At 73.0% G+C, this 114,624-nt stretch carries 103 protein-coding genes (2 of these 103 cut by a window edge); 51 read left to right on the top strand and 52 right to left on the bottom strand.

The annotated features are described in order from the left end of the window. A protein-coding gene (locus ACYVP9_RS09610) for a hypothetical protein (protein ID WP_460604567.1) crosses the window boundary here: on the bottom strand, positions 1-743 show its 5' portion. It extends 160 nt beyond the left edge of the window; 743 of the gene's 903 nt are visible here — the first part of the coding sequence; it begins with the start codon at positions 741-743; its stop codon lies off the left edge, out of view. A gap of 501 nt (positions 744-1,244) precedes the next feature. On the opposite strand from ACYVP9_RS09610, the gene ACYVP9_RS09605 reads away from it, so the two are divergent. From ACYVP9_RS09605 to ACYVP9_RS09595, 3 genes are all read left to right on the top strand, one after another. Next, the gene (locus tag ACYVP9_RS09605; RefSeq protein WP_460604566.1) at positions 1,245-1,766 is read left to right on the top strand and encodes an RNA polymerase sigma factor; all 522 of its coding nucleotides are present in this window, start codon (positions 1,245-1,247) and stop codon (positions 1,764-1,766) included. Continuing rightward, positions 1,763-3,601, top strand: coding sequence for an META domain-containing protein (locus ACYVP9_RS09600; RefSeq protein ID WP_460604565.1), 1,839 nt, complete (start codon positions 1,763-1,765; stop codon positions 3,599-3,601). The genes ACYVP9_RS09605 and ACYVP9_RS09600 overlap by 4 nt, the downstream gene beginning before the upstream one ends. Positions 3,602-3,770: 169 nt before the next feature. After that, positions 3,771-3,974: a cold-shock protein gene (locus ACYVP9_RS09595; protein ID WP_460604564.1), complete on the top strand. Its 204-nt coding sequence runs from the start codon at positions 3,771-3,773 to the stop codon at positions 3,972-3,974. Between the two features lie 117 nt (positions 3,975-4,091). Here the strand turns inward: ACYVP9_RS09595 and ACYVP9_RS09590 are convergent, their stop codons facing one another. Both ACYVP9_RS09590 and ACYVP9_RS09585 read right to left on the bottom strand, forming a co-directional pair. After that, on the bottom strand, positions 4,092-5,267 hold the full coding sequence (locus tag ACYVP9_RS09590) for an ABC transporter permease (RefSeq protein ID WP_460604563.1): 1,176 nt from the start codon (positions 5,265-5,267) through the stop codon (positions 4,092-4,094). After that, positions 5,264-6,163, bottom strand: a complete 900-nt coding sequence (locus ACYVP9_RS09585; RefSeq protein ID WP_460604562.1) for an ABC transporter ATP-binding protein — start codon at positions 6,161-6,163, stop codon at positions 5,264-5,266. The genes ACYVP9_RS09590 and ACYVP9_RS09585 overlap by 4 nt, the downstream gene beginning before the upstream one ends. A 55-nt stretch (positions 6,164-6,218) precedes the next feature. On the opposite strand from ACYVP9_RS09585, the gene ACYVP9_RS09580 reads away from it, so the two are divergent. The 9 genes from ACYVP9_RS09580 (at position 6,219) to groL (ending at position 16,043) form a co-directional block, all read left to right on the top strand. Then, a complete protein-coding gene (locus ACYVP9_RS09580) occupies positions 6,219-7,436 on the top strand; it encodes a cytochrome P450 (protein ID WP_460604561.1) in 1,218 nt (405 codons plus the stop codon). A gap of 162 nt (positions 7,437-7,598) precedes the next feature. Next, entirely contained in the window at positions 7,599-8,402 is an 804-nt protein-coding gene (locus ACYVP9_RS09575; RefSeq protein WP_460604560.1) for a class I SAM-dependent DNA methyltransferase, read from the top strand. A 143-nt stretch (positions 8,403-8,545) separates the two neighbouring features. After that, positions 8,546-10,405, top strand: a complete 1,860-nt coding sequence (locus tag ACYVP9_RS09570) for an alpha/beta fold hydrolase (protein ID WP_460604559.1) — start codon at positions 8,546-8,548, stop codon at positions 10,403-10,405. Further along, positions 10,402-10,968 (top strand): hypothetical protein, encoded by a 567-nt coding sequence (locus tag ACYVP9_RS09565; RefSeq protein WP_460604558.1) that lies wholly within the window; start codon positions 10,402-10,404, stop codon positions 10,966-10,968. The genes ACYVP9_RS09570 and ACYVP9_RS09565 overlap by 4 nt, the downstream gene beginning before the upstream one ends. Before the next feature lie 85 nt (positions 10,969-11,053). Beyond that, on the top strand, positions 11,054-11,224 hold the full coding sequence (locus ACYVP9_RS09560) for a hypothetical protein (RefSeq protein ID WP_460604557.1): 171 nt from the start codon (positions 11,054-11,056) through the stop codon (positions 11,222-11,224). Positions 11,225-11,275: 51 nt separating this feature from the next. Then, positions 11,276-11,467, top strand: coding sequence for a hypothetical protein (locus ACYVP9_RS09555; protein ID WP_460604556.1), 192 nt, complete (start codon positions 11,276-11,278; stop codon positions 11,465-11,467). 43 nt (positions 11,468-11,510) lie between these two features. Continuing rightward, positions 11,511-11,705 carry a hypothetical protein gene (locus tag ACYVP9_RS09550; protein WP_460604555.1) on the top strand — a complete coding sequence of 65 codons (195 nt, stop codon included), beginning with the start codon at positions 11,511-11,513 and terminating at the stop codon, positions 11,703-11,705. An 88-nt stretch (positions 11,706-11,793) separates the two neighbouring features. Next, a complete protein-coding gene (locus ACYVP9_RS09545) occupies positions 11,794-14,238 on the top strand; it encodes an ABC transporter transmembrane domain-containing protein (RefSeq protein WP_460604554.1) in 2,445 nt (814 codons plus the stop codon). Positions 14,239-14,417: 179 nt separating this feature from the next. Beyond that, a complete protein-coding gene (gene groL, locus ACYVP9_RS09540) occupies positions 14,418-16,043 on the top strand; it encodes a chaperonin GroEL (RefSeq protein ID WP_460604553.1) in 1,626 nt (541 codons plus the stop codon). Positions 16,044-16,291: 248 nt separating this feature from the next. Here groL and ACYVP9_RS09535 read toward each other — a convergent pair whose 3' ends face one another. The 9 genes from ACYVP9_RS09535 to ACYVP9_RS09495 all read right to left on the bottom strand — a co-directional run bounded on the left by ACYVP9_RS09535 (position 16,292) and on the right by ACYVP9_RS09495 (position 25,628). Beyond that, complete coding sequence (locus tag ACYVP9_RS09535; RefSeq protein ID WP_460604552.1) at positions 16,292-16,732, bottom strand: MSMEG_6728 family protein; 441 nt, start codon at positions 16,730-16,732, stop codon at positions 16,292-16,294. A 58-nt stretch (positions 16,733-16,790) separates the two neighbouring features. After that, on the bottom strand, positions 16,791-17,966 hold the full coding sequence (locus tag ACYVP9_RS09530; RefSeq protein WP_460604551.1) for a glycerophosphodiester phosphodiesterase: 1,176 nt from the start codon (positions 17,964-17,966) through the stop codon (positions 16,791-16,793). A gap of 105 nt (positions 17,967-18,071) precedes the next feature. Further along, positions 18,072-19,931 (bottom strand): Na+/H+ antiporter, encoded by a 1,860-nt coding sequence (locus tag ACYVP9_RS09525; protein ID WP_460604549.1) that lies wholly within the window; start codon positions 19,929-19,931, stop codon positions 18,072-18,074. A 71-nt stretch (positions 19,932-20,002) separates the two neighbouring features. Then, the gene (locus ACYVP9_RS09520) at positions 20,003-20,887 is read right to left on the bottom strand and encodes a LolA-like protein (protein WP_460604548.1); all 885 of its coding nucleotides are present in this window, start codon (positions 20,885-20,887) and stop codon (positions 20,003-20,005) included. Positions 20,888-20,967: 80 nt separating this feature from the next. Next, positions 20,968-21,699 (bottom strand): hypothetical protein, encoded by a 732-nt coding sequence (locus ACYVP9_RS09515; RefSeq protein ID WP_460604547.1) that lies wholly within the window; start codon positions 21,697-21,699, stop codon positions 20,968-20,970. A 30-nt stretch (positions 21,700-21,729) separates the two neighbouring features. Then, positions 21,730-22,251 carry a DinB family protein gene (locus ACYVP9_RS09510; protein WP_460604546.1) on the bottom strand — a complete coding sequence of 174 codons (522 nt, stop codon included), beginning with the start codon at positions 22,249-22,251 and terminating at the stop codon, positions 21,730-21,732. After that, complete coding sequence (locus ACYVP9_RS09505; protein ID WP_460604545.1) at positions 22,248-23,780, bottom strand: class I SAM-dependent methyltransferase; 1,533 nt, start codon at positions 23,778-23,780, stop codon at positions 22,248-22,250. The genes ACYVP9_RS09510 and ACYVP9_RS09505 overlap by 4 nt, the downstream gene beginning before the upstream one ends. 4 nt (positions 23,781-23,784) lie before the next feature. Continuing rightward, positions 23,785-24,654: an NAD(+)/NADH kinase gene (locus ACYVP9_RS09500; protein WP_460604544.1), complete on the bottom strand. Its 870-nt coding sequence runs from the start codon at positions 24,652-24,654 to the stop codon at positions 23,785-23,787. After that, positions 24,651-25,628 (bottom strand): SPFH domain-containing protein, encoded by a 978-nt coding sequence (locus tag ACYVP9_RS09495; protein WP_460604543.1) that lies wholly within the window; start codon positions 25,626-25,628, stop codon positions 24,651-24,653. Before ACYVP9_RS09495 ends, ACYVP9_RS09500 begins: the two co-directional genes overlap by 4 nt. 85 nt (positions 25,629-25,713) lie before the next feature. Between ACYVP9_RS09495 and ACYVP9_RS09490 the strand changes: the two genes are divergently transcribed. After that, on the top strand, positions 25,714-26,385 hold the full coding sequence (locus ACYVP9_RS09490; protein ID WP_460604542.1) for an NUDIX hydrolase: 672 nt from the start codon (positions 25,714-25,716) through the stop codon (positions 26,383-26,385). A 113-nt stretch (positions 26,386-26,498) separates the two neighbouring features. On the opposite strand, the gene ACYVP9_RS09485 is transcribed toward ACYVP9_RS09490, so the two are convergent. Beyond that, complete coding sequence (locus ACYVP9_RS09485) at positions 26,499-28,148, bottom strand: DEAD/DEAH box helicase (RefSeq protein WP_460604541.1); 1,650 nt, start codon at positions 28,146-28,148, stop codon at positions 26,499-26,501. A gap of 139 nt (positions 28,149-28,287) precedes the next feature. Between ACYVP9_RS09485 and ACYVP9_RS09480 the strand changes: the two genes are divergently transcribed. Next, complete coding sequence (locus tag ACYVP9_RS09480; RefSeq protein ID WP_460604540.1) at positions 28,288-28,818, top strand: hypothetical protein; 531 nt, start codon at positions 28,288-28,290, stop codon at positions 28,816-28,818. Between the two features lie 118 nt (positions 28,819-28,936). On the opposite strand, the gene ACYVP9_RS09475 is transcribed toward ACYVP9_RS09480, so the two are convergent. The 4 genes from ACYVP9_RS09475 to ACYVP9_RS09460 are packed head-to-tail and all read right to left on the bottom strand — an operon-like array spanning position 28,937 to position 33,361. Next, on the bottom strand, positions 28,937-29,590 hold the full coding sequence (locus ACYVP9_RS09475) for a response regulator transcription factor (protein WP_460604539.1): 654 nt from the start codon (positions 29,588-29,590) through the stop codon (positions 28,937-28,939). Further along, a complete protein-coding gene (locus ACYVP9_RS09470) occupies positions 29,587-30,756 on the bottom strand; it encodes a sensor histidine kinase (protein WP_460604538.1) in 1,170 nt (389 codons plus the stop codon). Before ACYVP9_RS09470 ends, ACYVP9_RS09475 begins: the two co-directional genes overlap by 4 nt. Next, complete coding sequence (locus ACYVP9_RS09465) at positions 30,753-33,137, bottom strand: helicase-associated domain-containing protein (protein WP_460604537.1); 2,385 nt, start codon at positions 33,135-33,137, stop codon at positions 30,753-30,755. Before ACYVP9_RS09465 ends, ACYVP9_RS09470 begins: the two co-directional genes overlap by 4 nt. A 20-nt stretch (positions 33,138-33,157) precedes the next feature. Continuing rightward, on the bottom strand, positions 33,158-33,361 hold the full coding sequence (locus ACYVP9_RS09460) for a hypothetical protein (RefSeq protein WP_460604536.1): 204 nt from the start codon (positions 33,359-33,361) through the stop codon (positions 33,158-33,160). 215 nt (positions 33,362-33,576) lie between these two features. Between ACYVP9_RS09460 and ACYVP9_RS09455 the strand changes: the two genes are divergently transcribed. Then, the gene (locus tag ACYVP9_RS09455; RefSeq protein ID WP_460604535.1) at positions 33,577-33,960 is read left to right on the top strand and encodes a cold-shock protein; all 384 of its coding nucleotides are present in this window, start codon (positions 33,577-33,579) and stop codon (positions 33,958-33,960) included. On the opposite strand, the gene ACYVP9_RS09450 is transcribed toward ACYVP9_RS09455, so the two are convergent. Genes ACYVP9_RS09450 through ACYVP9_RS09440 form a run of 3 tightly spaced genes read right to left on the bottom strand, consistent with a single transcriptional unit; the run spans position 33,957 to position 37,389 of the window. After that, the gene (locus tag ACYVP9_RS09450; RefSeq protein ID WP_460604534.1) at positions 33,957-34,772 is read right to left on the bottom strand and encodes a 1,4-dihydroxy-6-naphthoate synthase; all 816 of its coding nucleotides are present in this window, start codon (positions 34,770-34,772) and stop codon (positions 33,957-33,959) included. The two genes, ACYVP9_RS09455 and ACYVP9_RS09450, sit on opposite strands and share 4 nt — an antisense overlap. Continuing rightward, on the bottom strand, positions 34,769-35,395 hold the full coding sequence (mqnB, locus tag ACYVP9_RS09445) for a nucleoside phosphorylase-I family protein (RefSeq protein ID WP_460604533.1): 627 nt from the start codon (positions 35,393-35,395) through the stop codon (positions 34,769-34,771). Before mqnB ends, ACYVP9_RS09450 begins: the two co-directional genes overlap by 4 nt. 17 nt (positions 35,396-35,412) lie before the next feature. Beyond that, on the bottom strand, positions 35,413-37,389 hold the full coding sequence (locus tag ACYVP9_RS09440; RefSeq protein ID WP_460604532.1) for an MFS transporter: 1,977 nt from the start codon (positions 37,387-37,389) through the stop codon (positions 35,413-35,415). Between the two features lie 77 nt (positions 37,390-37,466). Between ACYVP9_RS09440 and ACYVP9_RS09435 the strand changes: the two genes are divergently transcribed. Next, positions 37,467-38,279 (top strand): DUF3027 domain-containing protein, encoded by an 813-nt coding sequence (locus ACYVP9_RS09435; protein WP_460604531.1) that lies wholly within the window; start codon positions 37,467-37,469, stop codon positions 38,277-38,279. 3 nt (positions 38,280-38,282) lie between these two features. Here the strand turns inward: ACYVP9_RS09435 and ACYVP9_RS09430 are convergent, their stop codons facing one another. Further along, the gene (locus tag ACYVP9_RS09430; protein ID WP_460604530.1) at positions 38,283-38,531 is read right to left on the bottom strand and encodes a DUF2530 domain-containing protein; all 249 of its coding nucleotides are present in this window, start codon (positions 38,529-38,531) and stop codon (positions 38,283-38,285) included. Between the two features lie 68 nt (positions 38,532-38,599). Here ACYVP9_RS09430 and ACYVP9_RS09425 point away from each other — a divergent pair, with 68 nt between their 5' ends. The 7 genes from ACYVP9_RS09425 to ACYVP9_RS09395 all read left to right on the top strand — a co-directional run bounded on the left by ACYVP9_RS09425 (position 38,600) and on the right by ACYVP9_RS09395 (position 45,356). Continuing rightward, the gene (locus ACYVP9_RS09425; RefSeq protein ID WP_460604529.1) at positions 38,600-39,154 is read left to right on the top strand and encodes a MarR family transcriptional regulator; all 555 of its coding nucleotides are present in this window, start codon (positions 38,600-38,602) and stop codon (positions 39,152-39,154) included. Next, a complete protein-coding gene (locus tag ACYVP9_RS09420; RefSeq protein WP_460604528.1) occupies positions 39,151-40,485 on the top strand; it encodes an MFS transporter in 1,335 nt (444 codons plus the stop codon). The genes ACYVP9_RS09425 and ACYVP9_RS09420 overlap by 4 nt, the downstream gene beginning before the upstream one ends. 74 nt (positions 40,486-40,559) lie before the next feature. After that, positions 40,560-42,155 (top strand): methyltransferase domain-containing protein, encoded by a 1,596-nt coding sequence (locus ACYVP9_RS09415; protein WP_460604527.1) that lies wholly within the window; start codon positions 40,560-40,562, stop codon positions 42,153-42,155. Continuing rightward, entirely contained in the window at positions 42,143-42,445 is a 303-nt protein-coding gene (locus ACYVP9_RS09410; RefSeq protein ID WP_460604526.1) for a DUF6752 domain-containing protein, read from the top strand. The genes ACYVP9_RS09415 and ACYVP9_RS09410 overlap by 13 nt, the downstream gene beginning before the upstream one ends. A gap of 44 nt (positions 42,446-42,489) precedes the next feature. Then, positions 42,490-43,320 carry a TrmH family RNA methyltransferase gene (locus ACYVP9_RS09405; RefSeq protein ID WP_460604525.1) on the top strand — a complete coding sequence of 277 codons (831 nt, stop codon included), beginning with the start codon at positions 42,490-42,492 and terminating at the stop codon, positions 43,318-43,320. 120 nt (positions 43,321-43,440) lie between these two features. Continuing rightward, complete coding sequence (locus ACYVP9_RS09400) at positions 43,441-45,042, top strand: class I SAM-dependent methyltransferase (protein WP_460604524.1); 1,602 nt, start codon at positions 43,441-43,443, stop codon at positions 45,040-45,042. Further along, positions 45,030-45,356, top strand: coding sequence for a DUF6752 domain-containing protein (locus ACYVP9_RS09395; RefSeq protein ID WP_460604523.1), 327 nt, complete (start codon positions 45,030-45,032; stop codon positions 45,354-45,356). The genes ACYVP9_RS09400 and ACYVP9_RS09395 overlap by 13 nt, the downstream gene beginning before the upstream one ends. A gap of 6 nt (positions 45,357-45,362) precedes the next feature. Here ACYVP9_RS09395 and ACYVP9_RS09390 read toward each other — a convergent pair whose 3' ends face one another. Next, positions 45,363-46,052: an ArsR/SmtB family transcription factor gene (locus tag ACYVP9_RS09390; RefSeq protein WP_460604522.1), complete on the bottom strand. Its 690-nt coding sequence runs from the start codon at positions 46,050-46,052 to the stop codon at positions 45,363-45,365. A 64-nt stretch (positions 46,053-46,116) separates the two neighbouring features. Here ACYVP9_RS09390 and ACYVP9_RS09385 point away from each other — a divergent pair, with 64 nt between their 5' ends. Beyond that, positions 46,117-47,415, top strand: a complete 1,299-nt coding sequence (locus ACYVP9_RS09385) for an isocitrate lyase/PEP mutase family protein (RefSeq protein WP_460604521.1) — start codon at positions 46,117-46,119, stop codon at positions 47,413-47,415. Here the strand turns inward: ACYVP9_RS09385 and ACYVP9_RS09380 are convergent. Next, positions 47,404-49,278, bottom strand: coding sequence for an ABC transporter ATP-binding protein (locus ACYVP9_RS09380; RefSeq protein WP_460604520.1), 1,875 nt, complete (start codon positions 49,276-49,278; stop codon positions 47,404-47,406). The two genes, ACYVP9_RS09385 and ACYVP9_RS09380, sit on opposite strands and share 12 nt — an antisense overlap. After that, entirely contained in the window at positions 49,275-51,038 is a 1,764-nt protein-coding gene (locus ACYVP9_RS09375; RefSeq protein ID WP_460604519.1) for an ABC transporter ATP-binding protein, read from the bottom strand. Before ACYVP9_RS09375 ends, ACYVP9_RS09380 begins: the two co-directional genes overlap by 4 nt. A gap of 197 nt (positions 51,039-51,235) precedes the next feature. Here ACYVP9_RS09375 and ACYVP9_RS09370 point away from each other — a divergent pair, with 197 nt between their 5' ends. Continuing rightward, positions 51,236-51,841, top strand: coding sequence for an LbetaH domain-containing protein (locus tag ACYVP9_RS09370; RefSeq protein WP_460604518.1), 606 nt, complete (start codon positions 51,236-51,238; stop codon positions 51,839-51,841). Positions 51,842-51,887: 46 nt separating this feature from the next. Further along, complete coding sequence (gene neuC / locus ACYVP9_RS09365; RefSeq protein WP_460604517.1) at positions 51,888-53,030, top strand: UDP-N-acetylglucosamine 2-epimerase; 1,143 nt, start codon at positions 51,888-51,890, stop codon at positions 53,028-53,030. A gap of 14 nt (positions 53,031-53,044) precedes the next feature. On the opposite strand, the gene ACYVP9_RS09360 is transcribed toward neuC, so the two are convergent. After that, positions 53,045-53,446 carry a hypothetical protein gene (locus ACYVP9_RS09360; RefSeq protein ID WP_460604516.1) on the bottom strand — a complete coding sequence of 134 codons (402 nt, stop codon included), beginning with the start codon at positions 53,444-53,446 and terminating at the stop codon, positions 53,045-53,047. 44 nt (positions 53,447-53,490) lie between these two features. Further along, complete coding sequence (locus ACYVP9_RS09355; RefSeq protein ID WP_460604515.1) at positions 53,491-54,165, bottom strand: hypothetical protein; 675 nt, start codon at positions 54,163-54,165, stop codon at positions 53,491-53,493. Positions 54,166-54,359: 194 nt separating this feature from the next. On the opposite strand from ACYVP9_RS09355, the gene ACYVP9_RS09350 reads away from it, so the two are divergent. From ACYVP9_RS09350 to ACYVP9_RS09335, 4 genes are read left to right on the top strand one after another with little or no spacing between them, the layout of a single operon-like run. Next, positions 54,360-55,094: a hypothetical protein gene (locus ACYVP9_RS09350; protein WP_460604514.1), complete on the top strand. Its 735-nt coding sequence runs from the start codon at positions 54,360-54,362 to the stop codon at positions 55,092-55,094. Positions 55,095-55,139: 45 nt separating this feature from the next. Continuing rightward, positions 55,140-55,640, top strand: a complete 501-nt coding sequence (locus ACYVP9_RS09345; protein WP_460604513.1) for a hypothetical protein — start codon at positions 55,140-55,142, stop codon at positions 55,638-55,640. Between the two features lie 18 nt (positions 55,641-55,658). After that, positions 55,659-56,564, top strand: coding sequence for a DAHP synthetase I family protein (locus ACYVP9_RS09340; RefSeq protein ID WP_460604512.1), 906 nt, complete (start codon positions 55,659-55,661; stop codon positions 56,562-56,564). Continuing rightward, positions 56,561-57,697 (top strand): cytidylyltransferase domain-containing protein, encoded by a 1,137-nt coding sequence (locus ACYVP9_RS09335; RefSeq protein WP_460604511.1) that lies wholly within the window; start codon positions 56,561-56,563, stop codon positions 57,695-57,697. The genes ACYVP9_RS09340 and ACYVP9_RS09335 overlap by 4 nt, the downstream gene beginning before the upstream one ends. Here the strand turns inward: ACYVP9_RS09335 and ACYVP9_RS09330 are convergent. From ACYVP9_RS09330 to ACYVP9_RS09310, 5 genes are all read right to left on the bottom strand, one after another. Next, a complete protein-coding gene (locus ACYVP9_RS09330; RefSeq protein WP_460604510.1) occupies positions 57,694-60,585 on the bottom strand; it encodes a polysaccharide pyruvyl transferase family protein in 2,892 nt (963 codons plus the stop codon). The two genes, ACYVP9_RS09335 and ACYVP9_RS09330, sit on opposite strands and share 4 nt — an antisense overlap. Positions 60,586-60,628: 43 nt before the next feature. Next, positions 60,629-61,738, bottom strand: coding sequence for a septation protein SepH (sepH, locus tag ACYVP9_RS09325; RefSeq protein ID WP_460604509.1), 1,110 nt, complete (start codon positions 61,736-61,738; stop codon positions 60,629-60,631). Positions 61,739-61,799: 61 nt separating this feature from the next. Beyond that, the gene (gene serC, locus ACYVP9_RS09320) at positions 61,800-62,909 is read right to left on the bottom strand and encodes a PLP-dependent aminotransferase family protein (RefSeq protein WP_460604508.1); all 1,110 of its coding nucleotides are present in this window, start codon (positions 62,907-62,909) and stop codon (positions 61,800-61,802) included. 20 nt (positions 62,910-62,929) lie between these two features. Beyond that, the gene (locus tag ACYVP9_RS09315; protein ID WP_460604507.1) at positions 62,930-64,195 is read right to left on the bottom strand and encodes a hypothetical protein; all 1,266 of its coding nucleotides are present in this window, start codon (positions 64,193-64,195) and stop codon (positions 62,930-62,932) included. 117 nt (positions 64,196-64,312) lie between these two features. Then, on the bottom strand, positions 64,313-65,656 hold the full coding sequence (locus tag ACYVP9_RS09310) for a D-arabinono-1,4-lactone oxidase (protein WP_460604506.1): 1,344 nt from the start codon (positions 65,654-65,656) through the stop codon (positions 64,313-64,315). Here ACYVP9_RS09310 and ACYVP9_RS09305 point away from each other — a divergent pair. Further along, a complete protein-coding gene (locus ACYVP9_RS09305; RefSeq protein WP_460604505.1) occupies positions 65,646-66,797 on the top strand; it encodes an amino acid deaminase/aldolase in 1,152 nt (383 codons plus the stop codon). The genes ACYVP9_RS09310 and ACYVP9_RS09305 overlap by 11 nt on opposite strands. Here the strand turns inward: ACYVP9_RS09305 and ACYVP9_RS09300 are convergent. Then, positions 66,794-67,315, bottom strand: a complete 522-nt coding sequence (locus ACYVP9_RS09300) for an NADPH-dependent FMN reductase (protein WP_460604504.1) — start codon at positions 67,313-67,315, stop codon at positions 66,794-66,796. The two genes, ACYVP9_RS09305 and ACYVP9_RS09300, sit on opposite strands and share 4 nt — an antisense overlap. A gap of 4 nt (positions 67,316-67,319) precedes the next feature. Continuing rightward, on the bottom strand, positions 67,320-68,426 hold the full coding sequence (locus ACYVP9_RS09295; protein WP_460604503.1) for a citrate synthase 2: 1,107 nt from the start codon (positions 68,424-68,426) through the stop codon (positions 67,320-67,322). Between the two features lie 128 nt (positions 68,427-68,554). Here ACYVP9_RS09295 and pdxH point away from each other — a divergent pair, with 128 nt between their 5' ends. Further along, on the top strand, positions 68,555-69,196 hold the full coding sequence (pdxH, locus tag ACYVP9_RS09290) for a pyridoxine/pyridoxamine 5'-phosphate oxidase (protein ID WP_460604502.1): 642 nt from the start codon (positions 68,555-68,557) through the stop codon (positions 69,194-69,196). Beyond that, complete coding sequence (locus ACYVP9_RS09285; protein ID WP_460604501.1) at positions 69,193-70,503, top strand: MFS transporter; 1,311 nt, start codon at positions 69,193-69,195, stop codon at positions 70,501-70,503. The genes pdxH and ACYVP9_RS09285 overlap by 4 nt, the downstream gene beginning before the upstream one ends. 203 nt (positions 70,504-70,706) lie before the next feature. On the opposite strand, the gene bioB is transcribed toward ACYVP9_RS09285, so the two are convergent. Continuing rightward, positions 70,707-71,762, bottom strand: coding sequence for a biotin synthase BioB (gene bioB / locus ACYVP9_RS09280; protein WP_460604500.1), 1,056 nt, complete (start codon positions 71,760-71,762; stop codon positions 70,707-70,709). On the opposite strand from bioB, the gene ACYVP9_RS09275 reads away from it, so the two are divergent. Then, positions 71,761-72,696, top strand: coding sequence for an aldose 1-epimerase family protein (locus ACYVP9_RS09275; RefSeq protein WP_460604499.1), 936 nt, complete (start codon positions 71,761-71,763; stop codon positions 72,694-72,696). The genes bioB and ACYVP9_RS09275 overlap by 2 nt on opposite strands. 6 nt (positions 72,697-72,702) lie before the next feature. Here ACYVP9_RS09275 and ACYVP9_RS09270 read toward each other — a convergent pair whose 3' ends face one another. The 3 genes from ACYVP9_RS09270 to ACYVP9_RS09260 form a co-directional block, all read right to left on the bottom strand. Beyond that, entirely contained in the window at positions 72,703-73,419 is a 717-nt protein-coding gene (locus ACYVP9_RS09270; RefSeq protein ID WP_460604498.1) for a TIGR03089 family protein, read from the bottom strand. Next, entirely contained in the window at positions 73,407-74,594 is a 1,188-nt protein-coding gene (locus ACYVP9_RS09265; protein ID WP_460604497.1) for an LCP family protein, read from the bottom strand. Before ACYVP9_RS09265 ends, ACYVP9_RS09270 begins: the two co-directional genes overlap by 13 nt. Before the next feature lie 74 nt (positions 74,595-74,668). Continuing rightward, entirely contained in the window at positions 74,669-76,144 is a 1,476-nt protein-coding gene (locus ACYVP9_RS09260; RefSeq protein WP_460604496.1) for an LCP family protein, read from the bottom strand. A 157-nt stretch (positions 76,145-76,301) separates the two neighbouring features. Here ACYVP9_RS09260 and ACYVP9_RS09255 point away from each other — a divergent pair, with 157 nt between their 5' ends. The 3 genes from ACYVP9_RS09255 to ACYVP9_RS09245 are packed head-to-tail and all read left to right on the top strand — an operon-like array spanning position 76,302 to position 79,627. Then, complete coding sequence (locus ACYVP9_RS09255) at positions 76,302-77,552, top strand: SpoIID/LytB domain-containing protein (RefSeq protein ID WP_460604495.1); 1,251 nt, start codon at positions 76,302-76,304, stop codon at positions 77,550-77,552. Between the two features lie 36 nt (positions 77,553-77,588). Continuing rightward, positions 77,589-78,683 carry a mannose-1-phosphate guanylyltransferase gene (gene manB / locus ACYVP9_RS09250; RefSeq protein ID WP_460604494.1) on the top strand — a complete coding sequence of 365 codons (1,095 nt, stop codon included), beginning with the start codon at positions 77,589-77,591 and terminating at the stop codon, positions 78,681-78,683. 14 nt (positions 78,684-78,697) lie between these two features. Then, positions 78,698-79,627, top strand: a complete 930-nt coding sequence (locus ACYVP9_RS09245) for a DNA-3-methyladenine glycosylase family protein (protein WP_460604493.1) — start codon at positions 78,698-78,700, stop codon at positions 79,625-79,627. Here ACYVP9_RS09245 and ACYVP9_RS09240 read toward each other — a convergent pair. Beyond that, positions 79,603-79,998 (bottom strand): MerR family transcriptional regulator, encoded by a 396-nt coding sequence (locus tag ACYVP9_RS09240; RefSeq protein WP_460604492.1) that lies wholly within the window; start codon positions 79,996-79,998, stop codon positions 79,603-79,605. The genes ACYVP9_RS09245 and ACYVP9_RS09240 overlap by 25 nt on opposite strands. Before the next feature lie 101 nt (positions 79,999-80,099). Here ACYVP9_RS09240 and ACYVP9_RS09235 point away from each other — a divergent pair, with 101 nt between their 5' ends. After that, positions 80,100-80,819 (top strand): SDR family oxidoreductase, encoded by a 720-nt coding sequence (locus tag ACYVP9_RS09235; protein WP_460604491.1) that lies wholly within the window; start codon positions 80,100-80,102, stop codon positions 80,817-80,819. A 9-nt stretch (positions 80,820-80,828) separates the two neighbouring features. Here ACYVP9_RS09235 and ACYVP9_RS09230 read toward each other — a convergent pair whose 3' ends face one another. The 6 genes from ACYVP9_RS09230 to ACYVP9_RS09205 all read right to left on the bottom strand — a co-directional run bounded on the left by ACYVP9_RS09230 (position 80,829) and on the right by ACYVP9_RS09205 (position 86,654). Next, the gene (locus tag ACYVP9_RS09230; RefSeq protein WP_460604490.1) at positions 80,829-81,656 is read right to left on the bottom strand and encodes a serine hydrolase domain-containing protein; all 828 of its coding nucleotides are present in this window, start codon (positions 81,654-81,656) and stop codon (positions 80,829-80,831) included. Between the two features lie 49 nt (positions 81,657-81,705). Continuing rightward, the gene (locus ACYVP9_RS09225) at positions 81,706-83,046 is read right to left on the bottom strand and encodes a coenzyme F420-0:L-glutamate ligase (RefSeq protein ID WP_460604489.1); all 1,341 of its coding nucleotides are present in this window, start codon (positions 83,044-83,046) and stop codon (positions 81,706-81,708) included. Next, a complete protein-coding gene (gene cofD, locus ACYVP9_RS09220) occupies positions 83,043-84,002 on the bottom strand; it encodes a 2-phospho-L-lactate transferase (RefSeq protein ID WP_460604488.1) in 960 nt (319 codons plus the stop codon). The genes ACYVP9_RS09225 and cofD overlap by 4 nt, the downstream gene beginning before the upstream one ends. 10 nt (positions 84,003-84,012) lie before the next feature. Continuing rightward, entirely contained in the window at positions 84,013-84,294 is a 282-nt protein-coding gene (locus ACYVP9_RS09215; protein ID WP_460604487.1) for a DUF4031 domain-containing protein, read from the bottom strand. Positions 84,295-84,599: 305 nt separating this feature from the next. Further along, the gene (locus tag ACYVP9_RS09210; RefSeq protein WP_460604486.1) at positions 84,600-85,241 is read right to left on the bottom strand and encodes an O-methyltransferase; all 642 of its coding nucleotides are present in this window, start codon (positions 85,239-85,241) and stop codon (positions 84,600-84,602) included. Between the two features lie 51 nt (positions 85,242-85,292). Beyond that, complete coding sequence (locus tag ACYVP9_RS09205) at positions 85,293-86,654, bottom strand: pyridoxal phosphate-dependent decarboxylase family protein (protein ID WP_460604485.1); 1,362 nt, start codon at positions 86,652-86,654, stop codon at positions 85,293-85,295. Between the two features lie 126 nt (positions 86,655-86,780). Between ACYVP9_RS09205 and sigE the strand changes: the two genes are divergently transcribed. The 5 genes from sigE to ACYVP9_RS09180 all read left to right on the top strand — a co-directional run bounded on the left by sigE (position 86,781) and on the right by ACYVP9_RS09180 (position 91,340). Then, positions 86,781-87,380, top strand: a complete 600-nt coding sequence (gene sigE / locus ACYVP9_RS09200; protein ID WP_460604484.1) for an RNA polymerase sigma factor SigE — start codon at positions 86,781-86,783, stop codon at positions 87,378-87,380. Further along, the gene (locus ACYVP9_RS09195) at positions 87,377-87,982 is read left to right on the top strand and encodes an anti-sigma factor family protein (RefSeq protein WP_460604483.1); all 606 of its coding nucleotides are present in this window, start codon (positions 87,377-87,379) and stop codon (positions 87,980-87,982) included. The genes sigE and ACYVP9_RS09195 overlap by 4 nt, the downstream gene beginning before the upstream one ends. Before the next feature lie 109 nt (positions 87,983-88,091). Further along, complete coding sequence (locus ACYVP9_RS09190; protein WP_460604482.1) at positions 88,092-89,783, top strand: S1C family serine protease; 1,692 nt, start codon at positions 88,092-88,094, stop codon at positions 89,781-89,783. A gap of 21 nt (positions 89,784-89,804) precedes the next feature. Next, positions 89,805-90,386: a Sec-independent protein translocase family protein gene (locus ACYVP9_RS09185; protein ID WP_460604481.1), complete on the top strand. Its 582-nt coding sequence runs from the start codon at positions 89,805-89,807 to the stop codon at positions 90,384-90,386. Positions 90,387-90,680: 294 nt separating this feature from the next. Beyond that, positions 90,681-91,340: an SDR family oxidoreductase gene (locus ACYVP9_RS09180; protein WP_460604480.1), complete on the top strand. Its 660-nt coding sequence runs from the start codon at positions 90,681-90,683 to the stop codon at positions 91,338-91,340. Here the strand turns inward: ACYVP9_RS09180 and ACYVP9_RS09175 are convergent. Next, complete coding sequence (locus ACYVP9_RS09175) at positions 91,324-92,454, bottom strand: Mrp/NBP35 family ATP-binding protein (protein WP_460604479.1); 1,131 nt, start codon at positions 92,452-92,454, stop codon at positions 91,324-91,326. The two genes, ACYVP9_RS09180 and ACYVP9_RS09175, sit on opposite strands and share 17 nt — an antisense overlap. A 27-nt stretch (positions 92,455-92,481) precedes the next feature. On the opposite strand from ACYVP9_RS09175, the gene ACYVP9_RS09170 reads away from it, so the two are divergent. From ACYVP9_RS09170 to ACYVP9_RS09160, 3 genes are read left to right on the top strand one after another with little or no spacing between them, the layout of a single operon-like run. Further along, complete coding sequence (locus ACYVP9_RS09170; protein ID WP_460604478.1) at positions 92,482-92,976, top strand: MarR family winged helix-turn-helix transcriptional regulator; 495 nt, start codon at positions 92,482-92,484, stop codon at positions 92,974-92,976. Further along, entirely contained in the window at positions 92,973-93,650 is a 678-nt protein-coding gene (locus ACYVP9_RS09165) for an AzlC family ABC transporter permease (RefSeq protein WP_460604477.1), read from the top strand. Before ACYVP9_RS09170 ends, ACYVP9_RS09165 begins: the two co-directional genes overlap by 4 nt. Further along, a complete protein-coding gene (locus ACYVP9_RS09160) occupies positions 93,647-93,967 on the top strand; it encodes an AzlD domain-containing protein (RefSeq protein ID WP_460604476.1) in 321 nt (106 codons plus the stop codon). Before ACYVP9_RS09165 ends, ACYVP9_RS09160 begins: the two co-directional genes overlap by 4 nt. Here ACYVP9_RS09160 and ACYVP9_RS09155 read toward each other — a convergent pair. From ACYVP9_RS09155 to ACYVP9_RS09140, 4 genes are read right to left on the bottom strand one after another with little or no spacing between them, the layout of a single operon-like run. Next, complete coding sequence (locus tag ACYVP9_RS09155; RefSeq protein ID WP_460604475.1) at positions 93,944-94,492, bottom strand: DUF1003 domain-containing protein; 549 nt, start codon at positions 94,490-94,492, stop codon at positions 93,944-93,946. The genes ACYVP9_RS09160 and ACYVP9_RS09155 overlap by 24 nt on opposite strands. After that, positions 94,485-95,747 carry a magnesium transporter MgtE N-terminal domain-containing protein gene (locus ACYVP9_RS09150; protein ID WP_460604474.1) on the bottom strand — a complete coding sequence of 421 codons (1,263 nt, stop codon included), beginning with the start codon at positions 95,745-95,747 and terminating at the stop codon, positions 94,485-94,487. The genes ACYVP9_RS09155 and ACYVP9_RS09150 overlap by 8 nt, the downstream gene beginning before the upstream one ends. 36 nt (positions 95,748-95,783) lie before the next feature. Beyond that, entirely contained in the window at positions 95,784-96,653 is an 870-nt protein-coding gene (locus ACYVP9_RS09145; RefSeq protein ID WP_460604473.1) for an HpcH/HpaI aldolase/citrate lyase family protein, read from the bottom strand. Then, the gene (locus ACYVP9_RS09140; RefSeq protein ID WP_460604472.1) at positions 96,653-97,717 is read right to left on the bottom strand and encodes an HpcH/HpaI aldolase/citrate lyase family protein; all 1,065 of its coding nucleotides are present in this window, start codon (positions 97,715-97,717) and stop codon (positions 96,653-96,655) included. The genes ACYVP9_RS09145 and ACYVP9_RS09140 overlap by 1 nt, the downstream gene beginning before the upstream one ends. Before the next feature lie 89 nt (positions 97,718-97,806). Here ACYVP9_RS09140 and ACYVP9_RS09135 point away from each other — a divergent pair, with 89 nt between their 5' ends. From ACYVP9_RS09135 to ACYVP9_RS09125, 3 genes are all read left to right on the top strand, one after another. Further along, complete coding sequence (locus ACYVP9_RS09135; protein WP_460604471.1) at positions 97,807-98,883, top strand: alpha/beta fold hydrolase; 1,077 nt, start codon at positions 97,807-97,809, stop codon at positions 98,881-98,883. A 127-nt stretch (positions 98,884-99,010) separates the two neighbouring features. Then, on the top strand, positions 99,011-101,749 hold the full coding sequence (locus ACYVP9_RS09130) for a glycosyltransferase (protein WP_460604470.1): 2,739 nt from the start codon (positions 99,011-99,013) through the stop codon (positions 101,747-101,749). Positions 101,750-101,880: 131 nt separating this feature from the next. Beyond that, on the top strand, positions 101,881-107,898 hold the full coding sequence (locus ACYVP9_RS09125; RefSeq protein ID WP_460604469.1) for an IPT/TIG domain-containing protein: 6,018 nt from the start codon (positions 101,881-101,883) through the stop codon (positions 107,896-107,898). Positions 107,899-108,180: 282 nt separating this feature from the next. On the opposite strand, the gene ACYVP9_RS09120 is transcribed toward ACYVP9_RS09125, so the two are convergent. Genes ACYVP9_RS09120 through ACYVP9_RS09110 form a run of 3 tightly spaced genes read right to left on the bottom strand, consistent with a single transcriptional unit; the run spans position 108,181 to position 112,489 of the window. Next, positions 108,181-110,331, bottom strand: a complete 2,151-nt coding sequence (locus ACYVP9_RS09120; RefSeq protein ID WP_460604468.1) for a glycosyltransferase — start codon at positions 110,329-110,331, stop codon at positions 108,181-108,183. Beyond that, positions 110,328-111,494, bottom strand: a complete 1,167-nt coding sequence (gene glf / locus ACYVP9_RS09115) for a UDP-galactopyranose/dTDP-fucopyranose mutase family protein (RefSeq protein WP_460604467.1) — start codon at positions 111,492-111,494, stop codon at positions 110,328-110,330. The genes ACYVP9_RS09120 and glf overlap by 4 nt, the downstream gene beginning before the upstream one ends. After that, complete coding sequence (locus ACYVP9_RS09110; RefSeq protein WP_460604466.1) at positions 111,491-112,489, bottom strand: glycosyltransferase family protein; 999 nt, start codon at positions 112,487-112,489, stop codon at positions 111,491-111,493. The genes glf and ACYVP9_RS09110 overlap by 4 nt, the downstream gene beginning before the upstream one ends. A 315-nt stretch (positions 112,490-112,804) precedes the next feature. Between ACYVP9_RS09110 and ACYVP9_RS09105 the strand changes: the two genes are divergently transcribed. After that, a complete protein-coding gene (locus ACYVP9_RS09105; RefSeq protein WP_460604465.1) occupies positions 112,805-114,070 on the top strand; it encodes a hypothetical protein in 1,266 nt (421 codons plus the stop codon). A 13-nt stretch (positions 114,071-114,083) separates the two neighbouring features. Next, positions 114,084-114,624, top strand: the start of a protein-coding gene (locus tag ACYVP9_RS09100) for a hypothetical protein (RefSeq protein WP_460604464.1). It continues 590 nt past the right edge of the window; the window shows 541 of its 1,131 coding nt (coding positions 1-541); it begins with the start codon at positions 114,084-114,086; its stop codon lies off the right edge, out of view.

Here is a 114,624-nt window from a genome sequence, read left to right as displayed (position 1 = left end):
TTCCGATGGGTGGCGTGCCACCACTGCCACCTCGCGAACTCGATGCCGAGATCGCTGACGTCCTCCTGCCGGTCCTTCTCGCTCGTGAGGACGTCCCGGTCGACGTACTTCGCTCGACCGTCCGCCTCGCCGGCGACGCCGAACTCGTCCCAGTAGAAGTCCAGCCGCGCGATGGCGACGCCACGCTCGTCGAGGACCAGAGGCTGGATGTCGGGCGCCGGCAGCCCGAGCCACCGGACGACCAGTCGGCTGACGGACTCGAGAGGCGACTCGGCTCGACCGTCGGCCAGGCGAAGCGCGCGCTGCGCACGCCGGATTCCCGGCCAGTTCCAGCAGGTGAGGACGACGTCGTCGAGTTCGTCCTCGGTCACGATGTGCCGGTGCAACGCAGCGTCGATCGCGGCCACGGCCGTCACGAGCGGACGGGACCGGGCGACGTCGATGAGGGTGCGGGCGACGGACGTGACAGGCAGCCCGTCCAGGTCGACGACGTGGCCGGGCGGCAGCGCCGCGCGGTGGAGCAGCGCGCCTCGGACGTGGCCGGTGCCGCGTGGGACGGTCGTGATCTCCGGATACCTGGGCGCCACTCCGACGAGCGGCAGCGCGTGCGGCGGAAACGCGCTCCGATGACTGATTGCGGTGCCGCGGCAGGCACGGACCGCTGCCTCGGCCAGGAGTGCGGGCGTGGCGTCGGCGCTGGTGAACTGCCCTTCGCGCAGCCGGATGAGGCGGCCCGCGCGCACGGCGCGGGTGACAGCCGAGTCCGACCACCCGACCGCGAGCAGTTCGCCCCGGTCGACGACCCGTCCCGGGACCGGCCGACCGCGTCCTCTCCCGATCAGGTCTGCGCTGCGGTTCGCCGGTTGTAGGGGGCCGAAGCGACCCGGCGACGGGAGAACGTGATCGGGGGACAGGGCCATTCCGGGAGTGCACTCGACATGGACGGCCGGCCGGCGAGCTCGCGACGTCGCTGTGGACGGCCGCCGACCTGTGGACGACTGTCATGCGCGTTCGGACGCACCCTGCTAATTGCCGCGGCGGCCGATCAGGTTTGCGCGCGATATTGCCGCTTTCGGGCCGCGAACCGGCAACTGTGGGTGCAGACGTGATCGCCGGGAGCGGGCGTCGACCGGTTCGGGCGCAAAGGTGATCGCGCGAGGCTGCTGGCTGCGGCCGGCCGGCTGAACTGAGTCGTAGGCGCACCCAACCTGGACGGGACGGGCGGACGTAGACAGGGTGTGGACGTGATCTCGCGGGAGGCGGCGCCGGTGCGGGAGGCGGTGCCGGACGATCCGGCCGGCTTCGCGCGCTGGGTCGGGCCGTCCCTGCTGGCCATGACCCGCCTGGCGCGCCGCCTCGCGCCGGACGCGGACCCCGACGACGTCGTGCAGGACGCGCTGACCCGTGCGTGGCGCAAGCGGGGGCACTTCGACCCCGAGCGGGGCACGCCCACCACCTGGCTGCTCGCGATCACCGCCGACCAGGCGCGGTCGGCGCGGCGGCGCCGGCAACGCCACCTGCAGCTGGTCGACGACACCGCCGACCTGCCCGACCGCGGCGTCGACGACCGGGTGCGCGACCTCGACCTCGAACGCGCGGTCGCCCGGCTCGCCGACCGGCAGCGGCTCGCGGTCGAGCTGCACTACTTCGTCGGACTCGACGTCGCCGACACCGCGCACGCCATGGGCTGCTCGGTCGGGACGGTCAAGTCGACCCTGCACGACGCGCGCGCCCGACTGCGCGCACTCCTGGAGGACGGATCATGAAGTACCTCGACGACCGGTTGCGCGACGCGGGATCCGCGTGGCGCGACGAGAACGCCCGCTACACCGAGCCGGACCTCGACCGCATCACCGGCGGACGGCGGCGCGTGCTGCTCCCGATCGCGGCCGCAGTGGCCGTGGTAACGCTCGTCGTCGCCGGGGTGCTCGCCCTGCGCGGCGCGAAGGACGACCAGCAGAGCGCCGCCGGCCTCGTCGGCCCGGTGTGGAAGCTCGACGGCGGCGGGGCATCGACGTTCGTCATCGGACGGGACGGCCGGCTGGTCGCCGACGACGAGTGCTCGCTGATCGGCGGCAGGGCACGGATCGACGGCAACCGCCTCGCGGTCGACGACCTGTCCGACCGCTCGAAGAACTGCACGGACACCTACGACCCCTACTTCGGACGGATCTTCGAACGACCGCTGAACGTCACCGTCGACGGTGAGCACGCCACGCTCGTCGGGAGCGGACGGACGCTGCGCGCCACGAAGGCCCCCCAGCTCGCCGCCCCGACGGCGGACGTTCCTACCTTCACCGACACCGTGTGGCGGTTGGCATCCGTGACGCCGAAGGGCATGTCGACGCAGACTTTCCCGAACGGGCCGACCTTGCAGGTGCGCAAAGGACGGATGACCTACAACGACACCTGCGCCGACCGGGAGGTCCGTTTGACCGTCGTCGGCGAACGTGCTCGGCCGGGCACCTACGACTCGAACTCGGCGTGCGCGGGCGGGACCGCGCTCGGAGCGATCAGCTCGATTCTCGAGAACCCGTTCACCTGGAAGGTCGACGGAGACCGTCTCACGCTGCAGGGGCAGGGCGGCACGCTCGGATACCGCTGGGTTCCGCGGTTCTTCCCCGCTGTCGACCCGTCACGCCTGGTGGGTCCCACCTGGCGGTTGACGTCGATCGCGGGGAAGGCGGCCGATCAGCCCGTCACCCTGCGGTTCCCGACCCTGACCACGTACGAGCTCGTCGTGCGGTGCGGTGTATTACGCGGAAATGCGCAAATCGGTGTTGGCACGATCAGTCTTCCGTCGCTGAAGGGCACGTGCGCGGAGCCGGTAGTGAGCATCCTGCCCAGTGCGGCGTCGTGGCACATCGCGGACGGCCGCTTGATAGTCGGTGGCGGCGGGGCCCAGGGGTTGTCGCTGGTCCTGACGGGACGACCGTCGGATCCCGCCGAACGCCTGATTGGCGTCTGGAATCTCAACGGCATCGAGGATTCCGCAGGTATCGCGCCTGTCGAGGTGGGAGTTGCTCTGAAACTCGAGGCGGGTCGCGCGGTCGTCTATGGCACGTGCGTGCCACGCGGCAGCGCGTACCGGGTCACCGGCGACCGCATCGTGCTGAAGTCCAGCGGCGCGCAGGCCGCGTGCGGCGACGGCGGCGGCCCGGCATCCGACCTCTACGGCGCCACGAGTGACGGCACCCTGGCGTGGTCGGTACAGAGTTCGAGCCTGAGATTGCGCGACGGTGCGCGAACATTCGTCTTCACCCGCGCGAACGAGTCCGCCCCGACGGGCAGGTGGCGCTTGCAGAGTGCCGAGCAGGATGACGCCGGCAGTTCCAGCGGTCAGGGCGGGTCGAACACGGGGGTCGTGCTCACCCTGTCGGGCGGGCGGTTGACCTTGACCGGAACGTGCTCCCCGCGCAGCGGCATCTACCGCACCGACCCGGTCGAGCTGACCATCGACCGGCGTGGTGAACGGGACTGTCTTTCGGGCGGTGTCGCGCGCCTGGCTGACGAGGCGCTGACCGGAACCCTCAATTGGTCGGTGCGCGAGCAAATCCTCACGCTGCGCAAGGGATCGACGACGCTGACGTTCACGCGTTAGCGAGTTGTGAAACGGTCCTTGATTGCATGGCGGAACCGGCGGTAGCGTCCGCGGCGGTCGAATTCTGGACGTGTACGGCAGAACCCTGCTGGAGTCGAAGGAACGAAGACCCCGGAGCCGCGAGGTGCGGTACTCCGGACCGGCCCATCAGGGAATGCAAGGAGTGCACGTGGCACAGGGCACCGTGAAGTGGTTCAACGCCGAGAAGGGCTACGGCTTCATCGCCGTGGACGATGGCCAGGACGTCTTCGTCCACTACTCGGCCATCCAGGCCGACGGTTACAAGAGCCTCGACGAGAACCAGCGCGTCGAGTTCGAGGTCGTCCAGGGTCCGAAGGGCCCGCAGGCCGACGCCGTCCGCCTCGTCGGCTGACACCACAGAACACACACTCTCCGACCCGGGCCGCGATGCGGTCCGGGTCGGTTTGGTTTCAGGACTCGGCGACGGGATCGACGACGGGGTCGGCGACGCGCGTCGCGAGCGGACCGGTCACGCGATGTCCGCGACCGCCTCGCCGCGCCAGGCCCGCACGAGCGAGACGCGCGTGCCACTGTGCAGCACCGAGGCCCGGTAGATGCGTCCGGCCACGTACAGCAATCCGGCCGCCACCAGAGCGAGCAGGGCAACGGCGAGCGCGAGGTCGAGCAACGGCACGCCACCGCGGGCGACCCGTCCGGGCATCGCGATGCACGAGAACGGCGGGACGATCGAGGCCAGCCGGGCGAGGGTCGAGTCGGGGTTCGACGTGGCCGCGAAGCTGGCGCCGTAGCAGACCAGCAGGGAGATGGTGACGGGTGCGAGCACGCCCGACACCTCCTCCTGCCGCGAGACCGTCGAGCCGAGAGCCGCGGCCAGCGATGCGAACAACGCGAAGCCGAGCAGGAAGAACACGAAGCCGGACACGATGACGAGGACGGCCGACGCGGGGATGTCGATCGTGCCCGACGCGGTGCCGGCCACCACGGCGACGACGCCGATCGCCAACGTCTGGGCCGCCGCGAGGATGCCGATGCCGAGCAGCTTCCCGGTGAGCAGTTGCAGCGGACGGATCGCCGACAGCAGCAGCTCGACGACCCGGCTCGCCTTCTCCTCGACGACGCCCATCGCGACCCACGTGCAGAACGTGGTCAGCTGCCCGAACAGGACGATGACGGTGATGATGCCGATGGCCTGCCGTTGCCCGTCCGACGCCGGTTCGGTGGTCGTGACGGCCAAGGCCGGCGGGTTCAGCACCCGCTGCGCCTCGGACGCGCCGACGCCCGCGCGGGCCAGCTCCCGCGTGACGGCCGCCTTCGCGACGGCGGCGCGGACGGCCCCCACCACCCCCGCCCCCGACGTCTTCGCGACCAGCCGCTCGGGCGTCACGAGTACCGCGTCGAGGTCTCCGTCCGAGACCTGCGAGCGGGCGTCGGCGGCGGCGACCGTGCGGACGGTGAACCGTGGGTCACCGGACGCCCGCAACGCCGTCGCCAGCGACGCCGACTGTGCCGTCACGCCCACGTCGTAGCGGGTCGGGCCCTTGTCGTCGTCGCCGCCGAACAGGCCCGGCAGCACGCAGACGAGCACGACGATGGCCAGCGAGAGCAGGAAACCGATGCGGAAGCCCTTCTGCTGGAAGCGGCTCACCACCTCCCGCCGCGCGATGAGTGCGATCGCGCCGCTCATGCCGCGACCTCCGGGGCGTCGGTCGCGACGACCTCGCGATACAGCTCGCTCAGGGACGGTTGCCGCCAGCCGAACCGCTCGACGCGTCCGGCGGCGGTGGCGGCGGCGAGCACCGTCTGGTCGTCGGACGGGTCGTCGAGCGCGAGCGTCCAGGCGGGCCCGTCGTGCGCGGTGACCCGCACTCCGTCCGGCCACTGCGGCGAACCGTGGACGACCACCTCGAGCGCCTCGCGGGCGGCCGGGCCGCGCAGCTCGTCCAACGTGCCCGACGCGACGAGTCGCCCACCGCGGACGATGACGACGCGATCGCACAACCGCTCGACGAGTTCGAGCTGGTGGCTGGAGAACAGCACGCCCACCCCCCGGCGACGACGCTCGACCAGCACCTCGGCCATGGTGTCGACGCCGACCGGGTCGAGACCGGAGAACGGTTCGTCGAGGATCAGCAGTTCCGGGTCGTGCACCAGCGCGGCGGCGAGCTGCACCCGCTGCTGATTGCCCAGCGACAGGGCCTGCACGAAGTCGCGGGGTTCGGCCTTGATCGACATCTGGTCGACGAGCGCGGCGGCGGCCCGGTCGGCGTCCGCCGGGCTCATGCCGCGCAACCGGCCGAAGAACGCCACCTGCTCGACGACTCGCATCTTGGGGTAGAGCCCCCGCTCCTCCGGCATGTAGCCGAAGCGCCGGCGGACGGCGAAACTCACCGGCTCGTCGCGCCACCGCACCGAGCCGGAGTCGGCGGCCAGCAGACCCATGGCGATGCGCATCGTCGTCGACTTGCCGGCACCGTTGGAACCGACGAAGCCGACCATCTCGCCGGGACGGACCTCGAGCGAGACCCCGGACAGCGCCTTGGTCGATCCGTACGCCTTGTACAGATCGGAGATCGAGAGCACGGTGGAGGTCTACCACAGCCGGCACGGATTCGATCATGACCGAGGGGCGGGCGCGATGGACGTCGCGACGGCGGGTCGGCTCGTCGGCAGGTTCTTCGTCGACCGCACGTACCGCGGCGAGCAGGCCACCGAGTTGTTCACCCGGTTGCCGGTCGACGTCCCGGTGCTGCGCATCGGCGACGAAGTGGTGGTGTCCGACCACGTGCTGATCAAGCGGCTCGCCGCGTCCGGTGCGCTGTCGATGGGCCAGGCCGACTTCCCGGCGCAGGCGCGCGTCGACAATCCAGAGTTCGTCGACTTCTTCTCCAACAACCTGTTCTTCCGCCCGCGCCGGGAGCACGCCGCCCTGAAGGCTGTGCTGTCGGCGCACTTCGTGCCGGCGACGGTCGCCGCGTTGGCCCGGCCGACGTACGCGCTAACGGCCCGATTGTTCGACGCGGCCGGTGATGCGGGCACCGTGGAGCTGGTCGGCGAGGTCGCGGCGCGACTGCCGCCGTTGGTGGCGGCGGTTCTCATCGGAGTGCCGGACGGCGATCACGACTGGCTGGCGGAGCAGGCCGCCGGTCTGCTGTGCGAGCTGTGCCGCAGCTTCCCCTCCACCGGCGGGGACGACGGGGTACCGATCGGCCGGTCCGGCTTTGCGCAGTTACGCGCTTATCTGCACGAACTGCTGACCACTCGGTCGGCGGTCGTGGGCAGTCTCGGTGAGCGACTCGCTCGCGCCATCCACGCGGGCACGGTGTCGGTCGGTGATGCCTGCGAGTTGCTCGTGCTGTTGCTCATGGCGGGCGTCGACACCGTGATCACCGGCATCGCGAATGCGATGACGGTGATGCTCGGGCGGCCGGACGAGCTGCAGCGTGTGGCCACCGGCGCCGTCGACCCCGCCGCGGCCTTCGCCGAAGCCATCCGGCTGTTCACCCCGGTGCCGTTCGCGCGCCGCACGGTCGTCGAACCCGTGACCGTCGAGGGTCTGAGCCTGCGCACCGGCCAGGGCGTGCTGCTGTGCCTGGCCGCGGGCAACCGGGACCCGCGCGCGTTCGTCGATCCGACGCAGTGGAATCCCGACCGCGGACGCGGCGGCACGCTGTCGTTCGGGCACGGCGTCTACCACTGCATCGGCGTCGCGCTCGGCACGCTCGAGGGGGCTGCTGTCGTCGCCGAACTCGCACGGCGCTTCGGCGGCCGCGACTTCTCGTACGCCGTCGGCGGGTGGAACGGCAATCTCGGGTTCCACAGCCCCGCGACCGTCACGCTTCACACGCGGGACTAGTTGCTCACGCAAGATCCATAGTGTGTAGCGCCGATCACTCTTACGGTCTGCTGTGTGCCCGTTTTGTTCGGCGGGCCGGAATCACGTCATTGGTCTTAGGTGCCCGAGTCGGTCGGGCCTGTGAGATGACCGTTGAATTGTGGTCGTCGGGGTTGGGGAGCCATGACAGGTGTTCTCGACGCGCTTCCGGGCGTGCCGCGAATTCGCTGGCGAGAGCAGAGCGTCGAATACGGCGAGCAATTCGCCGAGGTCTACGACGTCCTGTTCCCGCCGGCCGGCGCACGGGTCGTCGTGGATTTCCTGCGCGCGCTCGGTGCGCAATCGTCCACCGCCGCCGACGGATTCGCCGAGTTCGGTATCGGCACGGGCCGCGTAGCCGTGGCCCTTGCCGGGCACGGCGACCGGGTGGTCGGCGTCGACTCGTCGCCGCACCTGTTGCAGCTCGCACGAGCCCGGGCGAACCGCGAATCGGTCGACGTCGACCTCGAGCTCGGCGACATGCGCCACTGGCAGGCCAGTCCTCCCGTCGCGGTGGCGTACTGCGTCTGCGCGACGCTGTCGATGCTGCAGAGCGAGGCCGAGCAGGCGCGCACGCTCGCCGGCATGGCGCGATCCGTCGCACCCGGCGGTCTCGTGGTCGTCGAGACCCACAGTCCGCAACGGGTGAGGTTGCTGCACCGGCAGTCGGACACCGTCACGTTCCGTACCGAGATCCCGGGGTTGCCCGACGGCATGCTGTCGACCTCGCGTCTCGACGGCTCCCAGTGGTCGCTCTCGCACCAGTGGGAGGACGGGACCATTCGGCAGGCCCACGAATTCAGTCGCCTGATCGAGCCGGGTGAGCTCGTCGAGCTTGCTCGAGATCACGGACTGACGGTCGTCTCGGTGACCTCGCAATGGTCGCAACGCCATTTCGACCAGCTCGACCCGACATATGTAGCCGTTTTCCGAAAGACAACCCGGTGACGGCCGGCTTCTGATTCTCCTGGTCGCGCGCAGAGCCCATCGCGGCGACCGACGCATTCGCACAATGCACCGCTAGCCGACGGTGCCGTCCGACCCTGCCCTCGATCGGTGAATTGCCGTACCCCGTCGAAAGGGGAATTCGCATGAAGTACGTGTCCCGGTTGCTCGCTCCGCCCGCGCTCGATCGTGCGACGGCGCTGACCCGCATGGAGCGCGTCTGCGCGCTGACCCATGTCATGGCGAGCGCCGAGCACCTGGCCCGACCGCAGTTCCGCCGCCCCGGGGGACTGAACAACTGGCGCATCTCGCGGGACTCGTCGGCGTTCCGCTCCCCGGCGGCGCGGCGCGTGCTCGAGGTGATCGGCGACGAACGGACCACGACCGCGGTGCACGCCGCCCGCCTCGCCGCCGCCGCCGCGGTGCTGCTGCCCGGAGGACGCCGACGGCGTCTCGTCGCCGACACCGCGCTGGCCGCCAGCTCGCTGCTGCTGCACCCGCGCCACCACTACGGCACCGACGGGTCGGACCAGGTGAGCTTCCTGGTGCAGGCGGCGGCAGCGCTGGCGCGGTCGGGCCGCAGCCCGGCCCTCACCGACGCCTGCCTGTGGGCCGTCGGCATCCAGGGAACGATGTCGTACGCGGTGTCGGGGTGGGCGAAACTGGCCGGCCCGAGTTGGCGGCAGGGTCGCGCGCTCGAAGGCGTCGCCCGCACCATGACGTACGGCGACGAGTGGACGTGGCGGCTGACCCACCGTTTCCCGCTCGCGGCCAGAGCGGTGGGGGCGTCGGTGCTCGCGCTCGAGTGCGCGGCGCCGGTCGTCTATCTCGGCCGCGGTCGCCTGGTCAAGACGTACACGCTCGGTGTCACCGCGATGCACGTCGGCATCGCCCGCACCATGGCGCTCGGCCGCTTCGTGCCGTCGTTCCTGTCCATGCACCCCGCGATGGCCTACACCGCGCGCCGACGCGGCAGCACCGCAGCGGACGCAGGCGGCCCGCGCGACGACACGGTGCCGCGCCTGTTCGGTCTCGCCGTCATGGCCGTCGCCGCCCAGGCCGTGGTCCAGCGACGGCGCAACCGGCGGGCCACGCTCGTCGGCCACGGCGACGAGGCCGAGCTGCGGACGTCCGACGGCAACCGGCTGCGCTACCGCCGCACCGGCGCCGTCGGCGCGCCCGGACCGGTCTACGTCTTCGAGAACGCGTTGCTGGCCACACCCGAGCACTGGGGGTGGGTGGCCGAGGAGCTGGGCGCGCAGGCCGAGATCGTCACGTACCACCGTGCGGGGTACGGCGGCAGCACGGCCGACGCCGGCACCGCGCTCGTCCTGGGCGATCTCGTCGCACACGCGGTCGAGCTCGTCGATGCCGTCGCCGACGGCCGTCCCGTCGTGCTCGTGGGGCACTCGCTCGGCGGTTACCTCGCCATGCGCGCAGCCGCAGTGGCCCGCAGCGACGTCGCCGCGGTCGTGCTCGTCGACAGCAGCCACCCGGAGGAGCTCGAGCGCTCGCCGCGCCAGTCGGCCGGCGCCGACACGCTGTCGCAGACGTTCCCGCTGATCGCCCGGTCGCTCGACCTCGGCGCGGGCTCGTTGCTGGCCGTGCCCGACTGGGTGCGATCGCTGCCGCAGGACGGTCAGGCCGCCGCTCTCGCGCAGTACCGGGACAGCCGGATGTGGCGAGCGGGTCGGCGCGAATGGGCGGCGACGCTGCGCGACTTCCGTGGCGGCGCGTCACTGCCCCGACTGTCCGTGCCGATCCTCGGCGTCAGCGCCGCGAAGACGGTGCAGGCCGAGCAGGTGCAGCGCGAGCTGCACGAGGAGATGGTCGGGCAGGGCGCGGCCGGGAGCCGGTTCGAGGTCATCGCCCGCGCGAACCACGACAGCATCCTCACCGACCGCGCGCACGCGGGCACGCTCGTCCGGCTCGTCCGCGACTTCGTCGCATCGCTGCCGGACACCACACCGAGTACCGGGAGCGCGGACCCGGCGGTGTCGCGATGAACGCCCGGGCCGTGCGCGCCCGCGATCTCGCCGTCGCGTCCTCGCTCACCGGCTGGCTCGTCGTCACCGGCCTGAGCCAGCACCCGAACCGTGCCTTCGATCGCTTCCGCGGTATGGACCGCACCGGCACCGTGATTCCCAACTGGCGGTTCTTCGCCCCCGAGCCGGCGATGCACGACTTCCGTGTCCTGCACCGCCACATGGGTGAGGACGGTGACGTCAGTGCGTGGCGCGAGACGACGGCGCTGCAGCGGCGGCGGCTCGGGCAGACCGTCTGGTTCCCCGATCGCCGTCGCGACAAGGCGATCTCCGACATCTGCAACGAGATCATCTCGCAGCTCGACGTCGTCGACGACCGCGTCGTCGAGCTGCCCTGCTACCGGCTGTTGCGCGACCTGGTCGCGGGCGTCGTCGCCGACGAAGGGCGGACGGGCACGGTCGGCGGCGAGGTGGCGGGCTTCCAGTTCCTCGTCGCCCGGTCCGGCGGCTACGACCCCGACATCGAGCCGGAGTACCTGTTCGCGTCGCCGTACGAGACGTGGCGTGCGCATGCCGACGCGTGACCCGGTGCCGCCGGCACGCGGGCCCCCGTCCCCCGCGTCGACCCCGTCCCTCGTACCGAACGGAGAAACCCATGGGAGCACCGTCGTGATAGGTGCCGTCGTCGCGTTCGTGGCCGTCCTCGTCATCGCCGGCGTCGCCCTCACGCTGATCTTCGACAGCCTGACCATCGCCATCACACCGGCACTCGTGATCGCCGCCATCGTCGGCGTGGCCGTCTACGTGATGAACAGCAGGCGCACCAGCAAGCCGACCTGATCCGCGGACGTGGACCGTCCGGTCCACGTCCCTCTCACTCTCGGAGGAACCATGTCCCGACTGACCGACCACGCCAACACCGCCCCGGACCTCGAACGCGATCTCACGCCGCAGACCGGATTCCAGCTGCTGCACGGCAGCGTGCCCGTGCTGGCCACGCCCGTGGCCGTGGCCGCCGGCGTCACCCTCGCGGCCGGCGCGGCCGGTGCGGGTTTCGCCGTCGAAGAGGCGAACGACGACTGACCGCCCGACCGCCCACATCACCCAACGGATCAAGGAGACACGTATGAACATCGAAGAGCACATCAACGCGGACGTCGAGGTCGCCGCCCTGCGCGCCGACAGCACCACCATCCACGAGTTCGGCGCGCTCGTGCCGGTGACCGCGACACCGGCGGCGATCGCCGCGGGCGTCGCGGCCGGCGCCGGTCTGGTCGGCGCGGCCGCAGGTGGCGCGGCGCTCGGTCAGGCGATCGACTGACCGCTCGCGATCCCGGCGGGGTGGGGCGGCCGTACCGGCGGCCCCACCCCGCCTCCGTTCCTGCTGTGCCCCCACCGGAGGAGATGCCGTGAGCGCCCCGACCGACCGTCCGGATGCCGTCGTCGCGCGGCGGACGGTCCTCTACGACAGGCAGTGCGCCTTCTGCATGTGGACGGTGGTCACGCTCCTGCGGCTGGATGTGCGCCGTCGCTTCGCCACCGCGCCGACGCAGGACTCGCTCGCGCTGCTTCCCGACCTCGACGAGCGGACGGCACTGGGGTCGTTCCATCTCGTCGAACCGGACGGTGCCGTGCACTCCGCGGGACAGGCGCTGGCCCGGTTGCTGCGCTCGCTCCCGGCCACCGCGGTGTTCGGCGCGCTGCTGACGGTGCTGCCGCGCGGAGTCTCCGAGCGCGTGTACCGCGCCGTCGCCGACCGCCGCGCCACGCTCGCCCGGCTGCTGCCGGAGCCGGCCAAGGCGCGGGCGCGCGACGCGCTGCTCGGCGCCGACGCGCCCACGCCGGTCGCCGAACCACCGACACCGATCGCGCCGGTGACGGGGCCGGTCGCCACCGCGCTCGTCGACCCTCCCGCCCCGGCCGCCGCGGACCGTCCGCACGACGAGGTGACCGGCACGGCCCAGGCGAGTACCAGGACCGAACCGGCCGCGTCGACGAGCGAGAAGGAGCGCGACGCAGCGAAGGCACCGTCGGGCCGCGGCGTCCGCGCCGAGGACGTCGGGCTGCGGGCGTCACTGCGGCTGGTCGCCGACCACCTGCGCCACAACCGGATCGCCCTCGTCGTCGGGCTGGTCCTGCTCGTGATCTCGGCCGTCGTCGGCCTGGCCCAGCCGCTGGCCACCCAATGGGTGCTGGAGGCACTGGGCACGGCGCACTCGCTGCAGGGACCGGTCCTGGTGCTCGTCGCCTCGGTCGTCGGCGCCGCCCTCGCCCAGGGCGGGGGCCAGTTCCTCATGCTGCGCGTCGCGGAGGACGTCGTCCTCGGCACCCGCCGCGCGATGATCCGCCGCGTCCTCGGACTGTCGGTCGGTGAGATGCACGGCCGGGAGCCGGGCGAGCTCATGTCCCGGGTCATCTCCGACAGCGCGTCGGTGCGGCAGGTCGCGCTGCAGTCGGTGGTGCAGGCGGTCAGCGGAACGGTCGTCGTGATCGGGTCCGTCGCGATGATGCTGTACCTCGACTGGGTGCTGTTCCTGGTGACGTTCGGCGTCGTGGTCGTGCTCTGCGCGTCGCTGATCGCCGTGATGCCGCGCATCCGGCGCAGCTCGCACCGCACGCAACGCAACCTCGGTGGGCTCAGCAGCGAACTCGAACGTGCGCTCGGGACCTTCCCGACCGTGAAGGCCGCCAACGCCGAACAGGCCGAGGAGGACCGGATCGGCGACCGCGCCACAGACGCCCGCGACTCCGGTGTCCGGGCCGCATGGTGGACGGCGCTGGCCGGGATGACGTCCGCGCTGACCGTGCAGGCGGCGTTCCTCGTCGTGCTCGGCGTCGGCGGGCTCCGTGCCCAGTCGGGCGAGCTGTCGGTGCCCACCCTCGTCGCCTTCCTGCTCTACGCGATGCAGCTGTCGCAGCCCGTTCTGCAGCTCACGGCGGCCGTCAGCTCGCTCCAGTCGGGCCGCGCGGCGCTCGAGCGCATCGCCGAGACCGAGTCGTTCGAGCAGGAAGCCGAGTTCGTCGCGCCCGGAATCGAGCCGCAGGCGGTGCCGGGCGGAGCCGCGGGCGACAAGGGCCCGCTGACGGCCGGCGACGCCGCCGCGCCGGCCGTGGAGTTCGAGCGCGTCGAATTCGCCTATCCCGAGGCGAGCGAGCCGACGTTGCGGGGGGTCGATCTCGCGGTGCCGGGCTCGGGGCTGACCGCGCTCGTCGGGCCGTCCGGTTCGGGCAAGTCGACCCTGCTGCGCCTGATCGTGGGCTTCTACGCTGTCCAGGGCGGACGGATCCGCGTCGCGGGCCGGGTTCTCGGCGACTGGGACCTCGAGCGGCTGCGCGACCACGTCGCGTACGTCGAGCAGGAGACACCGGTCCTGGCCGGGACGGTGGGATCGAACCTCACCTACGGCCGCGAACCCGGAGCCGTCGAGCAGCGCAGCATCTGGCGCGTGCTCGAGCGGGTGGGCCTCACGCGACGCGTCCACTCGCTCGATCTGCCCGTGCGGCACCGGGGCAACGACCTGTCCGGCGGGGAGCGCCAGCGCATGAGCATCGCCCGGGCGCTGCTGCGCCGGCCGTCGCTGTTGCTGCTCGACGAGGTGACCTCGCAGCTCGACACCCGCACCGAGGCCGAGATCCGTCAGCTCATCGGCGAGGTCGCCGAGCGCATCCCGGTGATCGCCGTCGCGCACCGTCTCTCGACCGTCGTCGGCGCCGATCTGATCGTCCTCATGCAGGACGGCCGGGTCCGCGCGACCGGGACCCACGACGAGCTGCTCGCCAGCGACGAGCTGTACCGGACGATGGTCGCCGACCAGGGCCTGGCGCGCCCGGCCCCCGTCCGCGCCGGTCGCTGAGCCGGGGCCGCGCGCGACCTTGCACTCGCCAGGGCCGAGTGCCAGACTCGAATTGGCACTCGGCTACCCTGAGTGCCAACCGGTGATCGGTGAGGCCCGAAGTCAGGGCCGTCCGTCGCGGGCACTGTCACGCCGGTACCCGACCCGTCATCACACGAACCTGAAGTGAGGACCACCGAATGGCCAAATTGATCGCGTTCGACGAAGAGGCCCGCCGCGGCCTCGAGCGTGGCATGAACCAGCTCGCCGACGCCGTCAAGGTGACGCTCGGCCCGAAGGGCCGCAACGTCGTCCTGGAGAAGAAGTGGGGCGCCCCCACGATCACCAACGACGGTGTCTCGATCGCCAAGGAGATCGAGCTCGAGGAGCCGTACGAGAAGATCGGCGCCGAGCTCGTCAAGGAGGTCGCGAAGAAGACCGACGACGTCGCGGGCGACGGCACCACCACCGCCACCGTGCTCGCCCAGGCGCTCGTGCGCGAGGGGCTGCGCAACGTCGCCGCCGGCGCGAACCCGATGGCGCTCAAGCGCGGCATCGAGGCCGCCACCGCCGCCGTCTCCGAGGTGCTGGGCAACCAGGCCAAGGAGATCGAGGGCAAGGAGCAGATCGCCGCGACCGCCTCCATCTCGGCCGCCGACACCACCGTCGGCGAGATCATCGCCGAGGCGATGGACAAGGTCGGCAAGGAAGGCGTCATCACCGTCGAGGAGAGCAACACCTTCGGCCTCGAGCTCGAGCTCACCGAGGGCATGCGCTTCGACAAGGGTCACCTGAGCGCCTACTTCGTCACCGACAGCGAGCGCATGGAGACCGAGCTCGAGGATCCGTACATCCTGATCCACGAGGGCAAGATCTCCAACGTCAAGGACATGCTGCCGCTGCTCGAGAAGGTCATGCAGACCGGCAAGCCGCTGGCGATCATCGCCGAGGACGTCGAGGGTGAGGCCCTCGCGACCCTCGTCGTGAACAAGATCCGCGGCACCTTCAAGTCCGTCGCCGTCAAGGCCCCGGGCTTCGGCGACCGCCGCAAGGCCATGCTCGCCGACATCGCCATCCTGACCGGTGGCGAGGTCATCAGCGACACCGTCGGCCTGAAGCTGGAGAACGCCGGTCTCGAGCTGCTCGGCCGCGCGCGCAAGTTCACCACCACCAAGGACGAGACCACCATCGTCGAGGGTGCGGGCGAGGCCGACCAGATCCAGGGTCGCGTCAACCAGATCCGCTCCGAGATCGAGAAGTCGGACTCCGACTACGACCGCGAGAAGCTCCAGGAGCGCCTCGCCAAGCTGGCCGGCGGCGTCGCCGTCATCAAGGTCGGCGCGGCCACCGAGGTCGAGCTCAAGGAGCGCAAGCACCGCATCGAGGACGCCGTCCGCAACGCCAAGGCGGCCGTCGAAGAGGGTCTGCTCCCCGGCGGTGGCGTGGCGCTGGCCAACGCGACCGTCACCGCGTTCGAGAAGCTCGACCTCAAGGGCGACGAGGCCACCGGTGCCAACATCGTCAAGGTCGCGCTGCTCGCCCCGCTGAAGCAGATCGCGATCAACGCCGGCCTCGAGGGCGGCGTCGTGTCCGAGAAGGTGCTGAACCTCGAGCCGGGTCACGGCCTCAACGCCGCGACCGGCGAGTACGTCGACATGTTCAAGGAGGGCATCGTCGAGCCGACCAAGGTCACCCGCTCGGCGCTGCAGAACGCGGCCTCGATCGCCGCGCTCTTCCTCACCACCGAGGCCGTCGTCGCCGACAAGCCGGAGAAGGCCGCTGCGCCTGCCGGTGGCGGGATGCCCGGCGGAGACATGGACTTCTGAGTCCACCTGCTTCACCCGGAACGCCCCCTCCCCTCGCTGGGAGGGGGCGTTTCGTTGTTCCGGGGGACGGACGGCGGGTGCGGTCCCGTCCGCGGGCGTAGGGCACCACCCTGCCTGTCGTGGACGTGCACTCATTTTCTTGGGCCCGCGGACGGAACCGCACCCGCCGTCCTCGCTTCCCCTTGGTCGCCTCTCGCCCTGCCGTTGCGTTCCGTCCCTGTCCCGCCTTCTGTGAGAGGAGGGAGGGGTCACGCGGGCCAGTGGTAGGGGAGGTCGGACGGGTCGGTCCAGCCGTACTTGCCGTAGAACTCCGGGTTCTTGCGCAGCAGATTGCTGCGGTGGCTGGCGTGCAGCTTGTCGTCGCCGAACCAGTCGGGCAGGAAGACGTGGCGGCCGGGTTCGCGGGCGTGGGCCTCGAGCTTCACGCGGACGGAGTCGGCGTGGCCGCGGCGGTCCCACTCGTCGCAGGTGGCGAGGGCGTACTCGATCAGGGCGGGTTCGTAGCCGCGCCACATGCGGGCGGCGGGGTGGTTGCGCCAGCCGCGGGTCACGCCGTCGATGGTGCGGATGATCTGGAACGCCTCGACGCGTTGCTTGCCCAGGCGGGCGTCGTCGAGGATGCGGGCCGACTTCGCGAAGTCGGCCACGGGCAGGAACGTCTGCACCTCCGCGAGATACCCCGCCGGCACGACCGCTTTTGGCGCCCTGACCCGGTATACGAGGTCAGGGCGCCACAAGCGGAGTGGGTCAGGCGCGCGGGCGTCCCTCGGCGATCCACTGGCGACGGGCCTCGACGGCGGTGTCGGGGTTGTCGGTGAAGATGCCGTCGATGCCGAGCTCGAAGAACAGGATGTCCTCGCCGATCGCGTTGCCGTAGTCGGACGGGTTCGTGCCGCGGTCGAAGTCGGCCGGCAGGAAGCTGTTCTCGTTGCGGAACGTGTACGGCACCACCTTCAGTCCGGCGCGGTGGGCGTCGGTCACCAGCGACGTCGGGGTCGTGAGCTTGCCGGTCGTGGCGTCGACGGGCACGATCTGCGCCTTGTCCGGGCCGAGCCACGTGGCGTACCTCGCGACGACCTGCTTCAGGCCGCGCGCCGAGGTGATGTCGGCGTAGGTGCGCGGGTCGCCCTGGGCGACGAAGTCGGCCGGCGCGCCCGTGGCGGAGGTCAGTTGCACCAGCGGCAGGCCGGGCGCCTTCCGGTGAATGTACTGCAGGTTCGACACCTCGAAGGACTGCAGCACCGCGGGCGTCCGCGGGTGTTTCGCGAGCAGACCGTTCTTGCGCATGACGGCGAGGAAACGGCCCTCCATCGGCAGGCCGATCGAGCGGAAGAACGTCGAGTGCTTGATCTCCGGGACGATGCCGATGGTGCGGTGGTACTCCTTCGACAGGGCACGCACCTGGTCGATGTCCTCCTGGAACGTCGGGATGCGGTCGATGCCGTTGTAGAGCGTGTTGTGCTGCCTGACGGCCGGGATGCGCTCGACGGCGCGCAGCGTCCGCAACTCCTTGAGCGTGAAGTCGAACGTGAACCAACCCGTCGTCTTCGCCCCGTCGATCGTGACCGTCCGCTTGCGGTCGGCGAACTCGGGGTGGGACGCGACGTTCGTGGTCTGGCTGATCTCCGGCTCGTGGCGGTCGACCAGCACGCCGTCCTTGGTGGGCACGAGGTCGGGCTCGAGGTAGTCGGCCCCCATCTGCGCGCCGAGGCGGTAGCCGATCGCGGTGTGCTCGGGCCGGTAGCCGGCCGCGCCGCGGTGGCCGAAGACCGTGGGCGTGGCGAACTGGGTGGCGTGGGTACCGGGCCGCTCGGCCGCTGCCGGGCGCGCCGGGGCGGCCGACGACGCGGCCGTCGACACCAGCGTCGCGGTGACGGCGCTCGCGGCCAGTGCCGCGGCGCCCAGACGGAATGACGTGCGCATGCTTCTCCCTGGGCTCGGGTCGGTCGGTGCAACGACGTCCACCGTCCTGCCCATGGGTGAACGGGACCAATCGAGAAAACGGCGCGAAAGGGACGCGTCGGGAAATCAGCCGAGCTGCTCGTCCACGAAGCACCAGCGCCAGGCCTCGCCCGGTTCGATCGAGCGCATGACCGGGTGGTCGGTGTCGTGGAAGTGCGCCGCGGCGTGCTTGCCGACGGACGAGTCGCAGCAGCCGACGTGCCCGCAGGTCAGGCACAGCCGCAGGTGCACCCAGTGGGTGCCGTCCCGCAGGCACTCCTCGCACCCGTTCGGGGTGGTCGGCTCGACGAACCGCGGCGCGTCCTGCAGGTGCTCGCAGTCGCCGGCGCGCTTCTCGTGCGTCATGAGCTCGTCGTCGAGCCGGGCGGCGGCGTCGGCCACCCGGTCGAGCAGCGACTCCTCGAGGTCGATGGCCTGCAGCGCCCGCCGCAGCACCTCGTCGTCGTAGACCCCGCGGTCGCGGGCCTCGAGGATCGACCCGCGCTCGGCCGACAGCATCTGCAGCCGCAGCCGCCGGTAGGCGGCGGCGGGGGGCTCGAGCTCGGCGTGCGAGCGTCCGAGCTGCTCCCACATACGGTTGCTGCGGGCGTTGGCCCGGGCCCGTAGTTCCTCGAGCACCTCGTCGGCGTCGTCCTCGGACGCGACCTCGTCGAGCGCGGCGAGGCCCGCCTGGGTGGCGGCCTGCACCAGCTGCGCGCTCTGCAGGGCGTCCTCGGCGGGGTCCGGCGCGGGCAGCTTCAGCCGTCGCACCAGCCACGGCAGCGTGAGCCCCTGGATCAGCAGCGTCCCCGCCACGACGACGAACGCGGCCACGACGAGCAGTGACCGTTCCGGGGTCTCGGCGGGCAGCAGGAACACGGCCGCCAACGTCACGACACCGCGCATGCCCGCCCACGAGACGGCCGTGGCCGCCTGCCACGACCACGGGTTGGCCCCCAGCAGCTTGATGGTCGCGGTCGAGGCGAACATCCACACGATGCGGACGACGATCGTCGTCACGAGGACGACGACACAGGTCCAGATGACCGGCCCGAGGTCTGAGTGGTCGCTGCGGACGTCGTCGACGAGGCGCCGCACCTGCAGGCCGATGAGCAGGAACACGACGTTCTCGAGCAGGAACTGCACCGTGCGCCAGTTGATGTTCTCGGCGATGCGGCTGCTCGCGGTCTGCAGCTTCGGGGCGTTGTGGCCGAGGAGCAGGCCGGCGACCACGACGGCGAGGACCCCCGAGGCGTGGATCTCCTCGGCGGGCAGGAAGGCGACGTACGGCGCCGCGAACGACAGCGTGGTGTCGAGCACCGGGTCGTCGATGCGCTTGCGGACGAACCCCAGCACCAGCGCGACCACGACGCCGATGAGCACGCCGCCGCCGGCCGCGACGACGAAGTCCCAGGCGACCTCGCCGGGGGTGACCGTGGCGGTGATGGCGGCGATCGTGGTGTTGAGCGCGACCAGGGCGGTCGCGTCGTTGACGAGGCTCTCGCCCTCGAGGATCGAGACGATGCGCCGCGGCATGCCGACGCGACGCGCGACGGTGGTGGCGGCCACCGCGTCGGGCGGGGCGACCACGGCGCCGAGGGCGAACGCCGCCGCCAGGCCGGCGCCCGGGATGACCCACCACGCGACCAGGCCGACGGCCACGGTGGAGAAGACGACGAGCCCGACCGACAGCAGCAGGATGGCCCGCCGGTTGGCGCGGAAGTCGACGAGGCTCGTCCTGATCGCCGCCGCGTACAGCAGCGGTGGCAGCAGCCCGAGCAGGACGAGATCGGGCGTCAGGTCGATCTCGAGGACGCCGGGGATGTAGCTGATGCCGATACCGACGACCACCAGCACCAGCGGTTCGGACCAGCCGACGCGGCGGGCGAGACCCGCGACGACTCCGACGACGGCGACGAGGCCGAGGATGTCGATCGCGGGGTGCACCGACCCATCTTGCCGAATCGCCGGCGGACGGTGGTCCGCCGGCGACGGCAAGGACGGTTACGTCACCAGGGTCAGCGGGTCACCTGGCTCGCCGGCGGAGCCGTGATGGTGACCGGCACGTTGTAGCCGGTGATGAGGAAGGAGCTCGTCACGGTCTGGCCCCCCGCGGTCACCGACGTGTCGGTGCGCACCGGGCGTCCGTCCGGGTCGAGGTACAGGTCGACCGGGATGTCGCTGATGCCGGAGGCGCTGATGTCGGTTCCGAGCAGCTTGCCGATCTTCGCCGCGTCGACGACGAGCCGGTAGTGCGTCGTGTCGGTGCCGTCGATCTTCTCGGTGCCGGCCTTGGTGATCGACTTCGTCGCGTCGAGGTAGATCTTGGCCTGGCCGACGGACGAGAGGTTGAGGGTCTGATCGAGCGTCTTGGCGAGCTGACGCACGACCGGGTCGCTGCTGGTCGCGGTGATCAGCCGGTACGGCTTGCCCGGGTCGGTGCGGATGCCCGGCTGCTTGATGTAGCTCGCGCCGTCGACGACGATGATCGTCGAGGTGCCGGTCGGCAGGGTCTGCTGCACGTCGAGCGCGACGAGCTTGCTGTTCGAGATCTTCTGCTTGCCGATGCCGGTGATCTTCGTGCCGGCGAGGCCGGTCTCGCTGCGGAAGGTCAGACTGGTCACCTTGTTCAGCGCGGCGGTCATGGTGGCCACCAGCTCGGCCGGGTTCGCGTCGGCCGGTGCGCCCGAGCCGCCCGAGCCGGTGTCCGACGACAGCACCGAGGACGACCCGCCGGACGGTTCCGACGACGGCGCCGAGGACGGGGCGGACGACGGTGCCGACGAGCCGGTCGCGGGCCCGGTCGTGACCGGGGTGCCGGAGGTGGTCGAGGAGCCGCAGGCGGCGAGGGACACGGCGAGGGGCAGCGCGACGAGGGTGGCGCCGAGGCGTCGGGTGATCATGCCTCGTTCGTACCCTGCGCGGGAGCGGTCGGCACGTCGGACGGGCGGGGACCGGTGCCCGTCTCCTCAGCTGCCGGAGGTCACCGCTGGATCTGCCCCGCGGGCGGCGCGGTGACGGTGACCGGGGCGTCGAACTTCGAGAAGATCGCGGTGGCGTCGGCCTTCGAGCCGGCCACGGTCGGACGGGCGCGCACCTGTACCGGACGGTTCTGCGCGTCGACCGAGAGCGTCACCGGCACGTCGCCGGTGACCGTGCCGCCCAGCCCGCCGAGCTTCGCCGGGTCGACGACCAGGTCGTACCTCGTGACGGCGACGCCGCCGACCTTGCCGGTGCCCGCGGGCTTCACCGTCCGCGCGGCCGTGACCACGTCACCGAGGCTGCCGACGTTGCCCACCGCGAGGGCGACGTCGACGAAGGTCGCGACCTGCTTCACGATCAGGTTCGTGCTCGACGCGTCGACGACCAGCCACGGTTTCGACCCGCCCAGCGCCGGCGGCAGCTTCACGTAGCGCTTGTCGCCGAGGACGACGAGCGACGCGCTGCCGACGCCGTCGAGGGTGAGGTCGGCGGCCAGGCCCTCCAGTGCGCCGGTGTCGAGCTTCTCGTCGCCCGTCCCCGAGAACTTCTGACCACCGTAGGTACCGGTGATCGCGACGTGCGCCGAGCTCAGCTGCGCGACCGCGCCCGCCACCCGTCCGGCGAGATCGCCCGACCCGGCCGCCGGGCTCGGCGACTTCGCACCGCCGCCACCGTCGGACGTGCACGCACCGAGCGCGAGCAGGGCGGCGAGGACGATCAGCAGGCGTCGCATGTCGTCATGCGTACCAGGCGTTCCTGGTCGTCAGCGGCGGACGTCCCACGCGTGATGCGCGAGGTCGTGCAGGAAGTAGCGCGCGAACGACTCGACCGTGAACGCCGAGCCGTTCGAGCGGCGCCCCGGACGCTGCCACCGGTCGCCGTCGACGGCCGCGAACGCGTCCGCGACCGAGGACGCCGCCGCCTCGAGCTCCCGGCGGACGGTCGCCGGGTCGGCCTCCCAGTAGCGCCGGGCGACGGCGGTCTCGTCCTGGTCCCAGTTGGCGAACAGCGGGTCGTCCTCGGTCAGCATGAGGTCGAGCCGCTGCTCGAACAGCACGCAGACGTCGCGCACGTGGCAGGCGTACTCGAGCGGCGACCAGACGGTGGGAGACGGACGTCCCGTGTCGTCGGCGCGCTCTGCCAGTTCGCCGGCGTAGCGGCGGGTCAGGCCGGGGACCTCCGGGCGCGTGACGGCGGTGGCGTCGAACCCGCAGTCGAGGCACGGGCGCGTGAGCGTCCAGGTCCAGTCCTTGCCGTCCGGCTCGGGGACGGCCGGCGTGCTCACTGCTCGGCCCCGCGTCCGGCGACGAGCAGCACGTGGGTGTCGGGCCAGGGCAGGGGCGCGCCGTCCGCGTCGAGCAGGTCCGCGGCGGGCCCGAACACGTTCTCGACGAGCCACTCGTTGCGCCAGGGACCCGAGCGCGGGTCGACCTCGAGACCCAGTGAGTTGGACAACGCGACCCAGTCCTTCCAGGAGTAGTGGCAGAACGTCTCGTGCATCTCCGACAGCCAGTTGTCGGTGTAGCTCATGGTCTCGAGGAACTCCATCGCGTCGCGCAGCGGGAGCTCGACCGTCCGCTCGTCGACGACCTCGTAGGTGAACGGACCGTGGAAGTCCTGCGCGAACTGGGCCACGCGCGAGCCGGGTGGCAGCGTGTCGAGGTACGTCCTCGGGTCGTCGACCGCGCGCAGGTCGACGGCGGGTGTGCCGACGTCCCCGTCGCGAAATCGCAGTCGTACCAGGCGGTCCGGGTCGTCCGGGCCGCAGACGTCCGAGTTGATCCACACCCCGCCGGGGGCGGTCTGCGCCGCGATGGTGGCGGCGAAGCGACGCAGGTCGTGCGCGCCGTCGCCGTAGCTGTAGATCTCGTGCGTGAGCGCGAAGGTGAGGGTGGTGTCGACCGTCCGGTCGGGGAAGACCGCGCCGGCGAGCACGTTGCGTTGGTGGAAGAACGTGTTCGGGTTGGCGAACGCGCCCTGCGCCTTCTTGTGCTCGCACTCCTCGTAGAGGTGGCGGGCCACCTCGATGCCGTAGAGGTCCGACTCGGCGAGGCCGGCGTCGGCGGCGGCGAGTTCGAGCATGCCGCCGGTCGCGCAGCCGATGTCGACGATGCGTCCCGGCCGCACGTACGGGCGCGCCTGCGCCCACTTGCGGCGGGCGGCGTGCTCGAACGACGTGCTGTACGTGCGGTAGTCGCGCGTGTCGGTGAGCGAACCCTCGCTGCTGACGACCGGATCGGCGGCGAGCATGCGCACGTGGGCGGCGAGGTCGTAGCGGTCGACGACGTCGACCGACGCGGGATGGGCGTCACGGCGCCAGGTGTCGTCCCCGGCGGCCAGGCGGTCGAGCAGGTGCCACGGCGTGGGCGGGCCGGACGCGTCGCTCGCCTCGACCGTGGCGATGCGGTACCCGAGCGCCCGGTACAGCGCGGCCACCGCGGGCGTCGAACACGCGACGACGGTGTCGTCCGGGGTCAGCTCGAGGCCGGTCGCGTGCTGCACGTTCTTCACCGTGATGTCCGCGAACCGGTCGGTGGGCGGCACGTCGACGATCGGCACCACCAGCGACCGCAGGCCCTCGCGCCACGAGAACTGCTCGATGGCGGCCTCGCGGCGGTGCGCGGCGACCGGGTTGCGGCGGGTGTTCTGGTGGTTGGCGCTGGTCACGGCCCAGATGACGTCCGCATCGTCGGCGAAGGTGAGCGCGACGCCCGCGTCGTCGGTCGTCCACCCGCCCAGCAGGTCGGCGAGGTACTGCGCCTGGAAGCGCGTCAGCAGGTGGTGGCGTCCGGGGAACAGCACGTGGCGTAGCACCGCATCAACGTACGAGGTGCAGGGTGCGGTCCGCGACGGAGATGCGGACGGTCTGCCCCCAGCTCAGCGTGAGCGCGTCCGACTCGATGCCGTCGCCGAAGGCGACGAGCCGGTCGGACGCGACCGTGATCTCCGGGTCGGCGTCACCCTCGGTCAGTGACGTGCCCGTCGCCGGCGAGGGCCACGCCTCGCGCACGAACCACGCGAGGCGGGGCTCGTCCGGGGCCGGCATGGCCAGGTTGCTGTGCCGCTCGAGCGCGGCGGACGCGCACCAGCCGGTCGCGCCGGTGCCGGTCGCCGCGATGAGACCCGAGGACGCCTGGGCCTCGCGACGTCCGTCGGGCAGGGTGAGCGTCCAGCGGGCGGTCTGGTGCGACGGGTGGCCGACGAACACCTCGTTGAGCGCGAGCAGCCGCTGCCCGTCGTCCAGGGTGGCCGCGACCATGGTGCGGTGCTCGACCTCGTCGCGGCGGTGCAGCAGAGACGTGATCTCGGCCGGCCGGTGGGTGACGAGCACGCCCGCGTTCCGTCCGGGTTCGGGATCGATGCCGATCACCGGCTGTCCATCGAGGTACTTCGCGACGTTGGCGACGAGCCCGTCCTGCCCGACGACGACCACGACGTCGTCGGGCGCGAACAGGAAGCGCGACAGGTCCTCACGTTCGACGCTGCCGCGGCGCCAGTCGAGCGGGATCGCCGCCGTGACCGTCGCCAGGGCACCGCCGACGGCCTCGTGGCGCAGCTCGACCTCGTGGATGGCGCGCCCGCGGGTCTCGAGGAAGAACGCCGCCTGTCCCCGCGAGCCGTGGCGTTGCAGCAGCTGCTCGTACTCGGTGCGCCGGTGCACGATCACCACCCGCGGTGCGAGGCTCACTGCCCGCTCCCGAGCCGGGCCAGCACCGGGGCCAGCAGGTCGGGCGTCACCGTGAGGTGCTCGATCTTGGGCAGGTTCTCGGCCAGGTCGCGGATCGCCAGCGCGAGCAGCACCCGCGGGTCGACGCCGGCGTACGGCTCGATCTCGGCGGCGTTCTGGTCGCGGGTGGCCTCGGCGCGCACCGCGGAGAGCTCGCGCATGCGCGACGCCTCGGCCTGCACCTTGACGAGGTCGGCCGCCGCGGTCTCCTCCGCCTGCCGGCGGTCGTTGGCGCCCTGCTGCGTCACGAGCTGTTCCTTGCGGCGGGCGAGCTCGATCTGGTTCTGCAGCTCGTTCTCGGCGATCGCACGCTCGCGCTCGACGGCGACCGCGCGGCGCTCGTAGGTCGCTCGGTCGGCGTCCTGCTGGATCTGCTCGCGCGTCGGCGTCTGCAGCGCCCGCTCGACGTCGGCCTCCGGACGGACGGCGACCACGCGGACGTCGAGCACGGCGACACCGGTGGTGACGAGGCGCGCGTCGTTCTGCAGTCCCTCGGCGATGCGGTCGCGCACGGTGCGGACGCCCTCGGTGAGCGCCGCGTCGAGCCTGACGCCGGCGAGCAGGTCGAGCGCGTGCTGCTGCGCCGACTCGGTGAGCATCCCGGCCAGCTGTTCCAGCGGCGTGCCCGTCCACAGTCCCGTCGTCGGGTCGATCGCGAAGTCGATGCGCGCGGTGGCCGCGGCAGCGTCGACGATGCGGTACGTGACCGTGGCCTGCACGGTGACGTCCTGGAAGTCGGCGGTGCGGGCGTGGAACAGCAGCGGCAGCTCGCGGTCGTCCATGGGGACCTCCGAGAGCACGGCGCTCAGCGGCCGGAACCAGAACGCGGCGGCGAGACCCTCGTGGGTGATGCGGCCGTTGCGCAGGTGCCGCACGTAGCTGGTCGGACCCACCCGGAGGTGCCGGGTGAAGGGGTAGCGGGTGACGGTGGCCATGACTCCTCCTCGTTGTTGTCGTCAACATGACGATAAGCGATCTCGAGGATTGTCGTCAAGCTGACGATTACGTAGGGTCGGTCACATGGCGCACCCCCCGTTCGCGGTCACCGTCGACCTCGTCGTGCTGACGATCCGCGACGACGAGCTGTGCGTGCTGCTCGTGCGCCGGGGCGAGGCGCCCTACGCCGGGCGGTGGGCGTTGCCGGGCGGGTTCGTCCGTCCGGACGAGGACCTCGACGCGGCGGCCGCCCGCGAACTCGCGGAGGAGACCGGCCTGCGACCCGCGGACGTCCATGTCGAGCAGCTGCGTTCGTACGGCGCGCCCCGCCGAGACCCGCGCATGCGGACGGTCACGGTCGCCTACCTCGCGCTCGCGCCGTCCCTGCCGTCGCCGGTCGCGGGCACGGACGCCGCCGACGCGCGCTGGACGCCCGTCGCGTCCGTCGGGAGGCTGGCGTTCGACCACGACGCGATCCTGGCGGACGGTATTGCGCGTGCGCGCGCAAAGTTGGAGTACGCCCCGGTCGCGACGGCGTTCTGTTCCCCCGAGTTCACGGTGGCGGAACTGCGACGGGTCTACGAGATCGTCTGGGGCACGCCGCTCGACCCGCGCAACTTCCACCGCAAGGTGACGTCCGTGCGCGGACTGCTCGAACCGACGGGTGAGACCACCACCCGCAACGGCGGACGTCCCGCAGAGCTGTTCCGCCGGGGACCGGCGGACCTGCTGCTCCCGCCGATCCTGCGCAGCTGACCGCTCTCGACCACGTCTGACCTGTTCTCGACGGGTGATCAAGAAGAGGAAGAGCTCGTCAGAGCGGGCCTTTCCTCTTCTTGATCACCAGCGCGGAGAGGGGGAGCGGGGGGTCAGAGCGGGCGCAGCAGGTCGTCGGCGTCGACGATCGTGTACGCGTAGCCCTGCTCGGCGAGGAAGCGCTGCCGGTGGGCGGCGTACTCGGCGTCCAGGGTGTCGCGCGAGACGACGGTGTAGAAGTGCGCCTGCCGGCCGTCCGCCTTGGGGCGCAGCACCCGGCCGAGCCGCTGGGCCTCCTCCTGCCGCGACCCGAACGTGCCGGACATCTGGATCGCCACGGCCGCCTCGGGCAGGTCGATCGAGAAGTTCGCGACCTTGCTGACCACGAGCACGCGCTGCTCGCCGCGGCGGAACTCGTCGTACAGCCGCTCGCGCTCCTTCGTCGGCGTCGAACCCTGGATGATCGGTGCGCCGCCGAGTTCGGCCGACACGTCGTCGAGCTGGTCGAGATAGGCGCCGATCACGAGCACCTGTTCGTCCGGGTGCTTCTCGACGATCGTCCGGATGACGGGCAGCTTGGTGCGCGCGGTGGCCGCGAGCTTGTAACGCTCCTCGGGCTCGGCGGTGGCGTAGGCCATGCGCTCGGCGTCGGTGAGCGTGACCCGCACCTCGGTGCAGTCGGCGGGGGCGATCCAGCCCTGGTTCTCGATGTCCTTCCACGGCGCGTCGTACCGCTTGGGGCCGATGAGCGAGAAGACGTCGCCCTCGCGGCCGTCCTCGCGGATCAGCGTGGCCGTCAGGCCGAGCCGCCGCCGCGACTGCAGGTCGGCGGTGAGCCGGAAGATCGGCGCGGGCAGCAGGTGCACCTCGTCGTAGATGATCAGACCCCAGTCGCGGGAGTCGAACAGCTCGAGGTGGCGGTACTCGCCCTTCCGGCGCGTCGTCATCACCTGGTAGGTGGCGATGGTGACGGGTCGGATCTCCTTCTTCTCGCCGCTGTACTCACCGATCTCGTCCTCGGTCAGCGTCGTGCGCTCGATCAGCTCGCGCTTCCATTGCCGACCCGCGACGGTGTTGGTGACGAGGATCAGCGTGGTGGCCTTCGCCTTGTCCATGGCGGCCGCGCCGACCATCGTCTTGCCGGCGCCGCAGGGCAGCACGACCACGCCCGAGCCACCGGCCCAGAACATGTCCGCGGCCTGCTGCTGGTAGTCGCGCAGCGTCCAGTCGTCCTGCTCCAGCGAGATCTCGTGCGCCTCGCCATCGACGTAACCGGCGAGGTCGTCCGCAGGCCAGCCGACCTTGAGCAGCGCCTGCTTGAGCCGTCCGCGCTCGGACGGGTGCACCAGCACGGTGTCGTCGTCGACGCGCGTGCCGAGCATCGGCGCGATCTTCTTCTGCCGCAGGATCTCCTCGAGCACCGCGCGGTCGAGGCTGACGAGCGCGAGCCCGTGGGTGGGGTGCTTGACCAGCTGCAGCCGGCCGTAGCGGTCCATGGTGTCGGCGACGTCGACCAGCAGCGCGTGCGGCACGGCGTAGCGCGAGAAGCGCACGAGCGCGTCGACGACCTGCTCGGCGTCGTGCCCGGCCGCGCGCGCGTTCCACAACCCCAGCGGCGTCAGCCGGTAGGTGTGGACGTGCTCGGGCGAGCGCTCGAGCTCGGCGAACGGCGCGATCGCGGCGCGGGCCTCGGCGGCCTGCGGGTGGTCGACCTCGAGCAGCAGGGTCTTGTCGGACTGAACGATCAACGGGCCGTCGGTCACGGAACTCCTCGTGCGGTGGGGCGACTGTCCATGTTCTCAAACAAGCGGACGGTGCGCCCGTCTTCCCGTCCGGAATCTCCACCCGGGGTCAACCGTCGGGTTGATCCGCCGAGCGACGGATCGGACGAGTCTTCTCGCCATGGACATCACCGACTGGATCATCGACATCGCGCTCATCGCCATCGTCTTCCGCCAGATCCGCGAGGCCCGCCTGGACCTCGTCGCGGTCCTGCTGCCGCTCGGGCTCTGCGTCTTCGTGGGCCAGAAGTACCTGGACGGCGTCCCGTCCGGCGGCAACAACCTGCTGCTGATCGCCGGCTTCACCGCGGTCGGCATCGCCTGCGGCGTGCTGAGCGGCCTGACCACCCGGGTCCGCGCGGACGGCGGCAGGTACGCCCTGGTCAAGGCGGGCTGGGTCGCCGCCGGCACGTGGGTCGCCAGCATGGGCTTCCGGCTCGGTTTCGTCGTCTGGGCGACCCACGGCGGCGCGGCGACGCTGGGCCGCTGGTCGATGGAGCACGGCATCGACACCGACAGGGCCTGGACCGCCGCCCTCGTGCTCATGGCCCTCGGCGAGGTGTTCGTGCGGACGGGCCTGCTGGTCGTCCGCGGTCGCCGTGCCGTGGCCGCCCACCGCACCGCCCCGACGCGGACGCTCGCCGCTGCCTGACCCGCTCGTGCTCCCACCTCCCACGGCGAGTCGGTTGATCATCCGGCCGGATGATCGACCGACTCGCCGTGGAAGGCGTGGGGTGGACGGAACCGAACCGGACAGCCGGGGCGACGCGCTACTCCGACACCAGGCCCCGTCGCCAGGCCCACGCGACGAGGCCCGGACGCCCGTCGACGTCCAGCTTGGCGAGGACGTGGTTGAGGTGCGTCTTCACGGTCGCCTCGCTGAGCACGAGCCGCCGCGCGACCTGACCGTTCGTGAGTCCCTGCGCGACGAGTTGCACCACCTCGACCTCGCGGCGGGTCAGACCACCGAGATCGGGTTCGGCGGCAGGTGGCGGGGTGGGCGCGCCGTCGCGCAGCAGCTCCAGCAGCCGTCGCTGGACGTCCGCGTCGAGCACCGTCCGCCCGGCAGCGACGTCCCGGACGGCCTGCACGAGCGTCTCGCCCTCGACGTCCTTCGTCAGGTAGCCCGCCGCCCCGGCCCGCAACGCGGGCAGCACGGCGTCGTCGTCGGCGTACGTGGTGAGGATCAGCACGGGCGAGCCCGGGTGGTCGCGGACGAGTTCCGCGGTCGCGGCGGCGCCGTCGAGCACGGGCATGCGCAGGTCCAGCAGCACCACGTCGGGACGGTGTTCGGCCACCGCGTCGACCGCGGCGCGACCGTCACCGACCGCGGCGACGACGTCGACCTCGCCGCTCGCCGTCAGCAGCAGCCGCAACCCGTCGCGCACCACGGCCTGGTCGTCGGCCAGCACGAGCCGGATCACGCGACCACCCGCGGGACGCTCGCCCGCACCCGCCAGCCCGTGCCGTGCGGCCCGGCCTCGACCGTCCCTCCGGCGGCGGCGATCCGTTCGGACATCCCGGCCAGGCCGAGCCCGGTGCCGGCGCCGACCGAGCCGACGGCGTCGCGGGTGCGTCCGCTGTCGAGGACGTCGACGACGAGACGGTCGTCGCGCCAGTCGAGACGGACGGTCACGGCGGCGCCGGGGGCGTGGCGGACGGCGTTGGTGAGCGCCTCCTGCACGGTCCGGTAGACGGCGTGGCCGGCCTCGGCGCCGACGCTGCCCGGGGAGCCCTCGACCTGCAGCCGGACGTCCCCGGGCTGGCGGGCGACGAGCGCGGGCAGCGCGTCCAGGTCGAGCCCGGCGGGGTCGCGCAGGGTGCCGACCGCGGCGCGGGCCTCCTGGAGTCCCTCGCGGGCGAGGGTGGCGGCGGTGTCGAGGGGCGCGAGGATCTCGGGACCGGCGCCCTCGCGCGCGGCGACGGCCCGCGCGGCCTGCAGCTGCACCGACAGGCCGGCGAGACTGTGGGCGAGCACGTCGTGCATCTCGCGCGCGATGCGACCGCGTTCCTGCAGCGCGGCCGCCTGCTCCGCCGCCTCGCGCGCCGCCTGGGCCTCGACCAGCAGCGCCGTGGCGCGGTCGCGCTCGCGCACCAGGTCGCGCTGGTCGACCGAGCGTTGCACGAGCAGCGGGACCCCCGCCGCGGCGAACAACCCGAACCACGAGTCGGCGATGACGGCGATCGCGACACCGAACCCGGCCGCGGACAGGCCGGTGAACCACGACAACGCGCGCCCCTCGAACGCGGCGGGCGCCCGCGCGACCGCCACGAGGACGAGCACCTCGGCCACACCGGTGTGGGACGTGAAGCAGGCGGCGAGCCCGAGCCCGGTGGCGGCGGAGAGCGCGACGGCGCGGACGGTCGCCCCGTCGTGGCGGACGAACTGCAGTGCCACCGATCCCGCGCCCATGAGCACGCCCGCCGCGATGCGCAGTACCAGGCCGTGGGCGCCGGCGACGGTGATGCCGGTCATGACCGCCCACATCGGCACCCGCCACCACAGTGGGTCGACGGGCAGCACCCGGCGCAGCGAGTCCGACGGCAGGATGCCGAAGTCGGCATCCGACGCGTGACGGTGCGCGGTCACGACGCGCCCGGCTCCGCGGCGTCCGGGTCGTCCTCGTCCAGCAGCCGGATGGCGGTGATGCGGTGCACCGCGTAGGACGCCAGCCCCGGTCGGCCCCGCTCGTACCCGCGCACGGTGCCCGCCGCGAGCGAGATCGGCTGCAGCGTGTGCGCGGTGGTGCTGCCGTCGGCCTCGGCCCAGCCGAACCAGACCAGGCGGGCCTCGCGCACCGCGGTGCGCAGCTGCTCCATGGTCGCCGCGGACGTGACGCCGGGGACGGACGCGGCCACGGCCTGCACCCGCGGGTCGCGCCCGGACAGGGCGTCACCCGAGCGGACGCGGCGCACCAGCTCGGCCAGCTGCGCGTCGCCCCGCGCGGCACCGCGTCCGGCGCCGACGCGCGCCGGCGGGCGGGGGCCGGCGCGCGGCGGTTCGGTGCCGAGGGTGATCAGCTCGCCGTCGGGCGACTCGGCGGCCGGGGCGAACCCGGCCTCGCGCAGCGTGGCGAGCACGTCGGTGATGGACGCCGTGGCGATGGCGACGGTGGGCGCGATGAGGCGCATCCCCAGCACGCCGGTCGCGCGCTCGGCCAGGACCCGGGCGAGCAGCGCGGTGTCGTCGCAGCGCAGGTAGGCGCCGGCGGTGCCGGCCCGCAGCACGCCGTGGCGGCGCGCGGCGTCGTCGATGAGGTAGGTCAGCGACTGCGGCACCGGCGTGCGCGAGTGCTGGGTGATGAACGCGGTGAGCGTGCGTCCGGACCGTCCCGCGTCGAGCGCCCGCCGCACCGAGCGGTCGGTGATGCGGTAGACGCTCGCCCCGCCGCTGGACTCCAGGTCGGCGATCAGGTCGAGTTCGAGCCCGAGCTGCGGGGTGGGCGGCCCCGGCACCACGACGGTCAGGTCGGGCTGCACGAGGAAGTGGTCGACCGGTTCGGGCAGCGCCTGGCGCAGCGCGTCCTCGGCGGCGGCGGGGGAGCCGGCCAGCAGGGTGCGGCTGTAGCCGGTGAGGCCCCCCGCAGCGGTGACGCCGAGCAGGTCGGCCTCGGCGAGCGCCGCCGTGGCGGCGGGTGCCTGCGCGGCGGCCCGCCGCGGCTGGTGCCACGCCAGCCGGGCGAGCACCGCGTCGCGCGCGCGGGGCGAGGACCCCGGCGGCAGCTCGGCGAGGACGTCGAGGGCGGCTCGGCGTTGGCCGGGCGCGGTGCCGCGCTCGACATCGGGCGACAGGGCCCCGACCACGCGGTCGCGCTCGCCGCGGGCACCGACGAGGCTGGGCTGGCGGGTCATGGTCAACCACGCGTCGGCGAGGGTGAGCCAGCGGGTCGCGGTGCCCCGCTCGCGCCACAGGTCGAACTCGCCGGTCGGCAGGAAGACCGGTTCGAGGCCGGTCGAGGCGTTGAGCAGGCCGGCCGCGTACGCGACCTCGATCAGCGTGGCCGCGGCCGCCTCCTCGACGCCGAGGTCACGGGCGGTGCGGCGCAGCTCGCGCACGCCCACGCCGCCCGAGCGCAGCACCGGCGGCGGTTGGGACGTCCAGTGGTCGCCCAGCGAACCGATCAGCCGCAGGACCTCGAGCACGGCGGTCGTGCCCACCCGGTCGAGCTCGACGGGTTCGCGCTCGACGACCTCGATCGCCGGCGGCTCGGACCCGGGACCCGGCCCCGGTCGGGCGCCGTCGGCGGCCTGCTCGGCGCGCACCGCCCGTCCGATCTCGCGGGGCAGCTCGACCCGTTGACCGCCGATCGGCAGCAGCACCCCGCGGGCCACGAGGCGCTGCGGCGCGTCCGCTTCCTCCCCGGCGCGCGGGACCAGCGCCCGGACGGTGCCCACCGGCGGTCCGGCCGCCAGGCGGGTGAGCACCTCGCGCTCCTCCGGGTCGGACTCCCGCAGCTGCCGTCCCGGCCAGTCGGCGTCGGCGAACAGCCGGGCGAGCCCGTCGACGTCGGTGTCGTGGTGGCGCAGCGCGGCCGCCAGTTGCGTCTCGGGTGCGGTGCGCAGCAGGGCGGCCGCGGGACGGCCGAGCCCGGCCGGGTACTGCCCGACGGCCTCGCGCACGGTCGGCACCAGGTGCACGAGCGTCTCGTCGCCCCAGATCAGCGCGCGGTCGAACAACTCCTCGAGCGCGTCGGGATCGTCGGGGACCGCGTCGTCGCCCGCGCCCGCGGCCAGCATCAGGTTCTCGAGCGCCCGCAGCGCGTGCGCGTCGAGACCGTCGACGGCCCGCTGCACCGACGACCGTGTCGCGGCCCGCCCGGCCAGCGACGCCGTGTCGGCCGGCGCGGGCAGCCCGAGATCGGGACGCAGCCGGAACAGGCGCACCAGGTCGCGGTCGTCGCGCGCGCGCAGCCACCCGGTGAACGTCGTCGGCCGGTCCGGACCCTCGCCCGCGGCGGGCGTCGCGGTCACGTCGTCGGAACCGGGACGGTTCAGTTGTCGCCTGCGAGGTTGGGGCGTTCGTCGGCGTTGGGGTGCATGTAGAACAGCGTCTGCGGCGGCACCGGGAACGCCGTGTCGCCGAACGGCGAGTGGGCGCCCGCCGCTTCGGACATCAGTTCGGAGACGACGAAGTCGTCGCGGTGATCGTTGCCGCCCTGGTACTGCTCGGGCAGGCGCGGGGTGGTGGCGGCCATGTCGTGCCTCTCGCGAAGTCGTCCGGACGCGGACGTTCGAGTTTATCCGGCAGGCGTCGGGGCGGCGCACGGCAGGACGCGATCACGCGGGCGCTCGGGGTGGGAAACGCCTGCCGCCGTTCAGTAACCTGTCAGGGGAGGCATCGCCGGACGGCGGTGCCTCGACCTGTGCAGGCGCCGGGCGCGATCCGGTTCCACGATCTCGAGGAGCACCAGTGCCTTCCGGCAAAGTGAAGTTCTTCAACGCGGAGAAGGGTTTCGGCTTCCTCTCCAACGACGAGGGCGAGGACGTCTTCGTCCACCGCGACGCGTTGCCGGACGGCATGCAGGAGATCAAGCCGGGCACCCGCGTCGAGTACGGCATCGTGTCCGGCCGCAAGGGCAACCAGGCGATGCAGGTGCGCCTGCTCGACCCGGTGCCCTCGGTCGTGCGCAACGTGCGCAAGCCGGCCGAGGAGATGGCCCCGCTCGTCGAGGACCTGATCAAGCTGCTCGACGGCGCGTCGAACACGCTGCGGCGCGGCCGCTACCCCGACCGCGCCGAGGCCCGCAAGATCGCCGGCCTGCTGCGGGTCTTCGCCGACAACCTCGAGGGCTAGATCCTCGCCGACACGTCCGCCGGCACGAGCCCCTCGTCGAACGCCCGCTTCAGCAACGTGCGGACGGCCTGCCGGCCGTCGTCGCCCAGCGAGCGGGTGAACTCGTTGACGTACAGCGCGATGTGCTGACGCTGCACCTCCGGTGACATCTCGTCGGCATGGGCGGCGACGTAGCCGGCGGACGCCTGCGGGTCGTCCCACGCCCGCTCGACGGACGCGCGCACGACGCGGGCGAGCTCCTCGGCGTCGAGACCCCGGCGGGCGAGGATGGCGCCGAGCGGGATGGGCAGGCCGGTGTCGTCCTCCCACCAGGCGCCGAGGTCGGCGAGGCAGGTGAGCCCGAAGTCGCCGTAGGTGAAGCGCGCCTCGTGGATGACGAGCCCGGCGTCGTAGGCGCCGTCGCGCACCGCCGGCATGATCTCGGTGAACGGCACGACGTCGATGCGCGACGGGGTCTGCCCCGCCGCCCACAGCCGGAACAGCAGGTACGCGGTCGAGCGCTCGCTGGGCACCGCCACGCTGCGGCCGTTCAGGTCGGGCAGCCGCTCGCGGCCCAGCACCAGCGGTCCGCAACCGCGCCCGAGCGCCCCGCCGGTGGGCAGCAGCTCGTACTCGTCGAGCAGCCAGGGCAGGGCCGCGTACGACACCTTGACGACGTCGTACTCGCCGCGCTCGGCGGCGTCGTTGGTGACGTCGATGTCGGCGAACGTCACGTCGATGCCGGGCGCTCCCTCGACGAGGCCGTGCGCCCACGCGTGGAACACGAACGTGTCGTTGGGGCAGGGCGAGTACGCCACCCGAAGCGCTGTCATGCCAGTACCTCCGCCACGGCCCGGCCGAGCGCGGCCAGGGCCTCGTCGATGCGCCAGGACGCGCGGTCGCGCGGCCCGACGGGGTTGCTGATCGTGCGCAGTTCGGCCACCGCGACGCCTGCCAGGGCGGCCGCCGCCGCGACCCCGGCACCCTCCATGCCCTCGGCGACCACGTCGGGGAAGCGCCCGGTGAGGGCGTCGGCGCCGCGAGCGCTGCCGGTCACGGTGGCCACCGTGACGACGGTGCCGAGCCGACCGCCGGTGCGGTCGGCCAGCTCGACGGCGAGCTTCGGCTCCACGGGATAGGTGTCGACTCCGAACCCCAGCGCGGACGCCGGGGCGAAGCCGTCGGCCGTCTCGGCGCCGAGGTCGGCGAACACGATGGACGTCGCCACCGCGACGTCCCCGGCGCCGAGCGAGCCGAAACCCCCGCCGATGCCGGCGCTCACGACGAGGTCGGCGGCGCGGGCGGCCAGCTCGCGGGAGGTCGCCGCCGCGGCGGCCGCGGGCCCGACGCCTCCGGCGAGCACCCGGGCGGACGGGACCCGCGCGAGGACCGCGTCGCGTTCGGCCTCGACCGCCGTGACGACGAGGACGTCGGTTCGGTTCGTGGTGCTTCCCAACGCTGTTCGGGGCCGGCTCAGTCGGAGCTGCGCGGCACGCCCTGCTCGTGCAGTGACGGGTCGTACGGTCGCAGATGCGGGTCGAGCGCCGACAGGTCGGGTCCGAAGCCGTGACCCGTGCGCCGCGTCGCCCGGTTGCGCAGCGTGACCAGCACGGCGACCGCGACGGTGATGACGGCCGCGACCGCGAAGGCGATCATGCCGTCGCCCGTGCTCGTGCTCGGCAGGGCCACCCCCAGGCCGGCGCCCAGGACCCAGGCCAGCTGCAGGAACGTCTCGGACCGCGCGAACGCGCTGGAGCGCAGCGTCTCGGCCACGTCGCGCTGGATGAGGGCGTCGAGGGCGATCTTGCCGAGGGCGTTGACGACGGACACGGCGAACAGCACGAGGCAGGCGACGAGCACCGTGAACAGCAGCGCCCCGACGATGCAGACGGCCGCGCCGATCGCCGTCGAGACGATGATCGTCATCTCGGGTCGGGCGGCCTTGAGCCGCGTGCCGATGGCGGTGCCGACGAAGTTGCCCGCGCCCGCGCCGCCCACCACGCCGGCGAGCTGCAGGACGCCGGTGAACCCGTGCGACGTCGACTCGACGTAGAAGGCCAGGTAGATGGTGAACATGCCCGACAGCAGCCGCAGCGCCGACTGGCCCTGCAGCGCGACGACGAGGTGCGGGTCGAAGCCGCGGCGTGCCCAGGCGTGCAGGCGCGCGAGCGGGGGCACCTTGGCCTGTCGCCGGGGCCGGGCGGGCTCGCCGGGGTGGCGCGGCGCGAGGTTGGCCGAGTCGACCTGCCGGGGCAGCTTGAAGGCGAACCACGCGCACACGGCGAACGCGGCGGCGGTGACCACGAGACCGGCCGTGTAGCTGCCGGTGACCTTGATGATCGCGCCGACGGCGCCACCCATCACGACGGTCGAGCCGAGGCCGAAGATCGTCAGCTTGGCGTTGGCCTCGGTGAGCGTCATGCCCGGCGGGACCAGTCGGGGCGCTGCGGCCGCGCGCAGCACCGCGTACGCCTTGGACAGCACCAGCGAGCCGAGCGCGCACGGGTAGAGCACCAGCAGCTCGGTGGGGTGCAGCGCCATCACGAGCGCGAGGACGGCCCGTCCGACGGCGGTGCCGGCCATGGTCCAGCGGCGGCCGTGCTGGAGCCGGTCGAGTGCAGGCCCGATGACGGGGGCGACGACGGCGAACGGCGCCATGGTGACGAGCAGGTAGAGCAGTACGTTGCCGCGCTGCGCGTCGGCGGACGCGCCGAAGAAGACGGTGCCGGCCAGGGCGACGGTGACCATCGCGTCGGTGCCGTAGCTGAGCACCTGGTTCCAGATGAGCGCGGTCAGGCCCGACTGCTCGGCGCCGTCGGCCTTGCTCGCGGTGATGACCTTCTGCGTGACGGTGCGCGCCGCCCGCCCGGTGCCGGAGATCGTGGCCTTGCCCAGGTTGCGGGCGCCGCCGGGACGGCGGCCGCCGCCCTTGCCGAGGTCGACCCGGGTCGGCGACCCCGCCGGGTCGCCGACGCGCGCGGCGACGGTGTCGGCGTGCGGTCCGCCCGCAGCCGCGCCCCCGGGCGGCGGGCGGTGGTACGTCGGGGCGCCGTAGGACGTGTGCGTCTCGGGGCGGCGGTCGTAGTCGGCGTAGCGGCGGTCGGCGGCCCGCTGCTCGGGCAGGTCGGGCAACCGGCGGGTGTGGGCCTCGACCCGCTCGTCGTGCGCCGGGGAGCCGTACTCCCGGGTCGGGCGGTGGGGCGGACGGCCGTGTCCCTGCGGCTCGTCGTCCGGACGGGACGGGCCGTACCCGCCGGGGAGGTCGTGCCGCTCGTCGTGGTCGGCGCGGGCGCCGCGGTACTCGTCGCGGTACTCGTCGCGGTACTCGCCGCGGACGGTGCGCCGCTCGTCCGCCGGGGCGGGACCGGCGCCGGTGTCGCGCGCACCGTAGGACATGTGGCCGGAGCGGGAGAACCGCCCACCGCGCCGGTCGTCCTTCCGTCTCGCCACGCCCTCCATCCTGCCTCACCGTGACGTCCGCGGCGGGTGTGCGCGCCGCGCCGCGACCGGTCGGGGATGATGGCCGGGTGAACCCGTCCGACACGCCCGCTCCCGGTACGGACACTGCCGACCCGTCCACCCCCGCACGGGTGTTCGCGATGCCCGCCGCGCCCGACGACGTGTGCGCCGCCGCCGTCGACGTCGCCCGCGCGGCGGCGGTCGACGCCGCCGACGGTGACGCCGCGCTGGTCGGCGAGCACATCGGCATCCGCGCCGAGGCCGCCCGGGTGGTGACCCACGCCTTCGCCGCCGGCCTGCCCGGCTACGTCGGTTGGTTCTGGGCCGTGACGGTGGCGCGGGCGTCGCGCAGCCGCACGGTGACGGTCGACGAGGTCGTGCTGCTGCCGGGCGACGGCGCGGTGCTGGCGCCGACGTGGGTGCCGTGGAGCGAGCGGGTGCGTCCGGGCGACCTCGGCCCCGGCGACCTGCTGCCGACCACTGCCGACGACGTCCGGCTGGTGCCCGCCTACACGCTCTCGGGCGACCCGCAGGCCGACGAGGTCGCCTTCGAGCTCGGTGTCGGACGCGAGCAGGTGCTCTCCCGCGACGGGCGCGAGCTGGCCGCCGAGCGCTGGTTCAGCGGTGATCGCGGCCCGGACACGCCGATGGCGCGGCAGGCGCCGGGTCGCTGCGGCACGTGCGGGTTCTTCGTCTCGCTCGCCGGCGCGCTCTCGGCCGGCTTCGGCGTCTGCGGCAACGAGCTGGTCGACAGCGACGGGCAGGTGGTGAGCGTCGAGTACGGCTGCGGCGCGCACTCCGGGACCCGCGAGCCGGGGACCGCGCTGGCGGTGGTCGCCGAGGTCGTCTACGACGACGGCGACGAGCTCACGTCCCGCTGAGGGCTACAGTGTCCGTCCGCGGGCGCGGTGGCGGGTCATGATCGCGTAGCCGAGCAGGCCGAGCAGCCAGCCCGCGAGGGCGGTCCAGAGCCAGATGCGGTGGTCGTGCCGGCCCAGCCAGCCCCAGAACGGCAGCAGGGCGACGAACGCGAGGAAGAACAGCGCCGTGCCGGCCGCGACGATGCGCCGCGACTCGAGCCGCACGGCCGGCGGACGGCGCAGGTGCTCCGAGCTCGTGCGGGTGCGGCCCATGCGTCCATCCCATCACAGCGGACGTCCGCGAGTGGCCGCCTGCACATTCGTTAGGTAAACTAACGACGATGATGGAAACGGCGGAGCGCGAGGAGACAGCGGCCCCGTCCGCCGTGACCGGGTCGGACCCCGGGCCCACGGAAGCTCCCACGGAAGCTCCCACGGAAGCTCCCACGGAAGCTCCCACGGATGCCCCCGCCGACGAGGCGGCCGTCGTCCTCGCGGCCCGGCTCCGGCCGTCGCTGCTGCGGCTCGTCCGCAAGGTGCGCCAGCAGCGCGTCGACACCTCGATCACGCTCACCCAGCTCTCGGCCATGTGGACGCTCGACACGCACGGGCCGATGAGCGCCGGCGACCTCGCCGCGTCCGAGAAGGTGCAGCCGCCGTCGATGACGAAGGTCATCGCGAGCCTCGAGGACCGCGGCCTCCTGCGCCGTTCCCCCCACCCGACCGACGGCCGGCAGGTGATCATCTCGATCACCGGGGCCGGCAGCGACCTGCTCGAATCCGAGCAGCGCTCGCGCAACGCATGGATGGCACGGCGGCTGGCCACGCTCTCGGCCGCCGACCGTGACCTGCTCGACCGGGTGGTGCCGATCCTGGACAAGCTGGCCGCACAGTGACCGCGCTCGCGTCGCGCGACGACGCAGCGCCCGCCGGCCGACCCGAGGGGCCGGTCACCTCCGAACAGGCGGACGGGCCGGTCGGCATGTTCCGGTCGCTGCGCATCCGCAACTACCGCCTGTACGCCGGCGGCCAGCTGGTGTCGCTGACCGGAACCTGGATGCAGCGCGTCGCCCAGGACTGGCTCGTCCTCGAGCTCACGAACTCCGGCACCGCGCTCGGCGTCGTCACGGCGCTGCAGTTCGGGCCACAGCTGCTGCTCGGCCTGTGGGGCGGCGTGCTCGCCGACCGCTACGACAAGCGGCGCATGCTGCTCGGCACGCAGACGGCGCTGGCGATGGTCGCGCTGCTGCTGGGACTGCTCGACGTCACCGGCGTGGTCACGTACTGGCACGTGCTGGTGCTCGCGGGTCTGCTCGGCGTCGTCACCGCCATCGACACGCCCGTCCGCCAGTCGTTCGTGGTCGAGATGGTCGGCAAGCGGGAACTGACCAACGCCGTCGCCATCAACTCCACGATCTTCAACGCCGGACGGGTCCTCGGCCCCGCCATCGCCGGCGCCATGATCACCGCGGTGGGCACCGGGTGGGCGTTCCTCGTGAACGCGGCGTCCAGCGCGGCGGTCCTGGCGGCGCTCGCCGCCATGCGGGCCGCCGAACTGCACCCGGCGCCGGTCGTCGCCCGCGCCGGCGGCCAGCTGCGCGAGGGCCTGGCCTACGTCCGCGGTCGCCGCGACCTCGTCCTGACGATGGTGCTGATCTTCGTCATCGGCACCTTCGGCCTGAACTTCGCGATCACGTGCGCGCTCATGGCCAAGCAGGTGTTCCACGAGGGCGCCCGCGGCTACGGCCTGCTCTCGACGGCGCTGGCGCTGGGAGCCTGCGCGGGCGCGATCGTCGCCACGCGGCGCACCCGGCGGCCGTCCGCGCTGTTCCTGCTCACCGCCGCCGGCGCGTTCAGCGTGTTCGAGGTGCTCGCCGGTGTCATGCCGTCGTTCTGGCTGACCTTCGCGCTGCTCGTGCCGACGGGGCTGGCGATGCTGTCCGTCACCACCGCCGCCAACTCCCACGTGCAGCTCGGCGTCGCGCCGACCATGCGCGGACGGGTCATGTCGCTCTACCTGGTGTGCTTCCTGGGCGGCACGCCCTTCGGTGCCCCGGTCGTCGGGTGGGTGGCCGGAGCGGCAGGTCCCCGTTGGGGCCTCGTCGGCGGCGGGCTCATCTGTCTCGTCTGCGTGGTCGGCCTGGCGGCCGCCGTCGCGCGGCACCGCGGCATCACGCCGGGCCGTCTCACCGGTTTCGTCCACGACCGGGTCCGCGTCCCGTCCTGACCGATCCACGCTCCGGTGTGCTGACATCCGGAGAATGTGATGAATATCGGCTGAAGGCCGGTTAGCCTCGCCCGATGACGATCACCGGTGGGTCCCGGACGCGCGCGGACGCCGCGATCGACGACACCGGCGTACGCCTGGCCGACAACCCGGACCTGCCCGTCGACGTCGAGCTCAACGGGCAGCGCGTGTGGTCCTTCAACCCGCGTCGCGACGGCCGTGCCGCCGACGGGGGCTGGGAGGTGCCCTGGCCGCCGCCGTTGCGTCGCTTCCTCGAGGGCCACGCCCGCGCGATCGTGCGGGAGCACGTGTCGCGCACCGTGCTCGCCGAGCTGGACGTCCGGCTCGGCTCGGGCACCGGCGAGATCGACGTCCGTGACAAGGACGGACACCCGCTCGCGATCACCAAGAACGGCACCCTGAGCCGCAGCTTCGCCGAGCGCGACGCCGTGGCCGACGCCGCGCGCGTCGACGCCACGCAGGCCGTCATCACCCTGCTGAACGAGCACACGGACGTCGACGCCTTCCTGGCCTTCGGCGGGCTGCTCGGCGCCGTGCGCGACGGCCGCCTGATCGGCCACGACGTCGACCTCGACGTCGGCTACCTCAGCCGGCACACCACGCCGGTCGACGTCGTGCTGCAGTCGTACGCGCTGGAACGCACCTTCCGCGACCACGGATGGCAGACGTGGCGCTTCTCCGGCGCCGACTTCAAGGTGCTCGCCCCCGACGTCCCCCCGCCCGGGCGCTGGATCGACGTCTTCGGCGGGTTCGTCGCCGACGGCACCTTCTACCTCATGCCGATGGTGTCGGCGCCGGCCGACGAGGTGCGGTTGCTGCCGCTGGGCGAGATCGAGCTCGAGGGCCGCCGCATCACCGCGCCCGCCGACCCGCCCGCGCTGCTCGCGGCCACGTACGGCCCGGGCTGGGTGACGCCCGACCCGTCCTTCAAGTTCGCGCCGCCGCGCAGCACCCGACTGCGCCTGGACGCCTGGACCCGCAACACGATCGCGAACCGCCGCCACTGGCTGCCGTTCTACTCCGGACGCCGCCACGCGACCGTCCCCGCCGGACCGTCCGCGTTCGCCCGCACGGTCGCGGCCGCCGAGCCCGGCCGCGGACGGCTGCTCGACATCGGCTGCGGCACCGGGCGGGACTCGGTGTGGCTGGCGGCGCAGGGTTTCGACGTCCTCGGCCTCGATTACGCACCTCCGGCGGTGACGATCGCGACCAAGGCGGCGCACGCGGCCGGCGTCCCGGCCCGCTTCGAGCTGCTGAACCTGCTCGACCTGCGCCAGGTGCTCGCGCTCGGCGCCCGCATCGCCCACGAGTCGGCCGAGCCCGGCGCCGCGCCGCTGCACCTGTACGGACGCTTCCTGCTGCACGCCCTGACGCCCGCGGGCCGCGCGAACCTCTGGCTGCTCGCCCGGACGTGCCTGCGGCGCGGCGGACGGCTGCACCTCGAGTTCCGCGCCGCACCGCCGGACGTCAGGGCCGTCCGCTACGAGTTCGGGACCCACCCTCGCGAGCTCCTCGACCCGGCGGCGGTCGTCGCCGACATCGAGGCGTCCGGGGGACGGGTCGATCACCACGAGGAGGGGTACGGCATGGCCGTTCATCGCACCGAGGATCCCTACGTCTGCAGGATGGTGGCGTCGTGGACGCGGTGAGGCAGCTCGTGCGCCTGCTGCGCCGCGTCGTCGGACCGGTGCTGCGGGCGCTGCTGCCCCGTCCGGTCGACCGGGAGGCCACCGACCAGATCGCCGCGCTGCGCCGCGAGCTCGCCGCGACCAAGGGCCGCATCGCCGACATGGAGGCCCAGGTGCAGGAGACCCGCCGCCTGCACCAGCGTGTCGCCGAACTGACCGACGTCGTCGCCGAGGTGCTCGTCCCCGCCTCGGACCGGGACGACGCGCGGCTGCGCGAGACCCTGGCCCGGTACGCCGGCACCCTGAGCTGACCCCGGCGACCCCGCCGGCGTCCCGGCTCGGGACGATGACGGGCATGGGCGGCACGGCGGGCACGGCGGGCACGGCGGGAACGGCGGGCACGGCGGACGGACCGGTCACCGACGTCGTCGACCCCGACGATCCCCGCGTCGCCGACTTCCGCGACCTCAAGGATGCCGACCGCGCGCAGCGGCGCGGCGTCGTCGTCGCCGAGGGCGTCAACGTCGTGTCCCGCCTCGCCGCGTCCGCGTACCCGGTGCGGGCGGTGCTCGGACTGCCCGACCGGCTCGAGGCGCTCGCGCCGGCGCTCGCCGGACGGCGCGTGCCGCGGTACGCCGTGGACAAGTGGCTGCTGTCGGACATCGTCGGGTTCCGGGTCACCCGCGGGGTCCTCGCGTCCGCCGACCGGATCCCGCCGCCGCCGGCCGCCGACCTGCTGCCGACCGCGCGCCGCGTCGCCGTGCTCGAGGGACTCAACGACTTCGAGAACCTCGGCGCGCTGTTCCGCAACGCCGCCGCCTTCGGCATCGACGCCGTGCTGCTCGACCCGACCTGCGCCGACCCGCTCTACCGGCGCAGCGTGCGGGTCTCGATGGGGCACGTGCTGCGCGTGCCGTTCGCGGTCGACGACGATCCCGTGGCGGCGTGCCGCGCCCACGGCCTGACGACGCTGGCGCTGACGCCGTCGGGCGCGACCGCGATCGCGGCGCGGTCCGTGCCCGGCCGATGGGCGGTGCTGCTCGGTGCCGAGGGCCCCGGGCTGTCCGACGCGACGCTCGCGGCGGCCGACGATCGCGTGCGCATCCCGATGGCGGGTGACGTCGACTCGCTCAACGTCGCCACCGCCGCCGCGGTCGCCTTCTCGTGGTTCTCGGCGGACGGCTGAGCCCGGCGACGTCGGGTGCCAGGCCGGGCCGATCACGTCGCCGAGCGGTGAGGTGTCACCTGAGAGGGGTTCGGGCGCGTTGGTGAACCAGGGGAAAACATCCTGATAACGTCGGCCTCCGTGACGGAAACGATATCGGGTGCTGCGCAGCAGTCGGCGTCATCCGCGGACGCGTCCGCCGGTGCGCGTGCGGACGGTGTGCGCCTGTCGTCCAACGACGACCTCGCGGTCGACGTGGAGCTCAACGGGCAGCGGGTGTGGTCCTTCAACCCCCGCCGCGACGCCACGAAGGACGGCGAGCTCTGGCTCACCGAATGGCCCAAGCCGTTGCGGCCGCACCTCAAGGGTCGCGCCCACGTGGTGCTGCGCGAGCACGTCTCGCGCCGCGTGCTCGCCGAGCACGACGCCACCTTCGGCGACGCCGAGAAGACGTTGGCCGTGGTCGACGCCGAGGGCCACCCGCTCTCGATCGACAAGATCGGCCGTCTCGGTCGCAACTTCGACGAGCGTGACCCCGCGATCGTCACGGGGCTGCTCGACGCGACGGAGAAGGTCCTCACGCTGCTGAGCGAGCAGAGCGACGTCACGCCGTTCGTCGCCTTCGGCGCCCTGCTCGGCGCGATCCGCGACGGCAAGCTCATCGGCCACGACGTCGACATCGACCTGGGCTACCTGAGCAAGCACACCCACCCCGTCGACGTGGCGCGCGAGTCCTTCGGCCTCGAGCGCATCTTCCGCCGCGCCGGCTGGGACACCGTCCGCTTCTCGGCCGCCGACTTCAAGGTGATCGCTCCGGACATCCCGGGCGTGCCCGACGCCGCGCGCTACATCGACATCTTCGGCGGCTTCGTGGCCGACGGCACCTTCTACCTGATGCCGAACGTGGCGGTGCCCGTCGGCGACGTGTCGATCCTGCCGCTGGGCCAGATCACCCTCGAGGGGCGCACGCTGCCCGGCCCGGCCGATCCCGAGTCGCTGCTGCTGGCCACCTACGGCCCCGGTTGGGTCACGCCCGACCCGGCGTTCAAGTACAAGACGCCGCGCAGCACCGTGCGCCGCATGGACGCGTGGATGCGCAACGGCATCGCGAACCGCTCGCACTGGTTCCCGTTCTACAACAGTGCCAAGAGCAAGAGCGTGCCCACGGAGCCGTCCGCGTTCGCGCGCACGGTCGCCGAGGCCGAGAAGCCGGGCACGCTGATCCTCGACATCGGGTGCGGCACCGGCCGCGACTCGATCTGGTTCAGCAAGAACGGCTTCGACGCGATCGGCATGGACTACGCGCCCAGCGCCGTCCGCTCGGCGACCGAGGCCGCCGAGGCCCAGGGGGCTTCGGCGACGTTCAAGGTGCTCAACCTGCTCGACATGCGTCAGGTGCTCGGCCGCGGGGCCGTCGCCGCGCACGACCCCCGTGACAAGGCCGTCTACGGCCGGTTCCTGCTGCACGCCCTGACGCCCGAAGGCCGCCGCAACCTGTGGCGCTTCGGCGGGCTGGCGCTGGCCGGCGGCGGACGGTTCCACCTCGAGTTCCGTACCGGGAAGCACGACGAGGGTTACGAGTTCGGCGACCACTACCGCGACCTCGTCGCGCCGGAGGTCGTCATCAGTGAGATCGAAGCCGCCGGAGGCCGCGTGGACCACCACGAGGTCGGCTACGGCTTCGCTGTGTACAAAGACGAAGATCCCTACGTGTGCCGGATGGTGGCGACATGGCAGCGATGAACACCCTGCGTGAAGGCGGACGGAAGCTCGTCCACTCGATCGCTCCGACGGCGCTCGACTCGGTCAGCGCGATCCCGGGGCTGCGCCAGCGGCTCAACGGTGTGGCGTCCCGGCAGGACGGCCAGGCGGCCGAGCTGCGCCGGCTGCGCCAGGAGGTCGCCGAGCTGCGGTCGGAGATCCAGGAGGCGCGGCGGCTGCACCAGCGCGTCGCCGAGCTCACGGACCTGATGGGCGAGGTGCTCCTGCCCGCCGTCGCCCGTGACGACGCGAAGATCGCGAAGGCGCTCGACGAGTTCGCCGGGGCCTCGTTCTAACTCGTCCTACGCCCGCGCCGCTCCGGCGTCGGGTGGCAGGTCGAGCCCGAACGTCGCGACCAGTCCGCGCCGCCCCTCGCGGGTGACGCGGACGGCGCGGGGACGTCGTCCTCGCACCAGCCAGTGGCGGTCCAGCAGGGCCGTGAACAGGTCCGCGGCGACGCGGCCGGCCAGGTGGTCGCGCCGTTCGGTCCAGTCGAGGCACGGCCGCAACGCGCGCGTCCCGGCGCGCTCGTCGGTGGCGACCCCCAGCTCGGCCAGGCGGGTCCGTCCCGATGCGGTCAGCCGGGCGTCCGCCGTGACGTGCCCGTCGCGCACCAGCGCGGCGTGCAGGTCGACGGCGAGCCGTCCGGCCAGGTGGTCGTAGCAGCTGCGGGCCCAGCCGAGCTCGGCCGGCGCGCGTGGTGCCGTGGGCGCGCGCCTCGGCAGATCCAGCGCGCCGATGCCCTCGAGGGTGCGGGCGAGGTCCTCGCCGACCAGGCGGACGTAGCGGTGCCGTCCCTGCACGGCCACCTCCACGACGCCCGCCTCGACGAGCCGCGCCAGGTGCTGGCTCATCGTCGACGGCGCGACCCCGGTGTGCCGGGCGAGTTCGCCCGGCGTCCGCGCGCGGCCGTCCATCAGCGCGACCAGCACGCTCGCACGCGTCTGATCGGCGATGAGCGCTCCCAGGGTGGTCAGCGCATCGACGGCCATGGCGCGAGGGTAGGCGCCGCGCCCTTCGGCACGCGCCGAAACGACCCTGCCTAGCGTCGCCGGCATGACCGCCGACGACGTGCTGCTCGACCCCGCCTTCCGGGTGCCGCCCGTCGCCGCCGCCGAGCACGGCGTCGGCTGGCTGCGCGCCCGCGTGGTGCGCTTCAGCGAGGGTCCCGATCACGCGCGCCGCCGACGGGTCGTCGAGCAGCTGCTCGCGGCCGTGTCGCCGGACGGGCTGGACGGCAGCGGCCACCCGGTCGACGTGTTGGCCGCCCGCCTCGGGCTCGGGCGCGGCGTCGTCGCCGATGTCGGCGTGGTCGCGTCCGCCTATCACCCGCACCTGCCGATCACGCCCGCAGCCGACGCCGCGGTCGAGCGGCTCGTGGCCCGGTGCGGGGTGCGCGACGACACGGCGGCCCAGCGCATCGGGCTGCTGGTGCAGGCGCACCACGCGATGAACGGCCTGCTCGCCGGCCGGACGCCGCCGGTGCCGTCCACCCGCCGGGTCGCGCCGGACGGCACCGTCGTCGAGGTCGCGCTCGACGCCGCGCCGTTCGGCCGGGGACGGCATGCCTGTCCGGCGCGGGCGCACGCCGAGGCGCTGGCCTCGCGGTCGTTCGCGGCCCGCCACCGCGCCGCCGCACCGCTGCTGCTGCCGAACGCCTGGGACGTCGCGTCGGCGGCGCTGCTCGTCGACGCCGGGTTCACGGCGATCGGGACGACCAGCCTCGGCGTCGCCGCGGCCACCGGCGTCCCGGACGCGTCCGGACGCACCCGCGCGGCGACCCTGGAGCTTGCCGCTGCCCTCGTGCGCCTGCCGGCCGCGATCACCGTCGACGCGGAGGACGGGTTCGGCGACGCTGCTGCGTTCGTGTGCGACCTCGCGGCGCTGGGGGTCGTGGGCGTCAATCTCGAGGACGGCCGCGGCACCCACCTGGCGGCGGTCGACGACCAGTGCGACCTGCTGGCGGCGGCGAAGCGCGCCGCGCCGCACGTCTTCGTCAACGCCCGGGTCGACACGCACTGGCTGGGGGTCGACCGCGACGCGACCGCCGCGCGGGCCCGGGCCTACGTCGCGGCCGGGGCGGACGGCGTCTTCGTGCCCGGGCTGCAGGACCCGGACGCGATCGCGCGCCTCGCGGCGGCGGTGCCCGCGCCGGTCAACGTGCTGGCCCACCCGTCGCTGTCGGTGGCCGAGCTCGGACGGCTCGGCGTCGCGCGGGTGAGCACGGGATCGTCGCTCTACCGCCGCGCGTTGACCGCCGCCGTCGCCGCGGCCCGCGCACTGCGCGGCGACGTCGATCCGGGTGTGGACGTGAGCTACGCGCAGGTGCAGGCGTTGGCGGGGTCAGACGAGTGAGTCGCGCCAGGACGCGTGCAGGCGCGCGAAGTGACCGTCGCCGGCGTCGACCAGGTCGGCGGGGGTGCCGTCCTCGACGATGCGCCCGCCGTCCATGACGAGCACGCGATCGGCGATCTCGACCGTCGACAGGCGGTGCGCGATGATGATCGCCGTGCGGGACGCCAGCACGGTGCGCAGTGCACGCTGGATCGCCCGCTCGGTGGGCACGTCGAGCGACGACGTGGCCTCGTCGAGGATCAGTACCGCCGGGTCGGCGAGGAAAGCCCGCGCGAACGCCACGAGCTGACGTTGCCCGGCCGACAGCCGGCCGCCCCGCTTGCGCACGTCGGTGTCGTAGCCCTCGGGCAGCGCGCTGATGAAGCCGTGCGCGCCGACGGCCTCGGCCGCGGCCACGATCTCGTCGCGGGACGCACCGAGGCGGCCGAACCCGATGTTGTCGGCGACGCTGCCGGAGAACAGGAAGCCGTCCTGGGTGATCATGACGACGCGCTCGCGCAACTGCGTGTCGGCGACCTGCCGCAGGTCGACGCCGTCGAGGCGGACGGTGCCCGCGGTGGGGTCGTAGAACCGGGACACCAGCTTGGCGACGGTGGTCTTGCCCGCACCGGTGGCACCGACGAGCGCGACGGTCTGCCCGGCGGGGACGTGCAGGTCGAGCGCCGGCAGCACGGCGCGGTCGGGTCGGTAGGAGAACTCGACCGACTCGAGGTCGAGTCGCCCGCGACGACCGTCGGGCAGGGGCTGCGGATCGTCCGCCTCGGCGACGTCGGCCGGTTCGGCGAGCAGCGCGGCGATCTTCGCGAGCGCCGCGGTCGCCGACTGCAGCGAGTTGTAGAAGACGCCGACGTCCTGCATCGGGTCGTAGAACTGCCGCAGGTAGAGCAGGAACGAGGTGAGGACGCCCAGTTCGAGACCGCCCTGGGCGACGCGGTACCCGCCCACCAGCAGCACGACGACGGTCGCGACGTTGCCGATGAAGGCGGTGCCGGGGATGAACCAGGCCTGCAACCGGAACGTCTCGTGGTTCGCGGCGCGGTAGTCGTCGTTGCGCTTCGCGAAGATCGCGTCGTTGCGCTTCTCGCGGCGGAACGCCTGCACCGCGCGGATGCCGTTGAGGTTCTCGACGACGTCGACGATCAGCACCGCGACCTTCTCGCGGGTGAGGCGGAACGCGTCCGCCGCACGCGGGGAGAACCAGCGGTACAGCAGCGCGAGCGGGATCAGCGAGCTGAGCGCGATCAGGGCCAGCGGCACGTCGAGCACGAGCAGCAACGCCGCGATGGCGGCGCTGTTGAACAGCGCGATCAGCAGCCCGTCGAGGCCGGTGTCGAGCATCTCGCGCAGCGTGTCGACGTCGGACGTGAGCCGGGAGATGATGCGGCCGGACGTGAACCGTTCGTGGAAGGCCACCGACAGCGCCTGCACGTGGTCGAAGCCGCGGCGGCGCAGGTCGAACAGGATCGCCTGGCCGATGCGGCCCGTCCGGACGATGAACAGCGAGCGCAGGGTGCCCGCCAGCAGCGCGCTCACCACCAACGCGATGCCCACGAGCGTGAGCGAGCGGTAGTCGCCGTCGCGCGCGCCGGGCAGCGAGTCGTCGATGGCCACCCCGATGAGCCAGGGTGCGGCCATCGCGGCCGCGACCTGGGCGAAGGCCAGCAGCAGCACCGCGGCGATGCGGGCCCGGTACGGGCGCACCAGCTCGGCGAGCAGCGCACGGCCGGCGGCGTGCAGCGCGAGGCCGTCGCGCTGTTCGGGATCGTCCTGCTGCTTCAGTTCGAGCGCGGCGTCCTCGGACAGCCGACCCTGCCAGTCGTCGTCGGCGGGCTGCGGCGTGGGCACGGTGGTCGAGGCGGTCATCGGGCCGCCTCGAGTTCGGCTTCCTGGGCCAGCAGCTGCCGGTAGGCGGGCACGGTCTCGAGCAGCTCGCGGTGCGTGCCGACCGCGGCGATGCGGCCGTCGCTCAACAACGCCACCCGGTCGGCGAGGAGCACCGTCGACGGCCGGTGTGCGACCACGAGCGCGGTGGTCGCGGCGAGCACGCGACGCAGCGCCGCCTCGACCTGAGCCTCGGTGTGCACGTCGAGCGCCGAGAGCGGGTCGTCGAGCACCAGCACCCGCGGACGCCCGACGACGGCACGGGCCAGGGCGAGCCGTTGCCGCTGCCCGCCGGACAGCGACAGGCCCTGCTCGCCGATGCGGGTGGCGAGACCGAACGGCAGGTCGTGGACGAACCCCGCCTGGGCGACCTCGAGCGCCTCGGCGACGTCGTCGTCGGTGATGCCGGCGCGCCCGAGGGTGATGTTCTCGCGCACGCTGGCCGAGAAGAGCGTGGCGTCCTCGAACGCAGTCGAGACGGCGTGCCGCAGCTGGTCGAGACGCAGGTCGCGCACGTCGACGCCGCCGACCGTGATGCGCCCGCCGGTCACGTCGTGCAGCCGGGGGACGAGCGCGGTGAGGGTCGTCTTGCCCGAGCCGACGCCCCCGACCAACGCCATCGTCTCGCCGGGTCGGATCTCGAGGTCGATGCCGCGCAGGACGTCGGCCTCGGCGTCGGCGAAGCGGAAGCGGACGTCCTCGAAGCACACCGACGTGCCGTGTTCGGCGACGACCGGGTCGTCCGGGTCGAAGATCGTCGGCGCGGTGTCGAGCACCTCGAAGATGCGCCGGCACGCACTCGCGGCCTCCTCGGTGAGGGCGAGCAACCAGCCGAGCATGATGATCGGCCACACCAGCTGCAGCAGCATGCCGACGAAGGCGACGAGCTCGCCGACCGTCATCGTGCCGTTCGCGGTGGCGAGGACGCCGCCCACGGTGACGACGCCGAGCACGAGTTGCGGCAGACCCTCGAGCAGCGCCCAGAAGAAGCCGAGGGTGCGTACCTTCTTCAGCTCGGCGTCACGCAGTCGCACCGCGTCGCGGGTGAAGCCGCGCAGCATGTGCGGGCGGCGGCCGAACGCCTTGATCACGCGGATGCCGAGGGCGGACTCCTCCACGGTCGTCGCGACATCGCCGGTGAGGTCCTGGGCACGGCGGGCGTCGCGGCTGTAGGCGAGTTCGAAGCGGCGGGTGCCGATCAGCAGCGGCACCATCGAGACGAGCACGATCAGGCCCAGCCACAGCTGGATCGACAGCATCACGCCGAGGATCGCGACGATCGCCAGGGCGTCGGCGATCATGAAGACCGCGGCGAGGCCGATGAAGCGCCGCAGCGTCGACAGGTCGGTGGTGAGCCGGGACAGCAGCTGGCCCGAGGGCCACCGGTCGTGGAAGGCGACGGGCAGCCGCTGCAGGTGGGCGAACAGGTCGCGGCGCAGGTCGGTCTCGACGCCCAGCGCGGCCACCGCCATGGCACGGCGGCGCAGCAGGAACAGCGCCGACTCGGCGACGCCGAACAGCAGCGCCAGGCCGCTGAGCGCCCACAGGCCCGCGGTGTCGCGGTCGCGGATGGGCCCGTCGACGACGGCACCGGTGACGAGCGGCACGAGGGCCTGCGCGAGCATGGCGCCGCTCGCGGCGACGAACATGACGATCACCGCGCGGCGGTGCGGACGGGCCCAGCGGCGCAGCCGCCACAGGACCTGGACGGTGCCGTCCGACTGCTGAGCGGAGTCGGTCACGGGCGTCACGTCGTTCGACGGTACGTGTGGGTACCGACAGGAAGCGACCGAGTTTCGCGGCGGGCGGACATGTCAGCGGACGGTAGGAGCTGAACCGCGGTTCAGGTCAAGCCGTCCGCCCCTGGGACGTCCACGCGACGCCGTCACGTCTCCACCCTCGACACGTCGGCAGCGAGCCGCGGCCTAGGGTTCTGCCCATGGAGTGGGTGCTGCTCGGGGCCGGCGGCCACGCGCTGAGCGTGGCGGCGGTGCTCTCCGCCCGCGGCGACACCGTCGCCGGGTGCTCGGGCGACGGCGACACCCCCGATCGGCTCGGCGTCCGCCAGTTCGCCGGCGACGACGAGGCGTTGCGCTGGGCCGGGGAGCACGACGCCCCGGTGGCGCTGGGGGTCGGCGACAACGCGGTACGTGCCCGGCTCGGTGCCGCGGTCACGACGGCGGGTCGGTCGCTGCCGACGGTGGTGGCGCGCAGCGCCGTGGTCGCGTCGTCCGCCGATCTGGGGCCCGGCACCGCGGTCCTCGAGCAGGCCGCGGTCGGCCCCGGCGCGCGGCTGGGATCGGCCGTCGTCGTGAACACCGGCGCGATCGTCGAGCACGAGGTCGCCGTCGGCGACGGCACCCACGTCGCGCCCCGGGCGGTCCTGCTCGGCGCGGTGCACGTGGGCGACGGCTGCCTCGTGGGCGCGGGAGCGGTGGTCCTCCCTGGTGTGCGGCTCGGCGACGGCGCCGTCGTGGCCGCGGGAGCCGTCGTCACCGCCGACGTCCCCGGGGGCTCGACGGTCCGAGGGGTGCCGGCCCGATGACTCCTTCCCGCACGGTTCGCGCATCCCGGCACGAGGACGGCCTGTCGTGACGGCGGTCGGCGTCTTCATCGGCACTCGCGCCGACCTGAGCCCGCTCGTACCCGTGCTCCGCGCCCTGGCCGACGCGGCGGATCTGACGACGCGGGTGTCGACCGCCGTGGCATGGACCGCCGAGACCCTGCAGGCGGCGCTGCGCGAGCGGGACGTCGAGCTCGACGTCGACGCGGTGGGTCCGCCACTGCGCGGCGACGCCCCGGCCGATCTCGTCGCGCTGGGCGGCGCGATCGCCACCGGCGTCGCCGCGTGGCTGGGCGAACACCGCATCGACGTGCTCGTGGTCCTGGGCGACCGGTGGGAGCTGTTGTACGCCGTGCCGCCCGCGGTCGTGCTCGGCGTGCGTGTCGTGCACCTGCACGGCGGCGAGATCACCGAGGGCGCCCTGGACGACCGCGTGCGGCACGCCGTCACCAAGCTCGCCGACCGGCACGCCGTGGCCACGGCGACCGCCGCGGACGTCGTGCGGCAGCTGGGCGAGCCCGCCGACCGGGTGCGCGTCACCGGGGCTCCGGGCCTGGACCTGCTCGTGGCCGCCCGCCCGCCCGACGCCGACACCTGGCGACGGCTGCTGGGCGCCGAACCGGAGCGTCCGCTGGCCCTGGTGACCGTGCACCCCGCGACGGCCACCGACGAGCCGCCGGGCCCCACCGCCCGTGCGGTCATCGACGGTGTCCGTGACGCGGGGGCCACGGCGATAGTCACGCATCCGGGTGCGGACGCCGGGCGGGACGAGATCCTCGCCGCGATCGCCGACGCCGCGGCGGCCGACCCGGGTGTGCTCGTCGTCCCGTCCCTCGGCCCCGACTACCCCTCGGTGCTCGCCGGCGTCGACGTGGTCGTCGGCAACTCCTCCAGCGGGGTCATCGAGGCCTCCGCGGTGGGCGTCCCCGCCGTCGACGTCGGCGACCGGCAGGCCGGTCGCGAGCGCGCGGCGAGCGTGCGTCACGCGCTGCCGGACCGCGTCGACGTGGCCGCCGCGGTGCGCGCCGCGCTGGCCGACCACCCGCCGCAGGGCGGCCCGTACGGCGACGGTGCCGCCGCGCCCCGCATCGTCGAGGTCGTCCGCGCGGCGGCGGTCACGTCCCGGCGCAAACCGTTCGTGCTCGCCGAGGCGCCCGGCGTCGCGACCTGACAGGCGAGCGGACGTCAGGCGGGCGTGCCGCCGGTCTCGAGCCGCCGCAACCGTTCCTCGTAGGAGGCCACGGCCGCCAGCCGGACGCGGACACGCTCGTGCTCGGCCGCGATCGTGTCGAGCAACGCGCGTTCCTCGGTGGGGTGATCGTCGGGTTCGGCGATCGCGCGCCGCCGCAGCAGATCGTCGAGATCGGCGAGCCGGGACTCGATGGCGGCCACCTGCGGCGCGATGCGACGCATCTCGTTCGCCGTCCACTCGGCCGTCCGCTCGACGCGCGCCACCCAGTCGTGCAGGTCCTGCGCCCGGCGCGCGGTGGGCTCGACGACCTCGGCGGCGCGCCACCGGATCGCGGCGTCGGCCCGGGACCGGACCCGGCGCAGCAGGGCGCGCGGCTCGGGACGTCTCTGGGGCATGGCTGCAGTCCTCCTCGGGTTCGTCGGACGGTTCGTCGGCGGGGTCAGGGGTGGTGCACGGCGTCGCCGTCGGCGATCCAGCGCCGCAACAGGACGCTCTCGCGCTCGATCAGGTGGTCGACGCCGATGCCGCACGGCTCGCCGTACGCGTGCTCCCACGACAGCTGGGTCGGGAGCTCGACCGCGGAGTGGCCGGCCAGGTGCAGCGCGGCGCCGGGGAACAGCGCCCGCGCCGTCCACGCCGCCAGCGTGCCCGTCGTCGCCCACCGTGGCTCGGCGACCGAGTCGATGCCGAGTTGCTGCGAGAGCGGGACCACGACCTCGCGATTCGGCAGCGGCACCTGCCCGAGGTCGGCCGGCCACCAGTCGGGCAGGATCTCGGGTTCCCAGTGCATGCGGCCGGGTTCGGCGAGCAGGTACAGGCGGTCGCGGTAGTCGCGGAAGATCCACGGCGTGGCCCGGATGCCGCGGGTGAGCACGACGACGTCGGTGCGGGTGCCGACGGCCGGCGGCTCGTCGGCGGTGTCGGTGCGGAAGCCGTTGACCCGCACGACGAGATCGCACCCGTCGATCACCGCGGCGCGCTCCGCCGAGGTCGGCAGCGGCGCGTTGCCCACCACCGCGACCGTGGCCACGTCGGACCGCCGTGCGTACGCGCGGACGAGGTCGCGGAGCACGTCGAGCGCGGCGGATGCCGGTGGGGCCGGGGCGGGAGTCATCGGATCAGGAGCCTAGTGGACCCGCGCCGGGACACCGGTCCGGCGAGGGATCGCAGGTCGCGCCCGGCGACCGGCCGCGGGCCGGTTCACGACCCGTTCAGATCTTCTTCCCGGCCACGACGCCTCGTCGTCAGCCGGGCGAACAGCTGGTGTCCCACGGTGGTCGGGTGGAGGACGGACGGGGCGGACGAGGGGTGGATGCGCTGCTGCCGGCCTCGCCGCCGGGCTGCGCGTACGCGCAGGACCTCGACGGCCCGCCGATCGAGCGCGGCGTCACCGCCGACCTGCTGCGTCCGTACCTGGAGTCCTACGCCGCGGCCTTGCCCGTCCGCACCGTCGCCGTCGTCGGCAACGCGCCGCTGCCGCCCGACCCGGAGCGGGCCGCGCTGATCGACTCCGCCGACCTGGTGCTGCGGTGCAATTCGTTCGTGCTGGACCGACCGGGTGAGCCGCCCGTCGTCGGCACGCGGACGAACGTCTGCGTGCTCGCGCACGTCACGAACATCACGCCCGACGTGTTCCGCAACTATCGCGACCGCGCCTACCTCGTACCGCAGGTCGGGCACTCCTTCCGCCTGGGCGGGCCGCGCGCGCCCGCGCTGATGATGTCGTGGCCGCCCGACCTCGGCAGCATGCCGGTGCCGAACGACATGCTCGGCCTGCCCGTGATCCAGGAGATGAAGCGCGACGGCGAGCGCCGTCCCGCCGTCCCCACGACCGGCACGCTCGCCGCCGCCGTCGCGCGCCGCGTCTTCCCGGAGGCGCGTCTGATCGCCACCGGCTTCTCGTTCGTCGACAACCCGCACCAGGCCACCTGGTCGCACCGCTACGGCACGGTCGTGCCGGTTCACGTCGCCCACCTGCTCGACCGCGAGGGCGCCCTGATGAGCCAGTGGGTGCGCGAGAGCGGCGGCGAGCTCCGTGCGTGACCACGTCCCCGACGCCCGTCGGCCCGAACCCAGGAGCTGCTTGCCGTGGTGATGACCTACGCCCGTCAGCTGCTGCAGCTGCGGCAGCGGCTGCGTGACCAGACGCAGCGCCTCGACGCGCACGAGCTACGCCTGAACCGCCAGCTCAAGCGCCTGGACGAGTTCCAGAAACGGTTGGACGAGTGGTCGCTCGCGTCCGCCCGGTCGCGCGTCGAGTACGACACCGCCGCGCACCAGCTGGCTGCGCTCGAGGTGCGCATCGCCGCGCTCGAGGACGCCACCGTCGAGCCGGGCGACGACGCCGCGCGCGCCGAGGCGCGGCAGCTCGTCGACGTCGTCCGCACCGAGCACGCCCGCGTCCGCACGCGGCTGACGCTGTTCGGCGCGTACGAGGAGCGGCTGCGCCGCGTCGAGGCGGCGCTGCTGCACGCCATCGCGCTGCGCGAGTTCCCGACGCCGGCCCAGGAACATGTCGGGGCCGATGTCGTCGAGGCCCGCGAGAAGGGCCTCATCCCGCCCGACGGCACCCAGCTCCCGGCCCGCTGAACCGACTGGACAGGCGACATGACCATCACCGCACCCGCACCGGACGTCACCGCGACCGACGGCGTCACCCTCATCGCCGAGATCGGCTGCAACCACGCGGGCGACCTCGAGCTGGCCAAGAAGATGATCCGCGTCGCCGCCGAGTTCTGCGAGGTCGACGTCGTCAAGTTCCAGAAGCGCAATCCGCGCGAGCTGCTGACACCCGAGCAGTACGACGCCCCGCACCCGAACGCGATGCACGCGTTCGGACCGTCGTACGGCCTGCACCGCGAGGCCCTGGAGTTCGGCGTCGAGCAGCACGCCGAGCTCGTCGACGTCGCCTCGAAGTTCGGCGTCACCTACGCGACGTCGGTGTGGGACATGACCTCGGCGCGCGAGATCACCGAGCTCGACCCCGCGCTGATCAAGATCCCGTCGGCGACGAACACCCACACCGAGCTGCTCGCCTACCTCGCCGACCACTACCAGGGACGCATCCACGTGTCGCTCGGCATGACCACGCCGGACGAGGAGCGGGCCGTGGTCGAGCTGTTCCGCTCGCACGGCCGCATGGGCGACCTCGTGCTCTACGCGTGCACGTCCGGTTACCCGGTGCCGTTCGAGCAGCTCGCCCTGCGCGAGATCACCCGGCTGGTCGACGCGTACGGCGCCGAGGTGCACGCCATCGCCTACTCCGGACACCACCTGGGCATCGCCGCCGACGTCGCGGCGATGACGCTGGGCGCGCGGTACGTCGAACGGCACTTCACCCTCGACCGGACGGCGCGGGGCACCGACCACGCCGCCTCGCTCGAGCCGGACGGCATGCGCAAGCTGCGCCGCGACCTCACCAACGTCGGACGGGCGCTGACGTACAAGTCCGACGGGCTGCTGCCGGTCGAGCAGGCCACCCGGGCCAAGCTCAAGTGGCAGCCCACCGGATGACGTCACCGTCCGTCGCGTTCGTCCCCGTCCGCGGCGGCAGCAAGGGCGTGCCGGGCAAGAACCTGCGCGTCGTCGGCGGACGTCCGCTGCTCGCCTGGACGGTGGCCGCGGCACTCGCCTCCGGTGTCGACCGTGTGGTCGTCGCCTGCGACACCGACGCGCTCGCCGCGGTCGCGACGTCGCTGTCGCCGCGGGTCGAGGTGTACCGCCGCAGCCCGGAGTCGGCGTCCGACACGGCCGCCACCGAGCAGGTGCTGCTCGAATGGGCCGAGCAGGACGACTTCGCCACCGTCGCGCTGCTGCAGGCGACGAGCCCGCTCACGACCGGGGCCGACGTCGACCGGGTCCTCGCCGCGCTCGGCGGCGCCGACAGCGCGCTGTCGGTGACGCGGCAGCACGCGTTCACGTGGTCGGCCGACGGCACGCCGCTGAACTACGACCCGGCGCGCCGTCCGCGCCGTCAGGACTGGGACGGTCAGCTCGTCGAGAACGGCGCGCTGTACGCGACGTCGCGCACGGCGTTGCTGGCGTCCGGGTGCCGGGTGGGCGCGAGCGTCGCGGTCGTCGAGATGGCGGCCGAGACCGCGTACGAGATCGACACGGCGACCGACCTGCTCGTCGTCGACACGCTGCTGCGCGGGCGGCCGCGGCCGCGGTTGCGCGACGACCGCCCGTTGCGGCTCGTGGCGACGGACGTCGACGGCGTGCTCACCGACACGACGCTCTTCTACGGCGACGGCGTGCAGGACCTCAAGGGGTTCTCCGCGCGCGACGGCAAGGGTTTCGAGCTGCTGCACGGCGCCGGCTTCGCGACCGCGTTCGTCACCGCCGAGTCGAGCCCGTTCCTCGCCCGCCGGGCCGAGAAGGTGCGCGCCACCGAGTGCCTGCTCGGCGTGAAGGACAAGCTCGCCGAGGTCGTCGCGCTGGCCGGGAGGCTGCGCCTCGGCCTCGACCAGGTCGCGTTCGTCGGCGACGACGTGCAGGACGTGCAGGTCATGCGCGCCGTGCGCGAGGCGTGGGCCCCGGCCGACGCGCACGTCAGCGCCCTTGCCGCGGCCGACCGCGTCACGCGCGCGGTGGGCGGCCACGGCGCGTTCCGTGAGGTCGCCGACCACTATGTCGGCGCCTTTTAGCGCAGAATCGCGCAGAAGCGCTCGAGAGGTTCGCGCACGGCCGTCGCCAGCATCTGCTGCGCGGCGACGACCTCGCCGACGTAGGCGTCGGGACGGGCGAGCACATCGCGGGTGCGCTCGAGCAGGGCGTCGCCGAAGCGCTCGGTCACCTCGAAACCCCACTCGGGATGGTCGATGTCGTCGAGGAAGTAGCGCATCTTCGGATGCGAGACGAGGCTCAGCACCGGTGTCCGCAGCCCGAACGGGATCATCGTCGCGTGGCCGCGCATGCCGACCACCACGCCGGCCTCGCGGTACGCCGTGCGGGCCTCGTCGAGCGGCGCGACGTTCAACCTCACCACGTCGAGTTCGAGGCCGTGCTCGCGGCGCAGGTCGGTCGCGAGCTGCTCGTCCGGGGCCATGTGCGAGACGGCCCGCACGTCGACGCCGTCCGCTCGCAGCGCGCGCACGTACGCGTCGATCTGTGCGAGGAACGCACCGTAGGTGTCGCCGAAGCGGCGGGCACTGCGGTCGTAGGCCGCGTTGAGGAGCACGCTGCGGTGGCGGGCGACCGGGGCGGCGAGCTCGGGGTGCAGGACGGCCAGGACGGTCGTCGGGCAGGGCAGGTACTCGATCTTGTCGGCGAGCCGGGTGGGCAGCAGCGAGCGCACCTGGCGGATCGAACCGTGGTTGCGCAGGCCGACGAGGTCGGCCCGGTCGACGACGGCCTCCAGGCTCTGCCGGAACAGCGAGCCCCCGACCGACTGGCCGCGGAAGACGTTGAAGCCGACGGCGACGAGCCCGAGGGGGACGTCGAGGCGCCGCAGCTGCTCGGTGGGCACGTTCCACTGCCACCCGCTGGTGCCGTTCGGGGCCGTGTCGGGCAGGAACAGCCCGCCGCCGCCGACGATCACACCCGCGCTGCGGTCGGCGAGTTCGCGTCGCGCGTCGTCGAACAGCCGGTGGGCGTGCACGGGCAGGTGGTGCAGCGGGCGTCCCGCGGCCGACGACACCGCGTCGCGGACAGCCGTGGGCAGCACCCGGTCGCCGTAGTTGCCGCCCCTGCCGATGTAGGCGGCCACATGCACGAGATTGGTGACGCCCGGACGCAGCGCGGGCTCGGCGGCCTCCGCGCGAGCGCGCAGACCCGCCGAGCGCGGGTGCCCGGGGTCGCGGCGGGCGAGGGCGTCGGCGTGGGCGCGTCCGAGCAGCCGGTCGTTCGTCACCCACGCGGTCTCGGCGGCCGCGACGTCGGCGGCGTCACGGTCGCCCGCCAGGGCGAGCACCTCGACGGCGCGGGCGTAGTCGCTCGAGCGGTGCAACGCCCGGGACCACCGCGGCACGATGCGTTCGCTCGCCTGCCGGGGTCGTCCGATCGCAGCGTCGACGGCCGCCGCGGCCCCGGCGTTGTCGACGGCGTCCATCGCGACGCCCGTCGCCTCCCACAGCGCCGCGTCGCCGGGCCCGCCGTGCTCCGTGCTGCCGAGCGAGTAGGCGAGGAAGCCCACGTCCGGCGCCACCTGCTTCTGCAGCACGAGCCGGTCGCGCAGCCGCGGCAGCACCGCGAACCCGGTGGCCTCGCCGTCACGCGCGCAGGCGAGCAGTTCGGGCAGCAGGTCCGCGTCGGGCCCGGGCGCGGCGAGCGCCCCGTCGACCACCAGCACGCCCGTGTCCGGCAGGACGTCGTCGCGCACCGCGGTGGTGGGCACATCCGCGTCCTCGAGAGCGAGGGCGGCGACCGTGGCGGCGGTGTCCGCGTGGGCCGGGGCGATGACGATCCGCCGGCGTCCGGTGAGGGCGAGCGCGGCGAGCGCCGCCCGCCGGGGGTGGGCCGCGGCGTCGGGCCGTACGGCATCGAGCATGCCGCGTTCGGCCCGCAGGAACCGCATCGCCGGATCGGCGGCGAACGCCTCGCCCACCGTGGCCGGATCGAGCGCCGTGTGCACCAGCACGACCTCGACGTCGTCGCGCCGGGGCCGCGCGCGCAGCGTCCGCAGCACGTCCGCGAGCTCGCGCTCGTGCTGCTCGTCGGGCAGGTACAGGGCGAGGGTCACCTGCGGACCGGTGGCGCGACCCGGCCCCCGCGGCAGCGCGGCCAGCCCGGCGTCGCCGTCCGGCAGCACGGTGACGAACCGCGGATCGCGGGTGTCGGGCGCCGGTTGCCGGACGACCTCGACCTCGGCGTCGATGTCGGCGCGGATCCCGACCGGGTCGCCGAGCCCGTCCGCCGCGCGCGCGAGCAGGAAGCGGCGGCACCACAGCGCGGTGTCCTCGCCGGTGCCCGCCCGGGCGGCGGCGGCGACCGCGGCCGCTTGCAACCGCAGTCGTTCCACACCCCGGTGCCGCTCGGCGGCGGCCCACAGCAGCACGGGATCGTCGGCGGGGACCGCCTCGAGCCCGGCCAGCCGCATCATCACGGATCGCGTGGCCGTGCGCTGGTGCTGCGCGCGCAGCCAGCGGCGAGCGCGAGGACCGTCCGACGGAATTGCGCGGGACTGCGCGAACAGCTGACGCGCTCGCACCGGACGTCCGCGCTCGACACTCAGCAGCGCGAGCACCTCGTGCCCCTGCCCGTCGGCGGGGGCGAGCCCGGTGAGCGCCGTGGCGAGCCACTCGGCCTGTCCGAGGTCACCGGCGTGCAGGGCGGCGAAGGCGGTGGCGGCCGCGGGTCGCACCAGCGAGCCGATCATGTCCGGCCGCGGCGTCGAGCCCCCGGCCAGCCGGCGGCGCAGCACCTCCGCCGACGGCCAGGTACCGGTCAGGCGGGTGGGTGCCTCGGTGGCGAGGGTGCGACGGGTGGCCAGGGCGCGGCGCAGCTGCAGGCCGGTGCGCAGCGCGCCGGACACGGAGCGCCGCGCATCGTCAGCCGCACGCTGCAGGGTCTCGGGCACCAGGGCGGTCGGCGGCACGCGGCCACGCTAGGTCGCCCAGGTGGACGCGAGGTGTCCGGAATCAGTCCTGCTTGCGACGCACTCCGAGCAGGATGTCGTCCCACGAGGGGATGCGGGCCCGTGCGGCCTTGTCGTCGTCGGATTCGGCCTGCGCACGGTGCTTGCGGGCGTTCGTCAGCGATGCGAGCGGACGGGCCGGCAGCTCGGGATGCGCGGGTTCGGTGAGCCCGAGCGGCAGCGGGGGCTCGTCGAAGGCGAACTGCGGCTCGGCGGCGCTCTCGCGGACGGGCTCGGCGGGCCGGGCGTCCCGGGCGGGCTCGGCCGGCTCGGCCGGCTCGGCGGCCGCTGCCGACTCGATCGCCGCAGGCACGTACGGCGGCAGGTCGAGCGGACCCTCCGCCGGGGCGTCCTGGTCGAACACGTCGTCGATGCGCGGCAGCGGGCCGGTGTGGGCGTCGGGCATGGGCGGGAACGCGACGACGCCCGGGGCCAGCGGCGGCGCGACCGACAGCGCGGGACGCTCGGGCGCGGGGGGCACGACGGGGCGGATCGGACGGTCGCTGAGCAGGTCGCCCGCGGTGTCGTCCAGGGGAGTGACGCAGCGCGAGGAGCGGTGGAACAGCCACTCGGCGCCGTGGCGGCCCTCGCCGCCGGACCACTCGGCGGCGACGACCCAGTCGCCGTCGTCACGGCGGCGGGAATCCCAGAGGATGTCGGCGGCGTCGATGCCGTGCGCCGTGAAGCGCGCGTCGACCTTCTCGCCGAACAGCACGAACTCGTTCTCGGTGCCGGTGCGGCGCGCCCTGGCCCGCCGGGCCTCGTCGGTGATGCGCCGCCGCTCGTCCATGACCGGGCCGGCGAAGCGCATCACCCGCTCGATCGGGACGCCGAGGGAGTCGGCGAGCTCCTGCGGCGACTCGCCGGCCCGGACCCGCACCTGGATCTCGCGCGGCCCGACGTGCACCTCGGGGACGGCGTGCCGGGCGGGCGGCGCCGCCACCGGACCGGGAACGGCGCCCGACGAGAGCGGGGCCACGGCCTCGGGCACGCCGGCGACGGTCGCGCGGAGCGTGTCGTCGATCATCAGCGCGAACCGTTCGAGGCCGTCCGCGCTCTCGAGCACGAGATCGCCGGTGTCGTCGGCGAGACGGACCAGACGCAGCTGTCGCATGGCCCGACGATAGGTCGGGCACCGCCCGGATCGGCGCAGCACACGCCGTCCCCGGCGAGGGTCAGAGTCGCTCGACGACCCAGTCGACGCAGGCGGTCAGGGCCGAGACGTCGTCGGGGTCGACGGCCGGGAACATGCCGACCCGCAGCTGGTTGCGGCCCAGGGCCCGGTACGGATCGGTGTCGACGACCCCGTTCGCCCGCAGCGTCGCCGCGACCGCCGCGGCGTCGACGGCCGCGTCCAGGTCGATGGTGCCGACGACCGGGCTGCGCAGCGCCGGGTCCGCGACGAAGGGCGTGGTGTAGGCGGTGCGCTCGGCCCACTCGTACAACCGGGCGGACGAGTCGCGGCTGCGCGCGGCCGCCGCGGCGAGGCCGCCGGCGGCGAGCAGCCCGTCGAGCTGGTGGGCCAGCAACCAGAGCGAGGCCACGGCCGGGGTGTTGTAGGTCTGGTCCTTGCGGCTGTTGTCGATCGCGAGGGTCAGGTCGAGCGACGGCGGCACCCAGCGCTGCTCGCGCACCTGCGCGGCCCGGTCGAGAGCCGCGGGCGAACACACCGCGAGCCACAGCCCGCCCTCGGCCGCGAACGCCTTCTGCGGGGCGAAGTAGTAGACGTCCGTCTCGGCGACGTCGACCTCGATCGCGCCCGCGGCCGAGGTCGCGTCGACCAGGACGAGACCGTCGCCCGTGCGCCGCACGGGCATGACGACGCCGGTGGACGTCTCGTTGTGCGGCCACGCCGTCACGTCGCTGTCGGCGTCGGACGTCAGCTCGGGCGCCGACCCGTACTCGGCGGCGTGCACGTGCGGCTCGGCCAGGAAGGGCGCGCCGCGCGTGACGGCGGCGAACTTGGACGAGAACTCGCCGCACACGTGGTGGGTGGCGCGCTCGCGGACCAGCCCGAACGCGGCGACGTCCCAGAACGCGGTCGAGCCGCCGTTGCCCAGCACGACCTCGTAGCCGTCGGGCAGGCCGAACAGGTCGGTGAGCCCGGCGCGGATACGGGCGACCAGCGCCTTGACCGGCGCCTGCCGGTGCGAGGTGCCGAGCAGTGTGCCGCCGGTCGCGCCGAGTGCCTCGGCGGCCGAGGCGGGCACCTTCGAGGGCCCGGAGCCGAACCGGCCGTCGCGGGGCAGCAGGTCGGCGGGGATGCGCAGGTCGGCCGCGGTCACCGTCCGATCGTCCCAGGCGGTCAGGCGGCGTCCGCGGCCCGCCCACGGCGCGCGCGCCGGTAGACGCCCAGCAGCCGCTGCAGCCAGGCGACCTCCGCGGACAGTTCGACCACGCACCGCTTCACGCGCTCCAGCGGTGGCAGGGCGCGGTGTTCGGCGAGCGCCTCGCTGTCGAGGCGCAGCCGTCCGACCTCGGTCTCGAGCTGGGCGATGCGGGCGGCCGCGTTGCGCTCGTCGCGCTCGGCGGTGCGCGCGAACGCCGTGAGCCCGGCCATGGCCACCGCCAGCCGGTCGTCCGTCGTCGCGGCGTCCGGGACGATGCCGTCCGGACGGGCGGTGGGGTGCAGGTCGGCGAGGTCGCCGTGCACCCGGTAGCCGGCGTGCCCGAGGGCCTCGGCCGTCGCCACGGACACCTCCCGCGCCCAGGCGAAGTCGTCCTCGGGCAACTCGATGCGCGCGCCGCGCACGGCGGCCAGCGCGGGGGCCACCGCATGCTTGACGACCCGGTCGTAGGTCGACCACGGATAGGCCTTGCCGCCGACCGAACGGTTGAGATCGTGCAGCACCGCGGCGGCGGGCGCCGCCAGCGACGGGTTGGACGCCGTCGGGCGCACGAGGGCGAGGTCGGCGATGCCGAGCACCTCGGCGAAGCGGTTCCACAACGTGTCGGGCGGGGCGCCCGACTGCGGCACCGTGACGACGTGCACCTGCTCGGGCGGCAGGCTCGCGCCCCACCGGGCCAGCGTGGCCACGGCGTCGTGGTGCCGCCAGAACTCGTTGGCCATGCGTGCGGTCGGGGTCCACGGCCCGTCCGGGCCCGGTCGCGGGCCGCGCACGGCGGCGAGGAAGTCGGCGTAGGTGTCGACCTCGCGGTTGCGCACCCACTCCTGCCACGCGGCGGGCAGCACCCGTGCCGTGTCTCGCAGGGTGCACACGATGTGCACCTCGGCGAAGGACAGCATGTCGAGCGCCCTCGCGACCTGGCGCTCGTTCGCCGCCGCCAGCAGTTCCTGGTCGATGATCGCGCGCGGTCCGCCCCACTCCTCGACCTCGCGCACGAGCCGGCGCCAGGAACCCGCGATGCGGGGGTTCGCGTGGCCCTGGAAGGTGATCTCGCGCAGCGCCAGGGCGGCGAAGACGTGGTCCTCCCAGGCATTGCCGGGGTAGAGCAGGCCGTGGCGGCGCAGCAGCTGCCGGTTGCCCCACAACGTCCGCTGCAGGTAGGTGGTGCCCGACTTGGGGGCGCCGACGTGGACGAACACGATGGGGCGGTTCTGGTGATGCACTACGGCGAGGACCTCGTCTTCTGCGCTCTCAGCTTTCTCGCAGCGTAACGAGCGGACGTACGGCCCCGGTAGGAAAAGCCGATCACAGCGGGTCGGGCCACCGCGACGGCCGGGGTGTCAGCTGCCGAGGACGCGCTCGAGATAGGCGTTGCCGAACATCCGGTGCGGGTCGAGACGGTCGCGCACGGCGCGGAAGTCGTCGAAGTGGGGGTACGTGCCGCGCAGCGATGCGGCATCCCGGTCGTGCAGCTTGCCCCAGTGGGGACGCCCGTCGTGGTCGCGGGCGATCGCCTCGACGGCGGCGAAGTAGGCGCGGTGGTCGCGCCGGTGGTACTGGTGCACCGCGATGTACCCGCTGTCGCGGCCCTGCGCGGTCGACAACCACACGTCGTCGGCCGCGGCGAAGCGCACCTCGACCGGGAAGCCGACCTGTTCGCCGTGGCGCTGCAGCCACCCGTCGATCTCGGCGAGCACGGCGGGGACGGCCTCGCGCGGCAGCGCGTACTCCATCTCCCGGAACCGCACCCGGCGCGACGACGCGAACACGCGGTAGGACCGGTCGATGTAGTCGCGCGCCGACAGCGCGCGGGCGGCGACGCGGTTGGTCGGCGGGATCAGGGCCGGACGCCGGGTGGTGATCCGGTTCAACCCCTCGAAGACGGTGTTCGACAGAAGTTCGTCGTCGAGCCAGGCGCGGGCCCGGCCGACCGGGCGCAGTTCGGTGCCGGGCAGCACCCGGTTGTTGCGCTTCGTCAGCACCCGGTCGGTGTGGGGGAACCAGTAGAACTCGAAGTGGTCGTTGCCGACGACGAGCTCGTCGAGCCCGGCGAGGGTGTCGGGCAGCGTCGCCGGCGCCTCCGAGGCGGCAAGCGCGTACGCCGGCTCGCAGCGCAGGGTGACGGTGGCGATCACGCCGAGCGCGCCGAGCCCGACGCGGGCGGCGGCGAAGACGTCCGGGTTCTCGGACGCGTCGCAGTGCAGCAGGCTGCCGTCCGCGAGCACGAGGTCGAGCCCGGTCACCTGGGTGGCCAGACCGCCGAGCTTCGCGCCGGTGCCGTGCGTGCCGGTCGAGATCGCGCCCGAGAGCGTCTGCACGTCGATGTCGCCGAGGTTGGTCATCGACAGCCCGAGCTGCCAGAGCGACTCGTTCAGCTCGTGCAGCCGGGTACCCGCGTGGACGGTGACCTCGCCGGTGGCGCGGTCGGCGTGCACGATGCCGGCGAGGCGGTCGAGACGCAGCTGCAGGCCGTCCGTCGCGCCGATGGCGGTGAACGAGTGGCCGCTGCCGATGGGCTTGACGCGCTGTCCGCGCGCCGCCGCGTCGGCGACAGTCCGCTGCAGCGCGGTGACGGTGGCCGGACGCGCCACCGCGACGTCGCAGCTCACCGTGCCGGCCCAGTTGTCCCAACGCGTCACGGGACCGATCCTGCCACCGTCGTACGCTGCCGCGGTGGCTGACATCGACGCCCTGACCCGGGCGACCGCCGACCTCGATCCGCCGTTGGCCGCGCTCGACCTCGCGTCGCTCGACGCCAACGCGGACGACCTGGTGCGCCGGGCCCGTGACACTCCGGTGCGGGTGGCGGCGAAGTCGGTGCGCTGCCGGTGGGTGCTCGAGCGCGTGCTCGCCCGGCCGGGCTGGCAGGGCGTCATGGCGTTCTCGCTCGCCGAGGCGCTGTGGCTCGTGCGCGGCGGGGTGACGGACGTGCTCGTCGGCTACCCGACCGCAGATCGCGCAGCTCTGCGCGAACTCGCCGCCGACGCCACCGCGCTCGAGGCGGTGACGGTGATGATCGACGGTCCCGAGCAGCTGCGGGTGCTGCGCGAGCAGTGCGGCGACGCTCCCGTGCGGGTCTGCCTCGACGTCGACGCGTCGTTGCGGGTCGGCCCGCTGCACCTCGGCGTGCGGCGGTCGCCGCTGCGCACGCCGACGGACGCGGCGATGGTCGCGGTGGCCGCGAAGGCGGACGGCCGCCGGGTCGTCGGCGTCATGTTCTACGAGGCGCAGATCGCCGGGCTGCCCGACACCTCGCCCGCGGTGCGGTTCGTGAAGCGCCGTTCGGCCGCGGACCTCGCGACGAGGCGCGGTGCGGTCGTGGCTGCGGTCGAGGCCGAGGTCGGACGGTTGTCCGTCGTCAACTCGGGCGGCACCGGCAGCCTCGAGGTGAGCTCCGCCGATCCGTGCGTCACCGAGGTGACCGCGGGGTCGGGACTGTTCACGCCCACCCTCTTCGACAGGTACCGCGCGTTCACGCCGCGTCCGGCGCTGTTCTTCGCGCTGCCCGTCGTCCGCCGGCCGGCCGAGCGCATCGCGACCCTGTTCGGCGGCGGGTACATCGCGTCCGGGCCGGCGGGGAAGACCCGCGTGCCGCGGCCGGTCGCCGCCGGGCTGTCGCTCATCGGCACCGAGGGTGCGGGCGAGGTGCAGACGCCCGTCCGGGGCGCGGCCGCCGCCGAGCTCGCGGTGGGTGACCGGGTCTGGTTCCGCCACGCCAAGGCGGGCGAACTGTGCGAGCGGTTCGACACCGTCCACGTCGTGTCCGGCGGCGAGCGCGTCGCCTCCGTGCCGACCTACCGCGGCGAGGGCCGGACGTTCGGTTAGGCGACCAGCGCCGTCAGCACGTCGGTGATCGCGGCGCGGATGCCCGGGTCCGCGACGACGCCGTCCGGTCCGACGTCGGCGGACGAGATCGGGATACTGCGGCAGGCGTCCTCGACGATGCGCGCCTGCACGTAGCCGAGCACCGTGCGCAGCGTGTCGATCGCGCCGTGGCCGCGGCGCGGATCGCTCGCGACGTTCACCCACGCCGTGGGACGGTCGGTCATCTCGGTGCCGCCGACCGTCCACTCGAGCAGGTTCTTCAGGGCGCCGGGGATGGTGCCGGCGTACTCGGGCGTGCAGATGAGCACGCCGTCCGCCGCCGCGATGCCCGCCCGCAACGCCGCCACCGACGGTGGCAGGGGTTCGCGGTCGTCGTCCGGGTTGAAGTGCGGCAGGGCTGTCAGGCCATGGCGGAACGTCTCGACGGACGGCGGCGCGCAGAGCGCCGCCGTCCGCACGAAGGCGGTGTTCGTCGACAGGGCGCGGGTGCTGCCCGAGACGAGCAGCACGCGTCGCATCGGCTCAGTCGTGCGCGATGTCGTTCCAGCCCTCGACCTCTTCGGGCTTGCGGGGCTCCGGGCCGATGTAGCGGGCGGACGGCCGGACGAGGCGTCCCGTCTTCTTCTGCTCCATGATGTGCGCCGACCAGCCGGCCGTGCGGGCGCAGGTGAACATCGCCGGCATCATGTGCGGCGGCACCTCGGCGAAGTCGAGGATGACGGCGGCCCAGAACTCGACGTTCGTCTCGATCGGACGGTCGGGCCGGCGCTCGCGCAGCTCGGCGAGCGCGGCCTGCTCGAGCGCCTCGGCGGCCTCGTAGCGCTTCGAACCGAGCTCCTTGCAGGTGCGGCGCAGCACGCGGGCGCGCGGGTCCTCGGCGCGGTAGACGCGGTGGCCGAAGCCCATCAGCCGCTCGTGCCGGTCGAGGATGCCCTTCACGAACTTGCGGGCGTCGCCGCTGCGCTCGACCTCCTCGATCATCGGCAGCACGCGCGCAGGGGCGCCGCCGTGCAGCGGGCCGCTCATCGCGCCGATGGCACCGGACATCGACGCGGCGACGTCGGCGCCGGTCGAGGCGATCACGCGCGCGGTGAAGGTGGAGGCGTTCATGCCGTGCTCGGCGGCGGAGACGAAGTAGGCGTCGACCGCGCGCACGTGCGCCGGGTCGGGCTCGCCGCGCCAGCGGGTCATGAAGCGCTCGATGATCGTCTCGCACTGGTCGATGCGCGCCTGCGGCACGGCCGGGTTCGACAGGCCGCGCGCCGACTGGGCGGCGTAGCTCAGCGCCATGACGGCGGCGCGGGCGAGCTGCTCGCGCGCCTCCTCGTCGCTGATGTCGAGCAGCGGACGGTAGCCCCAGACCGGCGCGAGCATCGCGAGCGCGGCCTGGACGTCGACGCGCACGTCGCCGGTGTGCACCGGGATCGGGAACGGCTCGGCCGGCGGCAGACCCGGTCCGAACTTGCCGTCGACCAGCAGCGCCCACACGTTGCCGAAGGTGACGCGGCCCGCGAGGTCCTCGATGTCGACGCCCCGGTAGCGCAGCGCGCCGCCGTCCTTGTCCGGCTCGGCGATCTCGGTCTCGAAGGCGATGACCCCTTCGAGGCCCGGGCTGTAGTCGTCTGCCATTGACGTGTGCCTTCCGGTGGTGTGCCGACTGCGGACGTGGCGGTACACGGGGCGGGTTGCGCCCCGACGGGCCCATTCTGCTCACATCGGGTCCGGGGGCGCGCACGGGAGGTGGGAGGATCGGGGCGATGACCGATCCATCCCAGTTGCGCGAGGCCTACACGAAGGGCCGGCTCGACGAGGCGGAGGTCGCCGGCACGTGGCTCGAGCAGCTGCGCTCCTGGTTCGACGCCGCTGCCGCCGATCCGGCCGTCCTCGAACCCAACGCGATCCAGCTCGCCACCGCCGGTGCCGACGGGCATCCCGAGGTGCGCACCGTGCTCGTCAAGGCACTCGACGAGCGCGGCATCGTGTTCTACACCAACCACCGGTCGGCGAAGGGCCGCGCGCTCGCCGAGAACCCGTGGGCGTCCGCAGTGTTCGTGTGGCTTCCCCTGCAGCGGCAGGTGCGGTTGTCCGGGCCGGTCGAGCACGTGTCGCGCGAGGAGACGGCGGCGTACTTCGCCACCCGCCCCCGCGAGTCGCAGCTCGGTGCGTGGGCGTCGCCGCAGTCGCAGGTCGTGGCGTCGCGCGCGGAACTCGAGGCCGCCGAGGACGCCGCAGCGGCGCGCTTCGGCGACGGCGAGATCCCGCCGCCGCCGCACTGGGGTGGTTTCCTGCTGCGTCCCGACGCGGTGGAGTTCTGGCAGGGCCGCGCCGGCCGGCTGCACGACCGCGTGCGGTACCGGCGCGACGGCGACGCCTGGGCTGTCGAACGTCTCGCCCCGTGACCGGACCCGCCCAGCAGGCTCCCGACACCCCCACGCCGCAGGAGGCGTCCGAACAGGCGCGGTCGTGGCGCGCCATGCTGCGCCGCCAGGCGCTCGACACCCGTCCGTTGGCGATCCCTACCTACAAGCGGTTGCTGATCGGCCAGGGGACCTCCTTCATCGGCTCGATGCTCACGCAGGTCGCCGTGCCGGTGCAGGTGTACGCGATCTCGCGGTCGTCGCTCTACGTCGGCCTCGTGGGTCTCGTCGGCCTGCTGCCGATCGTGGTCTTCGGGCTCTACGGCGGCGCGATCGCCGACGTCATCGACCGGCGCCTGCTGTACCTGTGGTCGTCGCTGCTGTCGTGGGTCACGACGCTCGCGCTGCTGCTGCAGACCCTCGCCGGCCTCGACAACGTGCCGCTCATCCTGGTGCTCGTCGGCGTGCAGTCGGGGGCGTTCGCGGTCGCGTCGTCCGCGCGGGGGGCGATCATCCCGCGCATCGTGCCCACCGAGCTCGTGGCGGCCGCGAACACCCTGAACTTCACCGTCGGCAACGTCGGGCAGGTCGCCGGGCCGTTGCTCGCCGGCGTGCTCGTGACGCTGCCCAACGGGTTCGCGGTCGCCTACGGCGTCGACGCCGTGCTGTTCACCGCCGCGCTCTACTCGGTGCTGCGGCTGCCGCCGATCCGCCCGGACGGCCACGGGCAGAAGCTCGGTCTGCGTTCGGTCGCCGAGGGGCTCGCGTTCATCGCGACCCGTCCGGTGCTGCTGATGTCGTTCGCCGTCGACATCGCCGCGATGGTGCTGGCGATGCCGCGCGCGCTGTTCCCCGAGGTCGCCGACGACCGCTACGGCGGCAACGTGGGTCCGCTCTACGCGGCGATCGCGATCGGGGCGGTGGTGGCGGGAGCGTCCAGCGGGTGGATCGGACGGGTCCGCCGCCAGGGCCGCGCGCTGACCTTCGCGATCATCGGCTGGGGGACGGCGGTCGCCCTCGCGGGTCTCGCGCACCACCTGTGGCTGGCGGTGATGCTGCTGGCGGTCGCCGGCGCCGCCGATCTGGTGAGCGCGGTCTACCGGCAGACCATCCTGCAGACCTACGCCCCGGACGAGATGCGCGGGCGCATGCAGGGCGTGTTCATCGCGGTCGTCGCCGGCGGACCACGGCTCGGCGACCTGCGCGCCGGAGGTACGGCGGCCGTCACCGGTCCCACGTTCTCCTGGGTCGGCGGCGGCCTCGCCTGCGTGGCCGTCGTGGCCGTCGGCGGACTGCTCGTCCGCTCCTTCTGGGGCTACGACGCGAGCGCCGAGATCGCGCCCGACTGACCCGTCCGCCGATCCCGGTCCCGGCCTGCCGTCCCCCGTTCCCGCCGTTCTCGCCGGCCGCGCGGATCTTCATGGCCGCGCGTCCCCATGCGGTCGCCGGGTGATCAAGATCCACCGGCCGGTCCGGATCTTCATGGCCGGGCATGCCGATGCCGCCGCCGACCCATCAAGATCGGCCGCGGACGGTCAGGCGGTGTCGACGGTCAGGCGTTGGGGGCGAGCTCGGTGCCCGCGCCGCGCTGGCGGGCGACCGGACGGGCGGGCGCGGCGTCGGCGGGCTGCGCGCCGAGCACGTGGAAGCCCGCGTCGGCGATCATCGCGAGGTCGGCCTCGGCGGCCTGGCCCTCGCTGGTGAGGTAGTCGCCGAGGAACAGCGAGTTCGCCAGATGCAGCGCGAGCGGCTGCTGCGAGCGCAGGTGCATCTCGCGTCCGCCGGCGATGCGCACCTCGGACGACGGCGCGGCGAGCCGCACCATGGCGAGGATGCGCAGGCAGCGGCCCGGCGTGAGCGTCCACTCGTCGGCCAGCGGCGTGCCCTCGAACGGCATCAGGAAGTTGACCGGGATCGAGTCGCTGTCGAGCTCGCGCAGCGCGAAGACGGCCTCGACGATCTCCTCGTCCGTCTCGCCCATGCCGACGATGAGCCCGGAGCACGGCGACAGTCCAGCCTGCTTCGCGTGCTCGACGGTGTTCACCCGGTCGGCGTACTCGTGGGTGGTGCAGATGTCGCCGTAGCGCGACTCGGCGGTGTTGATGTTGTGGTTGTACGCGTCGACGCCCGCCGCCTTGAGCTGCTCGGCCTGCCCGTCGGAGAGGATGCCGAGGCAGGCGCACACCTCGGCCTGCGGGTGTTCGCGCTTGAGCTCGGTGACGATCTCGCCCACGCGGTCGAGGTCGCGCTGGTGCGGGCCGCGCCCGCTGGCCACGAGGCACACGCGCGACGCGCCGCCGGCCAGGCCCATGCCCGCCTGGCGCAGCGCCTCCTCGGGCTTGAGCCAGGTGTACTTGAGGACGTCCGCGCCGGACCCGACCGCCTGCGAGCAGTAGAAGCAGTCCTCGGGGCAGAGGCCGGACTTCAGGTTGACCAGGTAGTTGACCTTGACGCTGGTGCCGAAGTGCTTGCGGCGGACGCGTCCGGCGGCGGCGACGAGGTCGAGCAGGTCGTCGTCGGACGAGCGCAGCACGTCGAGGGCGTCGTCGTGCGTGAGCGCCTCCCCGGCCAGGACACGGTCGGCGAGGTCGGCGAACGGGGTGGGCATGGCAGGCAGCCTAACCAGCGCCGTCCGCCGCTACGGTGGCGCCATGGCGCTGCGGGGCAGGGACTGGACCATCGCGGCGGGCACCCACCGCGTCACCGTCGCCGAGGTCGGCGCGACCCTCGCCGGCTACGAGGCGGACGGCCGTGTCGTGACCCCCGGGTGGGACCCGTCCGTGCTGCCGCCGAAGGGGTGCGGCGCGACCCTCGTGCCCTGGCCGAACCGCATCGCGGGCGCCCGCTACACCTTCGCCGGCGAGACGCAGCAGCTCGCCGCGACCGAGCCCGACACCGGTAACGCGATCCACGGCCTGGGCCGGTGGGAGCGGTGGGCGCCGGCCCGGCAGGACGAGCACCTGCTCACGCTCGGGCTCGACATCGTGCCGCAGAAGGGCTACCCGTTCGAGGTGCGCGCCGAGGTCACCTACGAGGTGCACGCCGAGCGCGGCCTCACCGTCACCCTCGGTGCCCGCAACGTGGGCGACCGGGCCGCGCCCTTCGGCGCGGGTTCGCACCCCTACCTCGCCACCGGCGGCACCCGCCTCGACGACGTGACCCTCACCCTGCCGGCCCGGCAGATCCTCGTGACCGACGAGCGCAGCGTGCCGATCGGCGTGCGCACGCTCGACCACGACTTCCGGGGCGGACGAGCGTTGGGCGCGGACCGTTACGACGACTGCTTCACCGGCCTCGACACGATCGACGGACGGGGCGAGGTCGTCGTCGACACCGGCGAGCACGCGACCCGGCTGTGGTTCGACGACGCGTTCGCGTTCCTGCAGGTGTTCACCGTGCCCGAGCTGGTCCCGGGCTGCGGTGGCATCGCGGTCGAGCCGATGACCTGCGCGCCGAACGCGTTCAACTCCGGGGACGGCATCATCGTGGTGCAGCCGGGCGAGGCGTGGACCGGCAGCTGGGGCATCCAGCCGCTGCGCTGAGGCCGGTCAGTCGAGACGCGCGGTGGTGCGTTCCTGCTCGACCCGGCGGACGAGGGTGGCCTCGTCGGCGTTGCGGACGATCACCACGGACCCGCCCACCGCGAGCGGTGCGAGCAGCGCGTCGACCCAGTCGGACCAGCCGGTCCAGTCACGGGTGGTGAGCAGCCGACCGCCGTCGGCGAGGCCGAGCTCGGCGGCGCGCGACGTCGCCCGGTCGAGGGCCTCGCGTCGGGTCAGCCCGGGAAGACACGGGTCGTCGGGACCCGCGGGCATCGGCAGGCCGGCCCACGCGTCGGCCTGCGGTCGCACGGCGGCGACGTAGTCGGCCGAACCCGACGGCACCGCGTCGCCGAGGCCCACCGCGGCACGGGCGGGTGCCACCAGGAACCGGTCGGGGGCGTCGAGCCCGTCCGCCGTGTCGGGCGTGCCGAACGCGACGTCACCCGAACCGCCGTCGTCGAGCGCGAGGCCGGCGGTGAGGCAGCCGAGCACGACCGGCACCGAGATCCAGTGCGCAGGCAGCGCGAGCGCGGCGGTGTCGCCCACCCCGAGCGCCAGTTCGTCCGTGAGCAGGTTGTGGGTCTTGGCCACCCAGTTCGCGAGCGACTTGCGTGAGAGTTCCGAGCGCTCGCCGGTGCTCTCGTCGTAGTACGTGACGAACGGGCGGGACGCGTCCTCGGCCATGAGGGCCGCGAAGCGCGCCTCGGGGGTCAGTTGATGCACTTCGCGTCGATCGCCGACTTCGTGACCGGCTTGCGAGCGGACGTCGTCGGCGACGTCGGGCCCGGGCTCTCGGTCTTCGGGGCGGTCCGCTTCGGCGGGTTGATGACGTTCTCGACGAACCGCTTGACCTGCACGGGGTTCGTGTACCCGCTCTGCAGGTTCACCGGGATCGTGCGGCCGACGATGTTGTCGGCGGTGAGGCCCTGCACCTGCTCGGCGAGGTCGAACAGGTTCAGCGAGCCGTCGAAGTAGATGGAGCGCTTGAGCGCGTCGCCCAGCTCGCGGATCTTGAACAGCAGGCTGCTGCCGGCGGTGATCTGCCGGAACGTGGCGGTGAGGAAGTACTGCTGGCGCTTGACGCGGTCCTGGTCGCCGCGGGGCAGGTTGTGCCGCTGGCGGACGAACTCGAGCGCCTTGACGCCGGAGATCGTGCTGCGGCCCTTGGGCAGCACCAGCCCGGAGCCGCCGTCCTCGCCGTGCGCCAGGTTGTAGGCGACGGTGTCGTTGACGGCGTGGCACATCGTCACCGGGATGCCGCCGATGGCCTTGCTGATGCGGTAGAAGCCGAGCAGGTCGACCTGCACGTAGTGGTCGAAGGTCAGGCCGGTGAGGTTGCGGACGGTCTGCAGCAGCAGGTTCGCGCCCGCGGTGCGCTTGGCGTCGACGCTGCCCTGCGTCTCGGTGTAGCCCAGGGCGTACGGCGCGTTGAGCTTGTTCATGCCGTGGCCCGGCACCTCGACCTCGGCGTCGCGGGGCAGCGAGATGAGCGTCGCCCGCGACCCGTCGGCCGGGATGTGGACGATCATCATCGTGTCGGTGGCGAGGCTGCCGCCGTCGCGGCCGACCTTGAGCTCGCGCACCTCGGCGTCGGTCATGTTCGACCGGTCGTCGTTGCCCACCACCAGGATGTTCTGGTCGGTGCCGTCGATGTCCTTCTCGGTCTTCTGCGCCGCGTCCTTCTGGCGCCCGGTCTGGATGCCCTGCAGCCGGCTGATGCCGTTGTCCAGGTCGCGGAAGGAATACCAGGTGTAGCCGGCGAGCACGAGCAGGACGATCGAGAGGATCGAGCCCAGGATGCGTCCGACCGGCTTCAGTGCGGCGGCGCGTTCGGCGACGGTGCCGCCGCGGTGCCGACCCCGCGGGTCGAGGTGCGGCGGCAGGCCGTGCGCTGACATGACCCGGAGAGTACAAGCGGTTGCCTCGAGAACCGCCTGTGGTACTCAGGCCCGGTTCACGCGGTGCGGGCTCGTCAGTCGATGCACCCGAGCCACCCGCCCGCGCGAGAGGCGCCCGCGGACGCCCCGGGAGACGCGGTCGCGGAGGGTGTCGCCCTCGGTGTCGTGCCGGCGCCCTTGGCCATGACGCCGTTGCGTCCGACGACGAGCGTGACGCGGCGGACGTCCGGGGTGACGGTCGCGATCGCGCGGGGGACCGCCGCCAGCACGGCCTTGGCCTGCGCCTCATCGCCGGCCGGGTAGAGGACGGCCGTCCGCAACTGGGTGGTCGACGCCGAGTCGACGGCACCGACCCGGAAGCCGAGCTTCGTCAGGGCGGTGGCGTTGCGGGCCGCGAGGCGTGGGGTGTCGGTGCCGTTGAGGACGTCGACGGTGACGGCGGCGGGCTTCGCCGCCTTCGCCGAGCGCAGGGCGTCGTCGCGCTTGCCCTCGAGCTGGGCGACGAAGGCGGGCAGTGCCGCACGGTTGACCTCGACGATCGCGGTCTCGACACCGTCGGGGTAGATGACCTTGGGACCGTTGTTGGGGATCGTCGCGAAGTCGATGCCGCCCGCGGTGAGGGCCTGGAACTGCCGGGCGAGACCGATGAGGTCGAGGCCCGGGTCGGTGAGCAGCGACGAGCCGACCGCGTCGAGGAAGTCCTGCATCTTGAACGGGTTCAGGATCGTGCCCGCGGACGTGATCTTCTCGAACGCGGCCTTGAGGAAGTACTGCTGGCGCCGCACCCGGTCGAGGTCGCCGTGGGGCAGGCCGTGGCGCTGCCGCACGAAGGCCAGCGCCTGCTCGCCCTTGATGAGCGAGCGGCCGGCGGGCAGGTCGATGCCGGAGAAGCCGTGGCGGGTGCCGTCGGTCTCGGTGCTCGCGTTCTGCGCGTGCTTGAGGCACACCTCGACGCCGCCGATGGCGTTGCTGATGCGGTAGAAGCCGAGCAGGTTGACCTGCATGTAGTGGTCGACCTCGAGGCCCGTCAGCGTCTGGACGGTGCGGATCGTCGCGTCGATGCCGGCGCTCTCACTGGCCTTCTCGGACTTCCCCGCCGATCGCGCGGTGTTGTACGCGTCCGGGTAGGCGGAGTTCATCTTGCCCTTGCCGCCACCGGGCAGGGTCACCCACGCGTCGCGGGGGAACGAGACCAGCGTCGGACGGCCGTCCGCCGGCACGTGCAGCAGCATCATCGTGTCGGCGTTGACCGTGGTCTGGTCGGTGCCCGCCCGCAGGGCCCGCAGCTCGGCGCGGGTGGCGCCGGCGCGGGTGTCGTTGCCCAGCAGCAGGATGTTCTGCGCCTTGCCGTCGGGGTCCTTGGCCGCACCGGGCACGGCCGCGCCGTGCGGGATGCGCTCGGTGAAGTCCTGGAACGTGGCCCACGCGATGCCGCTCACGACGATGACGAGCAGCGACAGCGACGCGAACAGCGCCCGCAGCCCGACCCGGACGCCCCACCGCAGGTGGAGGCGCGGGGCCGGCAGGCGGAGCGACGGACGCGGAGGCATCGTGCCGACGCTAACGCCGGGGACGACCCCGATCGGGCAGGCAGGCCGACCGGAGATCTGGATCAATCCGGCGGTTACCCTTCCCTCAAGCGTGAATGTCGCCTAACGTCGTCTTCACATCGGCGTGTCGCCCCCACACTTCCGAAGTGAGTTGGTAATGAACCCGTTCCCCCCGCGGGTGCTCCGGTCTGCAGTCGCCGCCCTGGCGCTCGCAGTCGGCACCGTCACCGCCCTGTCCGTCGCCGGCCCCGCCGCCGAGGCCGGGACGATCACCATCAAGCCCACGGGCAGCGTGATCGTGACCAGCAACGGCAACGGCCACGGTCACGGCATGAGCCAGTACGGCGCGTACGGCGCGGCCCGCCAGGGCAGGACGTACCGCCAGATCCTCGCCTTCTACTACCCCGGGACGACGTTGACGACGCTGCCGCGCACCATCGTGCGCGTGCGCCTGTCGGGCTTCCCGACCACCGTGACCGTCCAGGCCGAGGCCCACCTCACCGTCACCGGCAACGGCGGCGCGTCGCTGCCCGTCACCGGGTACAAGCAGTACCGGCTCGTCGCCTCGGGCAGCGGCTTCACGCTGCAGCGGCTCGGCACCGCGAAGGGCGCGACCTGGAAGACCTACCGCACCGGGCTGCCGAACCGGTCGGAGTTCTGGCGCAACAACGCCTGGTCGACCCGCCTCTACCGGGCGGACGGGACCAGCACCCGGTTCTTCGGCTACGTGCGGGCGGTGCGTTCCGGCAGCAGCGCCTACGTCGTCAACCGCGTCGGCCTGGACAACTACACCGCCGGCGTCGTCGCGAGCGAGATCCCGACCAGCTGGTCGGCGCAGGCGGTCAACGCGCAGGCCGTCGCCGCGCGCACCTACGCCCGGTACGAGGTCGTCCACACCCCGTCCGGCAGCGAGTACGACATCTGCGACACCACGCAGTGCCAGGTCTACAACGGCCGCTACTCCTACGACAGCAGCGGGCAGCTGATGACGTGGCGTTCGGCGTACACGCCGGCGGTCACCGCGACGAGCAACCAGGTGCTGCAGTACAAGGGCCAGACGATCTTCTCCCAGTTCTCCGCCTCGAACGGCGGGTACACGGCGAGCGGCGGCCAGCCCTACCTCGTGTCGCGCAAGGACACCTACGACACGATGTCGCTCAACCCTTACATCCGCGACCGCACGAAGGTCTCGGCGCGCTCGCTCGCGGCGTACTTCGGCCTGGCGAAGGTGACCGGCCTGTCCGTCACCAAGCGCGACGGCCACGGTTCCTGGGGCGGACGGGTCCTCGCCGGCACCGTGAAGGGCGTCGGATCGAACGGCAAGGCCAGGACGGTGTCCGTGACCGGTTTCGACCTGCAGTACGCGTTCGGGATCGGCACGACGATGTTCACGGTCGCGCCCGCGTAGTCCCGTCCGCCGGCCCGGTGTGCGATCCTGCCGCGCATGCCGAGCCCCGCTGCCACCACCCTGCTCGACGACGTCGAGGCGGTCATCCTCGTCGGCGGCCTGGGCACCCGGCTGCGGCCGCTGACCCTCTCGGCGCCCAAGCCGATGCTGCCCACGGCGGGCGTGCCGTTCCTGACCCACCAGATGCTGCGCCTGCGCGACGCGGGCGTGCGGCACATCGTGCTGGGCACCAGCTACCGCGCCGAGGTCTTCGAGGAGCACTTCGGTGACGGGACGGACCTGGGCGTCGAGCTCGAGTACGTCGTCGAGACCGAGGCGCTCGGCACCGGTGGCGGCATCCGCAACGTCGCCGGTCACCTGAGCGCCGGCACCGTCCTGGTGCTCAACGGCGACAACCTCATCGGGGTGGACCTGGGCGTTCTGGTCGGCGAGCACCGCGCCCACGACGCGGACGTCACGCTCACGCTCACGCGGGTCGCCGACCCCCGCGCGTTCGGGTGCGTCAAGACCGACCCCGACGGACGGGTGACGGCGTTCCTCGAGAAGGACCCCCACCCCGTCACCGACCAGATCAACGCCGGGCTGTACGTGTTCCGCCGCGAGATCATCGACGGCATCCCCACGGGACGGCCGGTGTCGGTCGAGCGCGAGACCTTCCCGGGCCTGCTCGAGTCCGGCGCGACCGTCTGCGGCCACGTGCACACCGGGTACTGGCGCGACTTCGGCACGCCGGCCGACTTCGTCCAGGGCTCGTGCGACCTCGTGCTCGGGCGCGCCCCGTCACCCGCGGTGAGCGTGCCGGGGGCCTCGCTGGTGCTGCCGGGTGCCACGGTCGACGGCACCGCGTTCCTGTCCATGGGCACCACGGTGGGTGCGGGGGCGTCCGTGGGACGGCGGGCGACCGTCGAGGGTTCCGTCCTGTTCGACGGCGCCAGGGTCGGTCCGGGCGCGATCATCCGCCGGTCCGTCATCGGCGCCGGCGCGGTGGTCGGCGAGGCGGCCGTGATCGAGGACGCGATCGTCGGCGACCGCGCCGACGTGGGGGCACGGGTGGAGCTGCGCCACGGCGCCCGGGTCTGGCCGGGCGTGCAGCTGGCGGACGGCGCCGTGCGGTTCTCGTCGGACGTGTGAGTCACACTGGGCCGGTGCCCGCCGACGCCCTGACCCGCACCTGGGACGCGGGGCACCGCATCGACCTGCGGGCCACCCTGCAGCCGCTGCGCCGCGGCACCGGCGACCCCGCCCACCGCTGGGACCCCTCGGGCCGCTTCTGGTGGGCCTGCCTCACCCCGGACGGTCCCGGCACCCTCGCGCTGTCCGCCGCCGGTCAGGTCGTGACCGCCCACGCCTGGGGTGACGGCGCGCAGTGGCTGCTCGACGGCGTGCCGCGGCTGCTCGGCGCGGACGACGACTGGTCGGGTCTCGACGTGTCGTCCGTCGCGGTGCTGCACCGCACCCGGCGCACCCGCCCCGGCCTGCGTCTCGTCGCGACCGGCCTGGTCATGGACGCTCTGGTGCCGGCCGTCCTCGAACAGAAGGTCACCGGCGTCGAGGCCCGGCGCGCCTGGCGGGGGCTGCTGTACACGTTCGGGTCGCCCGCACCGGGCCCGGCCGACAGCGTCGCCGCGAGCATGCGGGTGCCCCCGCCGCCGCGCACCCTGCTCGAGGTCCCGTCCTGGGACTGGCACCGCTTCGGCGTCGACATCAAGCGGCAGCGGGCCATCCGCGCGGCGGCCACGGTCGCGCACCGCCTCGAGGAGTGCGCGGCGATGTCCCACGCCGACGCCACGGCCCGTCTGCTGCTGATCCCCGGCATCGGCGTCTGGACGGCGGCCGAGACGACGCAGCGGGCTCTCGGCGACCCGGACGCGGTCAGCGTCGGCGACTACCACCTGAAGAACATGGTGGTGCACCTGCTCACCGGCCGTGCCCGCGGCACCGACGAGGAGATGGTCGAGCTGCTGGGCGCGTGGCCCGGCCAGCGTCAGCGCGTCATGCGGCTGATCGAGCTCACCGGCATCGCCGCGCCCAGGTTCGGGCCGAAGTTCAACTACACCGACATCCGCGCCATCTGAGACTGCGCACCGCGCGTCTCCCCGGCCCACGCCACGACGGTGTCGATGAGCGTCCCCAGGTGGTCGCGGGTCGCGGTGAGGTCCGCGAGCTCGTGATCGATGCGCCGGCGCTCGGCGCGCAGCGTCTCGATGGTCTCGTACGTGACCTCGTCCGAGGGGGCGTCGACGCAGGGCAGGACGCTCGCGATGGTGCTGCTCGACAGGCCGGCCGCGTAGAGCCGCCGCAGCATCCGCACGCGCTCGACCGCGGTGTCGTCGTACACGCGCTGACCGCTCGCCGTGCGCGTGGGCGTGAGCAGCGCCTGCTCCTCGTAGTAGCGCAGCGCGCGGACGGACGCGCCGGTGCGGACGGACAGCTCGCCGATGCGCATGAGTGACCTCGCTCTCGTGGGCCGCGCCGGAGCTTGCCCCTGACGCCGACGTGAGGTCCTAGCGTCGCGTCGTCATCGGCCATTCCCGTCAGGAGCACATCATGGACATCGCCGGATCGGTCGCCCTCGTGACCGGCGCCAATCGCGGCCTCGGCCGCGCGTTCGCGCTCGCCCTCGTCGAACGCGGGGCCGCGAAGGTCTACGCGGCGGCGCGGGACCCGCGCAGTATCGAGCTGCCCGGCGTCGAGCCGCTGCAGCTCGACCTGCTCGACGAGGCGTCGGTCGCCCGGGCGGCCGGCGTCGCGTCCGACGTCACGCTGCTGGTCAACAACGCCGGGGTGTCGGTCCGGCAGAACCTGCTCACCGGAGATCTCGCCGAGATCCGCCGCGAGATGGACACGAACTTCTACGGGACGCTCGCGGTGACGCGCGCGTTCGCCGGGGTGCTCGGCGCGAACGGCGGGGGTGCCGTGCTCAACGTGCTGTCGGCGCTGTCGTGGTTCTCGTTCGACGGGGCGACGTCGTACTCCGCGGCGAAGGCGGCCGAGTGGAGCCTCACCAACGGCACCCGCGTCGAGCTCGCCGCGCAGGGCACGCAGGTCGTCGGGCTCGCGCTCGGGGGCGCGGCCACGGACATGATGAAGGGGTACGACGGCCCGCTTCTCGATCCGGACGACGTGGTGCGCGCGGCGCTCGACGGCGTGCGGTCGGGCGCGTCCGAGGTGCTCGTCGACGACTGGAGCCGCGCCGTCAAGGCCGGGCTCGCCGAGGATCCCGCGGTGTTCTACGCCCGCGTCGCGGCGGGCGAGGTGTCGTTCTAGGCGGGTTGTCTAGGCGCCGGCGAACTCGTCGAGCACCGCGTCGGCGAGCGGCGGCCACGCCTCCTTGGCCCACGGGCCGAAGTCGCGGTCGGCGAGGGCGACGAGCGCGAGCCCTGCCTCGGGGTCGATCCAGAAGAAGGTGCCGGCCTGCCCGAAGTGGCCGTACGTGGTGGGGGAGTTGCGCGAGCCCGTCCAGTGCGGTGACTTCGAGTCGCGGATCTCGAAGCCCAGCCCCCAGTCGTTCGACGCTTGCCCCCCGAAGCCGGGCAGCACGCCGCGCAGGCCCGCGAACTGCACCGTGCGCAGCAGCTCGAGCGTCGGTGTCGAGAGCAGCCCGCTGGGCGACAACGACTCTGCGCAGATGCGCGCAATATCGTCGACGGTGGACACGCCGGCGTGGGCGGGGGAGCCGTCGAGCGACGACGACGTCATGCCCAGTGGCCCGAACACCGCGTCGCGCAGGTAGTCGGCGAACCCGATGCCGGTGGCCCGGGCGACGTGATCGCCGAGCAGGTCGAAGCCGGCGTTCGAGTACAACCGCCGCTCCTCGGGTGCGCGTTCGCGACGCCGTTCGTCCGGCGCGATGCCCGACGCGTGTGCGAGCAGGTGCCGGACGGTCGCGCCCGGCAGCAGGTCCGCGTCCGGCTCGTCGTCGAGCGTCACGGCCTCCTCCTCGACGGCCACCAGGACCGCGAGGGCGGCGAGGGGTTTCGTGACCGACGCGAGGCGGAAGCGGTGGTCGGTGCTGCCGTGCGTGGCGACCACGCCGTCCGGCCCCACCACCGCCGCGGCGGCCGTGGTGACCGGCCACCCATCGAGTTGGGAAAGCGAACTCACGGGCTCACCGGCACCCGCGGCGCGCCGGTCGGGCGTGCGCCCGGCCTGCTCACGCCTCGACCCGTTCGCGGGCGGCGGCCACGAGCAGCGGCAGCTCCGACGCGGCGTCCGCCGGCAGGTCGTCCCACGCGAACCAGCGCAGGTCGAGCGACTCGTCGCTGATCGCCGGCTCGGCGCCGGGCGCGGCCACCGCGAGGAACTGCACGTCGAAGTGGCGCGTCGGCACCCCGAGCGAGCAGGTGATGGGGTGCACGTCGAGCCGCAGCGGCACGGGATCGACCGACAGCGAGCCGATGCCGCTCTCCTCGCGCGCCTCGCGGGCGGCGGCGTCGAGCAGCGTGCGGTCGCCAGGCTCGCAGTGGCCGCCGAGCTGCAGCCAGCGTCCGACGCGGGGGTGCAGCGTCAGCAGCACGGCGCCGCGCGACGGGTCGACGACCACGGTGCTCGCGGTGAGGTGGCCGGGCACGCACGAGCGCCACATCGCGTCCGGGCGCGCGGCGAGGAAGCCGAGGAACGCCTGGCGTACCGCCGAGGTCGCGACGTCGTCGGTCGGGAAGGCGGTGACGACCTCGACGGCGTCCTCGTGCAGGGGCGGAGGGGTCGAGTCGGCGCGCTCGGCGTCGGCGCGTCCGGCGGCCATCGCCTCGGCGGTGCCGAGACGGAACATGTCCTGCTCGGCACCGCGGACGAGTTCGGTGCTGCCGCGGCCGTCGTCGACCAGCCGGCCGTGCGGGGCGAGCCCGCGCACGATCGCCATGGGGACGCCGCCGAGCTTGCCCTTGACGAGGTCGCCGGCGGCGGCGATCTCGTCCGCGACCGCGACGAGCGTCGCCTCGAGGGTGTTGCCGTAGGCGTCGACGCTGCCGCGCGGGTCGTGGATCGCGCTCAGGCCCGCGACGCCGATGGCGACGTCGACCACGCCGCCGCGCCAGGGGCGTCCGAAGGTGTCGCTGATGATCACGCCGACCGTCACGCCCAGGCGTTCGCGGATCGCCTCGCGCAGCAGGCCCGCGGACGCGTCCGGGTCGACGGGCAGCAGCGCGAGCTCGTTGCGCGACACGTTCGACGCGTCGACGCCGGCGGCCGCCATCACCAGGCCCTGCTTGTTCTCGACGATGCGCAGCGGCCCGCGGCGGGCGACCACGCGGACGGTCTCGGCGTCGATCGCCGCCTGCCGTGCGGCCTCGCGCACGTCGGGGTCTGTGCTGTCGAGCACGATCATGCGGCCCTCGGCCTTCGACACGATCTTCGACGTCACGACGAGCACGTCGCCGTCGCGCAGGTCGGCGTGGGCCTGCACGAGGTCGCAGAGGTCGTCGCCGGGGTGCACCTCGCCGATGCCGATCACCGGCAGGATCTCGACGTGCGCGGCGGCGTGGTCGGTACTCACGCCACCAGCTCCAGCGCGGCCCTCACCATCGCGGCGGTGGCGTCGTCGTCGGTCATGAGCAGGGGGACGTCGCGCACGGTCACGCCCGGGACGTCCGCGGTGTCGCCGGTGTGCACGAGCCAACCGTCGAGCAGGCCACCGTCCGACCGCGCGCCGTAGTGCCGGCCGACCCCCTCGGCCGACACCTCGACGCCGATGGCCGGCAGGCACGTGTCGGCCATGCCGCGGACCGGCGCGCCGTCGATGATCGGCGACAGCCCGACGACGCGGCCGGGCGCCTGCGCGACCGCCTCGCGGATGCCGGCGATGCCCAGGATCGTGCCGATGGACACGACCGGGTTGCTCGGCGCCACGAGGACGACGTCGGCGGTGGTGATCGTGTCGAGCACGCCGGGCGCGGGCGTGGCGTCGTCGACGCCGACCTGGACGAAGGCGTGGGGGGTCAGCTGCGCGCGGTGGCGCACCCACCACTCCTGGAAGTGCACGGCCCGCCGCTTCGGGGCGTCCTCGCCCTCGTCGGCGAACTCGACGATCACGTGGGTCTCGCACCGGTCGTCCGACATCGGCAGCATGGTGACGCCGGGCTGCCAGCGCTCGCAGAGCGCGGCCGTCACCGCGCTGAGCGGGTAGCCGGCCTCGAGCATGCGGGTGCGCACCAGGTGCGTCGCGATGTCGAGATCGCCGAGGTTGAACCAGGTGGGCTGCGCGCCGTAGGCCGCGAACTCCTCCTGGATGCGCCAGGTCTCGCCCTCGCGGCCCCAGCCGCGGCCGGCGTCGTGCACGCCGCCGAGCGTGTACATGACGCTGTCGAGGTCGGGACAGATGCGCATGCCGTGCAGCGTCACGTCGTCGCCGGTGTTGACGATCGCCGTCACGGTGTCGTCGGGGCACGCGGCGCGCACGCCACGCAGGAAGCGGGCCCCGCCGACGCCGCCGGCCAGCACTGCGATTCGCACGCGGACGAACCTACGCGATGCCGCGGGCGTCGCTCCGGCGCCGTTTCAGCAGGGCCCCCACGTCGTGCATCGTCACCTCGCGCGCGCCGTGATCGAGCGCCGCCGGACGCAGCACGGCCGGCAGGTCGTAGTGCCAGCGCCAGGGATGGTCCTGGAACGCCACACGCGGCATGCCGACCAGCTCGGCGAACGCGTGCAGTTCCTCGCGGGTGTCGGCGAGCAGGTGGCAGTAGTCGCGGAAGCGCAACCCCGCCTCGGGGTAGGAGCGCACCGTGTCGACGTAGACGGTCACCGGCGCCGCGCGGCAGGGACTGTGCTCATGACATTTTCGAGTATCCCGGACGGCCTGACCGTCGCGCTCAGCCGCGGCAAGGTCCTTCCCGGCGCCTGAAGATCGCCGGGCGGGGTGGATCTTCAGACCTGGGGTGCGTGGGGGCGCCGGATCTGCCTGAAGATCGCCGGACGGGGTGGATCTTCAGACCTGGGGTGCGTGGGGGCGCTGGATCTGCCTGAAGATCGCCGGACGGGGTGGATCTACAGACCGCGGACGCGTGGGGGCGACGGATTCATCCGAAGATCGCCGGGCGGTGTGGATCTTCAGCCGCGGCGGGCGGCGACGAGCAGGCCGTCCCCCACGGGCAGCATCGCGGCGACGAGGCGCTCGTCGTCGCGGACGGTGCGGCCCAGCTCGCGCAGGACGGTCGTCTCGTGGTCGCGCTGCGCGGGGTCGGCGACGCGGTCGTGCCAGAGGGCGTTGTCGAACGCGACGATGCCGCCGGGACGCAGCATGCGGATCGCCTGCTCGTAGTAGACCGAGTACGCCGACTTGTCGGCGTCGACGAGCACCAGGTCGTACGCGGCGTCGCGCAGGCGCGGGAGCACCTCGGCGGCGGAGCCGTTGATGAGGCGGAACCGGGACGGCGCGATGCCGGCCTCGGTGAACGCCTGCTTCGCGGCGCGCTGGTTCTCGCCCTCGACGTCGATCGTGGTGAGCACGCCGTCGGCGGCCATGCCGCCGAGCAGGTACAGCCCGCTCACGCCGGCGCCGGTGCCCACCTCGACGACGCTGCGGGCGCCGGTGGCGGCGGCGAGCACGCGCAGGGCGGCACCGCCGGCGGGACCGATCGGGGTGCAGCCCAGCTCGTGTCCGCGGGCACGGGCCCGCGCGGCGACCTCGTCCTCCGCGGTGAACGACTCCGCGTAGGCGAGGCTGGCTTCGTTGAGCATCGCGTCGGCCATGCCGCACAGGTTAGTGAGCGCGACAGCGTCCGGGAGTAGGCGCGCGACCGGTCAGTGCATCGACTCCACCAGCAGGCGCAGATCGTCCACGCCCGTGAGCGGGTTGACCACCGCGAACCGGGTGCACACCTGCCCGCGGTGCTTGGTGGCGGTGACGAACCCGACCTGCTCGTCGAGGATGCGGCTGCTCCACCGCGCGTACGCGTCCGCGTCCCAGCCGATGCGTTCGAAGACGACGACGCTCAGCTCGGGTTCGAGCAGCAGCCGCACGTGCTCCTGCCCGCGGATGAACTCCGCGCCCTCGTGCGCGACCTGGATCGTCCGCTCGATCGCCTCGGTGTAGGCGTCCGTTCCGTGCACGGCGAGCGAGAACCAGAACGGCAGTCCGCGTGCGCGGCGCGAGAGCTGGATGGCGAAGTCGGACGGGTTCCACTCGCCCTCGACCGTCACGGCGTCGAGGTAGCCCGCGTGCTGCGTGTGCGCGGCGCGGGCCTGCACCGGGTCGCGGTAGATCAGCGCGCAGGCGTCGAAGGGCGCGAACAGCCACTTGTGCGGGTCGACGATGAACGAGTCGGCGTGCTCGACGCCCGCGAACAGGTGGCGGACGCTGGGCGCGGCCAGCCCCGCGCCGCCGTACGCGGCGTCGACGTGCAGCCACCACCCGTTCTCGCGGGCGACCTCCGCCGTGCCCGCGATGTCGTCGACGATGCCGAGGTTCGTGCTGCCGGCGGTCGCGACCACCGCGAAGATGCCGTCCCGGACGGACGGGTCGAGGCCGGCGAGGGTCTCGCGCAGCGCCACCCCGGTGAGGCGTCCGCGCTCGTCGCCCGGGACGACGACGAGGTCGACGTCCATGACGATGCGCAGCGCGTGCTCGACCGACGAGTGCGTCTGCTCGCTGACACACACGGCCCAGCGTCCGGACGGGTTCCCCCGGCGGTGCCGCGCCGCCTCCCGCGCGGCGACGAGGGCGGACAGGTTGCCGATGGTGCCGCCCTGGACGAACACGCCGCCCGACTCCGGGGGCAGGCCCGCGAGGTCGGCGAGCCAGCGCAACGCCTGGTTCTCGGCGAACACCGCGCCGGAGCCCTCCAGCCACGAGCCCGCGTAGACGCTGGTGGCGCCGACGAGCATGTCGAACGCTGCGGCCGCCTTGGTCGGGGCGCTCGGGATGAACGACAGGTAGCGCGGGTGGTCGACGGACAGGCACGCGGGGCCGAGCACGTCGTGCCAGACGCGCAGCGCCTCGGTCGAGCCGATGCCCGCCGGGGTGACGGTCTGGCCGGCCGCGTCGTCGAGTTCCTCGGGCGTGAACGGCCGGTCGAGGGGCGGCGCATGCATCGCGAGCCGCTCCAGGCTGAACCAGGCCAGGGCCTGCGCCGTCTTCTCCTCGTCCGTGGTGAACCGGTGCACGGTGCCCGAGCGTAACGGTGGGGGAACGCTGAGAGCGGGCCGCGCGTTTATGGGTCGTACAGCTTCGGTTGACAGTGTCGTCCGTGAGCAGTTCTCCGCCGATGCGGACGATCACGAGGTGAGGGCATGACGGTCGAGACGACCAGCGACGTGAACCCGGTCTGGGTTCCGCCGACGTGGGACGAGGTGGTGCGCGAGCACGCCGACCGCGTCTACCGGCTCGCCTACCGGCTGTCGGGCAACCGTGCCGACGCCGAGGACCTCACGCAGGAGACGTTCGTCCGCGTGTTCCGTTCGCTCGCCGAGTACAAGCCCGGCACCTTCGAGGGCTGGCTGCACCGCATCACCACCAACCTGTTCCTCGACATGGTGCGGCGCCGGCAGCGCATCCGCTTCGACGCCCTGCCCGACGACGTCGGCGACCGCCTGCCCGGCAACGGTCCCGGCCCGGAGCAGGCCTACGACCTCAACCACCTCGACCCCGAGATCCAGGCCGCGCTCGACGACCTGCCGCCCGACTTCCGCGTGGCCGTGGTGCTGTGCGATCTCGAACAGCTGTCGTACGAGGAGATCGCGGCCACGCTCGGCATCAAGGTCGGCACCGTCCGATCCCGTATCCACCGCGGACGGGTGCTGCTGCGCGAGTCGCTGGCCCACCGGGCGCCCGGTCTGCGACCGGCCGAGCCGGGTGTGCAGCCGGGCATCGAACCGGAGCCGGCGGTATGAGCCCGCTCGGACCGTTGGGCCCGCTGGGTCCCCAGCACCTGTCGGACGAGGCCGTCGCGGCCTGCGCCGACGGCGTGCTCACCGGTCACGCGCGCAGCCGCGCGATGCGGCACGTGGCCGAGTGCGCCGAGTGCGCCGAGGCCGTCCGGGAGCAGCGCGAGACGGCGTCCGTGCTGCGCAGCGCCCCGTCGCCCGACCTGCCCTCCGACCTGCTCGACCGGCTGCGCGGCCTCCCGGCCGTCACGCCGGTCACCGTGCCGCCCACCGTCGTCATGCCCGACGGGTCGACGATGCTCTCGACCTCGCTGCCGGCCTCCAGCCGCGGGCGGTTGAACGCGCCCGTGGCGGCGTTCGTCGATCCGTCCGCGGGCTCGTCCGCCCCGGGACGCCGCCGCCGGGCGCCGTTCACGGTCCTGGCCGCCGCGGCCGTGCTGGTCGGCGCCGCCGCGACCGCGGCCGCAGCGCCCGACGACCCCACCCCGGGCCGTCCCGGTACCGACGACGCCGTCCGCACCGTGCAGCACCGCACCGACGGCACCCCCGGCGCCGGAGCGACGTCGCTGCTGCCGCCGGTCGGCCTGTTCGGGCCCGGTGGCCGCTGAGCATCGCGCCACCGGGTCGCAACCCCGGGCCGCCCTGGGGCAGACTCGACCATGACCGGACGACACCGCACCACGGGTCCGTCGCGGGCCCGACACGAGGAGCACGGCGTTGACTGATCGCAGCGACGAGGGCCGCCACGCGGCGCCCGACGACGCGAGCGGGTCGGCGCGGCACCCCGACCCCGCCGACGACCCCGGGTACGAGCGGCCGGACGGTGTCCCGGGCGGGTTCGCCCCTCGCCCCGACGGTGACGCCCCCTCGTCCTACCGCCCGCCGCCGCCCACCGTCTCCCCGGCCGACCAGGCCGTGTTCGGACGTCCGGACGGCGCGGAGGCGTTCCGGCCCGCCCCCGGCGAGCGGCTGGCCCCGCGCCACACCACGCCCGCGCCCGTGCCACGGGTGTTCGAGGACTCCTTCGGGGCCCCGACCTCCGCCCGGGACGGGTTCGACCCCGCCCCGGGTGACCGGCTGCACCCGTCCGGGCCCGCCCCCGGGTCGCCCTGGTGGAAGGCCGACGCCCCGCGCGACCCGTGGCGCGACCCGTCGTCGCCGTTCTGGCTCGGCCGCGGCGCCGTCTTCGGCCGCGGCGGGCCGTCGCAGGTCGCGCCCGACGAGGACACCGAGACCGACCCGGACGACCTCGCCGCGAAGGACGGGGACGACGAGGATCTCGAGAAGGGGTCGTCCGACAACGTCCGCCGGGTGAGGTTCGGGCCGAAGCTGTCGGTGATCGCCGTCGTCGCCGTGCTGATCGCAGGTGTGATCGGCGGCGTCGTCGGCTGGTGGGTGTCCGACAACGTCGACGAGCTGCACCGTCCGGACGCGAACATCGCGCAGGTCGAGACGCCGGTGCAGCGTCCGGCCGGTTCGATCGCGGGCATCGCGAAGCGGGTCGGGCCGGCCGTCGTCTCGATCGCGGTGACCACCAAGACCCAGTACGCGATCGGGTCCGGAGTGGTCATCGACGACAACGGCGACGTGCTGACGAACAATCACGTCGTCGCCCCCGCGGTCGACGCCGGCGACGAGGGCAAGATCGTCGTGACGTTCAGCAACGAGGCGACCGCCGAAGCCCGGGTGGTGGGTCGCGACCCCGAGAGCGATCTCGCGGTCATCAAGGTGCCGACCGACGACCTGACCGTGGCGACCCTCGGGAAGTCGTCGCAGATGGCGGTCGGCGACCCCGTGGTCGCGATCGGGTCGCCGCTGGGCCTGCAGGGCACGGTCACGTCGGGCATCGTGTCGGCGCTGAACCGTCCGGTGCGGGTCAGCTCGGACGACGGCGGCACCGGCGCCTACTACAACGCGATCCAGACCGACGCCCCCATCAACCCGGGCAACAGCGGCGGTGCGCTGGTCAACAGCAGCGGTGCGGTCATCGGCATCAACTCGGCCGCGGCGCTGGGCACCGTCGGTCCGAACGGCAGCGGTGCCGCGATCACCGGCATCGGGTACGCGATCCCGATCGACTACGCCCGCAGCATCGCGCTGCAGCTGATCCGCACCGGCAAGGCCGAGCACGCGTCCATCGGGCTGCAGGGCCGCACCGTGGTGTCGTCGACGCCCGGTCGCCAGGTCGGCGGCTACATCGTGCAGGTGTCGCCGAACGGCCCCGGGGCGAAGGCCGGCCTGAAGCAGGGCGACGTCATCGTGGCCGCCGACGGCCAGGTCATCCAGACGTTCGACCAGCTGACGGTCATCGTTCTCCAGAAGAAGCCCGGCGATCGCCTGGAAGTGACCTACTACGTTAAGGACTCGACGCGAAAGCGAACCGTCACGGTCACGCTCGACGAAGGATGAGTTGTGTTCAATCTCGGGCCGATGGAGATCCTGGTCCTCGCCATCGTCGGCGTGGTCGTGATCGGGCCCGAGAAACTCCCCGGCCTGATCAAGGACGGCGCCCGCATGCTGAAGACGCTGCGCGAGCTCGCCACCGGGGCTCGGCAGCAGCTGCGTGACGAGCTCGGGCCCGAGTTCGCCGACGTCGACTTCCGCAACCTGAACCCCCGCACCGCCGTCACCCGCATGGTCTTCGGCGACGACGACGACCTGGCCCGCCTCGATCCGCGGGGCCAGATGCGCAACATGATCTTCGGGGACGACGACCGCGACGCCCTGCGCGCGGCCGACCCCCGCGAGGCGTTCCGCGACGCCCGCCGCTCGTGGGTCGACGCGGACGACGACTCCGAGCCCCCGGCGCTGCGCAAGGTCAACGGCGCGCCCAAGCAGATCAACGGCGCCGGCGCGTCGTCCGACGGGCGGCTCGACATGAGCAAGCCGGCCGCCCGCCCCGCCGCAGCTGCCCGTTCGGCCGCGGTGACCAGGGCACCGGGGGAGCGTCCTCGCCCCCGGCCCCGCCCGGCCGCGCCACCGACGTCCACGTACGGCGACGACGTCACCTGACGCCCGGCCGGTGCGGGAGCACGTCTCCATCAAACAATTGAGTGGGCTTCACGAGTGGGCTTCACGAGTGGGCTTCACGAGTGGGCTTCACGAGTGGGCTTCACGAGTGGGCTTCACGAGACCGTCTCGTGAAGCGGTCTCGTGAAGCGGTCTCGTGAAGCGGTCTCGTGAAGCGGTCTCAATTCTTTTCGAGAGGGACACCCGCGGTCGGTGCAGAACGGTCCGGGCGCTGTCGCGTCGCGGAGGCCACCTCGGGCCGGTGATGGGCGGCCCACCCGTGGGCACGCCCAAGGCATGAGAGTCGTCATCGCCGGAGGACACGGAAAGATCGCCCAGCTGCTCGAACGTCGCCTGGCCGATTCGGGACACGACCCGGTCGGGCTGATCCGCAACCCCGATCACGAGGCCGACGTGGTGGCCAACGGGGCGGAGGCGGCTCTGCTCGACCTCGAGGCCACCACCGTCGGGGCGGTCACCGACGTGGTGCGCGGGGCGGACGCCGTGGTGTTCGCCGCCGGCGCGGGGCCGAACAGCGGGGCGGCACGCAAGCTCACCCTCGATCGCGACGGCGCGGTCCTGCTCGCCGACGCCGCGGTGGCGGCCGGCGTGCGCCGCTACGTGATGGTGTCGGCGATGGCGGCCGACGACTTCGACGCCGATTCCGACGACGTCTTCCAGATCTATCTGCGGGCCAAGAGCGAGGCCGACGCCGCGGTGCGCGAGCGGGACCTCGACTGGACGATCGTCCGGCCCGGGGGCCTCACCGACGATCCCGCCACCGGACGGGTGCGCATCGCCGACGCGACCGGGCGCGGACAGGTGCCCCGCGACGACGTCGCCGCCGTGGTCGTCGCCTGCCTCGAGACGCCGGCGACCGCGGGCACGCAGTTCGAGCTGGTGTCGGGCGACGACGCGATCGACGCCGCCCTGCAGGCCGTCAGCGGACGGGCGTGAGGCCCAGCGACCGTCCGACGATGCTGCGCGAGCGGGCGGCGAGCGTCTCGGCCACCGAGCGCAGCGCGACCGCGGCGGGAGCGTCCGGATCGGCCAGCACGACCGGCGTTCCGGCGTCGCCGCCCTCGCGCACCCGCTGGTCGATCGGGATCTGACCGAGCAGGGGCACGTTCGTGCCGGTGGACGTCGCCAGTGACTCGGCCACGGCCTGCCCACCGCCGGAGCCGAACAGCTCCATCCGGTTGCCGTCGGGCAGCTCGAGCCAGCTCATGTTCTCGACGACGCCCACGATCTGCTGGTGGGTCTGCAGCGCGATCGACCCGGCGCGCTCGGCCACCTCGCGGGCGGCCAGCTGCGGCGTGGTCACCACGAGCAGCTCGGCGGACGGGATCAGCTGTGCCACCGAGATGGCGATGTCGCCGGTGCCGGGCGGCAGGTCCATGAGCAGGACGTCGAGATCGCCCCAGAAGACGTCGGCGAGGAACTGGTTGAGGGCCCGGTGCAGCATCGGTCCGCGCCAGACCACCGCGGTGTTGCCGGGCGTGAACATGCCGATCGAGATGACCTTCACGTCGTGGGAGACGGGCGGCATGATCATCTGGTCGACCTGGGTCGGCTTCGTCGTGACACCGAGCATGCGGGGGATCGAGAAGCCGTAGATGTCGGCGTCGACCACGCCGACCGACAGGCCCTGCTGCGCCAGCGCGACGGCCAGGTTGACGGTGACCGACGACTTGCCGACCCCGCCCTTGCCGGACGCGACCGCGTACACGCGGGTGCGGGACCCCGGCTGGGCGAACGGGATCTCGTTGGCGGGGGCGTCGCCGGTGAGCTTGGACCGTAGCGCCTTGCGCTGCTCCTCGGTCATGACCCCCAGCTCGACGTCGACGCCGGTGACGCCGTCGACCTTCGAGACGGCCTCGGTCACCGCGCGGGTCAGCTCGGCCTTCATCGGACATCCGGGGACGGTGAGGAGCACCTTCACCCCGACACGGCCGTCGCCGGCGATGACGACGGACTCGATCATGTCCAGTTCGGTGACGGGCTTACGGATCTCGGGATCGTCGACCGTCGCGAGAGCGGCGCGGACGTCGGCGTCGGCAGGCTGAACCACGTCACCGATGGTACGTACGATCTGCGGGTGGACTTGCAGCCTCCCGCCGGGGATGAGGCGCAGGCGACGTCCGTCACGCGGCACGAGCCGCTGCGGCCGTCCGACTGGCGCCTTGCCGTGTGGCGCGAATTCCTGCGCTCCCACGCGACCGTGATGAAGGCACTCGAGCGCGACCTGGCCGACACGGGTGTGCCACTGGCCTGGTACGACGTGCTGCTGCAGCTGGTCGAGGCCCCCGGCCACCGGTTGCGCATGGCCGAACTGGCCGACCGTGTGCTGCTGTCGCGCTCCGGCCTCACCCGCCTCGTCGACCGGTTGCAGAGCGAGGGCTACGTCCGCCGCGAACCCGCTCCGGACGACGCCCGCGGCACGTTCACGGTGCTGACCCGTCCGGGCTTCGAGGCGCTGCGCCGCGTCGCGCCGATCCACCTCACGGGTGTGCGCGACACGTGGCTGTCGCACTTCAGCGACGACGAGCTGCGGACGCTGGGCTCGCTGCTCGGCCGTATCGCCCCCGGGTGACCGCCCGTCCGTGGCGCGATCCGGTCGTCCGGGACGCGCTCGGTGTGGGCGTGGCCGTGGGCGCCTACGGCTTCGCGTTCGGGGCCGCCTCGGTCGCGTCCGGCCTGGACGTGCTGCAGACCTGCCTGCTGTCGTTGCTCGCCTTCACCGGTGGCACGCAGTTCGCGGTCGTCGGTGTGGTCGCGGGCGGCGGGTCGTTCGGGGCCGCGCTGGCCGGCGGGCTGCTGCTCGGCTCGCGCAACACGCTGTACGCGATGCGGCTCGCGCCGCTGCTGCGCGTCCGGGGGTGGCGGCGCCTGCTCGCCGCCCACGGGACCATCGACGAGTCGACCGCGATGGCCGTCGCCCGCGACGACCCGCGCGACAGCCGCACCGCGTTCTGGTGGACCTTCGGCGGCGTCTTCACGTTCTGGAACCTGACCACCCTCGCCGGGGCGCTGGTGGGATCGGTCGTCGACCCGCGTGACTACGGCCTCGACGCGGTCGTGCCCGCGGCGTTCCTCGCCCTGCTGGCCCCGCGACTGCGGGCAGGACGGCTCGAGAAGCGCATCGCGGTGACGGGCGCCGTGATCGCCGCGGCGCTGATCCCGGTCACGCCGCCGGGCGTGCCGGTGCTCGCGTCGTGCGCGGCGCTGCTGCTCGCCACGGGTCCGTTCGGACGGGGGCGCGCGTGACCACCCAGTCGACCTGGCTGCTCGTCGGCGCCGTCGTCGCCGGCTGCTACGCCGAGAAGGCGGCCGGGTTCTTCGTGCCCGCGTCGGTGCTCGACCGGCCCGCCGTGCGCCGGGTCGTGGAGCTGCTGCCGGTGGCCCTGCTCGCCGCGCTCGTCGTCGTGCAGGCCGTTGCCGACGGGCGGCACATCGACATCGACGGCCCGCGCCTCGCCGGGTTCGCCGCCGGCGCGCTCGCGGTGTGGCGGCGGGCGCCGTTCCTCGTCGTCGTGCTCGCCGCCGCTGTCGTCGCGGCGCTACTGCGCCTGGCGTTCGGCTGACTGCTCGAGTTCCGGGTCGCGCTTCTTCTTCTTGGACGGTTTCGAGGGTTGCCCGTCGATGCGTTCCTCGACCCGCTGGATCTCCGAGCGCAGGAAGTCGCGCGTCGCGACCTCGCCCAGCGCGAGCCGGATCGCGGCGAGCTCGCGGGCCAGGTACTCGAGGTCGGCCTTCGACTCCCGCGCCTCCTCGCGGTCGGCATCCAGGTTGACGCGGTCACGGTCGTCCTGCCGGTTCTGCGCGAGCAGGATCAGCGGGGCGGCGTAGGCGGCCTGCAACGACAGCACGAGGGTCAGGAACGTGAAGGTGTACGGGTCGAAGTGCGGCACCCCGGGCAGCGTGTTGTAGACCAGCCACAGGATGATGATCACGGTCTGGATCACCAGGTAGCGACCGGTGCCGAGGAAGCGGGCGATGCGCTCGGTCAGCTTGCCGAACGCCTCCGCGTCGAAGCGGATGTTCGGCCCGCGCGACCCGGTGCGCGGTTGGTCGAGACGTGTCCGGTCCGGACGTCGGCGCTCAGCCACCGGCCGTCTCCCGGTCGTCGCGCCAGTTCTCGGGCAGCAGGTGGTCGAGCACGTCGTCGACCGACACGGCGCCGAGCAGCCGTTCGTGCTCGTCGACGACCGGGGCCGCCACGAGGTTGTAGGCCGCGAGGTGCCGTGTGACCTCGTCGATGGTCGCGTCCGGACGCAGCGCGCCGGTGTCCTTCTCGCACACCCCGGAGACCAGTGCGGACGGCGGCTCGCGCAGCAGCCGCTGGATGTGCGCGGTGCCCAGGAACCGTCCGGTCGGCGTCGCCTGCGGCGGGCGGACGACATAGACCTGCGCGGCGACGGCGGGGGACAGCTCCGGGTCGCGCACGCGGGCGAGCGCCTCGGCCACGGTCGCGTCCGGGGTCATGACGACCGGTTCGGACGTCATCAGTCCGCCCGCGGTGTAGTCGGCGTACGTCATGAGCCGGCGGACGGGCTCGGCCTCCTCCGGCTCCATCAGCTCGAGCAGGCGCTGCTGGTCGGCGGCCGCCATCTCACCGAGCAGGTCGGCGGCGTCGTCGTCGTCCATCGCCTCGAGCACGTCGGCGGCGCGGTCGTCCGCGAACTGGCTGACGAGCAGCACCTGGTCGTCCTCGGACATCTCCTGCAGGACGTCCGCCAGCCGCTCGTCGTCGAGGGCCATCGCGATCTCGAGCCGGCGCTTCGGGGTCATGTCGCCGAGCGCGGCGGCGACGTCCGGCGGGCGCAGGTCGGCGAGCATCGCGAGCACGGCGTCGGTGCCCTGCTCGGTCGGGTCCTGGGTGTCGGCGAGCGTGAGGCCGGTGACCTCGTTCCACTCGACCTGCGACAGCTGTCCGCGGCGGCGGGTGAGCCGCGCCGGGGCCGTCCGCACGGCCAGCCGCGAGACGACCCAGTCGCGCGCACGGTTGGTCTCCATGCCCGCGTCGACGATCGTCACCCGCGCGCCGGTGTCGCGCATGGTCACGGAGCGGTCGAGCAGGTCGGCGAGCAGCAGCACCTCGTGGTGCCGGCGCTCGAAACGCTTCATGTTGATCGTCCCGGACGAGAGCACGACCGCCGCGGGCTCGACCCGGGTCACCCGTCCCATCGGGACGAACACCCGGTGCCGCTGCGCGACCTCGACGACCAGCCCGAGCACCCGCGGCGGTTGCCGGTCGGCGCGCAGCATGGTCACCGCGTCGCGCACCTTGCCGAGCTGGTCGCCGGACGGGTCGAAGACGTCGATACCGGCGAGCCTCGCCACGAAGACCCGGTCGGTACTCACCACAGAAGGTTAGCCGGGCGTGTGTCCCCGGGTGCCTCAGCCCAGCGCGGCGACGGCCTCGGCGATCGCGAGCGTCCGCTGCGCCGACTCGACGTGCAGGTTCTCGATCATGCGGCCGTTGTAGGTGACGACGCCGGAACCCTTGCCGTCCTCCCAGGCCTGCAGGATCCCGCGGGCGTCCTCGACCGCCTTCTCCGACGGTGCGAACGCGGTGTTCGCGGGCTCGATCTGGCTCGGGTGGATGACGGTCTTGCCGTCGAAGCCGAACTCGCGGCCCTGCGCGCACTCGGCGGCGAAGCCGTCCGCATCCTTCACGTCGTTGTAGACGCCGTCGAGGATCGCGATGCCGGCCGCCCGCGCGGCGAGCAGCGCGAGCGACAGCGACGTGAGCACCGGCGCGCGGCCGGGGACGTGCTCGGCGAACAGCTCCTTGACCAGGTCGTTCGTGCCCATCACGAAGCAGGCGAGCCGGTCGGACGCGGTCGCGATCTCGAGCGCGGACAGGATCGCCACCGGCGTCTCGATCATCGCCCAGAGCTTCGTGTGCTCGGGCGCGCCGGCCTTCTCCATGGCGGCGACCAGCGCGCGCACCTCGTCGGCACTGTTGACCTTGGGGACGACGATGCCGTGCGGACCGGCCTGGGACGCGGCGGCGATGTCGTCGTCGTGCCACTCGGTGCCGATGCCGTTGACGCGGATCGTCAGCTCGCGCTTGCCGTACTCACCGCTGCTCGCAGCGGCACACGCGGCCTCGCGGGCGGACGGCTTCGCGTCGGGCGCGACGGCGTCCTCGAGGTCGAAGATGATGCCGTCGGCGGGCAGCGTCTTGGCCTTCTCGAGCGCCTTCGCGTTGGACGACGGCATGTACAGCACGGACCGCCGCGCGCGGAACTCGGACCCGGCCATCAGGCGTCCAGCTCGATCGCGTCGTACTGCGCCTTGAGGTCGGGATCGACCTCGGCGAGCCGCTCGGCGAGCTCGACCATGACGAGGCACTGCTTGGTCGACGCGTCGTCCTCCATCTTGCCGTCGAGCATGACGGCGCCGGTGCCGTCGCCCATCGCCTGGACGACGCGGCGGGCGTGCTTCACGTCCTCGACGGACGGGCTGAACACCTTCTTCGCGATCGCGATCTGCTTCGGGTGCAGGCTCCAGGCGCCGACGCAGCCGAGCAGGTAGGCGTTGCGGAACTGGTCCTCGCACGCGACGACGTCGGTGATGTCGCCGAACGGGCCGTAGTGCGGGTAGATGCCGTACATCGCGCAGGCGTCGACCATGCGGGCGATCGTGTAGTGCCAGAGATCCTGCTGGTAGGTGGTGCGCTCGCCCTCGATGTTCCCGTCCGTCGGGTCTTGGCGGACGAGGTAGCCGGGGTGGCCACCGCCGACGCGGGTGGTCTTCATGCGGCGGTCGGCGGCGAGATCGGCGGGGCCGAGCGACAGGCCCTGCATGCGCGGCGAGGCACCGCAGATCTCCTCGATGTTCGCGACGCCGCGCGCCGTCTCGAGGATCGCGTGCACGAGGATCGGGCGCTGCAGGCCGGCCTTGGCCTCGAGCTGGGCGAGCAGCCGGTCGACGTAGTGGATGTCCTCGGCGCCCTGCACCTTCGGCACCATGATCACGTCGAGCTTGTCGCCGATCTCGGTGACCAGCGTCGTCAGGTCGTCGAGCACCCACGGCGAGTCGAGGGCGTTGACGCGCGTCCACAGCTGGGTGGGGCCGAAGTCGGTCGCCTTCGCGATCTCGACGAGACCGAGCCGGGCGGCCTCCTTGTTGTCGGCCTTGACGGCGTCCTCGAGGTTGCCGAGCAGCACGTCGACGGTGCCGACCATGCCGGGCACCTTCGCGGCCATCTTCTGGTTGCTCGGGTCGAAGAAGTGGATCGCGCGGGACGGGCGGGCCGGGATCTCCCGCAGCGGAGCCGGGGCTCCGACGGCCAACGGGGTGAAGAAGTCCTTGGCAGGGCGCATGGATCGGGACCGTACCGCCCTGCCGGAGCCGCTCGCCCCGCATCGTGGTCGAATTCGCACCAGGGCAGCCGACCGCGCAGGGAGCCGGCATGACGGGTATCGCCACCGGGATGACGTCGCGGGTGGGCAACGCGTGGCGCCACTACGTCGGCGACGGCATCGAACCCGCCGACCCCACACCGTCCACCGTCGTGCACGACGAACCGCACGCGGTGCTGCGCCGCTACACGCCCCACGACCTGGACGGCGACCCGGTGCTGCTGGTGCCGCCGCTCGCGGTGCACGCCTCGTGCTTCGACCTGCGGCCCGGACAGAGCCTCGTGGCCCACCTGGCGGACGGGGCCGCCGGCGACCGTCCGGTCTACCTCGTCGACTTCGGGGAGGTCGGCTTCGCCGACCGGCACCTCGGTTTCGAGGACTGGATCGACCGCATCCTGCCCGAGACGATCGACCGGGTGTCCGACCGGCACGGCCGCCGCCCGGTCGACGTCGTCACCTGGAGCCTCGGCGGCACCGTCACCCTGCTCACCGCGGCGGCGAACCCCGATCTGCCGCTGCGCTCGATCGCCGCCGTCGGCACGCCCATCGACTACGCGGCGGTGCCGTATCTCGCCCCGCTGCGGGCCGTCGGCACGCTGACCGGCGGACGGGTCCTGGACGCCACGTTCCGCGCCGCGGGCGGGTTGCCGTCCTGGGCGGTGCGCGGCAGCTTCCGGTTCACGGCGCTGCGGCGCGAGATCACCAAGCCGTGGTTCGTGCTGCGCCACCTGCACGACGCCGAGACGATGGGACGGCTCGAGGCGGTCGACCGGTTCATCGGCCAGATGCCCGGCTACCCCGGCCGCTTCTACGCCCAGCTCTACCGCAACGCGGTGCAGGCCAACCAGCTGCACGACGGGTACCTGCAGCTCTCGGCCGAACGCCGGGTCGAGCTGGCGGACGTCACCCAGGACGTGCTGATCGTCGCGGGCCGGACGGACGTCATCGGGCCGCCGGCATCGGTGCGCCGCGCGTGCGACGTGCTCACCGGCGCCCGGTCGGTGCGCTACGCGCTCGAGCCCGGCAGCCACCTGGGCGTGCTCACCGGGCCGGAGGCGACCACCACGACGTGGCCCGCCGTCACCGGCTTCCTGCGCGACGTGCAGCGGATGGCCGCGGCCGGCTGACGTCCGCTGAGCGGCACCGCAGCGCCGCGCCGGTACCGGGCGGCGGCGCTGTTAAGCTGGCCAGCGCCCTGTCGCCCCCCGTCCCCGCGGGCCGAGCGGCATGTCGTCTGTTGCTGGGAGTAACCGCGTGGGCGTCCGCCACCGCCTCGACCGAGTCCTGACCCCCGGGGTCCGCGACGCCGCCCGAGCCCGTCTGGAGAGCCATCCTCGTCTCGAGAACGCGGTGCGCCGGGTCGTCGACCGCCGCAAGTCGTCCGACCGGCTCGTCGAGCTGTACGACAACCTGCAGCAGCGGTACGGCACCTTCGCGGCCGACCGCACCGGCGACGCGCTGCCGAGCGTCGCCGACATCGCCGAGGTCGAGAAGGCCGCCCTGGCGGCCGCCCCGCGCAAGCGGGACGTGCCGTGGCTGCCCGAGTCGTTCTACTCGACGCTGTTCGCGACCGGCAGCCTGGGCCGTGCCGCCGTCACCGGCATCGAACGCCTGCTCGACACCGACCAGCTCGGCCACGCCCGCACCGTCGCGATGTACTTCCGAGTGCACCCGCGCACGCGGCTGATCGGCGACGCCTGCCAGTCGGTGCTCGAGACCCGCGCCGGCGGCGCCGACCTCGCCTGGGGGCTCGTCGCGGGGCACGGTCCGGCCGACGTGCTGGCGGTGATGCCGCCGCACCTGTACTTCCGGGCCGGGTTCCGCAGCGACCCCGAGCGGGCGGCCGCGCTGCTGGGCGAGGTGCGCGACGGCACCCTGCCGCTCGACACCCCCACCCAGTGGCTCGACATCTCCCGGACGAGCTTCAGCGCCGGCTACGAGGACCTCTCGCGCTGGGCGCTCGACCGCGCCGAGAAGGCGGTGAAGGGCACGACCCCGGCCTCGCGTGCCACCCGCACCGAGATCGCCTGGCTGCGCGAGTGGTACGGCCGTGCCGAGGCCGCCCGCACCGCGCCGTCGGCGCCGTCCGGTGAGATCGCCTTCGGCGTTCTCGACTACAAGCAGCCCGACCGCCACCGCAGCTCGATCAATCTCGGCGACCCGGTGCAGACCCTGGCATCGCTCGGGCACCTGGCCCGCCGCCGCGGCGTCCGCTTCACCGCCGGCGAGGGCGCCGACGACATCACGGCCTTCGCCACCGAGCTGCAGGGCCGCGTGAAGCCCGAGCGGGTCGTCGAGGGCGACGCCGCGACCGTCCGGCTGTACGAGGTGCAGCGCGACGCGTCCGCCTACTGCGCGGTGCCCGAGGGCACCTGGATGCTCGCGTTCGGCTGGTACATGCACAACACGTTCCGCATGAAGTTCGGCCTGCCGTTCAACCCGAACATCCGTCCGATCTTCGTGTCGTTCCACATCAACAACCCGTCCCTGCTGACGGACGAGCTCATCGAGTACCTGCGCAGATATGCGCCTGTCGGTTGCCGCGACTGGAACACGGTCTACCTGCTGCTCGCAGCGGGCGTCCCGGCGTTCTTCTCCGGCTGCATCACGACCACCATCGACACCGTGTTCCCGCCGGTCGCCGACACGCACCCGCAGGGCCGCATCTTCGTCGACCTCGCGCCCGACGGTCCGGGCGACACGTACGAGCAGGAGTTCCCGGCCGTCCGTGACCGCTCGATCACCGCCAACCTGCGCGAGGCGATGGAGCAGACCCAGGGCTACCGCGACCGGTACGAGACCGTGGTCGCCTCGCGGCTGCACTGCTACCTTCCGTCGCGCTCCATCGGTGCGAACGTCGACTTCCGCCCGAAGAACCCCTCCAACGTGCGCTTCGACGGCCTGATCGGGCTCAGCGACGCCGAGTTCGACGCCGTCCGCGACGGCATCCTCGCCAAGCTCGACACCGTGCTCACCGCGATCCTCGCGGGCAAGAGCGAGGACGACGTGTACGGCATCTGGCGCGACGCCTGCGCGGCCGACGTCGCCGCCGCGGAGGAGAAACTCCACGGCCTCGGCCCCATCGAGCCGCCGGCGATGGACGTCGCCGCCGCCTGCCGGCAGGTGCGCGAGCGCGCCACCTCGATCGAGCGCACCGCCCCCGCGCCCTCGGGCGCGGAGATCGACGTCGAGTTCTCCCTCGACGGCAACCTCAAGCAGCAGTTCGCCGTCGTCCTCGACTCCGTGGTGCGTCACGCCAGCCGCCCGATCCGGGCGCACGTCCTGTGCCGCGACCACGACGAGACCGACTACCGCCGCATGGCCGAGCTGTTCCCGACGGTGTCGTTCCACTGGCTGCCGACCGACGACGTCGACTACGGGCCGGTCATCGCGATGATCAAGCACATCACGGTGGCCACCATGGACCGGTTGCTGCTGCCCGAGCTGTTGCCCGAGGTGCCGCGCATCGTGCACCACGATCTCGACGCGCTGTGCCTGGCCGACCTCGCCGAGCTGGCCGACACCGACCTGCAGGGGCACCCGCTCGCGGCGCGCACCTCGCCGCACCCGAGCTACCTGCACCAGTTCTTCGCGTGGATCCGGTACGCGCCGCGGCTCGCGCCGGAGCGCTCGCGCGAGTTCATCCGTCGCACGCACAGCCGCCACCGGTTCGACTTCGACACCTTCAACGCGGGCGTGCTCGTCCTCGACCTCGACCGCATGCGCGCGGACGACTTCTGCCGCAACTTCCTGCCCTACGTCGAGCGGTTCGGCCAGCACGACCAGGGCGTGCTGAACATCTACGCCGGTCCGCACCGCGCCGAGCTGGCCGACGTCTGGAACTGGCACCCGCGGCTCGAGCCGGCCGACACCCTCTCGGCGAAGCCGAAGATCGCCCACTGGGCCGGACCGATGAAGCCGTGGCGCCGCGAGTGGGTCAACGGCAACGACCTCTGGAAGGCCGCCGAGAAGCGCCTGCTCGACCGATCCTGACCCGTCCGTCCGGATTGCGTCACGGCAGTTCGTAGGACGAAGGTCCTCCGTCTGGCCGTTCGGCTCAGCAGCCGTGGGGCGACGCCGATAGCCGAGATGTTCCGGCGTCTCGGCCTGCGGAGGGTCCCCCAGTGAAGTTCGGCATCAGAAGTCTGACCGCGGTCGTGTCGGCCGCCCTCGTCGCGGGGGTGATGGGCATCCCGGCCGCCCAGGCCGCGCCCGCCGACCCGGCGTCGGCCCCGCAGCCGTCGGTGACGGCGTCCTCGGACGCGACGTTGAGCGCACTGTCGTTCGACAACACGGCGTTCGGAGGCGGGCTCTCCCCTGCCTTCGACGCCGCGACGCACGACTACCAGATCTACGTCGACGACACGGCGTCCTCGACCGTGTCGGCGACCCCCTCGGACGCCGGTGCCACGGTCACCGTGACCGACAACGGCAACGCCGTGACGCTGTCGTCCGGTTCGGGAACCGTGCCGCTGTCGCGGGGCCGCAACGACGTCGTGGTGACGGTGACCAGTGCCGACCACAGCGCCACTGCCACCTACTCGGTGACGGCCTGGCGCCTCGCCGCCCCCAAGCCGCAGATCGTGTCGATGGAGAACACCACGTCGACCGTCTTCGGCGGCATCCACATGATCGTGACGCTGGCGAACGGCACCATGCCGGGGTACTGCGACACCAGCTACCGCGCGGGTGCCGAGCCGGCGTACGAGTACGCGACCAGGTTCGATCCCGCCACGGGTCTGACCCGGGTCGTCGTCTACCTCCCGCCCCAGCCCGGACGGCAGGGCGGCAAGGTCGACTTCTCCGTCCTGACGAACTGCTACTCGTCGAGGTTCGGCACGTACTACAGGTCGACGGTGACCGCGGACGACGCGATCACCTACGTGAAGACGCTGCAGGTCGACAGCATCGACGGGCCGATTACCGTGACCACCGGCACGCCGATGACCGTCCGCGGCCCGTACCTCAGCGAGTACGCGAACACCCGGGAATGGATGACGAACGCGGCGGGTGACGTCAGCCAGCTCTCGGACTGGGACTTCACCGGCAACGGCAACGTCGTGATCTACAAGGACTACGGCTGGGGTCGCAACGAGTTCGACGCCACTCCTGGACCGCGCACGCTGCACTTCGGGTACTGCCCCGAGAACCAGTGGAACGTCGACGAGCACTGCACGACCGTCTTCACGAAGAAGCTGACCTGGGTCGTTCCGGTGCCGACGGACGTGTCGTTCAAGCCGGCCGCGGGCTCGCAGGCCGGTGGCACCACGATCAGGCTGCGCGGGCGGTTCATCGAGTCCGGTACCGACGACCTGCACATCAAGGTCGGCGGCCAGGAGGTGACCAGCTGGAACACGATCACCGAGGCGACCGACAGCAGCCCCTACACCTTCGAGAACTACACCCAGGGCTACGACGTCATCGAGTTCACGGCACCTGCCAGCGCGACCGCCGGCCCGGTGTCCATCAGCGTGACGAACGACTACGGCACCACCGTGGCGCGCGGCGCCTTCACGTACTCGGCCCGACCGACCATCACCGGCGTCTCCCCGACCGCGGTCGCCAACAGCGGCGGATCGGTCGTCACCGTCACCGGCGCCGACTTCGGCACCAGCGGCGTGCCGACCGTCATCATCGGCGGCGTCAAGTCGCCGCGCGTCACCCGGCTGAGCACCACCAGGCTGACCGCCGTCGTCCCGGAGCTCGCGGGAACGACCGGTCCGGTCGACGTCACCGTCGCCTCGCCGCAGGGGGGTGGCATCTCGTCCGCCGCCCAGCTGACGCTGCGCGCGCCGGGCACCGCCCCGACCATCACCAGGATCTCGCCGGCGAGTGCTGCCGCGGGCGACGACGTGACCGTCACGGGCAGCGGCTTCGGGCCGGCCGGCACCGCCGGTGTGACGGTCGACGGCAGCGCAGCCGCCGTCACGACGTCCTCGGCGACCTCGATCTCCTTCGTCGTGCCCGACACCGACACCCCGGGCGCGAAGAAGGTCGTCGTCGCCTCGATCACCGGCACGGCGACCAGGGCGAACGGCCTGACCGTGCTCCCCGACCCCGCCGTCACGGGCGTGACGCCGGCGAGCATCCCGTCGTACGCAACCGGTGCGAGCAAGAAGGTCGTCCTCACCGGGTACGGCTTCGGCACCACCGGCACCGTCAAGGTCGGGTCCGCCCCGGCGGTCGCCTACACCGCGACGGGCTCCGGCACCCGCATCGCCGGCGTCGTCGTGCCCACCACGGCCGCCGGCCCGCTCGCCGTCGTCGTCACGCCCAAGGGTGCGAAGGCGCCGCTGCGCGCAACCGTCTCGGTCACCGCGCCCTCGTTCTCCTACGTGGGCCCGGACCCGCGCCAGGCGTACTACGGTCCGCCGGACATCGACGAGGGCCAGGGCGGGCTCGTTCTGACCGTGCCCACGACCGGCAGGACCGTCATGCGGCTCGAGGGCACCGGCTTCGGGCCCGCGGGCAGCGTCAAGGTCGACACCACCGCCGTGAAGGCGATCAGCTGGACCGACACGGCCGTCACCTTCGCCGCTCCGGCGCACGCCGCCGGCCCGGTGAAGATCACTCTGACGCCGACCGGCTCGACGCTCGCGGCCACGCGCGCCGTCGGCGCCCGGTACGTCGCCACGGCCGTCGGCCGTCCGACCATCAGCCGCATCGGTTCGAACGCCGACCTGGGTCACGGCACCCGCAGCGAGTTCGACCCGATCTCGGACGCCTCGAACGACTTCGTCCTCTCCGGCACCAACTTGACGGGGACCTCGGCGAACGCCACCCGCGTGCTCGTGCAGGACGGAGGGACGACGTTCACGATCGTGCCGACGCAGGTCAGCGCGACGTCGCTGCACTTCGCGGCGCCCCGCGGTGTGACCAACGGCGACTGGCACAACGTCAAGGTCGTGACGAACGTCGGTTCGGTAGACCTCAACTTCGGCGTCTACTACATCCACGCCGGCCGCTCGATCTCGGTCAGCCCGAACGTCGGGCTGTGCCGGCCGAGCGCGGTGCCGGCCACCGGTGGCATCACCTACGCGCCGGCCACGACGACCATCACCGCGAGCGAGGCCACGTTCGGATCGAGCGGCACGGTGACCATCGACGGGGTCGCTGTCACGCCCACCTCGTACAGCAGCACGAGCATCGCGCTCGACATGGCGCAGCTGGCGCACGCGCTGGAGAACCCGTGGGGTTCGAAGAGCATCGTGGTCACGCCGTCCGACACGTCGCTCCCGGCGCAGACCCTCGGGTTCCTCTGCCAGGTGACGCCGGGCGTCACCACGACGGCGAACGGCAGCGCCAACGACCTGACCGTGGCTGCGGGGACGACCTACACCGTCGGCTACACCACGTCGGGCTTCGTCGGGGCCACTCCCTTCAGCGCGACCGCTCCCACCGGCTACGAGTACGTGTCCGCCACGGACCACAACGCCTACGGGTTCACCCGCAACGTCCGCTCGGGCATCCCCGCCGCGGCCGGCAACTGGTACGTGCGGGTGGCGCTCTCGCGCGCCACGTACGACCGCGCGCCGTACGGCGCCTTCGCCCCCGCTCCGGTGCACGTCACGATCACCGGTACCCCCGTGACGATCACCCCGGTCTCGGACAACGGCTCGTCCTTCACCTACAAGGGACAGCTCGGTGACGGCACCGGAAGCAGTGCGCAGGACGTCCACCACAGCGCCACGTCCACGACCGACCAGATCACCGGGGTGACGTACGAGTACCGCGACGCGACGTGCACCAACGGCGGCTGGACCGAGGGCCTGCCCGCGGGGGTCGCCCGGTCGGCCACCTCGTGCGGCGGCGACGGCACGACCGTCAGCAAGTGGGACCTCCGCGTGAAGTCCTTCGAGATGACGCGATCGGGCACTGACCGTTCGATCTACTACGAGGGCACGTTCCCGACGACGCAGATCACGATCACGCCGCGTGACCTGACCGTCGCGAGCGTCCGCGCCGACAAGGTGTGGGACGGCACGACCGACGCGACGCTGGGTGACCTGAAGGTCACCGGCGCGGTGGACGGCGACGACGTGCAACTCGCGAACGGTGCGGGCGGCGGTGCCTTCGCCGACGCCGCACCGGGCGTCAACAAGAGCGTCGCGCTGACGCAGGACCTGGTCCTGGCCGGGTCGGCGGCGAGGAACTACCGGCTCGTCAACCCGCGCCCGACCGTCGTCGGCACCATCGCCAAGGCGTCGGCCGTGCTGGCGCTGAGCAGCTCGAAGTCGTCGCTGCTGCTCTCGCAGGCCGGCACCGCGACCATCACGCCGACGGTCACGGACACCCGCGGCGGTGCGGTGCGCAACGACGCGGGTCTCGCGCAGGTCGTGCTCACCTCGGCGACGCCGACGATCTGCTCGATCACCGGCACCACCGTCACCGCGCTGCGCGCCGGCATCTGCACGATCAAGGGCACGCAGGCGGCCTCGACGAACTACAACGCCGCCACCGCGGCATCGGACCCGTCGAGCCGCACCGAGACCGTGGACATCCAGGTGTTCCCGGCGCCGCAGGCGATCTCGGTCGTGGCCGACGACATCACGGTGGCTCAGGGCGACGACGTCACCCCGACCTCCCAGGTCGGCGGTCTGTTCGACGGCGACAGCGTCGACGGCGTCGACTACGACTACTACAAGGGCGCCACCAAGCTCGCAGGTCCGCCCACGGACCCGGGCACGTACAAGGTGGTGCCGCGAGGCGGCACGCTGCAGGCGGACGACCCGTCGGTCTACAGCAACTCGGCGTCGTTCAAGTACGTGACCGGCACCCTGACGATCACGGCGAAGCCGCCGACGATCACGACGGTCGCGCCGAAGACCGGCCCGACCACGGGCGGCACGGTCGTGACCGTCAGGGGCACGCGCCTCGACACCGTCCGCACGGTCACCATCGCCGGCGTCACCTTGAAGGCGGGCTCGTTCACGGTCGACGCCGCCGGCACGTCGCTCCGCTTCACCACCCCGCGCGTCCGACGCCCGGGTCCGGTGACGCTGCGGCTCGCCAACGGCAACGCGACCGCTGAGGACGTGTACACGTACACCGAGGCGCAGACGACCGTGCCGGGCGCACCGACCCGCGTGCGCGCGGTCGGCAGCGACCGGTCGGCGACGGTCACGTTCCGTCCGCCGTCGTCGAACGGCGGGACGCCGATCACGAGGTACCAGGTCAGCACCGACGGCGGCCGCACCTGGCGCACCGTCGCCACGACCCCCGGTCCTCGCGGCGCCCGGACGGCGACGCTGTCCGGTCTCACGAACGGCGCCGGCTACTCGGTGCGGGTGCGGGCGGTCAACGCGAACGGCGCGGGCGCCGCGTCTGCCGCCGACCGGGCCGTGCCGCACACGACGGCCGGCGCCCCGACGAGGGTCGCGCCGCGTCCGGGCGATCAGCGCGCCACCGTGACGTTCGCGCCGCCGGCGTCGAACGGCGGATCGCGCATCACCGGCTACCAGGTGAGCCTCGACGGCGGCCGCACATGGCGGCGGGTCGCCACCCGGCCGGCTGCGGGCGGCAAGCGCTCGGTCACCGTGGGCGGGCTGCGCAACGGCGTGACCTACCGCGTCACGGTGCGGGCGGTCACCGCGTACGGGCCGGGCGCCGTCTCGGCACGGCGTCCGGTGCTCCCGAACGCGCCGCGGCTCGGCAACCGGCGCACGGTGTCGCCGTCGCAGATCGCGGTGCCGGCGAATCCCAAGGCCTACCGCGGCGAGCGCCGGCAGACCCGGGCGTACGACACGAGCCACAACGGCACGTGGGCACACCCGATCTCGCAGCTCGGCAACCGGCAGATGACGGTGGGCGAGGCGGCGACGCTCGACCGGGACAGCCTGTTCGAGTTCGACAGTGCCGTGCTCACGAAGGAGGGCCACGCGGCCGTCCGGCTCCTCGCGTCCCACCTGCGCCTGGCGCGGGCGGTGACCTGTGAGGGCTACACCGACTACGCCGGCGAACCCGGACACGAGCTGACGCTCAGCCGGCAGCGGGCCAAGGCGGTGTGCGTGGCACTCGTGCACTACGGCGCGAAGGTGGCGACGAGCAAGGTCGGCTACGGCGGCACCCGCCCGGTCGTCGTCGGCGGATCCGCGCAGTCGCGGGCGGCGAACCGGCGCGTGGTCGTGATCGTCACGCGCTGACCGCGGCCGCAACGTCATCGGGCCCGTCGACACCATGTGTCGACGGGCCCGATGCGCGTCTTCATCGAAGGGAAGTTCGGCACAGCGGACGCGATCCCCCGATCGGCGGCCGCTGTGCCGGATTCCTCCCCGTGAGCAGTCGGCACGCACGTTCCCCCGCGACGGTGCCGGTGACGCGCTCCCCCCGAAGCTGCGTCGTCCTGCTCTGAAGGTGTAACGAGCCGACGAGCCCGAACGGTTCTCGCCGGCGACACAGGTCACACGGTGGCGACCCGCGCCGGGTCACGACCCCGGCTGCGCGTCCGCGATCGTCGAGCGCCACGCCTGCGGTGACGTGAAGTCGGCCGCGGCGGCACGGTAACGCTCCGCGAGCTCGGGCCACTCGCGCCACAGCTGTGCGTGGACCTTGCTGCTGCGGGCCAGTAACGCCCGGAACTGCTCGTGGTCACGCTGGAACCACGCGGCGCCGGTGCCGTCGGCCGACGACACCAGCGCGCTGTCGACGTTCGACAGCGACCACCACTGGGCGTCCTGAGCGGGCACCACCAGCTCCGGGTGACGTCGGCCGTGCTCGTCGGCCGGGCGCACCTGTCGCAGCACGCCGAGCGCGGCGCGCACCATGAGGTCGAGCTTGTTCGACGGCGACGTCGGCTCCTTGCCGCGCTTGGGCGGCTTGCGGCGGCGCACCCGCGGGAAGGCGTCGAGGTCCTTCTCGTAGCGGGAGTCGGTGAACCGGCCGCGCAACGCCCGCAGCTCGCCCATCTTGGAGGCGAGGTCGCGGTGCAGGTGCTCCGGTCCGGACAGCACGTCCTCGATGGCGCGCAACCGCAGTTCCGCGGTCGAGTACTGCATCGCGAGCAGGTGGCGCAGCTGGAACTGCACGTTCTCGCTGATGACGCTGCCGCCCCGCTCGTAGGGCGAGTGCAGCAGCGCGGCGACGAGCCGGTTGCGCAGGTGGTAGTAGGCCTGCCAGTCGAGCGCGTCGTTCTTGTCCTGCCACGGGACGTGCCACACGGCGACACCGGGCATCGACACGGTCGGGTAGCCGGCCGCGCCGGCGCGCAGGCCGTACTCCGAGTCGTCCCACTTGATGAAGACCGGCAGGGCGAGGCCGAGGTCGCGGACGATGGACGTCGGGATGAGGCAGGCCCACCAGCCGTTGTAGTCGACGTCGATGCGGCGGTGCAGCCACGTGGTGTGCCGCAGCCCGCTGCGGCCGAAGTCGTGCTCCGAGCGGGTGCGCGGGTCGGACCCCCACCAGAACTTGTAGCGCGCCACCTGCTCGCCGAACGCGTGCAGCACCGAGCGGTCGTAGAGGCTGAACATGTGCCCGCCCACGATGGTGGGCCGGCGGGTAAGGTCGGCGAAGGTGACCGCGCGCAGGATGCTCTCGGGCTCGGTCACGACGTCGTCGTCGAGCAGCAGCACGTAGTCGCTGTCGCCGGCGGTCGCCGTCTCGTCCATGGCGCGCGAGAACCCGCCCGACCCGCCCAGGTTCGCCTGCTCGATGATCTGCAGCTTGTCGCCGAGACCCGCGGTCGCGGCGGCGAAGTCGGGGTGGTCGGACACCTTCTGGGTGCCCTGGTCGACGACGTAGACCTTGTCGACGATCTCGAGCACGTCCGGTGCGGACGCGAGCACCGCCAGGCCGTCGACGCACATGTCGGGACGGTTGAACGTGGTGATGCCGATGCTGATGTGCCCCGGCGCCCGGCTGTCGGCGCGCGTGGCCCATTCGGCGGCGACGACGCGGACGTCGGCCGGCCCGGCCGCGATGTCGAACCAGTACCAGCCGCCGTCGACGAACGACGACAGCGGCAGCGTGAACTCGATCGGCGCGGACGCGTCGGCGTCGACGTGGACGGACTCGACCGGGTGGCTGTGGCCCTTGGCGTTCGAGCGGTAGACGACGACCGTGGCCTCGCCCTGCACCTGCACCCGCAGGACGACGGACTGCACCGTCGTCCACCGCTTCCAGTAGGACGCGGGGAAGGCGTTGAAGTAGGTGCCGAACGAGACGCGCTTGCCCGCCTGCACCGTCGCCGATCGGCGCGCGGCGAGATCTCCCGACCCGTTCGAGCGGTCGAAGACGATGGCGGTCTGCGTCTCGCCCGCGGCGGCGTTGACGACGACGTCCTCGTCCTCGTCGTCGTCGTCCGCGGCGCGCTTGCGCAGGTTCGCGCCGCGGTCGAGGTCGGTCTCGACGTACAGCGGGACGATGTCGAGGTCGAACCGGTCGGGGAAGACGACGCGCTGCAGCACGCGCAGGTCGCTGTCGACCGGGACCGGCACGGGTGACGTCACGGCCGGGCGAGCGGTCGTCGCCGCCGGCGAGGTCGGCTGCGAGGCCGCCGCAGCGGCCGACTTCGCGGCGCTCTTGCGCGGGGCGCGCGTCGACTTGGCGGCCGGACGCTTCGCGGGCGGGCGGTTCACGCGAACGCCCCCGCCAGCGACTGCCCGTCCCGGAAGTGCGGAGCCAGGTGGTTGTCGAACATCGAGAGGGCCGAACCGATCGCCATGTGCATGTCCAGGTACTGGTAGGTGCCGAGCCGGCCGCCGAACAGGACGTCCTTCTCCCGCTTCGCGAGCTCGCGGTACTTGAGCAGGCGGTCTCGGTCGTCGGCGGTGTTGATGGGGTAGTACGGCTCGTCGCCGCGCTCGGCGAAACGGGAGAACTCGCGCATGATCACGGTGCGGTCGGTGGGGTACCAGTCGCGCTCCGGGTGGAAGTGCCGGAACTCGTGGATGCGCGTGAACGGGACGTCCTCGTCCGGGTAGTTCATGACGGACGTGCCCTGGAAGTCGCCGATGTCGAGCACCTCCTGCTCGAAGTCGAGGGTGCGCCAGCCGAGCTCGCCCTCGCACGAGTCGAAGTAGGCGTCGAGCGGGCCGGTGTAGACGACCGGCACCTGCCCGACGACGTTGGAGCGGATGTCGGAGAACTCGGTGTCCAGCTCGACGGTGATGTTCGGGTGGTCGGCCATGTTCTCGAGCCACCGGGTGTACCCGTCGACGGGCAGGCCCTCGTACGTGTCGTTGAAGTACCGGTTGTCGTAGGTGTAGCGGACGGGCAGCCGGCTGATGATGTCGGCCGACAGCTTCTCGGGCTCGGTCTGCCACTGCTTGGCCGTGTAGTGCGCGATGAAGGCCTCGTACAGCGGACGGCCGATGAGCGAGACGCCCTTCTCGACGAAGTTCTCCGGCTCCTTGCCGCCGAGCTCGGCCGCCTGCTCCTTGATGAGCGCCCGGGCCTCGTCGGGGCTGTAGGCGGCGTCGAAGAACTGGTTGATCGTGCCGAGGTTGATCGGCAGCGGGTACACCTGGCCGCGGTGGTTGCTGTAGACCCGGTGCTGGTAGCCGGTGAACGCGGTGAACCGGTTGACGTAGTCCCAGACCCGGGCGTTCGACGTGTGGAACAGGTGCGCGCCGTAGCGGTGCACCTCGATGCCGGTGGTGGGCTCGGCCTCGCTGTAGGCGTTGCCTCCGATGTGGCTGCGGCGGTCGATGACGCGCACCTGCAGGTCGAGCTCGCGGGCGCACCGCTCGGCGACGGTGAGGCCGAAGAAGCCCGACCCGACGACCACTAGGTCGGTCATGCCCGTGCTCCGCTGCTGGTGGTGGTCGGGTGCATGCTCATGGGCTCCTCGATCGGTGCGACCGCGCGCGGTTCGGCCGGGCCGGCGGCGGGTTCGGCCGCGCGGTGGACCTCGTCGTCCGGCGGATCGGCGGGCTTGTGGACGGGTGCGGGGACGCCCGCGCGGGCGGTGCGCTCGAACCGGGTGGCGACGAGCGCGCGGTACAGCGTCCGGCGGATCCACCACGGCACGAGCCGGTAACCGCCGCGGACGACGACGTTGCGGGCGTACTGGAAGGTGTTCGTGAACCCGTCGTCGCGCATCTGGCGCTGCAGGCGGATCTCGGAGCGCAGCAGGTTGCGGCCGCCACGGCGCTGGTACGCGCCGGCGCCGACCCGGTAGTAGACCAGCGGCTCGGGGATGTTCACCGGCTCGGCCCCGTCGGCCAGCATCCGGGCGAACAGCCAGTAGTCCTCCATCAGCGGCAGGTCGCCGTACCCGCCGACGGCGAGCACCGCCTGCCGCCGGTAGACCACGGTGGGGTGGTTGAACGGGTCGTGCAGGCGTGCGTAGCGGCGGATCTCGTCGCGGCCCACCGGCGGCACGCGCCGCCCGACGACCTCGTCCGGCGTCTCGACGAACTCGATGAGGCCCGCGCCCACGATGTCGGCGTCGGCGATCAACGGCAGCTGGGTGGCGAAGCGGTGCGGCATCGCGATGTCGTCGGCGTCCATGCGGGCGACGACGTCGTAGCGGCTGGCGGCGAGGCCCGCGTCCAGCGCGGGCCCGAGGCCGAGGTTGTGCTCGAGCTCGACGACGTCGAGCGGCACCGGGGACGTGGCCCGGAACTCGTCCAGCACGTCCGCGAGCTCGGGGCGCACCGGTCCGTCGCGGACGATGACGACCTGATCGGGGCGCAGCGTCTGCTGCTCGACGGCGCTGCGGAAGGCGAGGCGGAGGTGCTCGGCGTCGTCGCCGTCGAACACGGGCAGCAGCAGGGCGAAGGGCTCGTGCACGCTGAGTCCCGTCCTCCGTTCCGCGGTCGCTGCTGGTGCCGGCGCTGTCGGACGCGGTCACTCGGTGCGCGCCGGCACGGCCACCTCGGTCGTCGGGTGGCACGAGACGCGCCCCAGGTTAACAGACCGGCGGGGCCCGACCGGCCCCCCGCGCCGCGGCGGCACGGACGGGCCGTCGCCCGCGCCCGCCGTCCGGCCCGCCATGGACGGCCCGGGAACGGACGCTAGGTTGGACACGGAGGGACCGTCCGAGAACCCGGCCCGGCAGGCCCGGCCCGAAGCACGCGTGCCGCCCGGCCGCAGGAGAGGTAATCCGTGACCCACCCGGACGCCCACCCGGACGCCCAGCCGACGCCTCCGTCCGGCGCACACCGAGTCGTCCTGCACGTCGGCGAGCCGAAGACCGGCACGACCTTCCTGCAGCAGGTCATGTGGGCCAACCGCTCGGCCCTGGCCGCGGCCGGCGTGATGCTGCCGGGTGCCCGCTCGTCCCACCACTGGCGGGCGACGCAGGACCTCCGCGACGTCGAGCAGGTGCCCGGCGACCCGATCGGGCCGCACGCGGGCTCCTGGGACCGCCTGGTGCGCCAGGCCCTGCGCGCCCCGCGGACCGCCGTCATCTCCCACGAGCTGCTGGCCGCCGTCAACGAGCAGCAGGCCGAGCGGGCCGTCCGCAGCTTCGAGGGCACCGACCTGCACGTGGTGCTCAGCGTCCGCGACGTCGCGTCGCTGCTGCCCGCCGAGTGGCAGGAGACGATCAAGCACCGCAACGCGCGGGAGTGGCAGCACTGGCTGTCGGACGTCATCGACCGCGAGTCGGTGTCCGACGACCGCCGGCAGTGGTGGTTCTGGCGGGTGCACGACACCCGCGAGATCCTGCGCATCTGGGGCCGGTTGCTGCCGCCCGGCAACGTGCACGTGCTGACCATGCCGCCGCGCTCGCTGGGCGACAACGTGCTCTGGGACCGGTTCGCGGGCATTCTCGGCATCGATCCGTCCGTCGCCGACCTCAGCCTGGCGCGGGCGAACGCGTCGCTGGGTCTGGCCGAGGTCGAGCTGCTGCGCAAGGTGAACCAGCAGCTGCCCGAGGCGATGCCGAACTGGTTCTACATGCACAACGTCAAGGACCTGCTGGCCCACGAGGCCCTCTCCGCCCGCCCGTCCACCCGCAAGCCGGTCGTGCCGGCCCGCCGCGACCCCTGGCTGGACGAGTACGCCGACCAGCTCATCGGCTGGCTGGCCGACAGCCCGTACGACGTGGTCGGCGACCTCGAGGAACTGCGGCCGCGCCGTGGCAGCGGCGAGCGTCCCGAGGGTGTCGAGGTCCCCGCCGAGGAGCAGCTGGGGGCGGCGGTCGACGCCATCGTCGCGCTGCTCGCCGAGCTGGCCACGGCCCGGGGAGTGACGATCGCCGACGGCGACGCGACCGAGCGTCCGCCCGCCACCGGCCTGAAGCGCGCGCTCATCGCCGCCAGCGAGCGCAACCAGTCCCTGCACGTCATGCGCCGCCAGTACTGGCACCTGCGCAACACCCTGCGCACCGTCCGCAACGACCACCGGGCCCGCCGGGAGGCCCCGTGACGCAGGCCGCCGCGTGACCGGACCCGTCTTCCTGCACGTGGGCGAGCCGAAGAGCGGCACGACCTACCTGCAGGACGTCATGTGGCGCAACCGGGCCGAGCTCGAGCGTCAGGACATCACCCTGCCCGGACGGTCGCTGCGCGACCACTTCCACGCGGCGCAGGACCTCACCCGGGCGAGGCGTTCCGCCGGCGACCCCGGTCCGGGCTGGAACGGCGCGTGGGACTCGCTCGTGCGGCGCACCCGCCGGGTGCAGGGCACGGCCGTCATCTCGCACGAGCTGTTCGTGGGGGCGGACGAGCAGGACGCGCGGCGGGCCGTCCGGGCCGTCGGCGTCGAGCAGGCGCACGTGGTCCTGACCGTCCGCGACTTCGGCTCGCTGCTGCCCGCCGAGTGGCAGGAGACGGTGAAGCACCGCAACGGCCGGCCGTGGAAGTACTGGCTCAAGGACGTCGCCACGCAGCGCAGCTGGGAGTCGGGCAGCAACCGCACCCGCTGGTTCTGGCAGGCGCACGACACCCTCGCGATCCTCGAACGCTGGTCGCGCGACCTGC

It is taken from the genome of Jatrophihabitans fulvus (genome assembly GCF_054781375.1).
This window is presented reverse-complemented; position numbering and strand designations above follow the sequence as displayed.

Coding starts and splice junctions, on each gene's coding strand:
- ACYVP9_RS09600 (WP_460604565.1), top strand. CDS start 1,763: ATGAAGTACCTCGACGACCGGTTGCGCGACGCGGGATCCGCGTGGCGC.
- ACYVP9_RS09590 (WP_460604563.1), bottom strand. CDS start 5,267: ATGAGCGGCGCGATCGCACTCATCGCGCGGCGGGAGGTGGTGAGCCGC.
- ACYVP9_RS09580 (WP_460604561.1), top strand. CDS start 6,219: ATGGACGTCGCGACGGCGGGTCGGCTCGTCGGCAGGTTCTTCGTCGAC.
- ACYVP9_RS09575 (WP_460604560.1), top strand. CDS start 7,599: ATGACAGGTGTTCTCGACGCGCTTCCGGGCGTGCCGCGAATTCGCTGG.
- ACYVP9_RS09570 (WP_460604559.1), top strand. CDS start 8,546: ATGAAGTACGTGTCCCGGTTGCTCGCTCCGCCCGCGCTCGATCGTGCG.
- ACYVP9_RS09565 (WP_460604558.1), top strand. CDS start 10,402: ATGAACGCCCGGGCCGTGCGCGCCCGCGATCTCGCCGTCGCGTCCTCG.
- ACYVP9_RS09555 (WP_460604556.1), top strand. CDS start 11,276: ATGTCCCGACTGACCGACCACGCCAACACCGCCCCGGACCTCGAACGC.
- ACYVP9_RS09550 (WP_460604555.1), top strand. CDS start 11,511: ATGAACATCGAAGAGCACATCAACGCGGACGTCGAGGTCGCCGCCCTG.
- groL (WP_460604553.1), top strand. CDS start 14,418: ATGGCCAAATTGATCGCGTTCGACGAAGAGGCCCGCCGCGGCCTCGAG.
- ACYVP9_RS09530 (WP_460604551.1), bottom strand. CDS start 17,966: ATGCGCACGTCATTCCGTCTGGGCGCCGCGGCACTGGCCGCGAGCGCC.
- ACYVP9_RS09520 (WP_460604548.1), bottom strand. CDS start 20,887: ATGATCACCCGACGCCTCGGCGCCACCCTCGTCGCGCTGCCCCTCGCC.
- ACYVP9_RS09515 (WP_460604547.1), bottom strand. CDS start 21,699: ATGCGACGCCTGCTGATCGTCCTCGCCGCCCTGCTCGCGCTCGGTGCG.
- ACYVP9_RS09495 (WP_460604543.1), bottom strand. CDS start 25,628: ATGGCCACCGTCACCCGCTACCCCTTCACCCGGCACCTCCGGGTGGGT.
- ACYVP9_RS09490 (WP_460604542.1), top strand. CDS start 25,714: ATGGCGCACCCCCCGTTCGCGGTCACCGTCGACCTCGTCGTGCTGACG.
- ACYVP9_RS09480 (WP_460604540.1), top strand. CDS start 28,288: ATGGACATCACCGACTGGATCATCGACATCGCGCTCATCGCCATCGTC.
- ACYVP9_RS09460 (WP_460604536.1), bottom strand. CDS start 33,361: ATGGCCGCCACCACCCCGCGCCTGCCCGAGCAGTACCAGGGCGGCAAC.
- ACYVP9_RS09450 (WP_460604534.1), bottom strand. CDS start 34,772: ATGACAGCGCTTCGGGTGGCGTACTCGCCCTGCCCCAACGACACGTTC.
- ACYVP9_RS09430 (WP_460604530.1), bottom strand. CDS start 38,531: ATGGGCCGCACCCGCACGAGCTCGGAGCACCTGCGCCGTCCGCCGGCC.
- ACYVP9_RS09425 (WP_460604529.1), top strand. CDS start 38,600: ATGATGGAAACGGCGGAGCGCGAGGAGACAGCGGCCCCGTCCGCCGTG.
- ACYVP9_RS09415 (WP_460604527.1), top strand. CDS start 40,560: ATGACGATCACCGGTGGGTCCCGGACGCGCGCGGACGCCGCGATCGAC.
- ACYVP9_RS09405 (WP_460604525.1), top strand. CDS start 42,490: ATGGGCGGCACGGCGGGCACGGCGGGCACGGCGGGAACGGCGGGCACG.
- ACYVP9_RS09395 (WP_460604523.1), top strand. CDS start 45,030: ATGGCAGCGATGAACACCCTGCGTGAAGGCGGACGGAAGCTCGTCCAC.
- ACYVP9_RS09390 (WP_460604522.1), bottom strand. CDS start 46,052: ATGGCCGTCGATGCGCTGACCACCCTGGGAGCGCTCATCGCCGATCAG.
- ACYVP9_RS09385 (WP_460604521.1), top strand. CDS start 46,117: ATGACCGCCGACGACGTGCTGCTCGACCCCGCCTTCCGGGTGCCGCCC.
- ACYVP9_RS09380 (WP_460604520.1), bottom strand. CDS start 49,278: ATGACCGCCTCGACCACCGTGCCCACGCCGCAGCCCGCCGACGACGAC.
- ACYVP9_RS09370 (WP_460604518.1), top strand. CDS start 51,236: ATGGAGTGGGTGCTGCTCGGGGCCGGCGGCCACGCGCTGAGCGTGGCG.
- ACYVP9_RS09360 (WP_460604516.1), bottom strand. CDS start 53,446: ATGCCCCAGAGACGTCCCGAGCCGCGCGCCCTGCTGCGCCGGGTCCGG.
- ACYVP9_RS09355 (WP_460604515.1), bottom strand. CDS start 54,165: ATGACTCCCGCCCCGGCCCCACCGGCATCCGCCGCGCTCGACGTGCTC.
- ACYVP9_RS09340 (WP_460604512.1), top strand. CDS start 55,659: ATGACCATCACCGCACCCGCACCGGACGTCACCGCGACCGACGGCGTC.
- ACYVP9_RS09335 (WP_460604511.1), top strand. CDS start 56,561: ATGACGTCACCGTCCGTCGCGTTCGTCCCCGTCCGCGGCGGCAGCAAG.
- sepH (WP_460604509.1), bottom strand. CDS start 61,738: ATGCGACAGCTGCGTCTGGTCCGTCTCGCCGACGACACCGGCGATCTC.
- ACYVP9_RS09310 (WP_460604506.1), bottom strand. CDS start 65,656: ATGTCAGCCACCGCGGCAGCGTACGACGGTGGCAGGATCGGTCCCGTG.
- ACYVP9_RS09300 (WP_460604504.1), bottom strand. CDS start 67,315: ATGCGACGCGTGCTGCTCGTCTCGGGCAGCACCCGCGCCCTGTCGACG.
- ACYVP9_RS09295 (WP_460604503.1), bottom strand. CDS start 68,426: ATGGCAGACGACTACAGCCCGGGCCTCGAAGGGGTCATCGCCTTCGAG.
- pdxH (WP_460604502.1), top strand. CDS start 68,555: ATGACCGATCCATCCCAGTTGCGCGAGGCCTACACGAAGGGCCGGCTC.
- ACYVP9_RS09275 (WP_460604499.1), top strand. CDS start 71,761: ATGGCAGGCAGCCTAACCAGCGCCGTCCGCCGCTACGGTGGCGCCATG.
- bioB (WP_460604500.1), bottom strand. CDS start 71,762: ATGCCCACCCCGTTCGCCGACCTCGCCGACCGTGTCCTGGCCGGGGAG.
- ACYVP9_RS09265 (WP_460604497.1), bottom strand. CDS start 74,594: ATGTCAGCGCACGGCCTGCCGCCGCACCTCGACCCGCGGGGTCGGCAC.
- ACYVP9_RS09260 (WP_460604496.1), bottom strand. CDS start 76,144: ATGCCTCCGCGTCCGTCGCTCCGCCTGCCGGCCCCGCGCCTCCACCTG.
- ACYVP9_RS09255 (WP_460604495.1), top strand. CDS start 76,302: ATGAACCCGTTCCCCCCGCGGGTGCTCCGGTCTGCAGTCGCCGCCCTG.
- manB (WP_460604494.1), top strand. CDS start 77,589: ATGCCGAGCCCCGCTGCCACCACCCTGCTCGACGACGTCGAGGCGGTC.
- ACYVP9_RS09240 (WP_460604492.1), bottom strand. CDS start 79,998: ATGCGCATCGGCGAGCTGTCCGTCCGCACCGGCGCGTCCGTCCGCGCG.
- ACYVP9_RS09235 (WP_460604491.1), top strand. CDS start 80,100: ATGGACATCGCCGGATCGGTCGCCCTCGTGACCGGCGCCAATCGCGGC.
- ACYVP9_RS09210 (WP_460604486.1), bottom strand. CDS start 85,241: ATGGCCGACGCGATGCTCAACGAAGCCAGCCTCGCCTACGCGGAGTCG.
- sigE (WP_460604484.1), top strand. CDS start 86,781: ATGACGGTCGAGACGACCAGCGACGTGAACCCGGTCTGGGTTCCGCCG.
- ACYVP9_RS09195 (WP_460604483.1), top strand. CDS start 87,377: ATGAGCCCGCTCGGACCGTTGGGCCCGCTGGGTCCCCAGCACCTGTCG.
- ACYVP9_RS09185 (WP_460604481.1), top strand. CDS start 89,805: ATGGAGATCCTGGTCCTCGCCATCGTCGGCGTGGTCGTGATCGGGCCC.
- ACYVP9_RS09180 (WP_460604480.1), top strand. CDS start 90,681: ATGAGAGTCGTCATCGCCGGAGGACACGGAAAGATCGCCCAGCTGCTC.
- ACYVP9_RS09145 (WP_460604473.1), bottom strand. CDS start 96,653: ATGGCCGGGTCCGAGTTCCGCGCGCGGCGGTCCGTGCTGTACATGCCG.
- ACYVP9_RS09140 (WP_460604472.1), bottom strand. CDS start 97,717: ATGCGCCCTGCCAAGGACTTCTTCACCCCGTTGGCCGTCGGAGCCCCG.
- ACYVP9_RS09135 (WP_460604471.1), top strand. CDS start 97,807: ATGACGGGTATCGCCACCGGGATGACGTCGCGGGTGGGCAACGCGTGG.
- glf (WP_460604467.1), bottom strand. CDS start 111,494: ATGACCGACCTAGTGGTCGTCGGGTCGGGCTTCTTCGGCCTCACCGTC.